The sequence below is a fragment of the Micromonospora sp. DT68 genome (assembly GCF_049847245.1).
Taxonomy (GTDB): Bacteria; Actinomycetota; Actinomycetes; order Mycobacteriales; family Micromonosporaceae; genus Micromonospora; species Micromonospora profundi.
Map to the genome: position 1 here is coordinate 1 of NZ_JBNCNZ010000020.1, position 110,645 is coordinate 110,645.

General features: G+C 71.1%; 87 protein-coding genes and 1 tRNA gene. 50 read left to right on the plus strand and 38 right to left on the minus strand.

The genetic code is table 11. From position 1 onward, the window contains the following. Window positions 1-175 precede the first annotated feature (175 nt). Window positions 176-1,204: a ferrochelatase gene (locus ACPXB1_RS26735; protein WP_355594478.1), complete on the plus strand. Its 1,029-nt coding sequence runs from the start codon at window positions 176-178 to the stop codon at window positions 1,202-1,204. Further along, window positions 1,156-2,022 carry an HAD-IIA family hydrolase gene (locus ACPXB1_RS26740; protein WP_355594480.1) on the plus strand — a complete coding sequence of 289 codons (867 nt, stop codon included), beginning with the start codon at window positions 1,156-1,158 and terminating at the stop codon, window positions 2,020-2,022. Before ACPXB1_RS26735 ends, ACPXB1_RS26740 begins: the two co-directional genes overlap by 49 nt. A 132-nt stretch (window positions 2,023-2,154) precedes the next feature. On the opposite strand, the gene ACPXB1_RS26745 is transcribed toward ACPXB1_RS26740, so the two are convergent. Continuing rightward, window positions 2,155-2,949 (minus strand): hypothetical protein, encoded by a 795-nt coding sequence (locus ACPXB1_RS26745; protein WP_053652565.1) that lies wholly within the window; start codon window positions 2,947-2,949, stop codon window positions 2,155-2,157. Between the two features lie 232 nt (window positions 2,950-3,181). Here ACPXB1_RS26745 and ACPXB1_RS26750 point away from each other — a divergent pair, with 232 nt between their 5' ends. Next, window positions 3,182-3,994, plus strand: coding sequence for a DUF3097 domain-containing protein (locus ACPXB1_RS26750; protein WP_355594482.1), 813 nt, complete (start codon window positions 3,182-3,184; stop codon window positions 3,992-3,994). Window positions 3,995-4,051: 57 nt separating this feature from the next. On the opposite strand, the gene ACPXB1_RS26755 is transcribed toward ACPXB1_RS26750, so the two are convergent. Beyond that, window positions 4,052-5,365, minus strand: a complete 1,314-nt coding sequence (locus tag ACPXB1_RS26755; protein ID WP_355594484.1) for a serine hydrolase domain-containing protein — start codon at window positions 5,363-5,365, stop codon at window positions 4,052-4,054. A gap of 109 nt (window positions 5,366-5,474) precedes the next feature. On the opposite strand from ACPXB1_RS26755, the gene ACPXB1_RS26760 reads away from it, so the two are divergent. The 4 genes from ACPXB1_RS26760 (at window position 5,475) to ACPXB1_RS26775 (ending at window position 10,373) form a co-directional block, all read left to right on the plus strand. Next, entirely contained in the window at window positions 5,475-5,948 is a 474-nt protein-coding gene (locus ACPXB1_RS26760; protein WP_355594486.1) for an NfeD family protein, read from the plus strand. Between the two features lie 4 nt (window positions 5,949-5,952). Beyond that, window positions 5,953-7,059, plus strand: a complete 1,107-nt coding sequence (locus ACPXB1_RS26765) for an SPFH domain-containing protein (protein WP_355594488.1) — start codon at window positions 5,953-5,955, stop codon at window positions 7,057-7,059. A gap of 150 nt (window positions 7,060-7,209) precedes the next feature. After that, window positions 7,210-7,977, plus strand: a complete 768-nt coding sequence (locus tag ACPXB1_RS26770; RefSeq protein ID WP_425735952.1) for a hypothetical protein — start codon at window positions 7,210-7,212, stop codon at window positions 7,975-7,977. A gap of 194 nt (window positions 7,978-8,171) precedes the next feature. Next, the gene (locus ACPXB1_RS26775) at window positions 8,172-10,373 is read left to right on the plus strand and encodes a transglycosylase domain-containing protein (protein ID WP_425735953.1); all 2,202 of its coding nucleotides are present in this window, start codon (window positions 8,172-8,174) and stop codon (window positions 10,371-10,373) included. Window positions 10,374-10,501: 128 nt separating this feature from the next. Here ACPXB1_RS26775 and ACPXB1_RS26780 read toward each other — a convergent pair whose 3' ends face one another. Next, window positions 10,502-10,855, minus strand: a complete 354-nt coding sequence (locus ACPXB1_RS26780; RefSeq protein WP_355594494.1) for a DUF1330 domain-containing protein — start codon at window positions 10,853-10,855, stop codon at window positions 10,502-10,504. 123 nt (window positions 10,856-10,978) lie between these two features. Here ACPXB1_RS26780 and ACPXB1_RS26785 point away from each other — a divergent pair, with 123 nt between their 5' ends. After that, window positions 10,979-11,602 carry a TetR/AcrR family transcriptional regulator gene (locus ACPXB1_RS26785; protein ID WP_355594496.1) on the plus strand — a complete coding sequence of 208 codons (624 nt, stop codon included), beginning with the start codon at window positions 10,979-10,981 and terminating at the stop codon, window positions 11,600-11,602. Here the strand turns inward: ACPXB1_RS26785 and ACPXB1_RS26790 are convergent. Further along, the gene (locus tag ACPXB1_RS26790) at window positions 11,568-13,415 is read right to left on the minus strand and encodes a thiamine pyrophosphate-requiring protein (protein WP_355594498.1); all 1,848 of its coding nucleotides are present in this window, start codon (window positions 13,413-13,415) and stop codon (window positions 11,568-11,570) included. The genes ACPXB1_RS26785 and ACPXB1_RS26790 overlap by 35 nt on opposite strands. A 26-nt stretch (window positions 13,416-13,441) precedes the next feature. Between ACPXB1_RS26790 and ACPXB1_RS26795 the strand changes: the two genes are divergently transcribed. Together ACPXB1_RS26795 and ACPXB1_RS26800 are read left to right on the plus strand one after the other, a co-directional pair. Next, window positions 13,442-14,344 carry a TrmH family RNA methyltransferase gene (locus ACPXB1_RS26795; RefSeq protein ID WP_425735954.1) on the plus strand — a complete coding sequence of 301 codons (903 nt, stop codon included), beginning with the start codon at window positions 13,442-13,444 and terminating at the stop codon, window positions 14,342-14,344. 43 nt (window positions 14,345-14,387) lie between these two features. After that, complete coding sequence (locus tag ACPXB1_RS26800) at window positions 14,388-16,166, plus strand: PucR family transcriptional regulator (protein ID WP_355594502.1); 1,779 nt, start codon at window positions 14,388-14,390, stop codon at window positions 16,164-16,166. A gap of 34 nt (window positions 16,167-16,200) precedes the next feature. Here ACPXB1_RS26800 and ACPXB1_RS26805 read toward each other — a convergent pair whose 3' ends face one another. Beyond that, window positions 16,201-17,541 (minus strand): hypothetical protein, encoded by a 1,341-nt coding sequence (locus ACPXB1_RS26805; RefSeq protein WP_425735955.1) that lies wholly within the window; start codon window positions 17,539-17,541, stop codon window positions 16,201-16,203. An 82-nt stretch (window positions 17,542-17,623) separates the two neighbouring features. Here ACPXB1_RS26805 and murD point away from each other — a divergent pair, with 82 nt between their 5' ends. Continuing rightward, window positions 17,624-18,982, plus strand: a complete 1,359-nt coding sequence (murD, locus tag ACPXB1_RS26810) for a UDP-N-acetylmuramoyl-L-alanine--D-glutamate ligase (RefSeq protein ID WP_355594506.1) — start codon at window positions 17,624-17,626, stop codon at window positions 18,980-18,982. On the opposite strand, the gene ACPXB1_RS26815 is transcribed toward murD, so the two are convergent. After that, window positions 18,970-19,935 (minus strand): hypothetical protein, encoded by a 966-nt coding sequence (locus tag ACPXB1_RS26815; protein ID WP_355594508.1) that lies wholly within the window; start codon window positions 19,933-19,935, stop codon window positions 18,970-18,972. The two genes, murD and ACPXB1_RS26815, sit on opposite strands and share 13 nt — an antisense overlap. 161 nt (window positions 19,936-20,096) lie before the next feature. Between ACPXB1_RS26815 and ACPXB1_RS26820 the strand changes: the two genes are divergently transcribed. Then, window positions 20,097-21,395 (plus strand): aspartate aminotransferase family protein, encoded by a 1,299-nt coding sequence (locus tag ACPXB1_RS26820; protein ID WP_425735956.1) that lies wholly within the window; start codon window positions 20,097-20,099, stop codon window positions 21,393-21,395. Between the two features lie 64 nt (window positions 21,396-21,459). Here ACPXB1_RS26820 and ACPXB1_RS26825 read toward each other — a convergent pair whose 3' ends face one another. Beyond that, window positions 21,460-22,881 (minus strand): acyltransferase family protein, encoded by a 1,422-nt coding sequence (locus ACPXB1_RS26825; protein ID WP_425735957.1) that lies wholly within the window; start codon window positions 22,879-22,881, stop codon window positions 21,460-21,462. 193 nt (window positions 22,882-23,074) lie between these two features. Between ACPXB1_RS26825 and ngcE (ACPXB1_RS26830) the strand changes: the two genes are divergently transcribed. Genes ngcE (ACPXB1_RS26830) through ACPXB1_RS26840 form a run of 3 tightly spaced genes read left to right on the plus strand, consistent with a single transcriptional unit; the run spans window position 23,075 to window position 26,352 of the window. After that, window positions 23,075-24,487, plus strand: a complete 1,413-nt coding sequence (gene ngcE / locus ACPXB1_RS26830; RefSeq protein WP_425735958.1) for an N-acetylglucosamine/diacetylchitobiose ABC transporter substrate-binding protein — start codon at window positions 23,075-23,077, stop codon at window positions 24,485-24,487. Between the two features lie 60 nt (window positions 24,488-24,547). Then, the gene (locus tag ACPXB1_RS26835) at window positions 24,548-25,456 is read left to right on the plus strand and encodes a carbohydrate ABC transporter permease (protein ID WP_355594516.1); all 909 of its coding nucleotides are present in this window, start codon (window positions 24,548-24,550) and stop codon (window positions 25,454-25,456) included. Next, complete coding sequence (locus ACPXB1_RS26840) at window positions 25,453-26,352, plus strand: carbohydrate ABC transporter permease (protein WP_355594518.1); 900 nt, start codon at window positions 25,453-25,455, stop codon at window positions 26,350-26,352. Before ACPXB1_RS26835 ends, ACPXB1_RS26840 begins: the two co-directional genes overlap by 4 nt. A gap of 167 nt (window positions 26,353-26,519) precedes the next feature. Here the strand turns inward: ACPXB1_RS26840 and ACPXB1_RS26845 are convergent, their stop codons facing one another. Beyond that, window positions 26,520-27,506 carry an N-acetylglucosamine kinase gene (locus tag ACPXB1_RS26845; protein ID WP_425735959.1) on the minus strand — a complete coding sequence of 329 codons (987 nt, stop codon included), beginning with the start codon at window positions 27,504-27,506 and terminating at the stop codon, window positions 26,520-26,522. 192 nt (window positions 27,507-27,698) lie between these two features. On the opposite strand from ACPXB1_RS26845, the gene ACPXB1_RS26850 reads away from it, so the two are divergent. From ACPXB1_RS26850 to ACPXB1_RS26870, 5 genes are read left to right on the plus strand one after another with little or no spacing between them, the layout of a single operon-like run. Next, complete coding sequence (locus tag ACPXB1_RS26850; RefSeq protein ID WP_355594522.1) at window positions 27,699-28,661, plus strand: MurR/RpiR family transcriptional regulator; 963 nt, start codon at window positions 27,699-27,701, stop codon at window positions 28,659-28,661. Continuing rightward, window positions 28,658-29,407 carry a sugar isomerase domain-containing protein gene (locus tag ACPXB1_RS26855; protein ID WP_425735960.1) on the plus strand — a complete coding sequence of 250 codons (750 nt, stop codon included), beginning with the start codon at window positions 28,658-28,660 and terminating at the stop codon, window positions 29,405-29,407. Before ACPXB1_RS26850 ends, ACPXB1_RS26855 begins: the two co-directional genes overlap by 4 nt. 27 nt (window positions 29,408-29,434) lie before the next feature. Further along, window positions 29,435-30,871 (plus strand): N-acetylglucosamine/diacetylchitobiose ABC transporter substrate-binding protein, encoded by a 1,437-nt coding sequence (ngcE, locus tag ACPXB1_RS26860; RefSeq protein ID WP_355594524.1) that lies wholly within the window; start codon window positions 29,435-29,437, stop codon window positions 30,869-30,871. 18 nt (window positions 30,872-30,889) lie between these two features. Beyond that, the gene (locus tag ACPXB1_RS26865) at window positions 30,890-31,798 is read left to right on the plus strand and encodes a carbohydrate ABC transporter permease (RefSeq protein ID WP_355594526.1); all 909 of its coding nucleotides are present in this window, start codon (window positions 30,890-30,892) and stop codon (window positions 31,796-31,798) included. Then, entirely contained in the window at window positions 31,798-32,724 is a 927-nt protein-coding gene (locus ACPXB1_RS26870; RefSeq protein ID WP_355594528.1) for a carbohydrate ABC transporter permease, read from the plus strand. Before ACPXB1_RS26865 ends, ACPXB1_RS26870 begins: the two co-directional genes overlap by 1 nt. A 117-nt stretch (window positions 32,725-32,841) precedes the next feature. Here ACPXB1_RS26870 and ACPXB1_RS26875 read toward each other — a convergent pair whose 3' ends face one another. Together ACPXB1_RS26875 and ACPXB1_RS26880 are read right to left on the minus strand one after the other, a co-directional pair. Further along, entirely contained in the window at window positions 32,842-34,539 is a 1,698-nt protein-coding gene (locus ACPXB1_RS26875; RefSeq protein ID WP_425735976.1) for an ABC transporter ATP-binding protein, read from the minus strand. A 50-nt stretch (window positions 34,540-34,589) separates the two neighbouring features. Next, on the minus strand, window positions 34,590-36,380 hold the full coding sequence (locus tag ACPXB1_RS26880) for an ABC transporter ATP-binding protein (RefSeq protein WP_355631096.1): 1,791 nt from the start codon (window positions 36,378-36,380) through the stop codon (window positions 34,590-34,592). 137 nt (window positions 36,381-36,517) lie between these two features. On the opposite strand from ACPXB1_RS26880, the gene ACPXB1_RS26885 reads away from it, so the two are divergent. Beyond that, the gene (locus ACPXB1_RS26885) at window positions 36,518-38,227 is read left to right on the plus strand and encodes a bifunctional 3'-5' exonuclease/DNA polymerase (protein ID WP_355594035.1); all 1,710 of its coding nucleotides are present in this window, start codon (window positions 36,518-36,520) and stop codon (window positions 38,225-38,227) included. Window positions 38,228-38,397: 170 nt separating this feature from the next. After that, window positions 38,398-38,991, plus strand: coding sequence for a nucleotidyltransferase family protein (locus ACPXB1_RS26890; protein WP_355594274.1), 594 nt, complete (start codon window positions 38,398-38,400; stop codon window positions 38,989-38,991). Between the two features lie 343 nt (window positions 38,992-39,334). Here the strand turns inward: ACPXB1_RS26890 and ACPXB1_RS26895 are convergent, their stop codons facing one another. From ACPXB1_RS26895 to ACPXB1_RS26945, 11 genes are all read right to left on the minus strand, one after another. Further along, window positions 39,335-40,744: a GH1 family beta-glucosidase gene (locus ACPXB1_RS26895; RefSeq protein ID WP_425735961.1), complete on the minus strand. Its 1,410-nt coding sequence runs from the start codon at window positions 40,742-40,744 to the stop codon at window positions 39,335-39,337. Further along, on the minus strand, window positions 40,741-42,981 hold the full coding sequence (gene yicI, locus ACPXB1_RS26900; protein WP_425735962.1) for an alpha-xylosidase: 2,241 nt from the start codon (window positions 42,979-42,981) through the stop codon (window positions 40,741-40,743). Before yicI ends, ACPXB1_RS26895 begins: the two co-directional genes overlap by 4 nt. Further along, window positions 42,978-43,865 (minus strand): carbohydrate ABC transporter permease, encoded by an 888-nt coding sequence (locus ACPXB1_RS26905; RefSeq protein WP_355594041.1) that lies wholly within the window; start codon window positions 43,863-43,865, stop codon window positions 42,978-42,980. The genes yicI and ACPXB1_RS26905 overlap by 4 nt, the downstream gene beginning before the upstream one ends. A 1-nt stretch (window position 43,866) precedes the next feature. Further along, entirely contained in the window at window positions 43,867-44,829 is a 963-nt protein-coding gene (locus tag ACPXB1_RS26910) for a carbohydrate ABC transporter permease (protein ID WP_053652591.1), read from the minus strand. 66 nt (window positions 44,830-44,895) lie between these two features. Then, the gene (locus ACPXB1_RS26915) at window positions 44,896-46,200 is read right to left on the minus strand and encodes an ABC transporter substrate-binding protein (protein WP_355631088.1); all 1,305 of its coding nucleotides are present in this window, start codon (window positions 46,198-46,200) and stop codon (window positions 44,896-44,898) included. An 86-nt stretch (window positions 46,201-46,286) separates the two neighbouring features. Further along, entirely contained in the window at window positions 46,287-47,369 is a 1,083-nt protein-coding gene (locus tag ACPXB1_RS26920) for a LacI family DNA-binding transcriptional regulator (RefSeq protein ID WP_425735977.1), read from the minus strand. Window positions 47,370-47,743: 374 nt separating this feature from the next. Then, window positions 47,744-48,553, minus strand: coding sequence for a metal-dependent hydrolase (locus ACPXB1_RS26925; protein WP_355594045.1), 810 nt, complete (start codon window positions 48,551-48,553; stop codon window positions 47,744-47,746). Window positions 48,554-48,655: 102 nt separating this feature from the next. Continuing rightward, window positions 48,656-50,317, minus strand: a complete 1,662-nt coding sequence (locus ACPXB1_RS26930; RefSeq protein ID WP_355594047.1) for a serine/threonine-protein kinase — start codon at window positions 50,315-50,317, stop codon at window positions 48,656-48,658. A gap of 119 nt (window positions 50,318-50,436) precedes the next feature. Next, window positions 50,437-52,206 carry a protein kinase domain-containing protein gene (locus ACPXB1_RS26935; RefSeq protein WP_425735963.1) on the minus strand — a complete coding sequence of 590 codons (1,770 nt, stop codon included), beginning with the start codon at window positions 52,204-52,206 and terminating at the stop codon, window positions 50,437-50,439. Between the two features lie 83 nt (window positions 52,207-52,289). Next, window positions 52,290-53,624 carry a glycosyltransferase family 4 protein gene (locus ACPXB1_RS26940; RefSeq protein WP_355594051.1) on the minus strand — a complete coding sequence of 445 codons (1,335 nt, stop codon included), beginning with the start codon at window positions 53,622-53,624 and terminating at the stop codon, window positions 52,290-52,292. A gap of 138 nt (window positions 53,625-53,762) precedes the next feature. After that, window positions 53,763-55,706 (minus strand): amylo-alpha-1,6-glucosidase, encoded by a 1,944-nt coding sequence (locus ACPXB1_RS26945; protein WP_425735964.1) that lies wholly within the window; start codon window positions 55,704-55,706, stop codon window positions 53,763-53,765. Between the two features lie 42 nt (window positions 55,707-55,748). Here ACPXB1_RS26945 and ACPXB1_RS26950 point away from each other — a divergent pair, with 42 nt between their 5' ends. After that, on the plus strand, window positions 55,749-58,454 hold the full coding sequence (locus tag ACPXB1_RS26950; protein WP_355594055.1) for an MGH1-like glycoside hydrolase domain-containing protein: 2,706 nt from the start codon (window positions 55,749-55,751) through the stop codon (window positions 58,452-58,454). Between the two features lie 122 nt (window positions 58,455-58,576). Here the strand turns inward: ACPXB1_RS26950 and ACPXB1_RS26955 are convergent, their stop codons facing one another. Continuing rightward, complete coding sequence (locus ACPXB1_RS26955; protein ID WP_425735965.1) at window positions 58,577-59,734, minus strand: FAD-dependent oxidoreductase; 1,158 nt, start codon at window positions 59,732-59,734, stop codon at window positions 58,577-58,579. A 100-nt stretch (window positions 59,735-59,834) separates the two neighbouring features. Here ACPXB1_RS26955 and ACPXB1_RS26960 point away from each other — a divergent pair, with 100 nt between their 5' ends. Beyond that, window positions 59,835-60,452, plus strand: a complete 618-nt coding sequence (locus ACPXB1_RS26960) for a TetR/AcrR family transcriptional regulator (protein ID WP_355594059.1) — start codon at window positions 59,835-59,837, stop codon at window positions 60,450-60,452. Window positions 60,453-60,572: 120 nt separating this feature from the next. On the opposite strand, the gene ACPXB1_RS26965 is transcribed toward ACPXB1_RS26960, so the two are convergent. After that, window positions 60,573-61,181, minus strand: a complete 609-nt coding sequence (locus ACPXB1_RS26965) for a TetR/AcrR family transcriptional regulator (protein ID WP_425735966.1) — start codon at window positions 61,179-61,181, stop codon at window positions 60,573-60,575. A gap of 125 nt (window positions 61,182-61,306) precedes the next feature. On the opposite strand from ACPXB1_RS26965, the gene ACPXB1_RS26970 reads away from it, so the two are divergent. From ACPXB1_RS26970 to ACPXB1_RS26980, 3 genes are all read left to right on the plus strand, one after another. Then, entirely contained in the window at window positions 61,307-62,167 is an 861-nt protein-coding gene (locus ACPXB1_RS26970) for an SDR family oxidoreductase (protein WP_425735967.1), read from the plus strand. A gap of 61 nt (window positions 62,168-62,228) precedes the next feature. Further along, window positions 62,229-62,807, plus strand: coding sequence for a TetR/AcrR family transcriptional regulator (locus ACPXB1_RS26975; RefSeq protein WP_355594065.1), 579 nt, complete (start codon window positions 62,229-62,231; stop codon window positions 62,805-62,807). A 120-nt stretch (window positions 62,808-62,927) separates the two neighbouring features. Next, on the plus strand, window positions 62,928-63,602 hold the full coding sequence (locus tag ACPXB1_RS26980) for an HAD family hydrolase (RefSeq protein ID WP_355594278.1): 675 nt from the start codon (window positions 62,928-62,930) through the stop codon (window positions 63,600-63,602). Between the two features lie 424 nt (window positions 63,603-64,026). On the opposite strand, the gene ACPXB1_RS26985 is transcribed toward ACPXB1_RS26980, so the two are convergent. The 5 genes from ACPXB1_RS26985 to ACPXB1_RS27005 all read right to left on the minus strand — a co-directional run bounded on the left by ACPXB1_RS26985 (window position 64,027) and on the right by ACPXB1_RS27005 (window position 66,837). After that, complete coding sequence (locus ACPXB1_RS26985) at window positions 64,027-64,305, minus strand: hypothetical protein (RefSeq protein ID WP_355594067.1); 279 nt, start codon at window positions 64,303-64,305, stop codon at window positions 64,027-64,029. A 47-nt stretch (window positions 64,306-64,352) separates the two neighbouring features. Continuing rightward, window positions 64,353-64,784 (minus strand): hypothetical protein, encoded by a 432-nt coding sequence (locus ACPXB1_RS26990; protein WP_355594069.1) that lies wholly within the window; start codon window positions 64,782-64,784, stop codon window positions 64,353-64,355. 185 nt (window positions 64,785-64,969) lie between these two features. Continuing rightward, window positions 64,970-65,143, minus strand: a complete 174-nt coding sequence (locus ACPXB1_RS26995) for a VOC family protein (protein ID WP_355594071.1) — start codon at window positions 65,141-65,143, stop codon at window positions 64,970-64,972. A gap of 94 nt (window positions 65,144-65,237) precedes the next feature. Then, window positions 65,238-65,723: a hypothetical protein gene (locus ACPXB1_RS27000; protein ID WP_425735968.1), complete on the minus strand. Its 486-nt coding sequence runs from the start codon at window positions 65,721-65,723 to the stop codon at window positions 65,238-65,240. Between the two features lie 292 nt (window positions 65,724-66,015). Beyond that, a complete protein-coding gene (locus ACPXB1_RS27005) occupies window positions 66,016-66,837 on the minus strand; it encodes an Ig domain-containing protein (protein WP_355631058.1) in 822 nt (273 codons plus the stop codon). 523 nt (window positions 66,838-67,360) lie between these two features. Between ACPXB1_RS27005 and ACPXB1_RS27010 the strand changes: the two genes are divergently transcribed. The 5 genes from ACPXB1_RS27010 to malQ all read left to right on the plus strand — a co-directional run bounded on the left by ACPXB1_RS27010 (window position 67,361) and on the right by malQ (window position 73,815). Continuing rightward, window positions 67,361-68,650, plus strand: coding sequence for an ABC transporter substrate-binding protein (locus ACPXB1_RS27010; RefSeq protein ID WP_425735969.1), 1,290 nt, complete (start codon window positions 67,361-67,363; stop codon window positions 68,648-68,650). Between the two features lie 55 nt (window positions 68,651-68,705). Beyond that, window positions 68,706-69,686 carry a sugar ABC transporter permease gene (locus ACPXB1_RS27015; protein ID WP_334549271.1) on the plus strand — a complete coding sequence of 327 codons (981 nt, stop codon included), beginning with the start codon at window positions 68,706-68,708 and terminating at the stop codon, window positions 69,684-69,686. Window position 69,687: 1 nt separating this feature from the next. Continuing rightward, window positions 69,688-70,524, plus strand: coding sequence for a carbohydrate ABC transporter permease (locus ACPXB1_RS27020; protein ID WP_355594079.1), 837 nt, complete (start codon window positions 69,688-69,690; stop codon window positions 70,522-70,524). A gap of 10 nt (window positions 70,525-70,534) precedes the next feature. Next, window positions 70,535-71,743 (plus strand): ABC transporter ATP-binding protein, encoded by a 1,209-nt coding sequence (locus ACPXB1_RS27025; protein ID WP_355594081.1) that lies wholly within the window; start codon window positions 70,535-70,537, stop codon window positions 71,741-71,743. A 113-nt stretch (window positions 71,744-71,856) separates the two neighbouring features. Further along, window positions 71,857-73,815 (plus strand): 4-alpha-glucanotransferase, encoded by a 1,959-nt coding sequence (malQ, locus tag ACPXB1_RS27030; protein ID WP_355594083.1) that lies wholly within the window; start codon window positions 71,857-71,859, stop codon window positions 73,813-73,815. A gap of 61 nt (window positions 73,816-73,876) precedes the next feature. Here malQ and ACPXB1_RS27035 read toward each other — a convergent pair whose 3' ends face one another. Then, entirely contained in the window at window positions 73,877-74,980 is a 1,104-nt protein-coding gene (locus tag ACPXB1_RS27035) for a winged helix DNA-binding domain-containing protein (protein ID WP_425735970.1), read from the minus strand. Between the two features lie 140 nt (window positions 74,981-75,120). On the opposite strand from ACPXB1_RS27035, the gene ACPXB1_RS27040 reads away from it, so the two are divergent. The 4 genes from ACPXB1_RS27040 (at window position 75,121) to wrbA (ending at window position 77,487) form a co-directional block, all read left to right on the plus strand. Further along, window positions 75,121-75,513, plus strand: a complete 393-nt coding sequence (locus ACPXB1_RS27040; RefSeq protein WP_355594087.1) for a DUF4190 domain-containing protein — start codon at window positions 75,121-75,123, stop codon at window positions 75,511-75,513. 103 nt (window positions 75,514-75,616) lie between these two features. Beyond that, a complete protein-coding gene (locus ACPXB1_RS27045; protein WP_355594089.1) occupies window positions 75,617-76,375 on the plus strand; it encodes a HipA family kinase in 759 nt (252 codons plus the stop codon). After that, window positions 76,372-76,740: a DUF3037 domain-containing protein gene (locus ACPXB1_RS27050; protein WP_355594091.1), complete on the plus strand. Its 369-nt coding sequence runs from the start codon at window positions 76,372-76,374 to the stop codon at window positions 76,738-76,740. The genes ACPXB1_RS27045 and ACPXB1_RS27050 overlap by 4 nt, the downstream gene beginning before the upstream one ends. A gap of 129 nt (window positions 76,741-76,869) precedes the next feature. Continuing rightward, entirely contained in the window at window positions 76,870-77,487 is a 618-nt protein-coding gene (gene wrbA / locus ACPXB1_RS27055) for an NAD(P)H:quinone oxidoreductase (protein ID WP_355594092.1), read from the plus strand. Between the two features lie 92 nt (window positions 77,488-77,579). Here wrbA and ACPXB1_RS27060 read toward each other — a convergent pair whose 3' ends face one another. Beyond that, entirely contained in the window at window positions 77,580-79,496 is a 1,917-nt protein-coding gene (locus tag ACPXB1_RS27060; protein ID WP_425735971.1) for an anthranilate synthase family protein, read from the minus strand. A 261-nt stretch (window positions 79,497-79,757) separates the two neighbouring features. On the opposite strand from ACPXB1_RS27060, the gene ACPXB1_RS27065 reads away from it, so the two are divergent. The 3 genes from ACPXB1_RS27065 to ACPXB1_RS27075 all read left to right on the plus strand — a co-directional run bounded on the left by ACPXB1_RS27065 (window position 79,758) and on the right by ACPXB1_RS27075 (window position 84,235). Then, a complete protein-coding gene (locus tag ACPXB1_RS27065) occupies window positions 79,758-81,170 on the plus strand; it encodes an FGGY family carbohydrate kinase (RefSeq protein ID WP_425735972.1) in 1,413 nt (470 codons plus the stop codon). A 99-nt stretch (window positions 81,171-81,269) separates the two neighbouring features. Then, the gene (locus ACPXB1_RS27070) at window positions 81,270-83,816 is read left to right on the plus strand and encodes a sensor histidine kinase (protein ID WP_355631556.1); all 2,547 of its coding nucleotides are present in this window, start codon (window positions 81,270-81,272) and stop codon (window positions 83,814-83,816) included. Beyond that, window positions 83,813-84,235, plus strand: a complete 423-nt coding sequence (locus ACPXB1_RS27075) for a roadblock/LC7 domain-containing protein (protein WP_053652618.1) — start codon at window positions 83,813-83,815, stop codon at window positions 84,233-84,235. Before ACPXB1_RS27070 ends, ACPXB1_RS27075 begins: the two co-directional genes overlap by 4 nt. A 77-nt stretch (window positions 84,236-84,312) precedes the next feature. Here the strand turns inward: ACPXB1_RS27075 and ACPXB1_RS27080 are convergent, their stop codons facing one another. Continuing rightward, window positions 84,313-85,656: a GH1 family beta-glucosidase gene (locus tag ACPXB1_RS27080; RefSeq protein ID WP_355594100.1), complete on the minus strand. Its 1,344-nt coding sequence runs from the start codon at window positions 85,654-85,656 to the stop codon at window positions 84,313-84,315. 841 nt (window positions 85,657-86,497) lie between these two features. Between ACPXB1_RS27080 and ACPXB1_RS27085 the strand changes: the two genes are divergently transcribed. Then, window positions 86,498-89,404 (plus strand): glycoside hydrolase family 48 protein, encoded by a 2,907-nt coding sequence (locus ACPXB1_RS27085; protein WP_355594102.1) that lies wholly within the window; start codon window positions 86,498-86,500, stop codon window positions 89,402-89,404. A gap of 340 nt (window positions 89,405-89,744) precedes the next feature. On the opposite strand, the gene ACPXB1_RS27090 is transcribed toward ACPXB1_RS27085, so the two are convergent. Then, entirely contained in the window at window positions 89,745-90,485 is a 741-nt protein-coding gene (locus ACPXB1_RS27090) for a DUF3159 domain-containing protein (protein WP_355594280.1), read from the minus strand. Between the two features lie 161 nt (window positions 90,486-90,646). Between ACPXB1_RS27090 and ACPXB1_RS27095 the strand changes: the two genes are divergently transcribed. Next, entirely contained in the window at window positions 90,647-91,534 is an 888-nt protein-coding gene (locus ACPXB1_RS27095) for a phosphatase PAP2 family protein (protein WP_355594104.1), read from the plus strand. A gap of 12 nt (window positions 91,535-91,546) precedes the next feature. On the opposite strand, the gene ACPXB1_RS27100 is transcribed toward ACPXB1_RS27095, so the two are convergent. Then, window positions 91,547-92,410 carry a DUF1028 domain-containing protein gene (locus ACPXB1_RS27100; protein ID WP_355631554.1) on the minus strand — a complete coding sequence of 288 codons (864 nt, stop codon included), beginning with the start codon at window positions 92,408-92,410 and terminating at the stop codon, window positions 91,547-91,549. 171 nt (window positions 92,411-92,581) lie between these two features. On the opposite strand from ACPXB1_RS27100, the gene ACPXB1_RS27105 reads away from it, so the two are divergent. Together ACPXB1_RS27105 and ACPXB1_RS27110 are read left to right on the plus strand one after the other, a co-directional pair. Continuing rightward, window positions 92,582-93,565, plus strand: coding sequence for an LLM class F420-dependent oxidoreductase (locus ACPXB1_RS27105; RefSeq protein WP_355631562.1), 984 nt, complete (start codon window positions 92,582-92,584; stop codon window positions 93,563-93,565). Then, the gene (locus ACPXB1_RS27110) at window positions 93,562-94,353 is read left to right on the plus strand and encodes an SDR family oxidoreductase (protein ID WP_355631551.1); all 792 of its coding nucleotides are present in this window, start codon (window positions 93,562-93,564) and stop codon (window positions 94,351-94,353) included. The genes ACPXB1_RS27105 and ACPXB1_RS27110 overlap by 4 nt, the downstream gene beginning before the upstream one ends. A gap of 215 nt (window positions 94,354-94,568) precedes the next feature. On the opposite strand, the gene ACPXB1_RS27115 is transcribed toward ACPXB1_RS27110, so the two are convergent. The 5 genes from ACPXB1_RS27115 to ACPXB1_RS27135 form a co-directional block, all read right to left on the minus strand. Further along, window positions 94,569-96,989, minus strand: a complete 2,421-nt coding sequence (locus ACPXB1_RS27115; RefSeq protein ID WP_425735973.1) for a DUF3488 and transglutaminase-like domain-containing protein — start codon at window positions 96,987-96,989, stop codon at window positions 94,569-94,571. Then, window positions 96,965-98,161, minus strand: a complete 1,197-nt coding sequence (locus ACPXB1_RS27120; RefSeq protein ID WP_425735974.1) for a DUF58 domain-containing protein — start codon at window positions 98,159-98,161, stop codon at window positions 96,965-96,967. Before ACPXB1_RS27120 ends, ACPXB1_RS27115 begins: the two co-directional genes overlap by 25 nt. Window positions 98,162-98,175: 14 nt before the next feature. After that, entirely contained in the window at window positions 98,176-99,171 is a 996-nt protein-coding gene (locus ACPXB1_RS27125; RefSeq protein WP_355594116.1) for an AAA family ATPase, read from the minus strand. A gap of 27 nt (window positions 99,172-99,198) precedes the next feature. Further along, on the minus strand, window positions 99,199-101,823 hold the full coding sequence (locus tag ACPXB1_RS27130; RefSeq protein ID WP_355594118.1) for a fibronectin type III domain-containing protein: 2,625 nt from the start codon (window positions 101,821-101,823) through the stop codon (window positions 99,199-99,201). 225 nt (window positions 101,824-102,048) lie between these two features. Continuing rightward, on the minus strand, window positions 102,049-104,526 hold the full coding sequence (locus ACPXB1_RS27135) for a tetratricopeptide repeat protein (RefSeq protein WP_425735975.1): 2,478 nt from the start codon (window positions 104,524-104,526) through the stop codon (window positions 102,049-102,051). Between the two features lie 231 nt (window positions 104,527-104,757). On the opposite strand from ACPXB1_RS27135, the gene ACPXB1_RS27140 reads away from it, so the two are divergent. The 7 genes from ACPXB1_RS27140 (at window position 104,758) to ACPXB1_RS27170 (ending at window position 110,542) form a co-directional block, all read left to right on the plus strand. After that, a tRNA-Leu gene (locus tag ACPXB1_RS27140) sits at window positions 104,758-104,844 on the plus strand. Between the two features lie 257 nt (window positions 104,845-105,101). After that, window positions 105,102-105,437: an AbrB/MazE/SpoVT family DNA-binding domain-containing protein gene (locus ACPXB1_RS27145; RefSeq protein ID WP_355598437.1), complete on the plus strand. Its 336-nt coding sequence runs from the start codon at window positions 105,102-105,104 to the stop codon at window positions 105,435-105,437. Further along, window positions 105,434-106,453: a tyrosine-type recombinase/integrase gene (locus ACPXB1_RS27150; protein ID WP_355598401.1), complete on the plus strand. Its 1,020-nt coding sequence runs from the start codon at window positions 105,434-105,436 to the stop codon at window positions 106,451-106,453. The genes ACPXB1_RS27145 and ACPXB1_RS27150 overlap by 4 nt, the downstream gene beginning before the upstream one ends. Before the next feature lie 262 nt (window positions 106,454-106,715). Beyond that, on the plus strand, window positions 106,716-107,765 hold the full coding sequence (locus tag ACPXB1_RS27155) for an SMODS domain-containing nucleotidyltransferase (RefSeq protein WP_355598399.1): 1,050 nt from the start codon (window positions 106,716-106,718) through the stop codon (window positions 107,763-107,765). Next, window positions 107,762-109,156, plus strand: a complete 1,395-nt coding sequence (locus ACPXB1_RS27160) for a ThiF family adenylyltransferase (RefSeq protein ID WP_355598397.1) — start codon at window positions 107,762-107,764, stop codon at window positions 109,154-109,156. Before ACPXB1_RS27155 ends, ACPXB1_RS27160 begins: the two co-directional genes overlap by 4 nt. Window positions 109,157-109,211: 55 nt before the next feature. Continuing rightward, window positions 109,212-109,757: a Mov34/MPN/PAD-1 family protein gene (locus ACPXB1_RS27165; protein WP_355598395.1), complete on the plus strand. Its 546-nt coding sequence runs from the start codon at window positions 109,212-109,214 to the stop codon at window positions 109,755-109,757. Next, entirely contained in the window at window positions 109,754-110,542 is a 789-nt protein-coding gene (locus ACPXB1_RS27170; RefSeq protein WP_355598393.1) for a DUF6602 domain-containing protein, read from the plus strand. Before ACPXB1_RS27165 ends, ACPXB1_RS27170 begins: the two co-directional genes overlap by 4 nt. Window positions 110,543-110,645 lie beyond the last annotated feature (103 nt).

The following is a 110,645-nucleotide window of genomic DNA, read 5'->3' on the forward strand; positions in this document are numbered from 1 at the left end:
GGCCGGCGATCCCCACGGATCTCGAACACTGCAACCCCTGATCAGGTCAGGCGTTGCAACGATCCCTAGAACCCAAGCGCCTCAGGCATAGGAAGGGGCCCTTCTTAACGCGGCGCGATCCGGTGGTCACCGCCCCGACCGGATGGTGTGCTGGCGGGCGAGGAACAATGGGGCCATGTCGTACGACGCGGTGGTGCTGGTGTCCTTCGGCGGGCCGGAACGGCCCGAGGACGTGATGCCTTTCCTGCAGAACGTGACACGCGGCCGGGGCGTGCCGCCCGAGCGGCTGGCCGAGGTCGCCGAGCACTACCAGCACTTCGGTGGGGTGTCCCCGATCAACCAGCAGTGCCGTGACCTGCTGGCAGCCGTCCGCGCCGACTTCGCCGCGAACGGTGTCGACCTGCCCGTCTACTGGGGCAACCGCAACTGGGACCCGATGCTCGCCGACACCGTGACGCAGATGCGCGACGACGGCGTCACCCGCGCCCTTGCCTTCGTCACCAGCGCGTACGGCGGCTACTCGTCCTGCCGGCAGTACCAGGAGGACATCGCCGCCGCCCGGGCCGCCGTCGGCCCCGACGCGCCGGTGATCGAGAAGCTGCGCCAGTTCTGGGACCACCCCGGTTTCATCGAGCCGCACGTGGACGCTGTCCGGGCCGCTCTGACCCAGCTCGATCCGGCCCGGCGCGACACCACCCGGCTGGTGTTCACCGCACACTCCGTACCCACCTCGATGGCGGCCAGCGCCGGCCCGCACGGCGGCCGGTACGAGGCGCAACTGCACGAGGCCGCCCGCCTGGTCGCGGCGGCCGCCGCCCCCGACCTGGAGTACGACCTGGTGTGGCAGAGCCGATCCGGCCCGCCACAGGTGCCGTGGCTGGAGCCGGACGTCAACGACCACCTCGCCACCCTCGCCGAGAACGGCACGACAAGCGTGGTGGTAAGCCCGATCGGTTTCGTCTCGGACCACCTGGAGGTGGTGTGGGACCTGGACACCGAGGCGTTGGAGACGGCCAAGCGGCTCGGTCTGGACTTCGTCCGGGCCGGCACACCGGGCACCGACCCGCGCTTCGTGGCAATGGTCCGTGAGCTGGTCACCGAGCGCACCGACCCGGACGGTGCGCAGCTGCGCCGCCGCCTGGGTGAGCTGCCGATGTGGGACACCTGCCCCACTGTCTGCTGCGTGCCGACCCGCCGCCCCTGACGACCCAACCGCCCACCGACACCCCCGGGGAATCATCGATGCAGGACCGCAAGCCGGTGCAGAGCTGGCTGACCGACATGGACGGCGTGCTGGTGCACGAGGGCCAGCCGGTGCCCGGCGCGCCGGAGTTCGTCAAGAGGCTGCGCTCCTCGGGCAAGCCGTTCCTGGTGCTCACCAACAACTCGATCTACACGCCGCGTGACCTGACGGCCCGGTTGAGCCGGATGGGGCTGGACGTCCCGGAGGAGGCGATCTGGTCCTCCGCCCTTGCCACCGGTCAGTTCCTCGCCGACCAGCGGCCGGGCGGCACCGCGTACGTCATCGGTGAGGCCGGCCTGACCACGGCGCTGCACGCTGTCGGCTACGTGCTCACCGACTTCGCTCCGGACTACGTGGTGCTCGGCGAGACCCGCACCTACAGCTTCGAGGCGATCACCAAGGCGGTTCGGCTGATCAACGACGGGGCGCGGTTCATCTGCACCAACCCCGACGTGACCGGCCCGTCCGTCGAGGGCGCCCTGCCCGCCGCCGGCTCTGTCGCCGCGATGATCTCCAAGGCGACGGGGGTGGAGCCGTACTTCGTCGGCAAACCCAACCCGATGATGATGCGGTCGGCGTTGAACACCATCAACGCGCACTCGGAGAGCACCGCGATGATCGGCGACCGGATGGACACCGACATCCTGTGTGGTCTGGAGGCGGGGCTGGAGACCATCCTGGTGCTGACCGGGATCAGCAGCCGTACCGAGGCGGAGCGCTACCCGTACCGCCCGTCCCGGATCGTCAACTCGGTCGCCGACCTGCTCGACGAGGTCTGACCGTCGGCCGGCCGCCCCGTCGCGGCCCGCCGCCGCTGATCGCGCAGCAACCAGGATTTAGTGGTAACGCTCCTACTTGGACACCACTACATCCTGGATCGAGCACGATCATGCCTGCGCGCGGCGGCGTGGTCAGGGGCGCAGGGGGGCGTTGCAGGCGGCGACGAGGGCCTGCCGGCAGGCCGCGGTGAGTGGTCGTAGCGCCGCGTCGCGTTGCTGCGCCTCGTAGTTGTTGATCGCACCGCCGGGTGCGGCGTGGCCGGCCAGGGCGAGCACCCGGTCGAGCACCGCGGCGCGGGCGAACAGCCGGCGTGCCCGCGGGTCGAAGCCCGGCGGCAGGTCGGTGGCACCGTCGGGGCGGCGCAGCGCGGCAAGCGCCCCGGCCAACTCGGGCCGCCACTGGGCGACGTCGAGGCGGGTCAGCGCGGCGGTGGTCTCGGCCAGCGCGGCAGCCAGCTCCGCCTCGGCCTCGGCTGCGCCGGGCAGTGCGAGGGACGCGGCGGGTGCGTTGGCCGGCAGCGGGTAGACGCGCCACAGCACCGTCTCGAAACAGTCACCCGAGCCCGAAGTGTGGTTGCGGACCTGGGGGATCAACCCGAGCCCACCGGCCACCACCGCCTCGCCCGTCACCAGCGCCGCACCGGCGAAGTCCCCAGGACCGGGCAGGCCTCGGGGATCACCCGGCGCAGGCAGCACCAGCCGGATCTCGTCCGGGGAGAGCTTGGCCAGGGTGGGCAGCGCGGCGCCGAGCGGGACGTCGGTCCAGGTGCCGGGGGCGTCCGCAACGAGGTGCTCCTCGTCGCCGGCGATGGCGTCGGCGACCTCGTCGAACGGCACCAACCCGGCGCGCCACGCGCGCACCCAGGCAACGAACCGGCTCGACCGGCGCGGCGCGAGTGTGGCCGCGCCCGTTGCGGGGGTGGACATGCCGAAAGGGTACGTGGTCACGACCGGCCCTGTCTCGGCTGCCGCTCCGACCGCCCGCCCTCCCCGCGAGCCCGCACCCACCTCCAGCGTCGATCATGGGGTTGTGGTGGCCGAAAGAGGACGTTTAGCTACGGTTCGTGGGGCACCACAACTCCATGATCGACGGGGATGGAGCGGCGTGGGGGGTGTGTCGGGGTGGGGGTTGGGGTTTGGCGGCGTTAGCGTGATCGACATGGCGGGGCGATACGGCGAGGACGTGCTGGCGGGGGACTGGCGGCGACGGAAGGTCACCCCCGAGGTGGACGCCGAACCCGATCTCGTGGTGGAGGACGCCGACTCCGGGTTCTGCGGAGCGGTGGTGGGCTTCGACTCCGGAGCCGTCGTCCTGGAGGACCGGCACGGTAAGCGGCGCAACTTTCCCCTGCTACCGGCGGCGTTCCTGCTCGACGGTCGCCCGGTGACGCTGCGCCGACCGACCCGCGCGCCGGTGCCTGCGGCCCGTCGACGGACCGCATCCGGCTCGGTGGCGGTGGAGAACGTCCGCGCCCAGGTCGCCAAGGCCAGCCGCATCTGGGTGGAGGGCATTCACGACGCCGCGCTCGTCGAGCGCATCTGGGGTGACGACCTGCGGATCGAGGGCGTGGTCGTGGAGCCCCTGGACGGCATCGACGACCTCGACGCCGAGGTGCGTGACTTCGGGCCGGGGCCGACCCGACGGCTCGGTGTGCTTGTCGACCACCTCGTGCCCGGCAGCAAGGAGAGCCGGATCGTGGCACGGGTCAACTCGCCGTACGTGCTGGTGACCGGGCACCCCTACGTCGACGTCTGGCAGGCGGTCAAGCCGGCGGCGCTGGGCATCGCGGCCTGGCCGGTGGTGCCGCCGGGCCGCCCGTGGAAGGAGGGCGTCTGCGCTGCCCTCGGGGTGGCCGAGCCGGCCGACATGTGGCGGCACATCCTGTCCCGGGTGAACAGCTTCGCGGACGTGGAGACGCCCCTGATCAACGCGATGGAACGCCTCATCGACTTCGTCACCGAGCCGGCCTGACAACCACCGCCGCCGCTGGACGTCGGCGATCAGCCGCCGCCGGAACGTGGGCGTGACTCAGGGCTCGTCGTCGGGATCGCGGGTGTAGACGAACGTCGCGATGTCCAGCGCGACCGCCCGGCCCCGCTCGTCGCGGCGGACGGTGAGGATCTCGCCGTCCTGCTCGCCGGCGCGGCCCCGCCACCGGTCCGGGCCGGCGGCCACGAAGCGCAGGTCGGGTGCGCCGACCGGGCCGGCGTGCAGGTCGCCCGCGCTGTCGGCGTACACCTCGATGGAGGTGCCCATCCACCACCAGCGGCCGGTCAACTCGGCGAGGTCGGCGGGCGGCGCGGCCTCGGCCGGCTGCCACGGGGTGACCGGCGCCGGCTCGGCGTCCAGCACGAGGGTGAGCAGTTGCCGGCCGAGCGCGCCGATGTGCCCGGTACGGAAGCCGTACGAGTTGGCGAAGCCGACAACTGCGGTACGGCTGGGTCGGTGCACTGCCAGCGAGGCGACGTAGCCGGGCATCGAGCCGCCGTGCCCGACGTACACCCGGTTGTCTTCCCGGTGGAGTTCGAGGCCGAGACCGTGCCCGTGCGTCCATGCCGTGTGGTCGCTGATCACCACGGGGGAGCACATCTCGGTCAGGGTGTCGGCGGCCAGCACCGACGGGTCGGGGTCGGCGAGGAACGCGGCCCAGCGGCCCAGGTCCTCGATTGTCGACCAGAGTTGCCCGGCGGGGGCCATCGCCCCGGTGTCGGTGCGGGGTTCTTCGCGCAGCGTGTCGTGCCAGGGGTGGACGACGTAGCCGCGGGCGAACGGTTCGGTGGCCGAGTAGGTGGTGCGGCGCATACCGAGCGGGGTGAGGATCCGCTCGTCGAGGAGGTCGATCCAGGGCGTCCCGGTGAGTCGTTCGAGCATTCCGCCGAGCAGCGCGTACGCCAGGTTGGAGTAGTGGTACGTGGCGTGCGGCGGGTGAGCGATCTTGTCGGCGGTGAGGCCGGCGAGCAGGGTGGCCAGGTCGACGCCGGCGGCGCGCTCCCACCAGTCGCCGTCGGGTTCGCGTTGCAGGCCGCTGGCGTGTGCGAGCATCTGGCGCACTGTGATCTCGCCGACGCCGGTTCCCGGCAGGTGGCGCTCCAGCGGGTCGTCCAGCGCGAGCCGGCCAGCGTCGCGCAACTGCATGACAAGGGTGGCGGTCATGGTCTTGCTGATCGAGCCGAGGCGGTACTGAATGTCGACGCCGGGGCGGGGGTGTTCGCCTGCGGTGGCGAGGTGCGCCACCGTGCCGTCACGGACGACGCCAAGCACCAGTGACGGGACGTGGCCGTCGGCCTGAGCGCGGGCGACCTGCATGTCGATCTGCCGGGCGGTCTCGGGCACCAGCGTCAATGGAAACTCCTCGTTCAGCCGGTCTGATACGGGCCGTGCGGTTGTTTCCGCAGAGCCTACTGATCATCACGGGTGGGCTGCTCGTGCATTTCCGTGTCACGATCGGGTGGTGGACGCCGTGGTGTGGATCGTATTGGGTGTGATTCTGGCGGTCGGTGAGATCTTCACGACGACCCTTTTCCTGATCATGTTCGGGGTCGGCGCGTTCGCCGCTGCGGGCGCTGCGGCCCTCGGTGCACCGGTGGCCGTGCAGGCGCTCGTCTTCGCTGTGGTGTCGGCGTTGAGCCTGGCGATGGCCCGGCCGGTCGTCCGGCGGCACCGCCGCTCGGCGCTGGAGAGCGGTGAGCAGCCGTTCGGTGTGGAGGCCCTTGAGGGATCCACGGCGCTGGTGCTGGAGCGGGTGAACGCCGAGGAGGGCCTCGTCAAGATCGACGGGGAGCTGTGGACCGCGCGGGCGTACGACACGACGCAGACTTTCGAAGCCGGTCAACGGGTTCGAGTGATAAAGGTCCGGGGCGCGACAGCCCTGGTGTGGCAGGACGATGTTTCTTCCGCCGGCGAGCTGCCGGAAGCGAGAGGGTGAACGGATGGACTTCATAGGTGTGCTGCTCATCGCGGTGGCGTTGATCGCCGTCGTGACCCTGGCGAAGGCGGTGCGGATCGTTCCGCAGCAGCGCCAGGATGTGGTGGAACGGCTCGGCAAGTACAAGCGCACCCTGAGTCCTGGCCTCAACCTGTTGGTGCCGTTCGTCGACGCGGTGCGCACGAAGGTCGACATGCGGGAGCAGGTCGTCAGCTTCCCGCCGCAGCCGGTGATCACCTCGGACAACCTCGTGGTCTCGATCGACACGGTTCTCTACTTCAAGGTTGTCGACTCGGTCCGGGCGACCTACGAGATCTCCAGCTTCCTCCAGGCGATCGAGCAGCTGACCGTCACGACGCTGCGTAACGTGATCGGCTCGCTGGACCTGGAGCGGGCGCTCACCAGCCGCGACGAGATCAACAGGCACCTCTCCGGGGTGCTTGACGAGACCACCGGCCGCTGGGGCATCAAGGTGACCCGGGTCGAGATCAAGGCGATCGAGCCGCCGGCAAGCATCCGCGACTCGATGGAGAAGCAGATGCGCGCCGAGCGTGACCGTCGGGCGGCGATCCTCACCGCCGAGGGGCACAAGCAGTCGCAGATCCTCACGGCCGAGGGTGAGAAGCAGTCCGCGGTGCTGCGCGCCGACGGTGACCGGCAGGCGCGGATCCTGCAGGCCGAGGGTCAGGCGAAGGCGATCCGCACGGTCTTCGACGCCATCCACCAGGCGAACCCGAGCCAGAAGGTGCTCGCCTACCAGTACCTCCAGGCACTCCCGCAGATCGCCCAGGGCAGCGCCAACAAGGTCTGGATCGTGCCGGCCGAGCTGACCAAGGCCCTGGAGGGCATGGGTGGCGCGCTCGGTGGGCTGAGCCAGATGGTGGGGGACCTGCCCGCACCGGAGGCGGCCGACCACGCGAGCCAGGTGGAGCGTGAGGCCGCGGAGGCGGCGCAGGCCGCGGCGGACGCCGCCCAGCAGATCCACGACGAGGTACGCGTCGCCGAGGCGCAGGCCACCGGTGGCAACAAGCCGCAGGGGCTGCCGGCCCCGGAGCCGGTGTCCCCGACCAGCCTCATGGAGGACCCGGCGGACCAGCGCGAGCGCGGCTGATCCGTACACCGGCCAACCGGCCGGGTAAATACGAAAAAGACTCATGGGGCGCTCCGTAGCCTGCCACGATCGGTCCTAGGACGGGTGGTGACCAGGTGATCGGGGCGCCCCGGCGCGTCTCGCACCGCTCGTGGACGAGCGAGGTGACGCATGAAGGATCCCGTGAACCGGACGTGGTCCTCGGCCCCGGTACCCGGCGCGCACGACCCGATCGCCCCACTGGGCTCCCGGCGCAGCGGCGGTGGCTTCGGCGTACTGCCCTTCATCGATGAACCGACCCCGCCCGGGCCGGCGACAAACGCCAGTTGGGCCTGGTCGCTGCGCAGGTTCGCACGCGCCGCGGTGTGGCTGCTGCCCGCGTACGCCATCCTCTACGGCGTGGTCGCGATGGCCAGCGACGGCGGGGTGGGCAACGACCCGTATCCCGCCGACGGACAGGCGGCGTACCTCATCGGTTGGGTCGCGGCGGTCTGGCTCGGCCTGCTCGCGCTGCTTGCCCTCACCGGATTGCTGGCGGCCACGCGCAGCCGTCGGGTGGCAGTGGCCGGGCTGATGGTAAGCATCGCGGGCACGGTACTCATGCTGCCCTTCGCCGGGCTGACCGAGCAGACACCGGTCTTCGGCACCACCGCGCGTTCGCTTGTCCTGGTTGGTGCCACCTTCTACAGCGTGGGCTGGTTCTTCACCGGGTGGGCGGTGGCCCGTTCCGGCACGTTCAGCCTCGGCGACGGCGTCATGCTGATCATCGCGGCACCGTTGCTGGGCCTGGGCGGCGCCCTGATCGGCTCGCTGCAGACGTTCGGCGCGATCTTCGTGCTGGTCGCCGGTATCGGCATCGGCTACCGCTCCGGCCGCCTGATGCCCCGCGAAACCGTCCGCGACGCCGCAAGCGCCAGCCTAACGACCCCGACCCCCTGACCCGCCGCCCACTCCCGCCCGCCGCCCGCGCCCGCCCACTCACGGTGATCATGAGGTTGGCGTGGTCGGTTCCGGCGTGGCGCACCGCCAACCTCATGATCAACTGGCCAGGTGCTGGTCAGGGGCGGTGAAGTTGCTGACAGTTGGGCCGCGAGGGTGGTCGGTTGGCGGCTTTCGTGGCAATCCTGGGGACCATGGCCGCCCCTCGCTCGCCGCTGTCGCGGCTGTTCACAGTGCTGCTCGCCGGCTTGCTGGCCGGGCTCGTCCTGGCCGTGGCCGCGTTGCCGGGCAACCTGCTGCTCGGGTTCGCCGCCCAGTCCGCGATCGGCACGTACGCCGCGCTGCCCGAGGCTCTGCGTACCCCGGCCACCCCTCAGCGCTCGTATCTCTACGCGAACGACAGCAAGACGCTGATCACGACGTTCTACGACGTGAACCGTACGGACGTCGCGCTTGCGGACATCGCGCCGGTGATGCGGCAGGCGATCGTGGCGTCGGAAGACCGGCGGTTCTACGACCACGGCGGCGCGGACGTGCGGGGTCTGCTCCGGGCGTTGGTGGCAAACGTCAAGGGCGGTGGCACCGAGCAGGGCGGCTCGACGCTGACCATGCAGTACGTCCGTAACGTGCTCAAGACCGACCCCACGCGCAGCGCCGAGGAGCGGGCCGCCGCCACCGACCCCACGGTCGGCCGCAAGATTCAGGAGATCCGGTACGCGAGCGCGCTGGAGCAGAGCCTCAGCAAGGACGAGATCCTCAACCGCTACCTGAACATCGCCTACTTCGGCTCCGGCGCGTACGGGATCGGGGCGGCCAGCCAGCGCTACTTCGGCAAGCCTCCGGCCCGGTTGACGCTCGCCGAGGCGGCGCTGCTGGCCGGTCTGGTGCAGTCCCCGGACGCGTACAGCCCGATCGACGGGAACAAGGACGCGGCGCTGGCCCGCCGGGGGTACGTGCTGGATTCGATGGCAGCCACCGGGGCGATCACCGCCGCGCAGGCCGCGCAGGCGAAGGCGGAGCCGCTGGCTCTGAAGCCCACAGCGCAGCCCAACGGCTGCACCGCCGTGGCGCAGGGGCACGACGACTGGGGCTTCTTCTGTGACTACCTGCGCCGGTGGTGGCTGACCCAGCCCGCGTTCGGCGCCACGGCCGCGGAGCGGGAGCAGGCACTGCGCTCGGGCGGCTACACGGTTGTCACCTCCCTTGACCCTGAGGTCCAGGCCACCGCGCAGCAGCAGGCGACAAAGGTCTACGGGTACGACAACAAGCGCGCCCTGCCGATCGCGGCCGTGCAGCCGGGCACCGGGCAGGTGCTGGCGATGGCCGTGAACCGGCACTACAGCCTGGCCGACAACCCGGACGGGCAGGCCAACTACCCGAACACGGTCAATCCGCTGATCTCCGGCGGGGCCAGCGTGGACGGGTATCAGGCGGGTTCGACGTTCAAGCTGTTCACGATGCTCGCGGCGTTGGAGTCGGGCCGGACCCTGTCCACGGGCTTCGACGCGCCCGCCAAGCTGCGCACCCGGTACGCGGCGGAGGGGCCCGGCAGTTGCGACGGCCGCTGGTGCCCGGTCAACGCCAACCCGGACTGGATGGACGGGTACCGGATGATGTGGGACGGCTTCGGCCGTTCGGTGAACACCTACTTCGTCTGGCTCGCCGAGCAGGTCGGCCAGGACAAGGTGGTGGAGATGGCACAGCGCCTCGGCATCACGTTCCGCGCCGAGTCTGACGCCGCGTTCGCCAAGGACAACGCCGCCAACTGGGGTTCGTTCACGCTGGGCGTGGCCGCCACGACCCCGCTGGACCTGGCGAACGCGTACGCCACGGTGGCCGCCGAGGGCACCTACTGCACGCCGGTGCCGGTGGTCTCGGTGACCGACGCGACGGGCGCGAAGGTGCCGGTCGGTGAGCCGTCCTGCAAGCGGGTCCTGGACGCCGACGTGGCCCGCGCTGCCACCGACGCCGCCCGCTGCCCGGTGGGCCAGCAGTCGCCGTACGGGCAGTGCAACGGCGGCACCGCCACTGCTGTGAACCGCATCCTCGACGGTCGGCCGGTGGCCGGCAAGACGGGTAGCTCGGAGAAGAACGCCACCGAGACGTTCGTCGGCTTCACCCCGCAGGTGGCCGTCGCGGGCATCGCCGCCAACCCGGACGACCCGACCGACTCGGTGGGCTCCGCCGTGCAGGCCAGGGTGATCGACGCGGTTGCCCGGGTCATCGGCACCGCCGTCAAGGGTCAGCCGGAGACTGCGTTCACCGCTCCCAGCCGCGAGTTGGCAGGTGAGCCCCGCCGCCCGGTGCCGCGCGCCCCGGCCACTCCCGACCGCGAGCGCGAGCCCAGCCAGGACCCCCGCGCGGCCCTGCAACGCTGGCTCGACCGCCGTGGCTGACAGCCCTGGCTCGACCGCCGAAACCGCCCAGGGCAGACGGCTCCAGCTCGACCGCCCAGGGCTGACGGCGAAACTCGACGGCGGCCCGGCCCACATTGGGCCGGGCCGCCGTGCTCTTCGCGCCATCCTCAGCGGGCGGCGGCGACCGCGGCGCGTACCTGCTTGGCGAACCCGGCGACTGTGAAGTCCGGGGCCAGGCTGTCGATCAGGATGATGTCCGAGATCGCGTTGTTGGTCCGCAGGGGCAGGATCGCCTGGTACTCCGGCGAGTTGTACCAGTTCTCGGCATCGGCGCGGGTGGGGAACTCGATCAGGACGACGGACCCCGGCCAGGCCCCCTCGACCACGTCCCCCTCGCCCTGGGCGAGCCACCTGCCGCCGTACGGGTGCACTGTGGCCTCGACCTGCTCCAGGTATGACAGCCCCGCCTCGTTCGGGACGCCGCCGGGGATGCGCAGGTGGTTGATCAGGTAGGTGCTCATGGTGATCTCCGATCATCAGGGCGTTTTGGATGACGGCAATAATCTAACTGCCGAGGACGCCGGCGACAAGTTTTGGATTAGGGTCATCCTCTATAGTTGGGAAACGGGGAGAGGGGAATCGCGATGGGCAGGACGTCACGTGCCGAGGCGGCGAGGCACCGCGAGGAAGTGGTGGCCGCCACCTCGAAGCTGCTCCGTGAGCGCGGGGCGGCGGGGATGAGCGTCCAGGACCTCATGGGCGCGGCAGGGCTCACCCACGGCGGTTTCTACAAGCACTTCAGCTCCAAGGACGAGCTGCTGGGCATCGCCGCCACGACGGCGTTCGGTGAACTCCTTGCCCTGCTGGACCGGCTCTCCGACGACCTACCCGACCGGGCAGAGGCGCGCTCCGCGCTGCTGCGGCACTACCTGTCGGCCGAGCACCGCGACACACCCGGCACGGGATGCGCCAACACCGCGCTGGCCGCCGACGCCGCCCGGGCGTCCGCTGGCAGTCCGCTACGCGTGTCGTACGCGACAGGTGTCCAGGAGACCCTCAAGCGGCTGACCGGCATCGAGGACGCGTCCGGCCGGGGCGCTACCGAGGCCCGCCAGCGCGCCATCTTCGATCTCGCGACGATGGTCGGTGCGCTCATGCTGGCCCGTGCGACGGGCCAGACGCCCCTGTCCGAGGAGATCCTCCAGACCACGCGGGAAGCCCTGTCGGCCCCGGTCAGCGCTCCCGACGGCGAGGACGGTAGGTGCTGATCGTCGATGGCAGGCCGCGCCTGATGATCCCGGCCCAGTCGGTGTCGCCCCGCAGCACCGCAGCCGCCGTGTTGCGCGCCTGTTCGAGGGTGAAGTGCGGCGGGAGCATCAGTTCGGCCGGGTCGACAAGCGCGTTGATCACCACAGGACGGTCGGCGGCGAGCGCCCGGTCCCAGACGCCCGGCACCTGAGCGGGGTCGTCGACGAACTCGCCGTGCAGCCCGAGCACCTGCGCCCACTGGTGGTAGCCGATGTCCGGCAACTGCTGACTGTCCGGGAACATCGGGGTTCCCTCGCTTGAGCGCTGCTCCCAGCTGACGAACGCCAGATCCCGGTTGTTGAGCACCAGCACCACGAACCGCGGGTCGGCCCAGCCGCGCCAGTACTTGGCAACCGTGATGAGTTCGTTCACCCCGTTCATCTGCATCGCGCCGTCGCCGATCAGCGCCACGAGCGGCCGGTCCGGGTGGGCGAACTTCGCGCTCAGCGCGTACGGCATGGCGCCACCCATCGACAGCAGGGTGCCGGAGAGGCTTGCCAACATGCCGGGCCGGACCTGCACGTGCCGTGCGTACCAGGCGGTAGCGGTGCCGCAGTCCACGGCGAGCATCACGTCGTCGGGCAGCCGGTCGTTGAGGGCGCTGAACAGCAACTGGGGGTTTACCGGGTCGGCGCTCTGCTCGGCCAGGTCCCGCTGCGCCCGCCGCCACGCCGAGGTGGCAGTGGCGATCTCCGCCCGCCAGGCGGTCGGCCCGGGGCCGGGGCCCAGCTCGCGCAGCAGCGCCCGCAGGGTGGGCCGGGCATCGCCGGTCAGGTTCACCTCGGTCGGGTAACGCAGCCCGAGCTGGGAGCCGTCCAGGTCGATCTGCACGGCACGGGCCTGCCCCGGCGGTGGATAGAACTCCGAGTACGGCATGTTGCTGCCCACGATCAGCAGCCGGTCGCAGTCGTTCATCAACTTCCAGCTCGGCCGGGTGCCGAGCAGCCCGATCGCGCCGGTCACCCACGGTTCCCGGTGGTCCACTGCGGTGAAGCCGAGCAGCGCGGTGGCCACCCCGGCGCCGAGCCGGTGGGCGATCTCCCGGACCTCGTCCTGCGCCCCGAGCGCGCCCTGGCCGACGAGCATCGCGACCTTGTGCCCGCCGCGCAGCACCTCGGCGGCCCGGCGCAGGTCCGCCTCCGGTGGCACCGTCGGCGTGCTGCTCGGCACGTTGCTGGTGTGGTAGTAGCCGTGCGCATGCGGTGGGTCCGGGATGGCGGGCTCGTCCTGGAGGTCCGAGGGCAGCACCAGCGCCGTGACGGTACGCCGGGCCAGCGCCGTACGGCACGCCCTGTCGACAAGGTGGCGAACCTGCGCCGGGTGGTCGAGCTGCGCCAGGAAGCCCGAGGCCACGTCCTTGTAGAGAGCCAGCAGGTCGACCTCCTGGTAGTAGCCGCCGCCCTCGGCCGTGACAGCCGTGTGCCCGACCAGGGCGACCACCGGCTGGTGGTCGAGTTTGGCGTCGTACAGGCCGTTGAGCAGGTGGATGGCGCCCGGCCCGCTTGTCACGAGCGCGCAACCCAGCGGCCCGCCGCCGTACTTGACGTGCGCGGACGCCGCGAACCCGGCGGTCTCCTCGTGCCGCACCTGGATGAACTGGGCGCGTCCGCTGGTGCGTTGCAACGCGGAGGTGAGGCCGTTGATGCCGTCGCCGGGGTAGCCGAAGTAGCGGCGTACGCCCCAGCTGAACAGGCGGGAGACGATGTGGTCCGCGACGGTCGGGCGACGTGGCAGAGTGCCCGCTTCGCCCGGCGGTGGGTGATCAGCGCTCACCTGACTGGTCCTTCCCGTCGCGTCCGATGCTCCGCCGGCCATTCCCGTTCTTCGCCGGACAAAACGCCCCGAAAGGCGGGCGGCGGAGCGCCCGGGTGGCCGTCCGGCAGAATCGTCGGGTGCCCGTCCACCAGATCACCGACCCCGACGACGACCGGATCGCCGACTACCGTGCGCTCACCGACGTCGAGCTGCGTACCCGCTGGGAACCGCCGCACGGCCTGTTCATCGCCGAGGGCGAGTTGGTGTTGCGCCGCGCGCTGCGCGCCGGCTACCCGGCCCGGTCGTACCTGGTGGACGCCAAGCGCATCGACCAACTCGCCGACCTGGACACCGGCGACGCGCCCGTCTACGCGGCAACGCAGGACGTGCTGGAGAAGGCCACCGGATTCCACGTACACCGGGGGGTGCTGGCGTCGTTCCACCGCCGGCCGCTGCCGACGGCGGCCGAGGTGCTCGCCGCCGCGCGCCGGGTGGTGATCCTTGAGGACGTCAACAACCACACGAATCTCGGCGCGATCTTCAGGGCAGTCGCGGCGCTCGGCGTGGATGCCGTGCTGCTCTCGCCGAGCTGCGCCGACCCGCTCTACCGGCGCAGCGTGCGGGTCAGCATGGGTGAGGTGTTCGCCGTGCCGTACGCGAAGCTTGACCCCTGGCCGGACGCGCTCGCCGAGGTCCAGGCGGCCGGGTTCGCCGTGCTGGCGATGACCCCGGCGCCGGACGCCGTGCCGATCCAACGCCTCGACGCCGCCCAGCGTGCCCGCTCGGCGCTGCTGCTCGGCGCCGAGGGCGCCGGGTTGACCCGGGCCGCGATGGACGCCGCCGACGCCCGCGTGGTCATCCCCATGCGTCGTGGCGTCGACTCGCTCAACGTCGCCGCCGCCACCGCCGTCGCCTGCTGGGAGTTGAGCCGCGACGACCCCTGGTGACGGCCGCCGTCAGATGTCGTGATCCGGCGTCACGGACGGTAGCGTGTCGGCCGTGTTCCCTACCGTCCGTGAGGTCCTCTCCCTGGACCCGGTCCGCCACGGTACGCCGCGCGTGGTCGCCGGGGAGGCTGGGCTGGACGGTCGGGTCCGCTGGGTACACGTCGCCGAGGTGCCCGACATCGCCAGCCTGCTCGGCGGTGGGGAGCTGGTGCTCACCACCGGGATCGGGCTGCCCGGCGACGACGCGGGGCTGCGCGCGTTCATCGGCGACCTCGCCGACGTCGGCGTGTCCGGGCTCGTCGTCGAGCTGGGCCGCCGCTACGGCAGCGGGGTGCCCCGGGTGATGATCGCCGCCGCCGAGCGGCGCGGGCTGCCTCTTGTCGAGCTACGCCGGGCCACCCCGTTCGTACGGATCACCGAGGCGGTGCACGCGCTCATCGTCGACGCGCAGCTCACCGAACTGCGGGCCACCGAGGAGATTCACCAGCGGTTCACCGACCTCTCCGTCGAGGGCGCCGACGCCGCCGAGGTGATCCGGCAGGCCGCCGACCTGTCCGGGTGCCCGGTGGTGCTGGAGAACCTGTCCCGGCAGGTCCTCGGGTACGACCCGGCGGGGGAGAGCGCCGAACTGCTGCTGGACGGCTGGGAGCAGCACTCCCGGCGGATCCGGCCTGCCGGGCGGACGGCGTACGACCCGGACAGCGGCTGGCTGGTGACTGTCGTCGGCGCCCGGGGGCAGGACTGGGGGCGGCTGCTGATGCGCTGGCCGCCTGGCGGGGAACTGCCCACCCGACCGGCCGGTGAGTCGACGCCACCGAACGCCGGACCACCCACCCGGCTCACCATCCTGATCGAGCGGGCCGCGTCCACCCTCGCGCTGGGCCGGCTGATCCGCCGCGACGCCGAGGGGCTGGAACGGCAGATCCACCGCACCCTGCTGACCGCCCTGCTCGACCACTCCCGACCGGTGGACGAGGTCGCCTTGCGCGCCAAGGCGCTCGGCGTGGTGCTCGACCGTCGGCACCTCGTCGGCGTGCTGGTCCGGCACCGCGCCGACGACCCCGCCGCGGAGGGCCGCCCCGAGGACGGACAGGCCCGACTGCGGGACCTGTCCGAGGCCGTCGGCCAGGCGCTGCGGGAGGCGAAGCTGACCGGGCTGACAAGCGCCGTCGACGACAACTCGGTGGGCGCCCTGCTTGCCCTGCCGGACCCGGCCGCCGAGGACCGCGCGCTGTCCGCGTTCGCAAGCGCCCTTCGCCGGGTACGCCTCGACACCGGCGCGGTCCGCGCGACCGCCGGCATCGAGCCGACAAGAGCCACCACTGCCGTCGAGAACGCCGCGGATCTGGCGCGGGCTGCCGGCGGCGCCCCGAACGGGTTGATCGTGGCGGCCGGGTCCGGGGTGAGCAGCCTGCGGGAGGCGCGGCGGTCGCTCGTCGAGGCGCGGCAGATCGCCGAGGCGGCCCGCCGGGACCGGCGTGACCTGCCGGTCTTCCGGCTGCCGCACGTCGGCCTGGCCGGGTTGCTACACCTGCTGCGCGACGAGCCCCGGTTGCAGACGTTCGTGGAGCGGGAACTCGGCGCGTTGCTGGAGTACGACGCCCGGCACCCCCGCGAGCGGCTGCTCGACACCCTGCGCGCGTACCTGGAGCAGGGGCGCAACAAGACCGCCGGTGCCGCCGCCGCCCACCTGTCCCGGCCGGCCTTCTACGAGCGCCTGGCCCGCATCGCCCGCATCCTCGACGTCGACCTCGACTCCGTGGAAGCCTGCCTCTCCCTCCACGTGGCCCTCCTGGCCCTGGAGGCAGTGCGTACCCCCTGAACCCCCAGCCGCCGGACGCGGCTGAGGGCAGGGGTCAGGGCAGGGTCTTCGCGTAGGCCGGAGGGATGTGGTTGGGGCCGCCGGGGGTGAAGACGTCGGAGGTGGCCACCGCGGACCAGGCTGTCGCGGGGACGGCCTCCACCAGGGCCCGGATCACCGGGGCGTCGCGCCACTGGTCCTGCTCGGCGAGCAGGCCGAGGGCCACCACCGACTCCTCGACCTCGCCCACGCACTCGAACGGCTTGTGCCCGTCCACGCCCAGCAGCTCCCGGTAGCCGGGGATCTGCGACTCGTCGGCAAGCAGGTCACCACCGAAGATGTGGGTGACCCGCTCGCGTGGCATGAACGGCGCCATGGCCAGGAACACGAACCGGCACTTCGGGCAGTTCCGGCACCATCGCTCGCTCGCGTCACGCAGCTTGAACGCGGCGTTGCAGCTGGTCACCACGTCGTCGTAACGGGTGAACTCGGCGAACAACCTGGCGATGTGCAGCTCCGACAGCGAGCGCAACAGGGAGAAGTACGGCTCAGTCAGGCCGGCGTGCTCGGCAAGCGCCGAGCGCAGCAGCCCTTCGGCCTCGACGCCCTTCGACCACTGGTGGTTGATCTCGTGGCCGTCCCAGACGAGGTTCGGGTCGGACGCCGAGCGCTCGTTGGACATCACCACCGGACCCAGCCCGTGCAGGACGGCCGTGGCGACCGCGATCAGCGAGTTGATGGCGGTGACCGGAATGTGGCCGTTCAGCGCGCCAGCCGCGTTCAGGTCGAACAGCGCCGGGTCGAGGCGCCGCCGGGCGGCGAGGGGGGTCAGCCCGGACGCCTCGTTCACCGAGACGATCACGTGGTTCGGGTTGACCGAGAACGGCACCGGGTCCATCTCGGCCCGGCGCAGCGCCTCCAGGCTGACGATGGAGTCCTTGCCACCACCGACAGCGGAGAGCGGGCGACGGTCGGAGTTGTCGTACACCCGTGGCGGCTCCGGCGAACCCGCGGGCACCTCCGGGCGCAGGTGGAGCACGTGCGGCAGCTGGTTGCGGTACGCGTACTCGGCGAGGCCCTTGGTGTAGACGGCGGTGACGTAGTCGACGGTGGCCGCGCCCAGCGGCGCCGGCAGCACCAGGCGGGGCGGCGCGGCGGCCTTGTAGTAGCTGACCCCGGCGACCAGGTGCAGCAGCTCCAACACGCGGCCGAGGGTGGCAGCCGTCTCGTCCGACGGCGGCTCCGTCGGCAACGGGAGGTTGATCACCTCGGTGAATCGTTGCTCGCCGGCCGGGCCGGTCAACGCGTAGTCGAACAACACCTCGCCGGTGACGAAGTCGATCGAGTAGGACGGGAAGCTGAAGGCGTCCATCCGCCGGAGTTGCTCGTTGGGCACACGCCATACTAGGCCCTGGTTCGTCCGGCCGTGTCCGGACCGGGCCCGTCCAGTCGCCGCCGCGATCTCTGAGGAGAGTCCCTTGCGCCTGTCTGACCTGCGCGGACGTACCGTCGCCGTCTGGGGGGCCGGTCGGGAGGGCCGGGCCGCTGTGACAGCGATCGCCGCGCACGGCCCCGCCGATCTGGTCGCCGTCGACGACAGCGCCAATTTCCTGTCGCTGCCCTGGGACGGCCCGCTGGCCGAGGCGGCGCCGCTTGTCACCGGCGAGGCGGGGTTCGAACGGCTGGCCGCCGCAGACGTGGTGGTTCGCTCGCCTGGTGTGCCGCAGACCCATCCCTGGCTCGTCGAGCTGCGCCGACGGGGCGTTCCGGTCACCCAGGGCACCGCGCTGTGGATGGCCGACCACGCCGCGCGCACCGTCGGGGTCACCGGCAGCAAGGGCAAGAGCACCACCTCCAGTCTGATCAGCCACCTGCTCACCGCGATGGGTCGGCCGAACGTCTTCGGCGGCAACATCGGCGTGCCGACCCTCGACCTGCCCGAGTCGGAGCTGTACGTGCTGGAGCTGTCCAGCTACCAGTGCAGCGACCTCACCGACTCGCCCCGGGTGGCGGTGGTCACCGCGTTGTTCCCCGAGCACCTTGACGCGCACGGCGGGGAGCGGGAGTACTACCGGGACAAGCTCAACCTGCTCGCCCACGACCCGCAGACGATAGTGGTGAACGGCGCGGATCCTCGGCTCGCCGCCGAGCTGGGAGAGCTGCCGGCGGTACGGGCGGGTCGCCCGGACACCACCCACGTCGCCGCCGGCCTGGACGGCACCCAGTGGTTCCACTTCGGCGACCAGCCGCTCTTCCCGCGCGCCGTGCTGCCGCTCGTCGGCCGGCACAACGAGGGCAACCTGTGCGTGGCCCTGGCCGTGCTCGACGCGCTCGGCATCGACGTGGTGGCCGAGAAGGACAGCCTCGCCATCGCTGTCGCCGAGTTCCAGGGGCTCGCCCACCGGCTCACCGAGATCACCGACCCGTCCGGGCTGACGTTCGTAGACGACACACTTGCCACGAGCCCGTACGCGGCGATGCACGCCATCGACGCGTACGACGGGCGGCCGTTGACGGTGATCGTCGGCGGCACCGACAGGGGTCTGGACTACACGCCGCTGGCCGAGCACCTCGCCGAGCGGGAGTTGACGGTGATCGGCATCCCGGACAGCGGGGCCCGCATCGTCGAGGCGCTCGCCGGCCTGCCCACTGTGCGAACCGAGATGGTCGACGACCTGGTCGACGCGGTCCGGTTGTCCCGGGAGCTGACTCCGGCCGGTGGGGTGGTGCTGCTGTCGCCGGCCGCGCCGAGCTACGGCCGGTTCCGTAACTTCGAGCACCGCTCGGAGGTCTTCGCCCAGGCTGTCGCCGACACCGCCGGCCGTCAGCGCGCGTGAAGCGGGGAGTGCAGGGTGCGCATCGAGCGGATCGCCGAGCGGATCTCCTGGAGGTAGCGGCCGGGCGTGAGGGTCTGCTCGGGTAGCGCCGCCGGGTCGGTGAGCGCCGGGTCCACGCCGACGGTGTCGATGTGGCAGCCGTACGGGATCGCCAGGGTGCGTAGCGCGTCGCAGTGCTGGAACGGCACGTAGATGGGTGCCGTGACCATCAGTACCTCGTCGCCCGGGGCGAGCTGCGCGTGCCCGGCCCAGAACCGCTGCGTGTCGGCGGTGTGCGCCCGTCGCCGGTGCGGTTCGCTCGACGGCGCGGCGAGCACCCGCACCGGTGGCAGACCCGCCGGCCGGTAGGTCCGCGACGACCAGGAGTGGTGCGGGTGTCCGGCGTCGATCCCGTCGTGCTCCGCCGGCTCGGCCACCCCGAACACCCGCCGGACCGTCGTGTCCAGCACGTCCACCTCGGTGTCGTCGACTGGCAGGCCGGCGTCGGTAAGCGTCGCGCGTTCCCACTCGGACAGCGGCCGGAAGCTGCCCAGCACCGCCACCTCGCCGTCGACCGTCAGCCCGGCACGCAGCAGGTGCGCGGCGTAGGCGACGCGGCGTACGCAGGCGTGCGCCAGGCCGCCGAGCACCACAAGGTGGGCGTACGCGCCGCGGGTCGGCCGCGCCGGGCGGATCAGCCCGAGCGCGGCGGCCGAGGCGAGCACCAGCGCGGCGGTGGCCGGGTCGAGGTCGGGTTCCCGTGCGTCGGGCCGCTCCCGGCCCGCGCGGAAGTCCCAGTGCCGGGCGGAGAACTCGTCGAGGAAGCGGAGCACATCGGTGAGGTCGCCGTCGGGCCAGGTGCCGCCGAAGTGTGCGACCAGGCGGCGGACCGGGTCCGCGCACACCCAGGCGGCGATGCCTGCGGTGGGCTCACCCGGCGCACAGCGGGGCAGCGGTACGGGCAGCTCAGGCACCGCCGGATCGTACCGGTGCGGCGGCCCTGTACGGCGCGGACCGGGTGCCCTGACGCACTGTCAGGAGGGCGCGCCAGCTGCGCTACACAGTGGCAGTTGTCCATACTGGCCGGCGGTGGGACCGTGCGGTATCCGCGTACGCCGTCGAAAGGTTTGCCCCGATGACCGATGACCTGCTGGCACGGCACAGGGCTGTGCTGCCGTCCTGGATGCCGCTCTACTACGCCGAGCCGATCGAGCTGGTCTCCGGTTCGGGCCGCCGGGTCACCGACGCCCAGGGTCGCACCTACCTGGACTTCTTCGGCGGGGTGCTTACCAACATGGTCGGCTACGACATCCCGGAGATCCGGGAGGCCGTCGAGCGTCAGCTCGCCACCGGCATCGTGCACACCTCGACGCTCTACCTGATCCGCCAGCAGGTCGAGCTGGCCGAGAAGATCGCGCAGCGCTCCGGCATCCCGGACGCCCGGGTCTTCTTCACCAACTCGGGCACCGAGGCGAACGAGGCGGCGCTGCTGGTGGCCACCAACTACCGCCGCTCGCACCAGATCCTGGCGGTGCGCAACAGCTACCACGGCCGGTCGTACGCGGCGATGGGCGTCACCGGCAACCGCACCTGGTCGGCAAGCGGCCTCAACCCGTTGCAGGTCGCCTGGCTGCACTCGGGTGACCGGGTGCGTGGTCTGCTGGCCCGGCTCAGCGCCGCCGAGCAGGTCGACGCGGCGGTGGAGGACCTGCGCGAGGTGCTTGCCACCCAGACCACAGGCGACGTTGCCGCGTTGATCGCCGAGCCGATCCAGGGCGTCGGTGGTTTCGTGCACCCGCCGGACGGGCTCTTCGCGGGCTGGAAGAAGATCCTCGACGAGCACGGCATCCTGTTCATCGCCGACGAGGTGCAGACCGGCTGGGGGCGTACCGGCGAGCACTTCTGGGGCTACCAGGCCCACGGCATCACGCCGGACCTGCTCACCTTCGCCAAGGGCGTCGGCAACGGCTTCGCCCTCGCGGGCGTGGTCGGTCGGGCCGAGGTGCTGGAGTCGGTGCCGGGGATCAGCTTCTCCACGTTCGGCGGCAACCCGATCTCGACGGCGGCCGGCAACGCGGTGCTCGACTACCTGATCGCGCACGACCTCCAGGCGAACGCGGCCCGCGTCGGCGCGATCCTCGCCGACGGCCTGCGGTCCGCCGTGGGCGGCCTCGACTGCGTCGCCGAGGTACGCGGAAAGGGGCTGATGCTCGGCGTCGAATTCGTCGTGCCGGGCACCAGTGAGCCGGACCCGGCGCTTACCAACCGGGTCTTCGAGGCGTGCCGTGCCGGTGGCCTGCTCGCCGGCAAGGGCGGCCTGTACGGCAACGTGCTGCGGATGGGGCCGCCGTTGACGCTCACCGAGGAGGAGGCCCGCGAGGGCCTGGCGATCCTCGTCGACGCGATCCGCTCGTCGGCGGAGGCGGCGGCCTGACCATCGGGCACTTCGTGGATGGCAAGCGGGCCGGTGGCACGTCCACCGAGGTCGACACGGCGGGTCAACCTCGGGTTCCCCACCCAGACCTGAGCAGCCGCAGCACGCCCGCCCCGGCCAGGTAGGTCAGCAGTGCCGGGGCGGGCGTGCCGAGCGGCTCGGGTACCTGCTCCGCCGTGGCGCTGTTGATCAGCAGCGCGACCACCACTGCGGCGTACCCGGCCACGGTCAGTACTCTGCGAGCCCAGGTGCCCCGGCCCGCCCGGCGGGCGGTGCGGTGCCGGGCGCTGCGCGCCTCGACCGGCCCGAAGATGGCGACCAGCACCGCCAGGACGACCGCGAGCAGCAGCAGCCACGGGACGCGCCACGCCCACCAGGCGCCGGAGCCGACGGCAGGGGTGGGCAGGGTGCCGGTGGCGTCGAGCAGCCCGATCAGCAGGATCGCGGCGGCCAGGTGCCAGAGGAAGACGGTCAGCACCACCAGGTTGACCCCGATCACCAGCTGCCACGGGCCGGTGCGGCGCATCAGGCGTCCGGCCGGGCCGCGTAGCAGCAGGACCAGGCCGAGTTGGGCGGCGGCGACGGCCAGCAGTGCGAGGCTGGGCGGGCTGGAGTTGTCCAGGCGTTCGCCGGGCACGTGCAGCATGGCCACCGGCCACGGGCCGGGCCCGGTGAGCAGCAGTACGGCGGCCAGCCCGCCGGCCAGGAAGACGAGCCCGGCCCGTCTGGAGGTGGGCAGTCGTCGTCGACGTACCCCCGAATGGTCGTGGGTCGGCGGGCCGGCGGTCTCGGCGGCGGCCGACGGCGGTGCGGCCCCGGCCGTGGGCGGTGTGTCGCGAGCGTCGTACCAGGCGAAACCGAGCTGGTGTACGGCCATCCAGCCGAACAGGTAGCTGCCGTAGCTCAGCTCCTCCGGCCCGGTCATCCGGGCCAGGTCGCCGAGGCCCACCAGGACGACCAGCACCAGCGGGACGGCCAGGCCGAAGCGGCGGTGCAGCGCGTACATCGGTGGGGTCAGCGCGACCACGGCCAGGTAGGCGACCAGGAACCACAGCGGGATGGTGGCGAACCAGAACACCTCGCGGACCCGGGTCGGGTCGGCGTCGAGGAGCCGGGCCACCACCGCCGCGCCGGTGAGCACGAGCAGCAGCGTGCTGGTGGGGCGGACGAGTCGGGCACTGCGGTCGAGCAGCCAGCCGGTGGCGTCGCCGCCCCGGGCGCGCAGCCGGGTCAGCGAGGCCGCGTTGGCGTAGCCGCCGACCAGGAAGAAGACGGGCATCACCTGGGCCAGCCAGGTCAGTGGGTACGCCCAGCGCAGGTCCCCGAGCGCGGAGTGCCCGACGGGCCGCCCGGCGGTGTCCCGCCCGATCACCGTGACGCCCCAGTGTCCGATAACGACCATGGTGATCGCGAGCGCGCGGAGCAGGTCGACGTACCGCTCGCGTCCGGCCGGGGTGCGCTCGGCGAGTTGGCGCAGACGGCGCATCGTCCCAGGCTAGGCGAGCCGGTGGCGGCCGGTGGCGATAACAGTTCGACAGTCAGGACTTGAAGTCCGGGGCCGGCTGTCGTAGAAATTCTTCAGCAACAACCAGTGAGCTGAAGAGAATCGACGTGCCTCGCGTGGCGGACGCCCTTCCCCCAGCACCGGTGGCCCGCCCGACCCGACCCGAGGAGACCTCATGAACAGGCGTGACATTCTGCGGCGCAGCGCCGCGGCCGGCCTGCTGGCCACCCCCGCAGCCGGCCTGCTTGCCGGCTGCGCCACCGGCGGCGGCGACAAGGACGATACCGAGACCTACAAGGGCACCAAGAGCGCCGACAACCCGCTCGGCGTCAAGGAGGACGCGCCACTCGAGGTCGTGATCTTCGGCGGCGGGTTCGGCGAGGAGTACGCCAAGGCCCACGAGGCCATGTACACCGAGAAGTACCCGAAGGCGAAGATCAAGCACTCCGCCACCCAGGAGATCAGCAAGACCCTCCAGCCGCGCTTCGTCGACGGCACCCCACCGGACGTGGTCAACAACTCCGGCGCCGGCCAGATCGACTTCAACGGCCTGGTCAGCCAGAACGCCATCGCCGACCTGGGCGAGCTGCTCGCCGCGCCGAGCCTCGACGTGCCCGGCAAGACCGTCAAGGACACCCTGCTGCCCGGCGCTGTCGAGGTCGGGTCGTACGACGGCAAGTTCCTCGTGCTCAACTACACCTACACCGCGTACGGCATCTGGTACTCCGAGAAGCTGTTCACCGAACGCAAGTGGGAGTACGCCAAGACCTGGGACGACCACATCGCCCTGTGCAAGCAGATAAAGGCCGCCGGCATCGCCCCCTGGACGTACGCGGGCCTGCACCCGCGCTACATGAGCTGGCCGCTCATCGCCACAGCCATCAAGCTCGGCGGGCCCTCGGTGGCCACCGCGATCGACAACCTGGAGCCCAACGCCTGGAAGTCCGAGTCGATGAGGACCGCCGCCGACGCGTGGCACCAGATCGTCAAGGACAAGTTCATCCTGGAGGGCTCCCCAGGGCTCGACCACAAGCAGTCCCAGACCGCCTGGTGCCAGGGCAAGGCCGCGTTCATCTCCTGCGGCTCCTGGCTGGAGAGCGAGCAGAAGGACGTCACCCCCGCCGGGTTCAACATGACAATCGCGCCGACCCCGAGTCTGGGCAGCGGCGACAAGCTGCCGTACGAGGCGATCCGCGGCACCGCCGGCGAGCCGTTCATGGTGCCCGCCAAGGCCCGCAACGTCGCCGGTGGCCTTGAATACTTCCGGACCATGCTGTCCCGCAAGGGCGCACAGGACTTCACAAAGAAGGTCGCCAGCCTCACAGTTGTCGCCGGTGCCACCGAGGGCGTGGAGCTGCCGTACGGGCTGACGACCGTCGTCAAGGCGCTCAACGCGTCCGGCACGAACGGCTTCAACTGGGTCTACAACAACTACTACCGCAAGCTGGAGCGCAACCTCGTCGACGCCGCCTGCGGCGAGTTCTTCAGCGGCCGGATCGGCCCGGCGGAGTTCCTCGAACAGTGCCAGAAGGGTGCCGACTCGATCGCCCAGGACAGCTCGATCAAGAAGTACAAGCGAGCGGCCTGAACAGCCCGGCCGGCGGGGGCGCACCAGCTCCCGCCGGCCGCACCCCGGGAGAGGTCCACAGTGAAACATGGCAAGTGGCCGCTGATCGTCACCTTCCTGGTGCCGCCGGTGCTGCTCTACGTCGTCTTCGTCGTCTCGCCGTACCTTCAGGCATTCCAGATCTCCACCACCGACTGGCTCGGCTACTCGGCCGACGCCAACCCGGTCGGCCTGGCGAACTTCAAAGCCCTGTGGCACGACGACTACGTCTGGAACGCGTTGAAGAACAACGCGATCCTGCTGGCCCTGGTGCCCGTGCTGACGATCGTGCTCGGGCTCTTCTTCGCCACGATGCTCGCCCTGGGCGGGCGCAAGGGCCGCGCCGGCGTGACAGGTGTACGGGGCGGCGCGCTGTACCGGACTGTGTACTTCTTCCCGCAGGTGCTCTCCGTGGTCATCATCGCGTTGCTGTGGAAGGAGGTCTACCACCCCAACAAGGGTCTGCTCACCGCCGCCCTGCACGGGCTCGGCCTGCCCGCTCCCACCTGGCTCGGTGACCCGGCCACCGCCTTCTGGTGCGTGCTGGCAGTGATGGTGTGGAGCAACGTCGGCTTCTACGTCGTGCTGTTCGGCGCCGCGATGTCGGCAGTGCCCAAGGAGATCTACGAGGCGGTGCTGCTCGACGGCGCGTCCCGGTTCACGACGCTGCGCCGGGTCACCCTGCCCCTGCTCTGGGACACCGTGCAGGTCGCCTGGGTCTACCTGGCCATCTTCGCCCTTGACGGGTTCATCCTCGTACAGCTGATGACCAACGGCGGGCCGAACTTCTCCACCGACGTGATCGGCGTGCGGATGTACGACACCGCCTTCGGCAGTGAGACCAAGTTCGGCTACGCCTCGGCGATCGGCGTGGTGATGTTCTTCCTGACCCTCTCGGTGGCGGTGCTGTCACTGCGGGTCGGCCGGCGCGATCGGATCGAGTACTCGTGACCACTGTGGACCAGCCAGCCGTCTCAGCGCCGACGTCGACCACCGGCCGGGACCGCCCGGTGCGGCGCGAACTCGGCGTCGCAAACACCCTCTCGCACGGCTTCCTGCTGCTCTGGGGCCTGCTCACCGTACTGCCGCTGCTGTGGATGTTCCTCAGCTCGTTCAAGAGCAACGGCGAGATCCTCGCCGACCCGTGGGGGCTGCCCGGGGCGCTGCACTGGGACAACTGGGCGCGGGCCTGGACCGGCGCGCACATCGGCAGGTACTTCCTCAACAGCCTCGTCGTCGTCGCCGGCTCGGTCAGCCTCACCATGCTTACCGGCGCCACGGCCGCGTACGTCTTCGCCCGGTACGAGTTCCGCGGCCGGCAGTTCGTCTACTACCTGTTCGTGGGTGGGTTGATGTTTCCGGTGTTCCTCGCGCTGGTGCCGCTGTTCTTCGTGGTCCGCAACGCCGGGCTCTTCGGCACCTGGACAGGCCTGATCCTCGTGTACTCGGCGTACTCACTGCCGTTCACGGTGTTCTTCCTTACCGCGTTCTTCCGGACCCTGCCCACCTCGGTGGCGGAGGCAGCCATGGTCGACGGCTGCGGTCACTTCCGGCTCTTCTTCCGAGTGATGCTGCCGATGGCACGTCCGGGATTGATCAGTGTCGCGATCTTCAACTTCCTCAGCCACTGGAACCAGTTCCTGCTGCCGCAGGTGCTGATGCAGGGCGACGAGTCCAAGTGGGTGCTCGCCCAGGGGCTGTTCGCGCTGTCGGTGAGCCAGGGCTACGCCGGCGACTACGCGCGGTTGTTCGCCGGGTTGAGCATCGCGGTGCTGCCGGTGCTCGCCGTCTACGTGGCCTTCCAGCGCCAGGTCCAGGCCGGCCTGACGGCAGGCCAACTCAAGTAGCGCCTGTCGGGCTGGGCCTCCGTCTCTGCCATCCAAGATCCGCGCAACTTCGGTGAAACTGCTGCCTCGCGGCGCGCTGAGGCAGCAACTTCACCGAAAGTGTGCGGATCTTGGGGGTGGCGGCGGGGCGGCGGGGCGGGGCGGGGGCGCGGGTGGTGCGGCGGTGGTCAGGGGGTGGGGAAGAGGCGGGCGTGTAGGGCGGTTGGGTCGGTCACTTCGGGCAGGTCGCGGGCGGCCATCCACGCCGCCGCGGCGGCACCGTCGCCTGCGGTGCGCAGCGGCGCGTCCGGCCAGTGCCGGGCGATCTCGGCGCGGACGGCGGTGGCCAGCGGCGTGTCCCCGGTGAGCAGTCCGCCGCCGAGCACTACCGGTGTCGTGGCTCCGGCTGGGCGGATCCGGCCGACGCTCGCGGCCAGGTGCGCGGCGGCTTCGGCGACGAGCGCGGTGGCCACCGGTTCGCCATCGGTGGCGGCGGTGACGACAAGTGGGGCGAGTCGAGCCAGCTCGATCGGTGGCCGTCGGGTGACCGCCTGGATGGTGGAGTCCACTGTGTCCCGGGGGCGGGCGGCGATCTCGGCGCTGCCCATCAGTTCCGTGAGCACCGCGGTGGCCAACGCGCCGGGGGTGCGGCCGGTGTCCAGGTCGGCGAGGAGCCGGCGGACGGCTTCGCGACCGAGCCAGAAGCCCGATCCGGCGTCGCCGAGCAACCAGCCGTGACCGTCGGCGACGCGGTCCAGCCGCAGGTCGCGGACCTGTGCGGTGATCGCCCCGGTGCCGGCGATGAGCACTGTGCCGTCGGGCTCGGCGGTGCCCGCGGCGTACGCGACGAGGGCGTCGCCGTGCACGGCGTACGGGCAGCGGAGGCCCGCGTCGTGCCAGGCCCGGTCGAAGGCGGCCCGGCCGGCGGGGTCGGCGTGCAGGCGTGCGGCTCCGGCCAGCCCGATGGTGCCGGCGGCGACCCGGGCCGGGTCGGTGCCGGCGAGCGCCCCGCGCAGCGCGGTCAGCAGTTCGGTGGCGGCCTGTTCGGCACCGTGGCTTGTGGGGTTTCCACCGCCGGCGCGGCCGGTGCCGAGACGTTCACCGGTGAGGGTCAGGGCGGTCGCCCGGGTGGACGTACCGCCGATGTCGAGCCCGATCACGACGGTGTCGGACATCGGCACGGCCTCCTTGCGTTGCGCGGTGTCGGGGCCTGTTCATGCTGGTCGGCGCCGTCGCCCGGGGCAAGACCCGGCGAGTGCGCCAGGTAACAGTTTGAAAACTTCGCCCACGGTCTTGACACAGAGGGCCCTTCAGTAAGAACTTTTACCACTAACAGTTAACAGTCTTTTCGAAAAGGTGAGGCGTCGATGAGTGAACACGAGGTGGACACCGCCGCGGGGACCGCGGTGGTCGATGCCGACGTGTTCGACAGGCGCGGCACGCTCGGATCCGCCTCGGACGGGGTGCTGGCCCGGGTCCGCAACGGCCTCGGCGAGCTGACCGGCGCGCTGCGCCGCGTCGCCGAGCACGTGCTGAGCGACCCGGAAGCCGCCGCCCGATCCACGATCGTGGAGCTCGCCGAGCGCAGCGGCACCTCACCGGCCACCATCACCCGCTTCTGCCGGGCCATGGGCTTCGAGGGCTACGCGGACCTGCGGCTCGGCATCGCCTCCGAGACCGGCCGGGCCCGCTCCGCCGGCTGGACCGTCGACATCGGCCGGGAGATCCAGCCGGGCGACCCCCTCGCGCGGGTCCTCGACCAGATCATGGCCGCCGACACCCGGGCCATGCACGACACGGCCGCGCTGCTCGACCTCGTCGAGGTGGAACGGGCCGCGGTGGCGATCGCCGGTGCCAACCGGGTGAACATCTTCGGCGCCAGCGGCAGCGCACTGGTGGGCGAGGAGATGCAGTTCAGCCTGCACCGCATCGGGGTGGCCGCGTGGGCCTGGAACGACGTGCACGAGGGTCTGGCCAGCGCGGCGCTGCTGCGTACCGGCGACGTGGCGCTGGGCATCTCGCACACCGGGCAGACGCGGGAGACCATCGAGATGCTCGCCGAGGCCGGCAGCCGGGGCGCCACCACCCTCGCCCTCACCGGCTTCCCCCGCTCACCGCTTGCCGAACTGGCAGACATCGTGCTGCTCACCGCCAGCCAGGCCACCACCTTCCGGCCGGATGCGCTCTCCGCCCGCCACCCCCAGTTGGTGGTACTCGACCTGCTCTACATCGCCGTTGCCCAGCGCACCCACGACCGCGCCCACGCGGCCTTCCGGCGTACCGCGCAGGCCGTCGACGGGCACAAGGCCGCGAAGGGAGCCACTTCATGATCAGTGCCCAGGGGTACGCGGACGCGGTCCGCCCGGTGCTCGACCGGCTGCTCGACTCCGAGGCGGACGGGATCACCCGTGCCGCCGACCTGATCGCCGACAGCCTGCGCTCCGGAGGTGTGCTCCAGGCGTTCGGCGCCGGGCACTCCGAGGGGTTCGCCGCCGAACTGGTCGCCCGGGCCGGCGGGCTGGTCCCCACCAACCGGCTCTCGGTACGGGACCTGGTGGTGCACGGCGACGCCCCGCGCGACGTGCTCGCCGACCCCAAGCTGGAACGCGACCCCTGCATCGCCCACCAGATCTACGACCTCGCGGCACCCCAGCCGCGTGACGTGTTCGTGGTGGCGTCCCAGTCCGGCATCAACGGCTCGGTCGTCGAGCTGGCCGCGCTGGTCACCGAGCGCGGTCACCCGTTGATCGCTGTCACCTCCGTCGAGCACACCGCACGGGTCGCCCCACGGCACCCGTCCGGTCACCGACTCGCCGACCTCGCCGACGTCGTACTGGACAACGGCGCGCCGTACGGCGATGCACTGCTGCCGCTCGAGGGCGGCGGCGCGGTCTGTGCGGTCTCCTCGGTCACCACGGCGCTGCTGGCGCAGCTGCTGACCGCGGAGGTCGTACGACGGTTCCACCAGGCCGGGGAGGTACCCCCTATCTACCTCTCCGCCAACGTCCCCGGTGGGGACGAGCACAACCTCGCCCTCGAGTCGCGGTACGCCGGGCGTCTCCGGCGCACCGCCTGACCCGAAATTCCACAAGGAGAGACGACGATGTCGATTACCCCCGAGCACCCGGCAGCACTCGACCGTCGCACTGTGCTGCGTCGCGCCGCCGCCGTGGGCATGCTCGCCACTCCGGCCATCGGCCTGCTCAGCGCCTGCGCCACCAGCGGCGGAGACGAGAAGAACGAGCAGGTCGCCGAGGGCACCAAGAGCGCCACCAACCCGCTGGGCGTCAAGGAGGACGCCCCGATCGAGGTGATCATCTTCAACGGTGGCTACGGCGAGAAGTACGCCACCGACGTGCACGAGCCGCTGTACAAGAAGGCGTTCCCCAAGGCGGAGGTCAAGCACCAGGCCACGCAGGCCGTCTCCACCGTGCTCCAGCCGCGCTTCGCGTCCGGTAACCCGCCGGAGTTCGTGAACAACTCGGGCGAGAAGCTTATGGACTTCGGTGCGCTCGTCGCCGACGGTCAGCTCCAGGACCTCACCGAGCTGTGGGACGCCCCGTCGGTCGACGACCCGGCCAAGAAGGTCCGCGACACGGTGGTGCCCGGCACCGTCGAGGCGGGCTCGTTCAACGGCAAGCCGTACGTCCTGTACTACGTGTCCACGGTCTTCGGCATCTGGTACTCCGGCAAGCTGTTCAAGGACAACGGCTGGGCACCGGCCAAGACCTGGGACGACTTCATCGCCCTCCTCACCGCCATCAAGTCCAAGGGCATCACGCCCTACGGGTACGCCGGGTCGAACGCGGCCTACTACCAGTGGAACGTGATCCTCACCCAGGCCGCCAAGATCGGCGGTACGGACGTACTCAAGAACATCGACAACCTGGAGGACGGCGCCTGGAAGCAGGACGCCGTCAAGCAGGCCGCCGCCGCGTGGGCAGAGGTGGGCGCGAAGTTCAGCGACAAGAGCTTCGAGGGGCTCAAGCACACCGACGTGCAGCTGCGGCAGAACCAGTACAAGGTGGCCCTGTACCCCAGCGGTGACTGGCTGGAGGGCGAGCAGAAGCAGGACACCCCGCCCGGCTTCGACTACCAGCTCATGCCGGTGCCGAGCCTGACCGCGTCGGACAAGATGCCGGCCACCGCCCTGCGGGCCACCGCGGGCGAGGGCTACTTCGTCTCGGCGAAGAGCAAGAACCCCAAGGGCGGCCTGGAGTACATGCGCCAGATGCTCTCCACGGCGGGCGCGAAGGGCTTCACCGAGGTGGTGAAGGCCCCGACCGTTGTCACCGCAGGCTCGGAGGGCTTCGCCTTCCCGCCCGGTGTGGCCAGCTCGCAGGCCGCGCTCAAGGCGGCCGGTCAGGACGTGTTCAACCTGTACTTCGACGGCTGGTACAAGGAGCTCGACACGGAGGCGCGGACCGCCACCAACGAGCTGATGTTCGGTCGGATCAACGCCGACGCCTTCGTGGAGCGCATCCAGAAGAAGGCCGACGCGATCAAGAAGGACAGCTCCGTCGCCAAGTTCAAGCGCTGATCGATCGGAGCTAGGGTCATGCGGCACGGCAAGTATCCATTCGTGGTCGGGTTCCTGTTCGCCCCGGTCACGCTGTACGTGGTCTTCGTCATCGCGCCGTACGCGCAGGCGTTCCAGATCTCGATGACCAACTGGCGGGGCCTGTCGGCCCCGCAGTGGGTGGGCTTCGACAACTATCGGAGGCTGCTCGACGACGGCAGCTTCCTGAAGGCGGTCCAGCACCACGGCGTACTGCTGCTTGCCCTGCCGCTGATCACCATCGCGATCGCGCTGTTCTTCTCCTTCCTGCTCAACGTGGGTGGCAAGAGCAGCGGCGGTCAACGCCAGGGGGTCTGGGGGGCGAAGTTCTACCGGGTGGTGTTCTTCTTCCCCCAGGTCCTGGCGGTGGCGATCATCGCGGTGCTGTTCCAGATGGTGTACCGGCCCAACGAGTCCGGCCTGATCAACGGCGTACTCATGAAGTTCGGCATGGAACCGATCCTGTTCCTGGTCCAGCCGAACCTGGCCCTCTGGTCGATCATCGCGGTGCTTGTGTGGCAGGCCGTCGGCTTCTACGTGGTGCTCTTCTCGGCCGGGATGGCCTCCATCCCGGGCGAGATCTACGAGGCCGCGGAGATGGACGGCGCGACGAAGGTGACGCTGTTCTTCCGGGTCACCCTGCCGCTGCTCTGGGACACCCTCCAGGTGGCCTGGGTCTACCTGGGCATCGCGGCGTTCGACGCGTTCGCCATCGTCGCCGTGCTCTCGGTGGACAGCGGCGGCCCGGACGGCGCCACCACGGTCCTGGCCATGGAGATCTACCGCAACGCGTTCGTCTACTCGAAGTACGGCTACGCCTCCGCCATGGGTGTGGCGCTGTTCTTCCTCACCATCACGTTCGCGGCGCTGACGCTGCGGCTCACCAAGCGGGAAAGCGTGGAGTACTGATGAACCCGCAGTCGACGCTGCCGCCCACACCTGCGGCGCTACCGCCGAAGACCGGCGACCCGGACGCGACCGGCCGGCGGGGCAAGGGCCCCCGCTCGGAGGTGCGGCTCCTGGCCGGTATGGGGCACATCGCGCTCGCCGTCTGGGCGGTCATCGTGATCGTGCCGATCCTCTGGACGTTCCTCGCCGCGTTCAAGAACACCAGCGAGATCTTCAGCAGCCCGTGGACGCTCCCCGGGGAGCTGCGCTGGGAGAACTTCGGTCGGGCCTGGACCAAGGCCAACGTCGGCCGCTACTTCCTCAACAGCGTCATCGTCGTCGGCTTCAGCACGTTCGGCACCATGCTGCTCGGCTCGATGGCGGCGTACGTGCTGGCCCGGTACAAGTTCTGGGGCAACCGGGCGATCTACTACCTGTTCGTGTCCGGGTTGGCGTTCCCGGTCTTCCTGGCCCTGGTGCCGCTCTTCTTCGTGGTGCGCAACCTGGGCCTGCTGGACACCCACACCGGCGTGGTGCTCGTCTACATCGCCTACTCGTTGCCGTTCACCGTGTTCTTCCTTGCCGCGTTCTTCAAGACGCTGCCGTCGTCGGTCGCCGAGGCCGGCATGATCGACGGCTGCGGGCACACCAGGCTGTTCTTCCAGGTCATGATGCCGATGGCGAAGCCCGGCCTGATCAGCGTGGCGATCTTCAACATCATCGGTCAGTGGGCGCAGTACCAACTTCCCCTGGTGCTGCTGTCCAATGCCAAGGACAAGTGGGTCCTCACCCAGGGCATCGCAGACATCTCGGTAAACGCCGGCTACGAGGCGGACTGGTCCGGGCTGTTCGCCGCGCTGACAATCGCCATCCTCCCGATGATCATCGTGTACGCGGTGTTCCAGCGGCAGATCCAGGCCGGCCTCACCTCCGGTGCGGTGAAGTAGTAAAGGCGCCGAGAAGTAAGGAAGGGCACCTTATTAACGCCTGGTGTATAGGAAGGGCCCCTTGTTAACACCTTCCACAGACGAGGTGTTAACAAGGGGCCCTTCCTTTCACCTCGGTCACCTCGGGTGCTCGTCGGCCCGGGTGTGCCAGGAGTGCCAGAGCGCCGCGTACGCCCCGCCGGCCGCGACCAGCTCGTCGTGACTGCCGATCTCGGTGATCCGACCGTCGGCGAGCACGGCGACCCGGTCGGCGTCGTGCGCGGTGTTGAGCCGGTGCGCGATCGCGATGACGGTACGCCCGACGAGCACTGCTGCCAACGCCCGTTCGGTACGCCGGGCTGTGGTCGGGTCAAGTGCGGCGGTCGCCTCGTCCAGGATCAGCGTGTGCGGATCGGCGAGAACCAACCGGGCCAGCGCCAGCTGCTGCGCCTCGGCCGCGCCGAGTTGCCGGGCACCGTCGCCGAGCGCGGTGTCCAGCCCTTCCGGCAGGTCGGCGTACCAGTCGGCGCCAACCGTGGCCAGCGCGGCGCGCATCTGCTCGTCGGACGCGTCGGGCGCGGCGAAGGCGAGGTTGTCGCGCACCGAGCCGATGAACACGTGGTGCTCCTGGGTGACAAGGGCGATCCGGCGACGTCGCTCGGCCGGGTCCAGGTCGGTGACGGGGCAACCGCCGATGCTGACGACACCTTGCCGGGGTGCGTCGATCCCCGCCAGCAGCCGGGCAAGTGTGGACTTGCCGGCTCCCGACGGACCGACAACTGCCAGCCGCTCACCCGGCTGCACCTGAAGGTCGATGCCGTGCAGCACGTCCTGCCCGTCGGTGTAGGAGAACCGCGCGCCCCGCACGACGAGCCGCTCACCCCGCGACGCAGCAGTCCTGCCGGGCGGCTCCGGCGGGACCATGCCGACACCGAGCACCCGGGCGTACGACGCGAAGCCGCGCTGCGCCTGCTCCGTCCACTGCAACAGCCGGTCCAACGGCTCGATCGCCTGCTGCAGATAGAGGGCGGCTGCGACCACCGCGCCGAGCGTGACAGCGTCCCGGAAGAGCAGGAAGCCCCCGACGAGCAGGACCAGGGCGACCGGCAGCGGATAGCTCGCCTCCACCACCGAGAAGAACACCGTACGCAGCGCGAGTGTCGCCCGTCGGGCCGACCACAGCCGGGCGATGCGGGTGGTGCTGTGGCTGATCCGCTCGTCGGACAGCCGGAGCGCCTCGACAGTGCGCGCGCCCTCGGCGGTGGTGGTCAGGGTCTCGGTCAGCTCGGCCGAGGCTGCGCCCTCGGCGAGGTACGCGGGGCCGGCCCGGCGCAGGTACCAGCGGGTCACCGCCACGATCGACGGCAACCCGGCCAGCGCGGCCAGCCCGAGCAGCGGGTGCAGCAGGAACACCGCCCCGTACAGCAACGTCAGTTGGACCGTCGCGATGACGATCGTGGGCACCACGTCGCGCACTGTGGTGCCGACCGTAGCCACGTCGACTGAGCTGCGGGTGGCCAGATCCCCGGAGCCGGCGTGCTCGACCACCGAGACGGGCAGCCCGAGCGTCCTGTTGACGAACTCCTCGCGCAGTTCGGCGACGGCCCGCTCACCGAACCGGTGGCCGGCGTACTGGGCGTAGCGGGAGAGCAACGCGCTCACCAGGACGCAGCCGGTGATGGCCAGCGCCAGTCGGTCCACGGTGGTCACGCCCGCGCCCGCGGTGACCCGGTCGACGATGGTGCCCAGCAGCCAGGGCGGAGCGAGCCCGGCGACGGCGGCGGCACTGTGCAGCGCCAGCACGATCCCTACCGCGCGGCGGTGACGGCTGATCATGTCCCGCAGAGCCCGGCGTACGGTGCGGCGGTCGGCCACCGGCAGCCGGCTCACCGGTACGCCTCCTCGGTGTCGGCGGGCTTGTCGAGGTCGGGGTCGTCACTGCCCCGGGCCACCAGGTGCCGATAGTCGACGTCCCGGTCGAGCAGGTCGGCGTGGCTGCCGGTGGCGGTGATCCGGCCGGCGCTCAGGTGTGCGACCAGATCGGCGCGACCGAGCAGCAGTGGCGACGTGGAGATCAGCACTGTGGTCCGTCCGGCCCGCGCGGCACGCAGCCGCTCGGCGATCCGCGCCTCGGTGTGCGCGTCCACCGCCGACGTCGGGTCGACGAGGATCAGCACCTCCGGCTCGGCGAGCAGTGCCCGAGCCAGGCGTACGCGTTGGCGCTGGCCCCCGGACAGCGTCCGGCCCCGGGCGTCGATCGGGGTGTCCAACCCGGCGGGCAGGGCGTCGACGACGTCCTCGGCGGAGGCGACCCGCAACGCCGCGTTGAACCGGTCGTCGTCGTCGGCGGCGGTGTGCAGGATGTCCCGCAGGGTGCCGGCGAACAGGTAGGACTCGTGGTCGGCCACCAGGATCCGGGCCCGGACCTCGTCCAGGGCGATCCCGGTCAGCGGTACGCCACCCCAGGTGGTTTCGCTGACGACGTAGCGGCCGAGCCGGTCGGCCAACGCGACTGCCGCGGCCGGATCGTCTGCCGCCACACCGGTCAGCCGGCCCGCGCGCACGGTCAGCCCGGTCACCGGGTCGTACAGGTCGGCAGGCCCGGCCGGCGCAGCCAGCACACCGGGCTGGCGTGCGTCGGGCACAGTGCCGGGCTGGCGTGCGTCGGGCACGGCGCCGGGCCGGCGAGCGTCGGACAGGGTGCCCGACTGGCGGCGGCCGGGGCCGCCGACGTCGTCGGGGGGCAGCCTGAGCAGGGCGACGATCCGCCGGGCGGCAACCCGGCCCCGGATCAGCTGGTAGCTGCCCTCCAGCAGGAACCAGACCGGCACGATCAGGGTCGCCACGTAGCCGTAGACGGCGACAAGTTCACCGACCGTGACGTCACCGGCCACCGCCATCCGGGCCGTCAGCCACACCACCGCCGCCAGGAACAGCCCGGGGATGGCGACGATCGCCGCGTCGATCCAACTGTTGACAGCGCCCACCCGGTAGCCCTCGGCGCGCAGGTTCTGCGACCTTGCCGCGTACCGCCGCGCGAACAGGTCCCGGCCGCCCACCCCGGCGAGCACGCGCAGCCCGGCCACGATGTCACCGGACCGGGCGGTGAGGGCGCCCTGCTGCTTGCGGTAGACCGACTCGGCCCGCTCCAGGCGTCGCAGCAGCGGCCCGACGACCAGCCCGACCACCGGTACTCCCACCAGCACGCAGAGCGCGAGCAGCGGGGAGATCGACCAGAGCAGCACGGCGATTACCGAGTACGCGACGACAGCGCCGACACCCGGCCCGGTCAGCGTCAGCACCTGCGCCGACCAGTCGATGTCGGAGCCGCCGATGGTGGCCACCTCGCCGGCGGCCACCCGGCGTGGTAGCGCCGCGCCGATGCGCGACACCTGGCGCGACACGACAGCCGCCGACCGGGCCTTGGCGTCCTCCCGGATGAACGTCATGGTGCGGTGCCGCATGGTACCCAGGTACGACAGCCCCACCCCCGCGACGACGATCGCCACGACCCAGAGGGCAAGGGCGCGGATGTCACGTGCGCGCAGCCCGTCGTCGACAGCGCGGGCGATCAGGTAGGGCCGCAACGACAGCGCGACCATCCAGGCCGTACCCAGGAGGCTCCCGCGAAGCACACGCCCGGGCTGGCGCCGGACCAGCCACCACAGGTAGCGCATCGGCCCCCTCGTGTCCGGAATGCCGGGCTCGGGGTGGGGGATCTGTGGGGGCACCCGGTCACGCTACCGACCGTTCCCGCCATTCACCGACCCGTTTTCGCCTGCGTCGGCCCGCTTCCGTAGGGTGGGCTCGGTCGATGTCGGACGGGCGAGGCAGAATCACATCCGTGCTGGTGGCGGTGGTGTCCGATGAGCGCGGTGGGGGCGAGCTGCGCCCCCTGGACGTTGCTGGCCGGCCCACCGGCCCGACCGAGACCGTCGCCGACCTGGCCGCCGCGGTGGCCGCGCGGGAGGCCACCGAGCGCCCGCGCTGGGTCTGGCCGACCGCCAGCACTGTCTATCCGGCGCTGCTGCGGGCCGGCGTACGCGTCGACCGCTGTCACGACGTGGAGCTGACCGAGGCGCTGCTGCTCGGCCACGCCGGCCGCTGGGGTGAGCCGCGTTCCCTCGCCGCGGCCTGGGCGCGGCTCACCGGCGCACCGGTCCCGCCGGATCCGCCGCCGCGCCCGATCGCGCCGCCCGGGCACGGCCAGGTGGCGCTCTTCGACGCTCTGCCCGGCCCGGCGGGCCCGGGCATCGACGCCTTGATCCAGGTGTACGCCGACCAGCTCGCCCGTGTAGCCGACACCGAGCATCCGGGCCGGTTCCGGTTGTTGGTGGCCGCCGAGTCGGCCGGAGCGCTCATCGCTGTGGAGATGGGTGTCGCGGGGCTGCCCTGGCGGGCTGAGGTGCATGACGCGGTCCTCGCCGAGCTGCTGGGCGAGCCGTCCCCGGTGGGCGGTCCGCCGCGCCGGCTCGCCGAGTTGGCCACCCGGATCGCGGACGCGCTCGGCGTCCGGCAGTTGCACGCCGATTCGCCGGCCGAGTTGCTGAAGGCGTTCGCCCGGGCGGGTGTGGAGTTGCCGAACACGCGGGCGTGGGTGCTGCGCGGGGTGGACCATCCGGCGGTGCCACTGGTGCTGGAATACAAGGAGCTCTACAGGATCTGGACGGCGCACGGCTGGTCCTGGCGTGAGCAGTGGGTGCGCGACGGGCGGTTCCAGCCGGAGTACGTGCCGGGCGGGGTGGTCTCCGGCCGCTGGGCCACCCGTGGTGGGGGCGCGTTGCAACTTCCCAAGGTGATCCGTCGGTCGGTGGTGGCCGACCCGGGTTGGCGTTTGGTGGTCGCCGACGCCGGCCAACTGGAGCCGCGGGTGCTGGCGGCGGTCTCCGGCGACGCGCGGCTCGCGGCGGCGGGCGGCGCGGGCGACCTCTACGCCGCGCTGGCCCGGGACTCGTTCGCCGGTGACCGGGACCGGGCCAAGCTGGCGATGCTTGGCGCGATGTACGGGCAGACCGGCGGGGCGGCGTTGCCCGCGTTGGCGGTGCTGAAACGCAGCTACCCGACGGCGTTCGCCTACGTGGAGGCGGCGGCGCGCACCGGTGAGGCCGGTGGGTTGGTGCGCTCCTGGCTGGGGCGGACGTGTCCGCCCGGCTCGTTCGGGTTGGGTGACCCGGACGACGGTCCGGTCGACCCGGACGGCGCGGCCGACCGGCAGAGCCCGCGGGCGCGTGCCGCGCGGTCGCGGGGGCGGTTCACCCGCAACTTCGTCATCCAGGCCACCGCTGCGGAGTGGGCGTCCACACTGCTTGCCACGTTGCGGACCGCGCTGGTCGGCACCGACGCCGAGCTGGTCTTCTTCCAGCATGACGAGGTGATCGTGCATGCTCCGGCGGAGCAGGCCGAGGCGGTCGCGGCGGCGGTGGAGCGCAGTGGTGAGCGGGCCACCGCGTTGTTGTTCGGCGAGACTCCGGTGCGGTTTCCGCTGGATCTGTCCATCGTCGACTGCTACGCCGACGCTGCCTGACCGGTCGCCCGTCCGCGCCGGGTGATGCCGGACGTGTAACGGTTGCGCTATTTCTCCTTTTCGCCCCGCCACCCTCGCCCGGCCGTCCTCGTTGCAGTGTCCGTAGGAGGGGCCGGCCGGTCACGGTCGGTCCCGTGCTTGAGGGGGCGCAGCTGAACCGGATCGCAGGAATGATCATCGCCGCCGGTGGGGGCCGCCGCATCGGCGGTCCCGAGGCGCTGCTGCACCAGGGGGAGAAGCCTCTGGTCAACCAGATGATCGACACGATGACCGAGGCGGGCTGCGAGCAGATCGTGGTCGTGCTGGGTGCCGCCGCCGAGCAGGTCCGACAGACCGCCGACCTGGGCAGGGCCACCGTAGTGATCAACAAGGCGTGGGGCACCGGGGTCGGGTCGTCCATCCGGGCCGGCCTGGCAGCGATGGATGACGAGGGGATCGAGGCGGTGGTGGTCGTCCCGGTCGACATGCCGGGCCTGACCGCCGCAGCGGTCCGCCGGGTGGCCGCGCTGCCGTACCCGGACGTGCTGGTCTGCGCCACCTACGACGGGCTGCGCGGCTACCCGATGCTGTTCGGCCGCCGGCACTGGCCCGGCATCGCCACCCTGGCCAGCGCCGACGTGGGCGCCCGGCCGTACCTGCTGGCGCACAAGGACCAGATCGTCGACATCGCCTGCGACTCGGTCGCCGACGGCAGCCGCGTCGACACCCCGGAGTTGATGGCGCTCTACGGTCTCACCGTCCCGCCGCAGCGGGTGGGCGTCTAGTCAGCTGGCCCGGCAGGCCGGCAGCTCGGGAGGCCGCAGCGATGACGCGTGGCGGTGTGCAACGTCGCCGGTTCGGTGATGGGTGACGTCGGAGGAGGGTGGGAACCTACCCTTCGCTTCCTTTGCTCTGCTTCAACCCACGCAACACCGCGCGTCCGATAGTCGGACACCGGCTGTTGCGTCAGTTGAAGCAGAGCAAAGGGCGTGACCCACCCTGCCGCCTGCCGAGGATCCAGGGCCGAGGATCCAGGGCCGAGGACCCAGGGCCGAGGGCTGAAGGCGGCCGGCCGCAGACGCGCCGCAGGCCGCCCTCCCGGGCAGTCGGCGGCGCGTCGTCGTGCGGTTACTCCGGAGCCTCGCCCAGCTCGCCGGTCGCGGCGAGTCGCTGGTACCAGTGGGCGCTGTCCTTCCAGGTGCGCTCCTGGGTGTCGTAGTCGACGCGGATGATCCCGAAGCGGCGGTCGTAGCCGTAACCCCACTCGAAGTTGTCAAGCAGCGACCAGACGAAGTAGCCCCGGACGTCAGCGCCCTGCGCGCGGGCGTCGGCCACCGCGCCGATGTGGCGACGTAGGTAGTCGACGCGCTGCTCGTCGTGGATCCGGCCGTCGGCCGAGACGACGTCGTCGAACGCCGCGCCGTTCTCGGTGATCATCAGGGGCTGGCTCGGGTACTCGCGGTGCAGCCGCAGCAGCAGTCCGGTCAGCGCCGCCGGGTCGATGTTCCACCCCATCGCCGTGTACGGGCCGGGCTGCGGCAGGAAGTCGACGTCGTCGGCGCCGACCCACGGTGAGTGCGCCGACGCGCCGTGACCGTCGGCGTCCGAGCGGGCCGAGTGCCCGTCCCAGGCGCGTACCAGGGTGCTGGAGTAGTAGTTGACACCCAGGACGTCCAGCGGCACGGCGATCACCTTCTCGTCGCCCTCGCGCACGAACGACCAGTCGGTGACACTCGCGGTGTCGGTAAGCAGGTCCGCCGGGTACGCGCCGGTGAGCATCGGGCCGAGGAAAGCCCCGTTGGCCAGCGCGTCGATGCGCCGCGCCGCGTCGGCGTCCGCCGCCGAGTCCGACTCCGGCCGGACCACGTGCAGGTTCAGCGTCACCGACAGTTCGGCGCTCGGGGCCAACGCCCGGACCACGCGACCGGCAAGGCCGTGGGCGAGGTTCAGGTGGTGCACCGCCGCCAGCGCTGCCGCCGGTTCGGTACGCCCCGGCGCGTGCACGCCGGACGCGTAACCCAGGTACGCCGAGCACCACGGCTCGTTGAGTGTCGTCCAGGTGTGCACCCGGTCGCCGAGCGCGGCGACGATCCCCGACGCGTACTCCTCGAAGCGCAGCGCGGTGTCCCGCACCGGCCAGCCGCCGGCGTCCTCCAACTCCTGCGGCAGGTCCCAGTGGTACATGGTGGCGACCGGTCGGATGCCACGCTCCAGCAGGCCGTCGACCAGCCGGGAGTAGAAGTCCAGGCCAGCCTGGTTGAACCGCCCGGAGCCGCCCGGCTGCACCCGCGGCCAGGAGATCGAGAAACGGTACGCGCCCAGGCCCAGCTCGGCGATGTGGTCGAGGTCCTGCGGCCAGCGGTGGTAGTGGTCGGCGGCCACGTCACCGGTGTCGCCGTTGAGCGTCCGCCCCGGGGTGTGGCTGTAGGTGTCCCAGATGGACGGGCCGCGGCCGTCCTCCGTCGCAGCGCCCTCGATCTGGTACGCCGCCGTCGCCGAACCCCAGACGAAACTCTCCGGGAAGGTACGTTCCGTCATCGCCCCACCACCTCCGTGCCAGCCACCACACAGTCGTATCCCGACGAGGCGCCCGCCACCAACTCGGCGGTGGCGACCCCGTCGCGGAAACTCACGTCGAACTCCGCGCCCGGCCCGTCCCCGGGTGCCGGGATCCGCACCCGTTGGCGTTGCCCCGGCGCCGGTGCGTAGAGCCGCAACTGCACGCCGTCCGCCCATTCGTAGTCCGGCCGGTCGGAGCGTGCCCCGAACGGGATGACAGCGCCCGGCCGGGCGAGCACCGGCACGCTGTCGAACTCGTGCTTCTCGGTGACCCACGCCGGGCCGGTGACCTGCGCGCCGGTCACAAGGTGCGTCCAGGTGCCGGCGGGCACATAGTAGGTGACCTGTCCGTCGGCGCTGAGCACGGGCGCGACAAGCACGTCGGAGCCGAGCATGTACTGCCGGTCCAACTGCGCCGCGGCGGGGTCGTCCGGGAACTCCAGGATCATCGGGCGCATCATGGGAATTCCGTCGCGGTGCGCCTCCTGCGCGGCGGCCGCCAGGTACGGCATCAGGCTGAGCTTGAGCCGGGTGAAGTGCCGCAGCACGTCCACGGCCTCCTCGTCGTACGCCCACGGCACCCGGTACGAGCCGGAGCCGTGCAGCCGGGAGTGCGACGAGAGCAGCCCGAAGGCGATCCACCGCTTGAACACGGCCGGGTCGGGGGTGCCCTCGAAACCGCCGATGTCATGGCTCCAGTAGCCGAAACCGGACGCGGCCAGGGACAGCCCGCCGCGCAGCGACTCGGCCATCGCCACGAACGTCGACTCGCAGTCGCCACCCCAGTGCACCGGGAACTGCTGCCCGCCGGTGGTCGCGGAGCGCGCGAACAGCACGGCCTCGCCCTTGCCGCGCTCGGCCTCCAGCAGCTCGAAGACCGCCTTGTTGTAGAGGTAGGAGTAGTAGTTGTGCATCCGCTGCGGGTCCGAACCGTCGTGCCACACCACGTCGGTCGGGATGCGCTCACCGAAGTCGGTCTTGAAACAGTCGACGCCCATGTCCAGCAGGACCTTGAGTTTGCCGGTGAACCAGCGGACCGCGTCCGGGTTGGTGAAGTCGACGAGCGCCATACCGGCCTGCCACTTGTCCCACTGCCACACCGACCCGTCGGGGTTGCGGACCAGGTAGCCGGCCTGCCGTCCCTCCTCGAAGAGGTACGACCGCTGCGCGATGTACGGGTTGATCCAGACGCACACCTTCAGGTCACGCTCGTGCAGCCGACGCAGCATCCCCTCCGGGTCGGGGAACATCGCCGGGTCCCAGACGAAGTCGACCCAGTGGAACTGGCGCATCCAGAAGCAGTCGAAGTGGAACACCGACAGCGGCAGGTTCCGCTCGGCCATCCCGTCGACGAACTCGGTGACGGTCTTCTCCTCGTACGAGGTGGTGAACGACGTCGACAGCCACAGCCCGTACGACCAGGCGGGGACCCGGGCCGGCCGGCCGGTCAGCGCTGTGTAGCGGCGCAGCACGTCCTTCGGGGTGGGCCCGTCGATGACGTAGTAGGTGAGGGACTGGCCCTCGACGCTGAACTGTGTCTGCGCGACGACCTCCGAGCCGACCTCGAACGACACGTGCTCCGGATGGTCCACGAAGACCCCGTAGCCGGCGCTGCTGAGATAGAACGGCACGTTCTTGTACGCCTGCTCGCTTGCCGTGCCACCGTCGGCGTTCCAGATGTCGACGGTCTGACCGTTCTTCACGAACGGGCCGAACCGCTCGCCCAGCCCGTACACCGTCTCGCCGACGCCGAGCGCGAGACGGTCGTGCACGTACCGGCGGCCCTCGCCGTCGGTAACGATGCCGACGCTGCGCGCGGTGGACGCGGTGATCAGCCGGTCGCCGTGCAGGAAGTCGACCCGCCAGCCGTCGACGAGCGCGACCCGGGCGGTCAACTCGCCGGTCGTGAGCGAGGCGGTGATCCCGGTGATGTCGACGGCGACCGGGAACTCGTCGTCGGTGGTCAGCCCGAAGTGCGGCTCGCGGGGCAGCCCGCCACTGTGGTGGCCGATTGTCACCCCGACGATGCCGGGCGCGGGGGAGAAGAACCGGACCGTGACCACCGGGCGGTTGAGGGTGTCGCCCCGACCGGTGATCTGACCGGACGGCGCGAAGACTGTGAAACCGCTGTCGTCCGGCTCCACCGATTCGACTGTGCCGGGGCGCAGGACACTGACCCCTGGGCGCAGTTGCCAGTACCCGTCGGTGAACTTCACTTCTCGGCTCCTGCCGTGATGCCGCGCGCCAGAGTGCGCTGGAAGATGAGGAAGAAGAGGATGGCCGGCACCAGGCTGATCAACGCGCCCGCGTTCGTCGTCGGGGCGTCCATCAGCCGGTCGCCCTGCAACGACGCGATCGCGACCGGGATGGTCTGCGTCTGGTTGTCGATGAGCATTACCAGTGGGATGAGGAACTCGTTCCAGGTCCAGATGAAGAAGAAGATGAGCAGCACCGCGAGGGTGGGCCGCAGGTTGGGGAAGACCACCCGCCACAGCACAGTCCACTTGCCGGCGCCGTCGAGCGCCGCGGCCTCCAGCAGCGAACGCGGGAACGTGCTCATCACCGAGGCGAGCAGGTACGTGCCGAACGCGCTCTGGATGACGGTGAAGATGATGATCACCGCGAGCCGCGTGTTGTAGAGCCCGACCTCTTTCGCCACGTAGTACAGCGGGTAGATCAGCGCCTCCTGCGGAAGCATGTTCGCCAGCAGGAAGAGCCCCACGATCCAGAGCCGGCCCCGGACCCGGCCGATGCCCAGGGCGTACGCGTTGAGCAGCGAGACGGCGACGCCGAGCACCGCCACGGACCCGGCGATGAGCGCCGAGTTCCAGAGCTTCAGCGGAAAGTTGACCTCGGTCCAGTACGTCCGCAGGCCCTTCGTGTAGAACTCGCTCGGCCAGCTCAGCGGCCCGCTCGACGAGTAGTCACTCGGCGACTTGAACGCGTTGAGCAGCATGAACGCGAACGGCACGAGCATGGCGAGCGCGGCGATCGTGACGAGCGCGAGCACGATCCACCGGCCGGCGCCGCGGTGGTGCCTGTCGCGTACCGGGCGGCGCGGCGCTACCGGCGTGGGTGTCGGAGTGAGCGTGACGGACATGTCAGAACCCCCGGTCCCGGCGCTCGCTGCGGGCCTGCATCCAGATGAAGACCACAGCCACCACCACGATGATCAGTGTGAGCACTGTCGAGATCGCGGAGCCGTAGCCGACCTGGAGCTTCTTGAAGAACGTGTAGTAGGCGAAGTAGGACGGCACGTTCGTGGCGTTCTCCGGGCCGCCCCGCGTCAGGGCGAAGATCGGCCCGAACACCTTCAACGCGGCGATGGTGCAGGTAAGCGCCACCACGAACGTCTCCGGCCGGATCTGCGGCAGGGTGATCGCCCGGAACCGGTGCAGCCAGTTCGCGCCGTCGACCTCGGCCGCCTCGTACAACTCGGGGTCGACCCGCTGCAACGCCGCCATGAAGACGACAACCGGGTAGCCGATCTGCACCCAGATCATCACCGCCATCACGCTGGGCAGGGCGGTGCCCGGGTCACCGAGCCAGTCGTGGCGCAGCGCGCCGAGCCCGACCGCGTCGAGCAGGCTGTTGAACGCGCCGTCGGGGCGCAGGATCCAGCCCCAGACGATGCCGGCCACCACGACGGGAAGCACCTGCGGCAGGTAGAACGCGGCCCGGAGGGCGGCGGCGGTGCGGGGTTTGAACCGGCGGCCGATGATGTCGAAGAGCACCGAGGCGAGCAGCAGCCCGAGCACTGTCGGCGCCACCACCATTGCCACGAGCATCGCCACCGTGTTGCGGAACGACGCCCAGAACACCTCGTCGTGCAGCAGTTGCCGGTAGTTGTCCAGCCCGATGAATGTGGGGTCGCCGACGCCTGACCACTTGGTCAGCGACAGGTAACCGGTGCCGACCAGCGGCGCGCCGATGACCAGGACGAACAGGACCGCTCCGGGGAGCAGATAGAGCCAGTACGCCGCATTGCGGCCGCGAGGTGCGCGGCGGGGTGCGGGAGGGGTCGGTGTCGCGGCCGGGGCGGCGACGGTCTCGGAGACTGCCATGGAAGATCCTTCCCGGTGGGGCGGCGGACGCGCCGGTTGCGCCGGTCGCGCCCGCCACCCGCCGCGTCACTTGCCGGTGATCTCCTTGACGCCATCGGCGTACGGCTTGGCGATGGTGTCGAGCACCGCATCGGGAGACTTCGACCCGTTGATCAGGGCCTGGAAGCCACCGACGAGCACGTCGTAGTAGCCGGGCACCGGCCAGTCCGGGTAGAACGCCAGGCCGTCCTGCTTGCTGACGGTGTTGAAGTCCTCGATGAGCTTGCGGTCCTTCTCATCGGTGATCTTCGCGGGGTCACCGGCCACCGGTACGCCGCCGTTGTTCCCGATCAGGTCCTGGATCTCCGGGCGCAGTGTGATGTCGATGAAGTCGTACGCCAGGCTCTTGGCCTTGCTCGACGTCGGGACCACCCAGAGGTTGCCGGACGAGCCGGCGTGCAGCGTGTTGCCCGGGAAGAGGAACGTGTCCCAGTTGGCCTTCATCTCGGCCTTGAACCGGCCGTACCACCAGCTGCCCGAGACGATCATCGGGGTCTTGCCGCCGATGAACGCGGTGCCCATGTCCTCGGCCTTGAGGCTCGCGGAGTTCTTGGCGACGTAGCCCTTCTTCACCCACTCGGCGAAGGTGTCCGCGCCGTACTTCAACGGGTCGGCCTTGAAGTCGACGGGGTTCTTGTAGAGCTGGTAGTTGTCCACGAACTGCCGGTCGGCCCTGGCCAGCGCCAGCTGGTAGAAGAGCTGCCCGGCCGGGTATTCGGCACCGGCCATGCCCAGCGGGGTGACGCCCTTGGCGACGAAGGTGTCCATCGCGGCGGTCATCTCGGCGAGGGTGGTGGGCACCGTGACGCCGTTCTGCTGGAACAGGTCCTTGTTGTAGTAGACGGTGACGTACTCGCCGTAGTTCGGCACACCGAACCAGTTGCCCGAGCCCATCACGCCCTTGTCGCTGTACCGGGCGGTGGTCTGGAGGCTGGGGCTGAGCTTGTCGGCCCAGCCGCGCTTGTCGGCCTCGGCGCTCAGGTCGGAGAGCAGGCCCTGGGAGGAGAGCAACCCGGCCGTGGCGTTGCCCTTGTTGTACTCCATGATGTCCGGGCCCTCGGACGAGTTGATGATCATCCCGGCGTTCTGCTGGATCTGCTCGAACGCCTTGCGCTCGAAGCGCACCTCGACGCCCGGGTGCTCGGCCTTGAAGATCTCGATCGCCCGGTCCCAGGCGATGCCCATGGCGCTGTTTGCGCTCTCGTAGTGCCACAGCTTCAGGGTCTTGGCCCCGCTGTCGTCACCGCTGTCACCGCCGCCGCAGGCGGCCACGGTGGTCGTCGCGGTCGCCGCCAGGGCGATCGCGGCGACGATCCGACGGATTCGCTGCATTGCTATCCTCCTCGTTGAGTATCGAGCCCGGTATCTCACTGGGCCCGTCGTCGCGTTGCAGCGCGGCGGCGGGCCGTTTTAGCTGGTCAGCCCCCGACCGTCGGTAACGGTTCGGAGGTGGTCACTGTCGGCCGTCGTGGTCCAGAGGTGGTCACTGTCGGTCGTCGTGGCGCGGCGGTCGATCCGCGGATCTCCAGCGCGCACGGCAGCAGTTGCTGGGGGCGCTCGTTGCCGGGCCCGTCCAGGTGCCGCACCAACGCCTCGATCGCGATCCGCCCCAGCGCCGATCCGGGCGACGTCATGGCGGTCAGCGCCGGGGTGGCCAGCTCGGCAACCTGCGGAGAGGTGACCATCGAAACGACCGAGACGTCGTCGGGCACCGACAGCCCACGACCCGTCAACTCCCCGAGGATGCCGAAGATCGCGGTCTCGTTCATGGCCAGCACCGCGGTCAGCGCCGGCGCCTGCGCGAACGCGGCGGCCAGGGCTGCCCGGCCGCCGGCGGCGCTGTCCTCGGTGGGGATCATCACCGGATCGAGGCCGTACCCGGTCATCGCCGCCACGAACGCGTCCCGGGTACGCAGCGCGGGGCCGTAGCCGCTGGCCAGGGTGGCGGCCGAGTGGTTGACGTACACGATGTGCCGGTGCCCCAGGCCGACCAGGTGCTCGACGGCCTCCCGTACGGTCTGCTCGAAGTCGATGTCGACGTAGGAGAGCGTGTCGGCGTCGCCGGTGCGGCCGATCAGCACCAGCGGCACGCCGGCCTCCTGGAGCACTGTGACCCGCTCGTCGGCGAGCTGCACCTCCATCAGCACGACGCCGTCGAGCATCCGCTGGGTGGCGAGCCGCCGTAGGTCGTCCAGGTCACCGCCGCCGCCGATCGGGGAGAGCACCAGGTGGTAGCCGGCGACGCTTGCCGCGGCGGCAGCCCCGGTGACGAACGCGGTCTCGGTCGCACCCAGGCCGCGCTCGTCCATGGGCATCAGCAGGCCGAGGATCCGGCTGCGCCGGCTTGCCAGGCCACGGGCCATCGCGTTGGGCTGGTAGTCGAGCTCGGCTATCGCCGCGAGGACCTTGTCCCGGGTCGCCTGCGAGATCGGCCGGGTGCCGGTGAGCACGTACGACACGGTGCTTACCGACACCTGTGCGAGGCGGGCGACGTCGTGCATGGTGGCCACCGCGTACCTCCTTCGGCCCGGTGGGGGAGTGATCCCGAATTGAGCGTCGAAGCGTTTCGACTAAGCGTTTCGACAGACGCTAGGGCACCTGTTACGGCGTCGTCAATAGCCGATGTCGAAATGAAGTCGGGCCCTCCGGCGATCCGGGCCCGCGCCCTTGCCGGCGGCGGTCCGGACCCGGCCCACTCTCACCTGCGCCTGCGCCTGCGGCGAGGGGCGCCCCGCGCCCTGATCACGCTCGATCCTGGAAATAGTCCCCTCGGCCAAGAGGGAGACCACTACATCCAGGATCGAGCACGATCAGGGGCGCAGGGGCGCAGGGGCGCAGGGCAGCGCGGCGGCGATGATGCGCGCAGCCGGGCCGCCTACATGTCGATGTTGAACCGTTGCAGCACCGACGGGGCGATCAGGCCGGCGGTGGCGAGCGCAGACACCACTGTGAGTACGGTGCGCAGTACGACGACCTCGGTCTTGCTGCCGGTGCGCAGCGCGATGCTGTTCGGCAGGCCGATCATCGTCCACATCCGACGTTTGATCGGGATCGGCCACAGGATCGGCACACCGGCTCTGGTGATCATGTCGCCGAGGATGTGCACGAAGCAGCCCACCCCCACGGCCGTGCCGATCAGCGGATAGCCTCGCCCGCCGGGCAGGTTGGCGAAGGTGAACCAGGCCGCGCCGGCCGACGCGAGGGTCACGATCACCCAGCCGGCCCGCTCGGCCCACTTGTCGAAGAGCCCTCGCAGGGCGAGGCCGAACATGAAGAACAGGATCGTGATCACCGCCCACTTGCCGTACGCGGCGCAGAGCGCGGTGGTGCCCCAGCCGACAAGCAGCGTGAACGGGATGGTGTGGGTAAGCGTCCGGTGGCCGTTGTTGCGGCGCGGATCCTTGCTGAGCTTCGTCGCGTAGTAGACCCCGAGGGAGATCTTCTCCATGACCTCGGCGACGAAGAGGGAGAAGACCCCGAAGGTGCGGGCCACTGTGGCGCCACCCTGGTTGCGGGTCACCTTGCCCGACAGGTCGAGGTCGGGAAAGAGCGCCCCACCCGCGCACACAGCGGTGCCCACGGCCAACGCCAACGGTGACTGCTGGTAGTCGGCGAACTGGTCCAGCGCCCAGGACCCGGCCAGCCATACCGCCGCGCCGGACAGCGCGTGCGACGGTCCCATCATCTCGGCTCACCCTCCCCAGGGATCTTGAGCGCCAAAACTACGCCACTGTAGTCAGGGGCCGCGCCGCAGGGGCATCAGCCGAACCGTCTACAACGGACGGTGTCAGAGGGTGGGTGTGAAGCTCTGCCGGATCATCACGAAGTATGCCGCGTTGACCTGCCAATCGAACTCTTTTGTCAACCACGAGACGGTGAACGCCTGCCCCGCCGAAGTGTTGGCGAGCAGCCGGATGCTGTGCACCCGCTCCCCGGCGGCGTTCTCCCAACTGCACTCCCACAGCGCGGCGCCGTCGAAGACGTCGAGCCCCGAGATGTCCACCTTCCGGTAGCCAGGCAGTGCCGCGCCGCCGACGAGCCGGGTCTCCTCGGCCCTCCAGTGCGCCACCGGGTCGGCCCGTCGCGGACCGACCTCGACGCTGAGCACCCGGGCCCCGCTGGGCTCCCGGAAGCAGGTCACCGCCTCCTCGGTCCAGCGCGCCCAGCCCACCGGCGCGGCGATCCGAAAGCCGGCGGGGTCGTCGTGCCAGGTCCAGCCGGTCCGCAGCCGGTAGCGTGAGTCGGCCGGCGGAGACATCGACGGCACCGGCGTGGCCACGGGTGGCGGGGGCGTCGCGCAGGCGAACGCCGCCGGTCGGGTGGCTGTCGCACCACCGCCGGCGCCGGACGGTGTGGCCCGCTCGTCGTGGCGGTTGATCAGCACAGCCGTGACGCCTCCGGCGACCAGCAGCGCCACAGCGGTGACCGCGCCAGCCGCAGCGATCAACCGCCCACGCCGTACGCCCCGGCGGCCCGCTGGCCAGGCGGGCGGCACGGGCAGCTCGGCCGGCTGCTCCGGGGGCAGGTCAGCGGGCAGTTCGGCGGGCGGTTCAGCGGGAGGTGACGCCGACCGGCCGGCGTCACGCAGAGCCGCCACCGCCGCCGAGCGGGCCGGTTCGGCAGGCTGGTCGTGGGCCGCGACAGCGGCGGCGCGCAGCAGCGGCTCGGCCTCGGCGGCCGTCAGCCGCCGCCACGGGTCGCGCTGCAACAGCCCGGTGAGCACGGGACGCAACGGTCCGGCGCGGCGCATCGGGTCCGGCGGTTCGACTGCCAGCGCGCTGAGCGTTGCCATCGCGCTGGACCGGGCGTACGGGGACTGCCCCTCGACCGTCGCGTAGAGCGTCGCGCCCAGCGACCACAGGTCGGTACGTGGGTCGGAGACACCCTCGCGGGCCCGCTCCGGGGCGACGAACTGCGGTGAGCCGAGCACCGTACCCGGGCCGGTCATCGTCCCGTCGCCGCCGTCGAACGTCGCCAACCCGAAGTCGGTGAGCACCACCCGCCCGTCGTCGGCGACGAGCACGTTGTGCGGCTTCACGTCGCGGTGCAGCACACCGGCGGTGTGCGCGGCCCGCAACGCGGCGAGCACCGCCAACCCGATCCGGGCCGTACGCTGCGGGCTCAGCGGACCCTCGGCGCTGATGATCTGTTGCACCGATCGGGACGGCACATACTCCATCACGATCCACGGGCTGTCCCGGTCGTGCACGACATCGTAGATGCGCACGACGTTGGGGTGGTTGAGCCGGGCGGCCGTACGCGCCTCGCGCAGCGTCCGGAACCGGAGTTCGGCGCGGTCGGACTCGGCCAGCCAGGACGGCGGAACGACCTCCTTCACCGCGACGTCGCGGTGCAACATCTCGTCGCGAGCCAACCAGACCCGGCCCATCCCGCCGGTGCCGACCAGGTCGAGCAGCCGGTACCGACCCGCGATCAGCAACTGCTGCACGGTCGCTCCCCCTCGGTCACCCCGAGTTACACGATAACCACCGATGCGGGTTTTCTCATCCGCTGAGCGGCCTCGATCCACGACGGACAGAGGGGGCAACCACGGCCGTACGGCGCAGGTCAGGGGGGTGGTCGGAAACTGCTTCGGATCACCGGCCAGTCAGCGTTGGCCGCCGTCCAGTCCCCGTCGTGGGTGATCCAGCCAAGCGTCCAGCGCCCGCCCCCGACGACGTCCTGCCGCGCGTGCAGCATTCCGCCGTGCGGTGTCCGCCACCGGGACTCCCACTCCGCGCCCGCGCCGGTGTCGGCGAGGCGCACCTCGTCGTACCCCACGAGGGCGCCGGCCGCGGCGGCCGCGTCGCGGAGCGCGCGCAGCCGGGTCAGCGGGTCGGGCGCACCGCCCTCGGCGACGCTGAGGGCCCGGCCGGTCGCCGGGTCCTGGAAGCAGGCCACGGCCCCGTCGCGGGAGTAACGCCAGGTCGCCGGCACCGAGATCCGAAAGCCGGTGGTGTCGGCGTGCCACACCCAGCCGGGTGGAAGTCGCAGCCGCTCGCCCGGTGGCGGCGACCAGGCCGGCACCGGCGTGCCGACGATGTCCGGGCGTACGCAGGGAAACGGGGGAGGGGCGATGCTCTGTCCGCCAGGTGGCGGGACGGGTCGGCCACGGCCGTCGCCGGGCGGCCTGTCCGGGCCTCCACCGTCGTTCGGGCCGCCGTCGCCGTACTGCCCGTCCGGGCCGCCGCCGGGTAGCTGATCCGTCGACGACACAGTGGGGCGGGCGGCGGTGTCGCTCGGGCCGTCGCCAGCGAACGCCAGCGCGGTGCCGACGCCCGCGGCGACCACCACCAGCAGCGCCGTGCCGACAACCGCCGCCTGGCGTCGCGTCGGTAGCCGTCCCGATCGGGCGGCCGCCGCCGCTGCTGTGGACGCCACCTTCGCCGACGGCCGACGACCGGGCCCGCCGTCACCAGCGCTGGCGGAGACCGGGCCGGTGTCGGTCGAACCGCCGTCGGACGGGCCCGCGTCATCTGGGCCGGCGCCGTCGGAGCTGCCGGCATCCGAACTGGCGACCGGCGCCGCGGCGTCGCTTGTCGCGGCGGCGTCGAGCAACCGGTGGGCCTCGTCGTGGCCGAGGCGGTGCAGTGGATCGCGGGACAGCAGCCCGGCGAGCACCGGCGCGAGCGGCCCGGCGTGCGGGGCCGGGTCCGGTGGGCCGGCGGCCAACGCGCTGAGGGTGGCCATCGCGGTGCTGCGGGCGTACGGGGAGCGGCCCTCCACCGCGGCGTGCAGGGTGGCGCCGAGCGACCACAGGTCGGCAGCCACTGTGGACACTCCCTCGGCGGCACGCTCCGGAGCGACGTACTGCGGGGAGCCGAGGACCATCCCGGGGCGGGTCATCGCGCCGTCGCCACCGTCGAAGGTGGCCAGCCCGAAGTCGGTGAGCATCACCCGCCCGTCGTGGGCCATGAGCACGTTCTGCGGTTTGACGTCGCGGTGCAGCACCCCTACCGCGTGCGCGGCGCGCAGCGCGTCGAGCAGGGCAAGGCCGATCCGGGCGGCGCGGACCGGCGCCAACGGCCCCTCGTCGTCGAGGACGTCCTGAAGGGTGCGCGAGGGGACGTACTCCATCACGATCCACGGGCTGCCCTCGACCGGGACGACGTCGTAGAGCCGGACCACGGCGGGGTGGTTGAGCCGGGCCGCGGCGCGGGCCTCCCGCAGGGTGCGCGAGCGCAACTCGGCACGGTCGTGGTCGGTCAGCCAACTCGGCGGTACGACCTCCTTGACGGCGACCTCGCGGTGCAGCATCTCGTCGTGGGCTCGCCACACCCGACCCATGCCCCCGCGACCCACCAGGTCGAGCAGCCGGTACCGACCGGCAATCAGCACCTGCGCACGCTCCTCCTCAGCCGCTGTCCGGGGTACACCCTATCCAGCGGATCGGAAGTCACCTATCGGTCGTCCGACTTACCTCAGCAGGCGGCGTGGTCGGCGGCAGCGAGCAGATTGCCCTCCGGTACGGCGATCCGGGTACGGCCGCCGGCCAGTTGGGCAGCGGCGCGTCGGGCCTGGAGGGGGCCGTGCTCGCGGCGGGCGCTCGCGTAACTTGCGGCGGTGCGGGCCGCGATGGTGGCCCAGCCGTACCGCTCACCGACCATGGCACGGGCGCGTCGCGCGACCCGCCTGGCGAAGATCTCGTCGCCGAGGAGCTGACCGACGGCGCCGGCGAGGGCGGCGGGGTCACTGTGCGGGAACGTCACACCTGTCACGCCGGGTTCGACGATCTCGGCGAGGCCGCCGGTGCGGGCCACTGCCAGGGGCGCACCGGCAGCAGCCGCCTCCAGCGCCACCATGCCGAACGGCTCGTAGAGGCTGGGGACCACTGTCGCGTCGGTGGCGCCGAGTACCGCCGGAAGCTGGGTGGCGTCGAGGAAGCCTGTGAAGCTGACTGTCGAACCGAGCGCCAGACGGCGTGCCTCGGCCTCCAACTCGGCGCGGTACGGGCCATCGCCGGCGATCACCACGCGCAGCCCGGGGTGCTGCTCGCGCAGCCGGGGTACGGCGTGCACGAGGTGCTGCACGCCCTTCTCGTAGACGAGCCGTCCGGCGTACCCGACGAGGGGGCCGTCGGCGGCGAACCGGGCACGGGCCGACGCGACCGCGCGGGGCCGGGCCCGCCAGGCCCGGTCGTCGACGCCGTTGGGCACCACGTCGACCTGCTCGGCGGGTACGTCGAAGAGCGCGCCCACCTGGTCGCGCATGTAACCCGAACAGGTGATCACGCGGGTGGAGGCCCCGGTGAGCCAGTGCTCGACGCCGTGGATCGTGCGGTTCATCTCCTCGGGCAGCCAGCCCTGGTGCCGGCCCGCCTCGGTGGCGTGCATCGTCGTGACAAGCGGCAGGTCCAGGTGGTCGGAGAGGGTCATGGCGGTGTGGGCGACGAGCCAGTCGTGGGCGTGGATGACGTCGTAGGTGCCGGCTTCGGTGGCGCGCAGGGCGGTGCGGGTGAGGGTGTGGTTGAAGGCCATGGTCCAGGCCAGCAGGCTGCCGGTGGCCAGGGGGAAGGTGACGGGGTCTTCGGGGGCGCGCAGGATGCGGACGCCGTCGGCGTACTCCTCAAGGGGTGCGCCGTCGGCGTGGCGGGTGACGACTGTGACTTCGTGGCCGGCTTTGGCGAGGGCTACGGAGAGGGCGTGGACGTGTCGGCCGAGGCCACCGACGAGCACCGGCGGGTACTCCCAGGACAGCATCAGCACCCGCAGGTGACGGGTGGGGTGGATGTCGATCACGTGGGCGTCGGGTGACATTGCGGCCCCCTTTGAGTTGTCCCCGGGCGCGCGCCGACCGGCACCGAACCCGGTGCCGCCGTCGCGTCTGGATCGGGCCCCATCCTGCCGGGGCCGAGATAACCAGCGGAGACACCGCCGTTGCGGTCATGTAAAGCGCTACTGGCCCTTTCGGCGCACCCGCAGCAGCTCGGCGACCGACCATGCCTGGAAGGGGCATCCGGTCGCGGCGTGCGGCGCGAGGCCGTCGGCTGTCTCGCTCACCGAGCCTAACCCATATTCGGTCAGATGAGCCTCAATACCGACCAATACGTCATCGACCGACATCTTGCCCCTGCGGCACGCGTCGACGTACGGGCCGACGAGCCACGGCCACACAGTGCCCTGGTGGTAGCCGCCGTCCCGCTCCGCCGGACCACCACGGTGCCGACCCACGAACTCCGGCGAATCCGGTGCGAGACTGCGCGGCCCCAACGGAGTGAGCAGCCCTGCCGCGACCCGCCGCAACGTCGGCTCGTCCGGCTCCAACGGCGCGAACGGCAACGACCACGCCAGCAGCTGGTTGGGTCGCAAGGCGTCGTCGTCGTGCAGGGCCGCGCCACCCAGCGGGTACGCGGGAGCGGGCGCGTCGAGCACGTCGTACAACCAGCCGGCCGGGGACGGATAGCGGCCCCGGAACGAGGCGGTCGCCTGCCCGTGCCGCCGCCACAGCTCGTCCGCGTCCTGACCGGCCAACTCGGTCAGCTCGGCGAGCCCGGCCAGCCCGTTGATCCACAGCGCGTTGACCTCGACAGGCTTGCCGGTACGCGGAGTGACCGGCACCCCGTACACGCGGGCGTCCATCCAGGTCAGGGCGGTGCCCGGGGCGCCCTGGGCGAGCAGCCCGTCGGCCGGGTCGACGCCGATGCCGTAGCGGGTGCCCGCCACGTGGGCGTCGATCACCGTACGCAGCGCGGGCAGCAACTCGTCGCCGAGATCGGTGTCACCCGTGACGGTGACGTGTCGGCTCACCGCGTGCAGGAACCACAGCGTGCCGTCGACGGTGTTGTACTCCACCCGCCCGGTGTCGGCCGTGTTGGCGAGCATCCCCTCGGACAGCGTCGCCGCGTACGCCCGCAGCAGCTCCCGGCCCTCGGCGGCGCGATTGGTGCAGAGGAAGAGCCCTTCGTAGGAGATCATCGTGTCCCGCGACCAGGCGCCGAACCACGGATACCCGGCGACCACGTCGACCGCTCCGCCGCCAGGACGCACCACGAACGCGTCGGCGGCGAGCGTGAGCGTCGCCTCCACGTCATCCGTCGGGTTCGCCGTCGCCACCACCTGACGGTTGCGTCGCCGGGCGGTCGCCACGATCTGCGCGGCGGGCGGCGGCTCCTCGTCCAGCCGGCCCGCCCACGCCCGGACCGACACCGTGTCGCCGGGGCGTTCCAGCTCACCGACGAAGCGTCCGGCGTACCAGACGTCCTCGTCCGGGTGCAGCCCTCGGATGGCCTCCTCCCGGTGGTGCACGCCAAGCCACCACTGCCCTTCCGGCGTCCAGCCCGGGCCGGCGAGCCGGTACGCGCCCTCGACCACGGCGCCGTCGCCGACCGTCTCGACCTGCGGCGTGGGACCGTCGGCCCGCCGCTCGCCGTGCGCGTCGCGCCAGGTGCAGGCGGCCGACAGCTCCAACCGGACCGGGCCGCCGGCGATCAGCCGGTGCACCACCGCCACGCAGGACCGGCCGGGCAGTATGGCCAGCTCCCGCTCGATCACGACGCCGCCGATCCGCCACCGCCACCGGGGCAGCCCGTCGACCAGGTCGAAGCGTTCGAGCAGTTCGAAGCCGCGCGGGTCGACGTCGCCGGAGGCCCACTCGTGCGCGCCGAGCCGGACCCGCGCGCCCGACGGCAGGGTGACCGCCGGATCGAGACTCGCCAGTCCCACCTGACGGGACGCGGGTGTTTCGCCCGGCACCACTAGCAGACCGTGGTACCGGCGGGTCCGCAGTCCGGAGACCGTGCCCATCGCGTACCCGCCGACACCGTCGGGCACCAGCCACTCCCGGCTGGACGCGCTCGCCAGATCGCCACAGACCTGCGGGCCGAAGTGAATGTCGATCAACTTTCCTCCACCGACGGCAAGGTGTAACACGCCACGACGACAATGGCTGCTGTGGTCAAGTACGGAGACGGCGTCAAGGATGTGTACGTGATCACTGACCGATCGTCCTCCGACGCCTCGCCACCCGACGCTGAGCGGCTCCGGCTCGCCCAGGCCGACTCGGGGGAGCAGGACTGGCGCGCATGGGGTCCCTATCTGTCCGAACGGGCGTGGGGGACGGTACGGGAGGACTACAGCGAGCACGGTACGGCGTGGGACTACTTCCCGCATGACCACGCGCGGTCCAGAGCCTACCGGTGGAACGAAGACGGGATGGCAGGCGTCTGCGACGACCGGCAGACCTTCGCGTTCGCTCTCGCGCTCTGGAACGGCAAGGACCCGATCCTCAAGGAGCGGATGTTCGGCCTGGGCGGCGACAGCGGCAACCACGGCGAGGACGTCAAGGAGTACTGGTGGTACGAGGACTCCACGCCCACCCACTCCTGGATGCGCTGGCGCTACCACTACCCGCAGGCGGCCTTCCCGTACGACGAACTCGTCGCCGTGAACGCGCTGCGCGGCCGGGATGACACCGAGTACGAGCTGGTGGACACCGGCATCTTCGACGAGGACCGGTACTGGGCGGTGACAGTCGACTACGCCAAGGCGTCCCCGACCGACCTGTGCATGGTGGTGACGGTCGCCAACCGGGGTGACCGGGCGGCGACCCTGCACGTGCTGCCTACCCTGTGGTTCCGCAACACGTGGGCGTGGGGTCTGCCCGGGGGCGACCGGATTCCCCGACTGACCGGCGAAGGCACCCGGCTGGTCGGTGAGCACCGGGTCCTCGGCCAACTGCTGCTGGAGGGCGACGGTGGCCCGGTGCCGCTGCTCTGCGACAACGACACGAACGCCGAGCGGCTCTGGGGCCTGCCGGGCCGCTCGAAGTACCCGAAGGACGGCATCAACGACCACGTGGTCAATGGCGCGGCCACCGTCAACCCGGCCCGGGAGGGCACCAAGGGCGCGCTGCACTACGTCCTCGACGTGCCGCCCGGCGGGCAGCGCCAGATCCGGCTGCGACTTACCCGTACCGCGTCGCCTCCGGCGTCGGCCCCGCCGCCCCCGGCCGACCTGCGCGACGGCTTCGAGGCGGTGGTGTGGGCGCGGCGGGCCGAGGCGAACCGGTTCTTCGCAAGCGTGATCCCGGAGGCCGCCACAGCCGATGAGGCGCTGGTCGCCCGGCAGGCCATCGCCGGGCTCATGTGGGGCAAGCAGTTCTACCACTTCGACGTCAAGCGCTGGCTCGAAGGCGACCCGGGGTCGACGCCGCCGGCCGGGCGCCGGCACGGACGCAACAGCGCCTGGTGGCACATGACCAGCTTCGACGTGATCTCCATGCCCGACCCGTGGGAATATCCCTGGTACGCAGCCTGGGATCTGGCCTTCCACTGCGTGAGCATCGCCCGCGTCGACCCCGGCTTCGCCAAGGAGCAGCTGCTGCTCCTGCTGCGCGAGTGGTACCTGCACCCCAACGGGCAGATCCCCGCGTACGAGTGGGCGTTCGGCGACGTGAACCCACCGGTGCACGCCTGGGCGGCGCTGAAGGTCTTCGAGATCGACGGCGGGCGGGACTTCGAGTTCCTGGCCCGGGTGATGCACAAGCTGCTGCTCAACTTCACCTGGTGGGTCAACCGCAAGGACACCGGCGGCAACAACGTCTTCGAGGGAGGCTTCCTCGGGCTGGACAACGTCGGTCCGTTCGACCGCTCGGCGGCGCTGCCGGTGGCGGGTGTGCTGGAGCAGTCCGACGGCACCGGCTGGATGGCCATGTACGCCCTCAACCTGCTGGACATCGCGATCGTGCTCGCCGAACACGACCGCACCTGGGTGGACACGGCCACCAAGTTCTTCGAGCACTTCGCGTACATCGCCGCCGCCGCGTACGAGCAGGGGCTCTGGGACGACGAGGACGCCTTCTTCTACGACGTGCTGCGCCTCGCCGACGGCACGAAGGTGCCGTTGAAGGTCCGCTCGGTGGTCGGGCTGCTGCCGCTGGCCGCCACCACCAGGCTGACCGCCAAGACCCTGCACCGGCTGCCGGAGCTGGGCGCCCGGCTGCGCTGGTTCCTCACCAACCGCCCGGAGTACGCGCAGGTGATCGGCACCCGTCGCCTCGGCCCGGACGGACGCCAGCAGCGGCTGCTGTCAATGGTCGGCCCGGAGCAGGTGGTCCGGCTGCTCGCCCGGATGCTCGACTCCGACGAGTTCCTCTCCGACTTCGGCCTTCGTACGCTGTCCCGCGCGCACCTGGACAAGCCGTTCTCGGTCACCCTCGGCGGGCAGGAGTTCTCCGTCGGCTACGAACCTGCCGAGTCGACGAGTGGGCTGTTCGGCGGCAACTCGAACTGGCGTGGTCCCATCTGGATGCCGACGAACTTCCTGCTGATCAGCGCGCTGCGCGACTACGCGGCGTTCTTCGGCGACGACCTCCAGGTGGAGTATCCGACCCGCTCCGGTGTGAAACGGTCGCTGGACGAGATCGCCGACGACCTCTCGGCCCGGCTGATCTCGCTGTTCACCCAGGACGACTGGGGGCGCCGCCCGATCTACGGCGCGGCGCAGCTGTTCCAGACCCACCCGGACTGGCGGGACCTGATCGCGTTCCCGGAGTACTTCCACGGTGACAACGGCGCCGGCCTGGGCGCCTGGCACCAGACCGGCTGGACGGCCCTGGTAGCCGACCTGATCCTCACCCTGCGCCGCTGACCCGCCCTGCCCTGCCCGCAAGATCCGAGCAACATCAGGGATGCTGCTGCCTCCGGCCTCCGGGAGACAGCACCATCACCGAAAGTGCGCGGATCTTGCCGGCGCGGGCCGGGACGTGCTTCTCAGCGGTTTGCGCGTTCGATGCCTCTGCGGACCAGGTTGCTGACGCCGGGAAGGGTGATCGCCCGCATTGTCAGATCGTTCATCCAGACGTGGAATCGGCTTGGTGGCGCGTACTGGAGCATTCCCCGGCGGGCGAGTGCCTGTCGCTTGCTGACCTCCGGGCGTAGGCCGGTCTCCCACTCGGCAAGTGCCGCCGGGAGGTCGTCGCCGTGCCGCCGCAGTGCCGCGCCGAGGTGGTCGGCGCCGGCCAGTGCGAGGGCCGCGCCGTGTCCGGCGAAGAGCGTGACGCACCACGCCGCGTCTCCGAGCAGCACGACCCGGCCTGTGCTCCAGTGCGGCATGACCACCTGGCTGACGGCGTCGAAGTAGGCGTTGGCCGGGTCCTTCGTGAGGTGGCGGATCGCCTCGGGAACGCCGCCGCCCAGATCCCCGAACGCAGTGCCCAGCGCCTCGACAGGCCCGCGCCGGAGATCGGCGCCCGGGTCCGCGCATCGGTACGTGAAGAACACCGACGACCGCTGCGGGCCGAGGTTCACGATGGCGGCCGTCCGGCCCGGACCGATGAACGTCGTCGCGGAAGACTCGGGCACGCCGGGCACCGGGTGGTCCAGAGGGAAGGCGGCCACGAGGTACGGACTGTCAACCACGAAATCAGACCCGAAGACCGCGGTACGCGTTGCCGAGTGCACTCCGTCGCAGCCGACTAGCAGGTCAGCGTGTTCGGTGGTGCCGTCGCTCAACTCCACGCGTACGCCATCGGTGTCCTGCTCGACGGACTCCACAGTGGCGCCGAAGCGGATGTCCGCACGGTCCCGCGCCGCTTCGAAGAGGCTGGTTTCCAGGTCGCCGCGGAACACCGACATGGTGCGTTCGCCGAGGGCGGCTTCGGCGATGGCGGCAGGCACTGTGAACTTGGGTCGTCCGTCGGCGTGCACCAGCACTGTGGTGAAGAGTCCCAGTTCGGAGGCGGACAGGGCGGGGAGCAGTCCGAGGCGTTCGGCGGCGTCGTACCCCGGGCCGATCAGGTTCACCATGTAGCCGCTGCTGCGGCGGCCTGGCGCGCGTTCCACGACGACGACGTGCCACCCGTCGCGCCCGAGTCGGAGGGCTGTGGCCAGCCCGGCTATGCCGGCACCCACGATCACCGCGCGTTTCATCAAGTACCTCGCAACCAGGAATGAGCATCTGCTCAAACTAGTATGAGCGAATGTTCATACCGATGTAAATGGCGGCGGCGGTACCGCCTAGACTTCAGGCATGCCGCGCGGTGTCGCCATCCCAGCGCTCAGGCAGCAGCTCTTCGCTGCCGTCGAGCGGCTGATCGCGCAAGACGGACCGAGTCGACTCACCGGCCGTGCCGTGACGCGCGAAGCCGGTGTCGCGACCGGTCTGCTCTACGCGCACTTCGCCAACTTCGACGACTTCCTTACCGCCTACGCGATCGACCGGGCGTTCCAGGTCTCCGGCGAGGTGGCCGGCCTACCGGAGCGCGCCGGGTCCGACACCGTGGCGGAAAACCTGCGGCAGGCGGTCCTTGCGACACCGCTGGGCACGCTTACGGCGTTGGCCCGGCTCACTGCCTCCCGGCCGGAGCTGACGGCACAGGTCGAGGCGGTGCTGGGCAGTGGGATCTCGGGGTTGCACGGCATCGAGCGCGCGATTGCCGGCTATCTGGCCGCCGAGCAGGGGATCGGGCGGGTGCCCGCCGGGGTCGACACCGAGGCGCTGGCTCTGGTGGTCGTCGGCGCGCTGCACCACGTCGCGCTGACCAGCCAGGCCGACTCATCGGCGTCCCACCGCGTCGAGCGTGCGATAGGCGTCCTCACCAGCGGCTTCCCCGCCGTCGCGTCCGAGGTCGCGCCGCCGCGCCAATGATCGTGCTCGATCATTGTTGCGGTGGTGTCGCTTGCGGCAGGAGGCCACCGCTTCCTGGTTCGAGCACGATCGTCGCGATCGGCGGCCGCCGCGTGGTGGTCGTTGGGCGAGGGCCCGGGTTCAGTGGCGCGGGCGCAATCCGTTGAGCGCTGTGGCTACGACGCGATCGGCGTACTCGGCGGTGAGGGGGCCGCTGCGGTGCAGCCACCTGTTGAGCAGGGGACCCCAGATCATCTCCACGGCCACGTCGAGGTCGAGGTCCTCGGCGAGTTGCCCCGCCTGCTGGGCGCTGCGCAGCCGCTGACGCTTGGCTTCCTTCAACGGCCCGTCCAGCCGTTCGGCGTAGACGGCAGCCAAGTCCGGGTCGTGCGCGATCTCGGTGGCCAACGCCCGCATCGGCTGGTCGTGCCGGGGGTCGTTCAACTCCTCGACGGTGGCGCGGAGCACCGCGCGCAGGTCGGCTTCCAGGTCTCCGGTGTGGGGCAGCACCGGGGGCTCACCTTCGCTGGCGCTGAGCAGGAGGAAGGCGTCGAAGATGACAGCGCCCTTTGACGGCCACCAGCGGTAGATGGTCTGTTTGCCCACGCCGGCGCGCGCGGCGATGCCCTCGATGCTGAGTTTGGCGTAACCGACCTCCCTGAGCAGGTCGAACGCGGCCGTGAGGATGGCCTGGCGCGAGGTCTCCTTCCGGCGGGCGGCGTTGGGAGCGGCCCGGTGTTGCGTCGCCATGGGCCGAAGATACCAGGTGCGAGACGGTCCGTCTCGTCTTGACGGGAGGGGTGGGCGCGACCTACCGTCAGGTGCAGGCGAGACGGTCCGTCTCGTCTCGTATCGACGGAGGATGGAGATCGACTGTGCGCACCCCGACCGGCACCGCACCGCGTACCTGGTTCATCACCGGCGCCAGCCGCGGCCTGGGCCGCGCGTTCGCCATCGCCGCCCTCGAACGCGGCGATCAGGTGGTCGGCGCGGCGCGGACCATCGCCCGGCACGACTTCGACGAGCGCCACGGCGACCGCCTGCTCGCCCTTCCACTCGACGTGACCGACCGGGCGGCGGTCTTCGCCGCCGTCACCACCGCTGCCGAGCACTTCGGAGGGCTCGACATCGTCGTCAACAACGCCGGCACCATGTCGCTGGGCATGCTCGAAGAGTTCACCGAGGTGCAGGCGCGGGCACAGTTCGAGGTCAACGTGTTCGGCGCGCTCTGGGTGAGCCAGGCCGCGCTGCCGTACCTGCGGGCCCGGCGGGCCGGCCACATCGTGCAGATCTCCAGCATCGCCGCGCTGGGCGGCTTTCCGAGCACCGGAATGTACAGCGCGAGCAAATTCGCGCTGGAGGGCATGAGTGAGGCGCTGGCGATGGAGGCCGCGACCTTCGGGACAACGGTCAGCATCGTGCAGCCCGGCGGCTACTGGACCGACCTGTACACAAGCGCGACCTCCACAAGCCCGATGGAGGAGTACGGGCCACTGCGCGCCGAACTGGAGCGGCAGTGGGCCGAAGACTCGATCGACAGCGAGCCCCGACTGGCCGCCGAGGCGCTGCTGAAACTCGTCGACAGTGACGATCCGCCGCTGCGGCTCCTGCTCGGCAGCACGGTCTACGACCTGGCGTTCGACATCTCCCGCCGCCGGATGGACACCTGGGCCGGCTGGGAGCAGGTGAGCAGGCTCGCCGAGCACGCCGTCCCGGCCCCTGGTGGCACACCCTGACGCCAGTCACCAATCCGTCACCAAGCGACTACCTGCGGTGTTCGACCGTACGCTCGTGTGCGTGCCCGGACCCACCGAGAAGGCCACCGAAGAGGAGCGGCGCGACCGCATCGTCGCGTTCGCACGGGAGTTGGCCGAGGCGGAGGGCTGGCCGGAGGTGAGCACCAGGCGTCTCGCCGAGCGGGCCGCCGTCGACCTCGGTGACCTCTACCGACACTTCGCGGATCTGGAGGCGCTGCTCGCCGCTGTCGCCGCGTGTGCACTCGTCGACCTGGCCGCCGACCTGGCGGAGGCGCACGCGGAGGCCGCCGGCAGCGCCGAGGGTGCCTGGCCGGCCGTCGCGAGCGCGTACCTCGACTTCGCGTACGCCAATCCGGAGGTCTACGACGCGATGCTCGCGATGACCCCCGACCTCGCCCTCGGCGTGGATGGGGTGCCGGCCGCGCCGCGGGCGGTCTTCGCCGAGCTGCGGGCTGCCCTCGCCCCGCTGGCCGAGGGTAGGGACCCGGACGCCCTCGCCGAGGTGGGCTGGAGCCTGCTGCACGGCGTCGTGATGCTCACCCGGGGTGGCCGGCTGCGACCCGAGGGGCAGGAGGAGAGGGAAGCGATGATCGCGGAGAGGCTGCTGCGGTGGCCGTGACGGCAGCGGAAAGTCGCTGGGTCCGGTGCCGGGGACGGCCTAGAGTCTCGGATCGTCGACGGAGTCAGCGCGAGAGGTGGCGGTGTGACGGTGGACGTGGCGGCTCGGCGGGGCGCTCAGGTGTTGATCTTCGACGCGGACGACACACTCTGGGAGAACAACGTCGTCTTCGAGCGGGTGATCGACGACTTCCTCGGGTGGCTCGACCACCCCACCCTGGACCGGGCGGAGATCCGGACCATCCTCGATGACATCGAGCGGGCCAACGCCGTCGCGCACGGGTACGGCAGCAAGGTCTTCCTGCGCAGCCTGGCGGACTGCCTGGAACGGCTGCGCGAGCGACCGGCCACCGACGCCGAACGGCAGGAGATCGACCGGCTGGCCCTGGCGCTCGTGGAGCACCGGGTGGAGCTGATGCCCGGCGTCGCCGAGGCGCTCGACGAACTGGCCGGTCGGCACGAGCTGCTGCTACTCACCAAGGGCGAGCGGGAGGAACAGCAGCGCAAGCTGGACGCCTGCGGGCTGCTGCACCACTTCCGGGCCGCGCACATCGTCGCCGAGAAGAAGGTCGACACGTACCGGTGGCTGATCGGGGAGCACGGCTTCGACCCGGCTGGCGCGTGGATGATCGGCAACTCCCCGAAGTCGGACATCGTGCCGGCCCGGGCGGCCGGACTGAACGCCGTGTTCATCCCGAACGAGAACACCTGGGTACTGGAGCACGACGAACTGGATCCGACCGACACGGGCATCCTGCGGCTTGCCGAGTTCCGCGATCTGCTGCGGCACTTCTGAGCGCCCCCAGGAATCTGAACAGCGCCAGCGGCGATTGGTGCGTTACGCCGACGTGCCGCTTTTCCCCTTTGAGATCAGTCACGCCCGCCGACGGTCCGTGGCGGCTTGTCCGGCCCGTCGCGGCCCGCCTAACCTGGGCCGGCGCTCACGGTCCTTCGGGGTGTGCCGGGGGCGTACCGGCGTCCGGCGGGTGGGCACCGTGGAGCTGAGTGCTGAAGCGGCCGGCTCTCTCCGTCGAGCTGCGCGGCGTCGTGCCACGCCCGGGCGTGACGGGGTGCCGGAGCTGTCCGCTCCCTGCCGGTCCGCCGGGGGTCAGGGCCGGGTAGTTGCGGACCCGGTCCTGACCACGCTCCGCCGCATGAGAACACGACCAGTCGGACGATGCCGGCCGCGCTGGCGGCCGGCCTCGGCATCGTTTTCGGGCTCAGGACGGCGCGCCGCCGCGGACGATTGCCACCGCCACGCGGCAGAACTCGTCCATGTCCGGGTTGAAGCCGGCCGCGATGTCGGGGTGCAACCCGGATCGGGTCTCGTCCAGCAGCCGCTGGCAGACCTGCTCCACCGGCTCGCCGCCGTAGTCGGCACGGACCCGGTCGGTGGCCGCCTGGAGCGCCGAGGTCAGCTGGTCCTCCAGGGGACCACGCAACTTCTGCTGCACAGCGTCGAGCCCGCGCGGGTCGAGCGTGACATGTGGTTCCGACATCGGTGCTCCCTTCGTCGGCGTCCGCGATACCCCACCGCGGCCGTCGGTCAAACGCCTGTCGGTACGGCGGCAACCCGCACCTGGTACGAGAATTCCTCCGCGGGCTCCTCCTGGTACGACAAACGGCGGATCTGCCTGTCGTCGTCGTAGAGGGCGACGTCCACCAGGACGCCCAGGTGCGCCAGGCCGATGTTGGACACCCGCTTCTTGTCCTGCAACACGGCACAGACGCCGCCGAGCAGGGTGCTGGCGTCGGACGTACGGTGCCCGGGCGGGCAGCGCAGGACCAGGTCGACAGTGATCGGCCCGGGCAGCGGCGTCCAGCCGGTGCGCTGGGCCGCTTGCAGGGCGGCCTGGAGTAGGGCGCGGACCCTCGTCGCCTGCCGGTGCCCGGCGGCGAAGATGGACAGCGCTTCGGTCTTGACCGGTGGCAGGCCGCTCACCTCGAATGTCAGGGCGAGAGCGCGGGTGTCCTGCACGACGGCACCTCCTCGTTGGAAGGATCCTGCCGAACCGGGGAAGCGGCGGTGCGACGTTCCCGCGATTACCAGCCGATCGGGCAGGCGGGGTCGGCCGGAGGCGTGTCGACGGCGGCGGCGAACGCGCTGGCTGCGGCGCTGGGAAAAACGCTAGTCGATGCGGCCCGCGCCCGGTAGTCGGTCGTTCACCCGGTAGGGCGGGGTGCGAAGGCGCAGAACTCGTTGCCTTCCGGGTCAGCCAGCACCCACCACCAGTGCGCCTCGTCGAGTGGTTCCCGCAGCAGCGTCGCGCCGGCCGCGATCAGTGCCATCGGCTCCGGGGCGACCAGTTCGACGTCCCAGTGCAGCCGGTTCTTCACCGTCTTGGGCTCGAGCCCACACAGGAAGAATCGGATAACTTGCGGAATGTTGTCTAGGGAAGGTCAGCGAAGCCGAGAATGGTGAACGGTCTGGTCATTTCGCCTGCGGCACAGCGGGGGCGGTCAGCTGCTGCATGAGGGTGTGCAAGCCGTTCCTGATCAGCCGTCCGTACTCGTCGTCGCCGAGCGCGTCGATTCCGGATTGGGCGTGGCGCAGATGCTCGCGGGCGCGGGCGCGGGCGAGGTCGCCGAGCTTGCGGTAGCAGTCGGCGAGGTTGAGGTGCAGTGATGGATACAAGCCGGCGACTGGTAGGGCTACCCCCGCTTGCGTTGTCTGTTCGTCGGTGAGTCGGTCGGCTGCTGTGAGCGCCCGCTGGTCCCAGAGCAGTTCCTGATGCACGTCGTCCTGCACGTCGGCCATCGTGTGCGCGAGCACGCACACGTGCAGTGGGTTGCCGTGGTCGCCGCCGATCTCGTCCCAGATCTGGCTGAGCAGGTGGCGAGCGGCGTCTCGCTGACCTTGGTGATGGTGCAGCTGCGCTGCCTCACCGATACGAACAAGGATTTGGTCGGTGGTCATCGATGCCTCTCGGCGTGTCCGTCGCGAAGATGGCACACAGAGTATCTGTATGGGTTCGATTCGAGCGGCGCCGATCGTGGGACTAGGCATGGCGACGAGAGCCTGACAGTCATGGCCTCGATCGGGTGTCGACCCGCCACCGGACACGCCCCTGGAAGGCCGGTCTTGCCTCCTGCTGCGCGCCCAAGGGCCGCAACGCCGCCAGGACCGGAGTCCTGGCGGACGTGCACGCGTGCCGGTCGGCCACGCTCGGCTGCGCGGCATTCTGTTTCATCCCCGCAGACCGGGCAGCCTACGTACCGCTGAAACCGTTTCGCTCGGGCCCCGAGCTAGGGGAACAGCGGGGGCAGGAGGATTCTTTTCGGACGCCCCAAGTGAAGGTGGTACTTCCCTCGCCGCCTCCGACGGCGGTGACAGTGACGGTGTAGCTCCCAATGGTGCTGAGTGTGCCGCTGATCAGGCCGGTCGAGGGGGCGATGGCAAGCCCAGGAGGCAAGCCGGTCGCCGACCAGGTGTACGAACCGCTCCCGCCGGTGGCCTGCATCTGCAGCGCCACGGTGTCCAGCTTGAGCATGCTCTGGGTCCCCGGGTTGGTAACCGTCACCGCCCCGCTGGGCGGGGGTACGGGAATATCCGGTGGCTGGCAGGTCAGCAGTACCGGCTGAGACTCTGTCGATCTGGTGATGAACTCCGGATACCCCGAAAGGTATTGGACTGTGCCGGTCGCGCGACCCGAGTAGTAGCCCGACTCGCAGCGTTCGCCCGGATTGTTGACGCCAGTGCCGAAAACGGGGGTTAGGGTTGGGTCCTGCCAAACCAGAGTACGGCCGTTCACTGTCTGGCCGGGGCCGGCGACCAGTCCGTGGTAAAGCAACTCCACGGTGAGGTCGATACGTCGCACTGGACCGTCGCACTGGATCGACGCGCCGTAGAGGATGGTCTTGGGGTCAACCAATCCCGGTGGGTTGCCCGGCGAGACCCACCAACAATTGTGGCCGTCGGGATCCGCGGCGGATGCCGGTGCGGCGAAGCCCAGGGACGCGATGACGATGGCAACCGAGGCCATGGTCATCAGTAGGCGGGATGTGTTGCGCCACAAGAGTTTGATATGCATCGCTGCATAATCGCATGGCAACATCGGAGTCGGCAATGTCCGAGCCTCCGGTGTTCCGTTGACCCGGGCCCCGGTGCCGCAATCCGGTTGATTCGCCGGCCCAATAGCGGTGACTCCCAATCTTTTGTCGCCAGCCCAGGGCCGTTTCAACATTATTTTTATAAGGCCGAGGATGGTGAATTAAACTCATGAAGGACCACTGTCCTGGCGGTTGCTGCGCTTCCTCCAGCACGTAGTCGGTAACGGTCCCTATCAATTCCCCAAACCCGCTCACTGGGGATGGGCGTGTCCGCCAGGGTTGCTCACCTGGGCCGTTGAGCCGCACGGATGCCCTGAGCACGTATCGGCGGTAGTCGTGTCGCCCCACGCGCAGGCAGGTTTCGTGGCTTCGCGGGTGGGGCAGTGTAGCCGCACAGAGCATCCGGGTCGGCGTGTTTCCGCAGCTTGTCGGCTTGGAAGCGGCTCGCCGCGCACCGGGGCGCGGATGCCTCCCCGGTCTTTAGCCGAAGAGAGGGGGAGGGCGATGACGGACCCCGAAACGGCTCGACACCGGCGTCGGCCGGCTGTCCGGCTGGGGGCGGCTGCTGCTGCGCTCGCACTGGTCGCGCCGCTCGCCGCGTGCGGCACCGGCGACGGTGACGGCGGTACGCCGACGATCAACCTGTACTACCCGCCGGAGCAGAACCTCCAGAAGGTCGTCGACGACTGCAACGTGCAGGCCCAGGGGCGCTACAAGATCGCCTACCGGGTGCTGCCACGGCAGGCCGACGACCAGCGGGTGCAGATGGTGCGCAGGCTCGCCGCCGAGGACAGCGGCATGGACGTGCTCGGGCTGGACGTCACCTGGACGCAGGAGTTCGCAAGCGCCAAGTGGATCCGTGAGTGGACCGGCCAGGACAAGGCCGAGGCCGAGCAGGGCACCCTGGCAGGGCCGCTGGACACCGCCCGTTACGAGGGCAAGCTGTACGCCGCGCCGAAGAACACGAACGTGCAGCTGCTCTGGTACCGCAAGGACCTCGTGCCGCAGCCGCCGACCACCTGGGACCAGATGATCACGATGGCCCGGGAACTCAAGGACCAGGGCAAGCCCCACCAGGTGCTCACGATGGGCGCGCAGTACGAGGGTCTCGTCGTGCTCTACAACACCCTCGCCGCGAGCGCCGGCGGCAAGATCCTTTCCGATGACGGCAAGCAGGCGGTGATGGACGAGGGCGCGGTCCGGGCGCTGGAGCAGTTGCAGCGCTTCGCCACGTCCGGCGTGACCTCGCCGTCGCTGAGCAACGCCACCGAGGACCCGGTGCGGCTGGAGTTCCAGGGCGGTTCGGGCGCGTTCCAGGTGAACTGGCCGTTCGTCTACCCGGCGCTTCAGGAGGCGAACCCGGAGCTTGCCAAGCAGGTCGGCTGGGCGCGCGTGCCCGGCGTCGACGAGGGCACGCCCAGCAAGGTCACGATCGGCGGGGTGAACCTGGCCGTCAGCTCGTACTCCAAGCACCCGGAGCTGTCCTTCGAGGCGGCGCGGTGTCTGCGCAGCGCCGAGCACCAGAAGTTCTCCGCCATCAACGACGGCGTGCCGCCGACCATCGAGGCGGTCTTCAACGACCCGGAGATGGCCGAGGCGTACCCGATGAAGGACACCATCCTGGAGCAGCTGAAGGACCCGGCGACCCGCCCGCTGACCCCGGCCTACCAGAGCATCTCCACAGTGACGTCGGCGATCCTGTCGCCGCCGTCGGCGATCCGCCCGCAGCAGACCGCCGACGAGCTGCGCGGCGCCATCGCCGACGCCCTCGAATCGAAGGGGGTGCTGCCGTGAGCGCGAGGAGTGAGCCGGTTCTGCGAGCCCCGCAGTCGCGAAGGAAGGTGACGCCGTGAGTGTCAACGCCACACCTGCCGGCACCGACACCGTCGCCGAAGAGACCAAGCCAGCCACAGTGCCCGCCCAGCGGGGTGGTCGCCGCAAGCCGCCGTTGAGCGAGAACAAGAAGGCCGAACGCAAGCTCGGCTGGCTGCTCTGCGCGCCCGCCGCGCTGGTAATGGTGGCGGTGACCGCGTACCCGATCATCTATTCGGTCTGGTTGTCGTTGCAGCGTTACGACCTGCGCTTCCCCGACCAGCGCGAGTTCATCGGGCTGGAGAACTACATCACCGTGCTCACGAACGAGTTCTGGTGGACGGCGTTCGGGGTGACCATGCTGATCACGGTGGTCACCGTGGCCGTCGAGTTGGTGCTCGGCATGGGGCTTGCCATCATCATGCACCGCACGCTGATCGGTCGCGGGCTTGTGCGGACCTCGGCGCTGATCCCGTACGGGATCGTCACTGTCGTCGCCGCGTTCTCCTGGCGGTACGCGTGGACGCCCGGCACGGGCTACCTGGCCAACCTGTTCAGCGACGGCGCGCCGCTCACCGAGCGGGCCAGCTCGCTGGCGATCATCATGCTCGCGGAGATCTGGAAGACGACCCCGTTCATGGCGTTGCTGCTGATGGCCGGGCTGGCGCTGGTGCCGGAGGACCTGCTCAAGGCCGCCTCCACCGACGGCGCCACCGCGTGGCAGCGGTTCACCAAGGTGATGCTGCCGGTGATGAAGCCGGCGATCCTTGTCGCGCTGCTGTTCCGCACCCTGGACGCGTTCCGGGTCTTCGACAACATCTTCGTTTTGACGGCCGGCGGCAACGAGACGTCGTCGGTGTCGATGCTCGCCTACAACAACCTGATCCGGGGTCTGAACCTCGGCATCGGCTCGACGATGTCGGTGCTGATCTTCATCACCGTGGCGATCATCGCGTTCGTCTTCGTGAAGCTGTTCGGCACCGCTGCCCCGGGCAGCGACGACGGGGAGAGGCGCTGACATGGCCGTCGAAACCACCACCCGGGCGAAGGTGCGTTGGGGCCTGCTCGACATCCTCGTGATCGTCTTCGCGCTGGTCCCGGTGCTGTGGATCGCTTCGCTGTCGTTCAAGACGCCTGCGACTCTCACCGACGGGAAGTTCTTCCCCCGCGAGTGGACGCTCGACAACTACAAGTCGATCTTCAACACCGACCAGTTCGTCCGGGCGCTGATCAACTCCATCGGTATCGCCCTGATCGCCACCCTCATCGCCGTGGTGCTCGGCGCGATGGCCGCGTACGCGATCAGTCGGCTGGACTTCCCGGGCAAGCGCCTGTTGGTCGGGGTGTCCCTGCTGATCGCGATGTTCCCGCAGGTGTCACTGGTGTCACCGCTGTTCGAGATCGAGCGTCAGCTCGGCCTCTTCGACACCTGGCCCGGGCTGATCCTGCCGTACATCACCTTCGCGCTGCCGCTGGCGATCTACACGCTGTCGGCGTTCTTCAAGCAGATCCCGTGGGACCTGGAGAAGGCGGCGAAGATGGACGGCGCCACCCAGGCGCAGGCGTTCCGGCGCGTGATCGCCCCGCTGGCCGCGCCCGGCCTGTTCACCACGGCGATCCTGGTCTTCATCTTCTGCTGGAACGACTTCCTGTTCGCCATCACGCTGACCTCCACCGAACGAGCCCGTACGGTGCCGGTCGCCCTGTCGTTCTTCACCGGCGAGTCGCAGTTCGAGGACCCCACCGGGGCGATCTGCGCCGCCGCCGTGGTGATCACCGTTCCGATCATCCTGTTCGTTCTCTTCTTCCAGCGCCGCATCGTGTCCGGTCTGACCTCCGGCGCAGTCAAGGGATAGGTGGAAAGTCATGGCTGACATCGTGCTCGACAAGGTGAGCAAGAGTTTCCCGGACGGGACCGTCGCCGTGCAGGACGTCGACCTGGAGATCGCCGACGGCGAGTTCGTGATCCTGGTCGGCCCGTCGGGCTGCGGCAAGTCCACCACCCTCAACATGATCGCCGGGTTGGAGGACATCAGCTCCGGTGAGCTGCGCATCGGCGGCCAACGGGTGAACGACAAGGCTCCCCGCGACCGGGACATCGCAATGGTGTTCCAGTCGTACGCGCTGTACCCGAACATGACGGTGCGGGAGAACATGGCCTTCCCGCTGCGGCTGGCCAAGCTCGACAAGGAGACCATCAACTCCAAGGTCGACGAGGCGGCGAAGGTGCTGGAGCTGACCTCGCTGCTGGACCGCAAGCCGGCCAACCTCTCCGGTGGCCAGCGGCAGCGGGTGGCGATGGGCCGGGCGATCGTGCGCAAGCCCAAGGCGTTCCTGATGGACGAGCCGCTGTCCAACCTCGACGCCAAACTGCGGGTGCAGATGCGGACCGTGGTGTCCCGCCTGCAGAAGCAACTCGGCACCACCACCGTCTACGTCACCCACGACCAGACCGAGGCGATGACCCTCGGCGACCGCGTGGTGATCATGAGAGGTGGGGCGATCCAGCAGGTCGGTCCGCCGCAGGAGCTGTACGACCACCCGCGCAACCTGTTCGTGGCCGGCTTCATCGGCTCGCCGTCGATGAACTTCCTGCACGCCGCCGTGCAGGACGGAGGGCTGCGGACCGCGCTTGGCGACGTGCCACTCGGCGACCGGGTACGCCGCGAGTTGGAGGCTGCCGACGCGCCCCGCGAGTTGATCCTCGGCATCCGTCCCGAGCACTTCGAGGACGCCGAACTGGTAGACGACGACACCCGTCGCCGGGGCATCGAGTTCGAGGCGCCGGTGGACATCGTCGAGTCGATGGGCTCGGACAAGTACGTCTACTTCACTGTCGAGGGCGAGAAGGCAAGCGCCGCCGAGCTGGAGGAGTTGGCCGCCGACGCTGGCGCGTCCGACTTCGCCGGCGCCGGCGGCAACCTGGTGACCCGGCTGTCCGCGGAGTCACCGGTCACCGAGGGGGAGTCGCGTCGGGTCTGGTTCAACCTGGAGAAGATCCACCTGTTCGATCCGTCGAACGGTCGCAACCTCACGCTGCACGAGGGCCGGGCGGCCGGGGCGCTCGCCGACTGACAGCGTCCATCGTGCTGGGGCCGGCGGCGAACCCGCCGGCCCCCGTTCTGTCCTGCGTGGAGCGTCCGGTCGTGGCAAGGTGGTCGCAGGTCGAGTCGTGAGGCGGGGGACGAATGAATCGACGACTGGCCGCGCTGGCGAACGCGCACGGCGTGTCCACCTGGTACGAGGACTGGCGGCACCGCCGCGTCGAGGTCGCCCCGGAGACCGTGGTGGGCGTCCTCGGCCTGCTCGGGGTGGACGCCACCAGCCCGGCAGCGGTGGCTGACGCGCTCGCCGCCGCCCGCGCTGTCGACAGTGCCGCGCTGCCGCCGACCGTGGTGCTTGCCCACGGCACCTCCAGGGAGCTTCCCGCCCCGGGTGTGGTGAGCCTGGAGGACGGTGGTCGCCGCACTGTCGACGGTGAGCTGCCGGGCGACCTGCCGCTGGGCTGGCACCGGCTGGCCTGCGCCGGCCGGGACGTGACGCTCGTCGTGGTGCCCCGCCGGCTGCCCGTGCCGCCGCGCACCTGGGGCTGGATGCTCCAGCTCTACGCGCTCAGCTCGCAGCGGTCGTGGGGCATGGGCGACTTCGGCGACCTCGCCGAGTTCACCGGCTTTGCAGGTGACAACGGCGCGGGGCTGGTGCTGCTCAACCCGCTGCACGCGGTCGGCCCGGCGCATCCGGTGGCCACCTCACCGTACTCACCGGCCAGCCGGCGCTTCGTCAACCCGCTCTACCTGCGGGTCAGCGACACCGCCGCGTACCGGGCTGCTGACCCGGCGACCCGTGCCGTTGTCGACGCGCTGCGCCCCGACCGTGGCGATCTGATCGACTACGACGAGGTGTGGGCCGCCAAGCGGCACGCGCTTGAGCTGCTGTACCCGTACGCCCAGCCGGTGGACCTTGCCGCGGACCCGGCGCTTACCACCTTCGCCACCTGGTGCGCGCTCGCCGAGCGGCACGGCAACGACTGGCGGGCCTGGCCCGCGGAGCTGCACCACCCGGACGCGCCGGCGGTCGCCGAGCAGCGCAGACAGCTCGCCGACCGGGTGGCCCTGCATGCCTGGCTGCAACACCTGTGCGACGAGCAACTCGACGCCGTCACGGCGGCGGCCCGCGCGGCGGGGATGCCTGTCGGCGTCGTGCACGACCTGGCCGTCGGCATCGACCCGGGCGGCGCGGACGGCTGGCAGCTCGCCGACGTACTGGCGCAGGGCGTGCGGGTCGGCGCCCCACCGGACGACTTCAACCAGCTCGGCCAGGACTGGGGGCTCGCCGCGTGGCGGCCGGACCGGCTCGCCGAAACCGGTTACGCGGCGTACCGCGACATGCTGCGGCGGACCCTGCGGCACGCCGACGGCCTGCGTGTCGACCACGTCGCCGGGCTGTGGCGGCTGTGGTGGGTCCCGCCGGGCGCCGGTGCCGCCGAGGGCACCTATGTGCGCTACGACGCCGACGCGATGCTCGGCATCCTCGCGCTTGAGGCGCACCGGGCCGGCGCGGTGGTGGTCGGCGAGGATCTCGGCACCGTCCAGCCCGCCGTGACCCGGGGTCTGCGGGGGCGCAACATGCTCGGCTCGACCGTGCTGTGGTTCGCCCGCGACGACGACGGCGATTTCGTTCCGCCGTCGCGCTGGCCACGCAACGCGCTGGCCACGATCTCCACCCACGACCTTCCGACCGCGCCGGGCTTCCTGACCGGTGAGCACGTCCGGGTACGCGACGAGTTGAAATTGCTCGGCACCGACGTGGCTGTGGAGCGGGCCCGCGCCGAGGACGAACGGCAGCGGTTGCTGGCGCTGCTGCGCGCCGAGGGCCTGCTGCCGGAAACCGAGTCGCCGTCGGACGACGAGGAGGCGGTGGTGGTGGCGATGCACGCGGCGCTCGCGGCAAGCGCGGCTCGGCTGCTCGGCGTCTCGCTGTACGACGTGCTGGGCGAGGTGCGGCAGCCCAACATGCCGGGCACGGTGGACGAGTATCCGAACTGGCGGCTGCCGTTGCCGGCCAGCCTCGCGGAGATCCGCGCGGACCCCCGGGTGGCCCGGATCGCGGCGCTGATGTCGGCGGCCCGCCCACGCCCGGCGCGGTGACCCGGCCGGCTGCCGACGTGGCGGGCTTGCCCGGCTGCCTACCTGCCGGGCCGCGGGCCGGTCAGGCCGTCCAGTCGAACCGGGGTGGCAACTCGACGAAGGCCGCGTACCGGCTGAGGGCCTGCTCCACCCGCGCCCGCACCTTGGCGGTAAGGCGCGTCAGCGGGTGGACGGTGATGGTCACCGTGGACTTGCCGAGCCGGCGTTTCCACACGCCCACCACCCGGCCGCCGAGCACGACCGTGGCCTGGAAGACCCCGTTGTTGCCGGGCACAACGGCCGACCGGTGCGCCTCGTCGAGCATGAGCGACCGGTCGCGGTAGCCGAGCAGGTACTCGTCGAAGCCGGGCAGCGCCAGCACCTCGTCGAGCGGGGTACGCGGCGCGTCGGCCACCGCCGCGTCGACGTACGTCTGCTCGCCGTCGACGCGTACCCGGGTCAGCGCGTCGCCGGCCCCGGTCAGGCCGCGGCGCGCGTCGGTGAGGGTGAGGCCCGTCCAGCCGGCGAACTCGCGGTCGGTGACCGGGCCGTGCGAGCGGACGTAGCGGTGGGCGAGCAGGGCCAGCGCCTCGTCGCGGTCGAGCCGGCGGGGCTCCGGTGCCCACTCGTCGAGCAGGGCGAAGGTCTGCTCGGTGCCGACGTTCGGTGCCACGCAGGTCACCCCACGGACGCTCGCATACCAGAGCAGGTGGTAGCCGCGCTGCTCGTCGGTGCCGATCCCGGCCTCGCGCAGGGCGGCGAGGCACTGCGCCCGGGTGAGCCGGCCGCCGCCGGCCAGCGCGGCACCGAGGACGTCCAGCGCCCGGTCGGCGTCGACGTCGGTGAGCCCGAGCCGCGCCCGGCGGGCCTCCACGCCGGCCAGTGAGCGGACGCCTGTCAGCTCCAGCATCCAGCGGGCGTCGGCCGGTGGGACGAGGTGAACGGTGCCTCGCATCGGCCAGGTGCGTAACGCCTCCCGCCGCTCCAGCGCCGCCTGCACGTCGGACGTCGTCCGCCCCGGGAGCCGGGCGCCCAGCGACCACAGCCCGCTGGCCATGTCCTGCGCCTGCATCGCGCCGAACCACTCGACCACCTGGGCGACGGTGTCGGGCTGGACCGCCGGACGCAGCAGCAGACTCGTCATGCGCAGGGCAAGCGCGTCGGCCGCGGTGAGGTCGACAGCCATGGCGGTGCCCCTTCCGGCAGTAAGGCCGCCAGCCTAGGACCGGTCACCGACAGATTCCGCCCCCACGAGGTCTAACGCCTGTCGTCGTGGGAAAGCCGCTCGGCGGATGTACGCGCGCCGCGCGTGCGGAAGGGAGTCTCATGACTGCCGCAAGCGAGCCGGCCCGGGGGGCCGGAGTGACGGCCGGGTCCCGGAGCCACCGGGGCGGCGACCGCGCGAAGACGAGCGCCGCCGCCACCTTCGCCCTGGTCTTCGGCGTCGCCGGCCTGCTCAGCGTGCTGACCGCGATCCTGGCCTGGATCGGGTTGGTGCTGGGCATCATCGGGGTCATCCTCGGCATCGTGGGCCTCAAGATGAGTCGACGACCCGGGGTGACAGGTCGGGGCGTCGCCATCGGCGGCCTGGTGCTGAGCATCCTGGCGGTGCTCATCGGCCTGGGTCTCGCGGCGGGCATCACCACCTTCGTCAACAACGAGGGCGCGGTGGACCGCCTCCAGCAACAGGTAAACGATCTGCGGGACAAGCTGGACTGAGGTCGGTGCGGGCGGGGCCACGGCACGCCGTGGCCCCGCCGGGACCGTCCCGGACTCGACCCGGCCGACCGGTCGGCGCTGGAGGTCACAGTAGGGTGGGCGGGTGCTCCGCCAGGTCACCGCGATCCGTTACGTCACCCCGCTGCGCGAGGGTGGCTCGCTTCCGGGCGTGGTGGAGGCCGACGACCTTGGCACGTACGTGGCGAAGTTCCGGGGCGCCGGGCAGGGGCCGAAGGCGCTCGTCGCCGAGGTGATCTGCGGCGAGCTGGCCCGCCGGTTGGAGCTGCGGGTGCCGTCACTTGTGGTCCTGGACATCGACCCGGTGATCGGGCGGGCCGAGCCCGACCAGGAGGTGCAGGAGCTGCTTCGCAACAGCGGCGGCGCCAACCTGGGGATGGACTTCCTCCCGGGAGCGCTGGGCTTCGACCCGGTCGCGCACCCCGTGGACCCGATGCTGGCGTCCCGGGTGCTCTGGTTCGACGCGTACGTGCAGAACGTCGACCGGAGCTGGCGCAACCCGAACCTGCTGGTGTGGCACCGGGACCTGTGGCTGATCGACCACGGCGCGGCCCTGTACTTCCACCACAACTGGCCGCGCGCCGAAGCCGCGGTGCACCGGCCCTACCGGGCCGAGGACCACGTGCTGGCACCGTACGCCGACCGGATGGCCGAGGCCGACGCCGAGTTGGCGCCCCGGATCACCCCGGAGCTGCTCGCCGAGGTGCTGGCGCTGGTACCCCCGGACTGGCTGACCGCCGCCGACTTCGACTCGGCCGACGCGGCGCGGGAGGCGTACGTGGCGCACCTGTCGCAGCGGGTCGCCCGCTCGGCGGACTGGCTACCGGCGGGGGATGCCGCGTGAGACACCCCTTCGAGTACGCCATCATCCGGCTGGTGCCCCGCATCGAGCGCGGCGAGCAGATCAACGTCGGGGTGTTGCTGTACTGCCAGCAGCGCGACTTCCTGGCCGCGCGCACACACCTTGATGCCGACCGGGTCCGTGCGCTGGCCCCCGACATCGACCTGCCTGCCGTGGCCGCGGTCCTCGACTCCTGGGACCGGACCTGCGCCGGTGACGGGCCGGCGACCCGGATGCGGCTCGGCGAACGGTTCCACTGGCTGGCCGCACCTCGCAGCACGATGATCCAGGCCGGCCCGGTGCACACCGGGCTCACGGCCGACCCGGCGGCCGAGGTGGATCGGCTGATGGCGGCGCTGGTCCGCTGACGGCGTGACCACAGGCCTTCTGACGAGAGCCAGAACAGCCCGACAGGCAGGGCGGGAGCCCGGCTGTCGTTTGCCGTGCAAACGAGGGGGTAGTCGCGAGAGCTTGAGCTGAATCGAGAGGGGACACCTATGGCTGCCCAGATCAAGGTGGCGGTGATCTACTACAGCGCCACAGGCATCACGTACCAGATGGCGCAGGCCGTCTGCGAGACCGCTGGCGAAGCCGGCGCCGACGTACGCCTCCGTAAGGTGCGGGAGTTGGCGCCGGACGAGGCGATCCGCTCCAACTCCGGTTGGCAGGCGCATCACCTGGAGACCCAGGACGTTCCCGAGGCGATGATCGACGACCTGTCGTGGGCCGACGTGGTGATCATGGGTGCGCCGACCCGGTACGGCATGGTCGCCGCCCAGCTGAAGCAGTTCATCGACACCACAGGCCCGCTCTGGGCCCAGGGTGCGCTGGCCAACAAGGTCTACTCCGGGTTCACCTCGACGGCGACCTTGCACGGCGGGCAGGAGACCACGCTCACCGCGCTCTTCAACGTCTTCTACCACTGGGGCGGGATCGTGGTCACCCCCGGCTACACCGACTCCAGTCAGTTCATCGCCGGCAACCCGTACGGTGCCTCCCACGTCAGCAACAACGGTGAGATCGCCCCGGACGCTGTGGCGCTGGGCGCCTGCGCTCTCACCGCCCGGCGGGCCGTGCTGATCGGTGCCGCGCTGAAGCAGGGCATGGCCGGCTGACCCCGCAGCCGCAGCGTGACCGCCGATACGACTGGGGACCGGTGGCGCGAGCGGGGGCTCTCGGCCCGCCCGTGCCACCGGCCACACCAGCCCTACCCCCGCACGGTGGCCGCTATGCCCGCCGGCGCGGCGGGCAACAGGTCGGCCAGAAGCTCGGACAGCACGGCGAGCCCGTCCGGGCTGAGCACCGACTCGGGGTGGAACTGCACGCCGGCGAAGCCGCGCCCGCGCAGCGCGTGCACGGCACCGTCGCTGACGTCCCGGGCCAGCTCCACAGTCCCGTACGCGGTTTCCAGACGGTCGGTGTCGGCGAGCGCTGTGAACGTCGAGTAGAACCCCACCCGGCGGGTCCGGCCGAACAGCGGCACCTCCCGCTGCAGCCCCTGATAGGGCGCCTGACGGCGGTGCATCGGCAGCCCCAGCAGCCCGGCCAGCACCTGGTGCCCGAGGCAGACCGCGAGAGTCGGCCGCCCGGACGCCAACAGCCCGGTCAGCAGCTTCCGCAACGCCACCATCTTCGGCTCGTCCGGGCTTCCCGGGTCGCCCGGTCCCGGCCCGGCAACCACCAGGTCGTACCCGTCGACCGGCTCGCAGGCGTGCCACGGCCGCAGCGTCACCGCGAGCCCCAATGCGCCCAGTTGGTGGGCCAGCATGCCGGTGAAGGTGTCCTCGGCGTCCACGATCAACGCCCGCCGGCCCACCAGACCGGGCAGCCCCGGCGCGTCCGGTGCCCGCTGGTCCAGCCAGAACCGGGCCAGCGGGGCGTTACGCGCGGCGAGCGCGGCGCGTACCGCCGGATCGTCGGCCAGCCGCGCGACCGGCCCGCCTCCGCCGACGGGCGCCGCAGGGCCGAGACCCAGCGCGGCCAGCACGCCAGCCGCCTTGGCGTGCGTCTCGGCCACCTCGCCGGCCGCCGTCGAGTGCCGGACCAGGGTCGCGCCGACCGGCACCCGCAACTGGCCGGTGGGTGAGATCTCGGCGGTCCGGATCAGGATCGGGGCGTCCAGCGTCTGCCGGCCCGCGTCGTCGTGACCGAGCAGGGCCAACACCCCCGCGTAGTAGCCCCGGCCGCGCCCCTCGTGCCGGGCGATCACCCGGCAGGCGTTCTCCATGGGGCTGCCCGTGACGGTCGGTGCGAACATCGTCTCGCGCAGCACCTCCCGCACGTCGCGGGTGCCCCGCCCGGCGAGCAGGTACTCGGTGTGCGCCAGGTGCGACATCTCCTTGAGGTACGGGCCGATCACCTGGCCGCCGTGCTCGGCGACGGTGGCCATCATCTTCAGCTCCTCGTCGAGCACCATGTACAGCTCCTCGACCTCCTTGGGGTCGGCGAGGAACCGCAGCAGCGCCGTGGTGTCCGGTGCGTCGCCGGAGGACCGGAAGGTGCCGCTGATCGGGTTCATCATGACGAGGCCGTCGTCGACGCTCACGTGCCGCTCCGGGCTGGCGCCGACCAGGATCCGGGTGCCGGTGTGCACCACGAACGTCCAGTACGCGCCCCGCTCGGCGACCAGCAGCCGGCGCAGCGCGGCGAGCGCGGCAAGCAGCGGCGCACCCTGCACGGTGGCGTTCAGGACGCGGTGGATGACGAAGTTGGCACCCTCGCCCCGGCCGATCTCCTCGGCGAGCACCCGCTGCACGATCCCGGCGTACTCCTCGTCGGTGACGTCGAACGCGGCGCCCTCGGTGCGGACCGGTTGGTCGGGCAGCGCGGCCAGAGCATCGGCCAGGGGGATCCGCCGGTGCTCGCGGACCTGGAGACACTCCAGCGGCGCGTCGTCGTCGACGCAGGCGAAGCCGCGCTCGGCGATCTGCCGGTACGGCACCACGGCGAGCGTCCGCGCTCCGGGCGTACCGGGCGGCAGCGGAATGTCCGCAAGCCGTTCGACGGTGTCGACGGGGCCGGTGAACAGCTCAAGCTCGTCGGCGCCCTCGCGGCGCACCAGCGCGAAGGGGCCGGGGTCGTCACCGTCGGCGACGGCGGCGAGCAGATCGGTCAGGTGGGTCATCGGAGTCTCCGTAGGCCGGGCGCCGCCAGCGGGGCGGCCATCCGGGCCGGGAGATCCGGCGGCCGCCTCGATGGCGGCCGCGTGAGATGAAGCTACGCGCGGGGGGTGGCCGCCAGGTTGGCGGGCCACCAGCAGGTCAGGTGCGCGAGCATGCGACCACCCTACGCGTCCGTGCTCGGGTCCGGAACCTGTTCGGGTGTACGGGTGTGCCCGGCGTGACCGCCGTTGCTGTCCGGCCGGTACCGGGTAACTTGACCGGCGATGAACATTCTCGCGCTCGACCTGGGCACATCCTCGGTGCGCGGGCTGGTGCTGAGCGGTGACGCTCGGCCGCTGCCCGGCGTGCTGGCCCGACGGAAGGTCAATCTCGCCATCGGCGACGACGGCACCGGCACGCTGTCCGGGCCCGACTACCGCACGCTGCTCGTCGAGTGCCTGGACGAGTTGGCCGAGTCGGGACACCTGCGGGACATCGGCCTGGTGGCGATCTCCGCGCAGTGGCACTCGGTGCTCCCGCTGGGCCACGACGGCGCTCCGCTCGGCCCGGTGGTGACCTGGCTGGACACCCGGCCCACGGCGGCCGAGGGCGCGGCGGGTCCGGTCGACCCGGACGACTTCCACCAGCGCACCGGCTGCTGGTGGCACCGCTCCTACTGGTCGATGCGCCTGCCCTGGCTGCGAGCGCAGTCCGGCACCTCGATCGCCCGTTTCGTCGGCCTGCCCGAGTACGTCCTGGGTGAGCTGCTGGAGGCGGCCCCCATGTCGATCTCCCAGGCGTCCGGCACCGGCCTGCTGGACCTGGGCAGCCTGCGCTGGGACGAGGAGGCGCTGGCGCTGGCCGGGACGCGTCCCGGTGAGCTGCCACCGCTGTGGGAGCTGAACTGGCACGGTCGGCTCCGGTCCGACTGGGCGCGACGCTGGCCCCAGTTGGCGCAGGCGCGCTGGGCGCCGCCGGTCGGCGACGGCGGGGCGTCCAACGTGGGGTCGGGCTGCGTCGACCCGAGTCGGGCCGCGATCACGGTCGGCACCTCCGCCGCCGTACGCCTGATGCAGCGGATCCCGGCCGGCGAGCCGATGCCCCGGCTGCCCGAACGGCTCTGGCGTTACCGGGTCGACCACGAGCATGTGGTGACGGGGGCTGCGTACTCCAGCGGCGGCAACCTGTTCGCCTGGGCTCAGCGGGAGCTGCGGTTGCCGGCGGCCGACGAACTTGACGCGGCGTTGGCGCTGGTGCCGCCCGGTGGTGGCCGGCCGGCGGATCCCCGCTTCGGCGGTGACCGGGCGCCCGGGACCGCGCCGGCGGGCACGGGCGAGCTGCGCGGGTTGAGCTTCGGCACCACGGCCGTGGACATCCTGGCCGGTCTCATGCAGGGGCTCTGTGGGCTGGTCGCCGACGACCTCGCGGTGCTGGAATCCACCATCGACAGTCCTGTCGACGTGGTGCTCGGCGGTGGCGCGGTGGCCGCCTCGGTGTGGTGGCGTCAGGCGTTCGCCTCCACGCTCGCGCCGCGACCGGTGTCGCACCAACGCAACCCGGAGGTCGGTGCCACAGGTGCGGCCCTGGTGGCGATGGGCCGCTGCTGCGACGCGGCCGACCTCGCCGACATCGGCCGGACGGATGAGCCGGTTCCACCGACGACGACAGGTCGGCCGCACCAGCAGTATTCTTCCTGAACTTTCGGTCTGACCGGACCGTTGACAGGGCTTCCGGGCCTGGTTGGATGGACTGCGCTCCCCGGGTCGCGGTGGACGCGGCAGGACGGAGGATGCAGGGTGGCGGCAGGTCCCGATCCGACGAACGGTTCGGTGTCGAACCATCGTCGGCGTCGCTTCGACGTCCGGGTCGTTCCGCATCGGCGCCGCTCGCCGTTCCGGCTGCGCGACTGGCGGATGAGCACCAAGCTGGCCACCGTCCTGGTGGTGCCGTCGGTGGCGTTCCTGGTGCTGGCAAGCGTGCAGACCAGCGCGCTCGTCGGGCGGACGACCGAGCTGAACGACTTCGCCCGGCAGGTCGGCATCGGCCGGCAGATCACCGCAGTGGTGCATCACCTCCAGCAGGAGCGCGACCGCTCGGCGGGTGAGCTGGGCGAGCTGCGCCGGGGTGGTGACCGGCAGGCCGCGGCCAGTGCCCTGAGGCCGTTGCAGTCGGCCACCGACCGGGCCGTCGACGACCTGCGCCGGGCCGCCAGGCCGCTCGCCAACGCCGACGCGTCCTGGCGGGTCGCCTACTCCGAGGCGTTGGAGGCGTACGACAAGGTGGTCGACATCCGGGTGGCTGTGCCGCCTGCGGTGTTGAGCAACGACACCATCCTGAGCAACTACCACCGGGCCGTCGACGCGCTGCTCGATCTGCTTGACGAGCCGACGCCAGGTCAGGAACGACCGGCGTTGAGCGACGCCGTGCTGCGCTACGTCCAGCTGGCCCGGGTCAAGGAGCTGTCCTCCCGGATCCGCGCCCAGCTCTATGCCGCCTCCCGCGCCGGCCGGTACGGCACCGAGGACCGGGTTCTGCTCTCCGACCTGCGCGCCCAGCAGCTCACCGCGCTGGGGGCGTTCCGGGTGGCCGCCACCATCGACCAGATCCGCCGGTACGACACGGCTTCGGTGAACCCGATGTTCCAGGTCGCCACCCAGTTGGAGGAGCGCAGCCTGCCCTCCGGTGAGGCGACCCCGGCGGTGCTGCCCTCGGAGCAGTGGTGGTCGGCGAGCCAGCAGCGTCAGGAGTTGCTGCGTCAGCTCGAAGCGGGGGTGCTCGACGACGCCGTGCGGCAGGCCGACGATGTCAGTTCCAGCCAGCTGCGGGACACCCTGTTCGTCGTCGGTGGGATCGTCACGGTGCTGCTGGCCGCCCTGCTCATCTCGCTGCTCGTCGGCCGGTCGGTTGCCCGGTCGATGCGCTTGTTGCGCGGTCAGGCGCTGCGGATCGCGCAGATCGAGCTGCCGGACGCGCTGGACCGGCTGCGGACGGTGAACGGCGGGGTGACCGACATCGACGTCGCGCCGCCGGTGGTGCGTTCGCTCGACGAGATCGGCGAGCTGGCCGAGGCGTTCGTAGCTGTGCACCGCAGCGCGGTCACCGTCGCCGTCGAGCAGGCGCGGATGCGCCGCACCGTCAACAGCATGTTCGTCAACCTGGCCCGACGCAGCCAGGTGCTTGTGGAGCGCCAACTGGAGCTGCTTGACGATCTGGAGCGCGAGGAGAGCGACCCGGACCAGTTGGAGAACCTGTTCAAGCTCGACCACCTGGCCGCCCGGATGCGCCGCAACGACGAGAGCCTGCTGGTGCTGGCCGGCTCGGAATCCACCCGCCGGCGGAACCGCCCGGTCGGTCTCGGCAGCGTGCTGCTTGCCGCCGCCGCCGAGATCGAGCAGTACCAGCGAATCCGCCTGGAACCGGCGGGCGACGTCAACGTGGTCGGGCACGCGGTGGGCGACCTGGTGCACATGCTCGCCGAGTTGCTGGAGAACGCGACAGCGTTCTCCCGCCCGGACACGGCAGTCGTGGTGACCGCCCGCGTCGAGGCGTCGGCAGTGCAGATCGACATCACCGACAACGGTCTCGGCATGACGCCGGCCGCGCTCGCCGAGGCGAACGCGGTGCTGGCGAGTCCACCGGCTGCCAACGTCGCGACGGTCGAGCGGATGGGCCTGTTCGTGGTCAGTCACCTGGCCGCCCGGCTGGGCGTACTCGTGCGGCTCGACGATGGGCACGGCGGCGGCCTTGTCGCCCGGCTGATGCTGCCCGCCTCCCTGCTGGCTCCGGCGGGCACTGTGGAGCTGGATCCGCCGATGCCGGCCCGGATGCTGGCGGCTGGCGCGGCGCGCGGCATCGGAGCGCAGCGGATGGCCAGGGCTTCCCGAGCGGCAGCGCCAGCCGCCGCGCCGATGGAGTTGCCGTTCGCCGGTCGTCCGCCGGTGGCTGCCGTGCCGCGGCAGGCCCGCCCGGTGCCGGTGCGCGCCGAGGATGTGCTGGCCCCGCCGGTCGCGCCGGCCGGTGCGTCCGACGGCAGCGGGTGGTGGTCCCGTGAGGGGCCGGCCGGCCCGGCGGTCACCGGCCCGGCCATGCCGCCCGCGACGCCGGTGACTGCGGGCACGAACGAACGGGGCCTGCCGGTACGGGTGCCGATGGCGCAGCTTTCCGCTGTCACCCGCCCGGCGCAGCCGGACTCGACGCCGACACGTGTCGATCCGGATCCGGCGGCGGTGGGGGGCATGCTTTCCCGGCTCTACAGCGGGGTACGGCGTGCGGAGGCCGAGGACACCACCGAGATACCCGTGTCATCCTCGTGGGGGCACGACGAAGGGGGACGACGACAGTGACGACGTTGAGCCAGGAGGCGCGGGATCTGAGCTGGCTGGTGAGCGCGTTCGCGGAGCGGGTGCCCGGTGTGGCGCACGCGGTGGTGGTGTCCTCGGACGGGCTGCTGGTCGCGATCTCCGATCACCTGCCGCGGGACCACGCCGACAAGCTCGCCGCGGTGACCTCGGGGTTGATGAGCATCACTGCCGGTGCCGCGCAGATGTTCGACGGCGACATCGTCAAGCAGACGGTGGTCGAGATGGGCCGTGGCTACTTCCTGGTGATGCAGGTGCGTGACGGCTCGATCCTGGCCACGCTGGCCGCGGGCGACGCGGACATCGGCGTGGTGGGCTACGAGATGGCGCGGCTCGCGAAGCAGGCGGGGGAGATGCTCACCCCGGCGCTACGGGCGGAGTTGCAGCAGGCGTTGCCTCGCTGAGGGGTCCGGGCGTGACCCGGACGGTCACCGGCTCACGGGAGCCGAGCCGTCCGGGCCCGGCTGTCCGGGCGCCCCGTTCAGAAACCGCCCTCGGCGATCACGGAGCGGTACCAGTGGGCGCTGCGCTTGAGTACGCGGCGCTGGGTCGGGTAGTCCACATAGACCAGACCCCAGCGCTGGTCGTAGCCCTCGGCCCACTCGAAGTTGTCGAGCAGTGACCAGACGTGGAAGCTCTCCAGCGGCACGCCGGCGGCGATGGCGCGGTGCGCGGCGGCCAGGTGGTCGCGCAGGAACGTGATCCGGCCGGCGTCGTCGACGGTGCCGTCGGTACCCAGGGTGTCGGGAGTGGGCAGGCCGTTCTCGGTGACCGTGAGCGGGATCGGACCGTAGTCGCGGGTGACCCGGGTCAGCATGTCGTACATCCCGTCGGGGTAGATCTGCTGCCATTCGGCCTCGGAGGTTGGCCAGCGCTGCTCGCTGCGGCCGTCGGCGGTGACGTAGATCGGCGTGTAGTACTGCACGGCGAGCAGGTCGACCGGCGAGGAGATCACCGCCAGGTCGCCGTCGCGGATGCCGCGGACCATCCGGCTGCGCGAGCCCAGGTCGGCAAGCACGTCCTGCGGGTAGCTGCCCTTGAGCAGGGAGTCGAGGTAGAGGCGGTTCTCGTAGCCGTCGTAGAGATGGGAGGCGGCGGCCGCCTCAGGCGAGTCGTCGGCGGGGTAGCAGGGGTGCAGGTTGAGCGCGGGGCCGATCCGGCTGGTGCTGTTGGCGGCGCGCAGCGCGCGTACCGCGAGACCGTGGGCGAGTTGCAGGTGGTGGGCGACGAGGTAGGCGGCGTCCGGGTCCTGCCGGCCGGGCGCGTGGTGGCCGATGAGGTAGCCGTTCTGCACAACGGTCTTGGGTTCGTTGATGGTGAGCCAGACGGACACCCGGTCGCCGAGGGCGGAGAAGACGGCGTCGGCGTAGTCGGCGAAGCGGTGGGCGGTGTCGCGGGACTCCCAGCCGTCGGCGTCCTGCAACGCCTGCGGCAGGTCCCAGTGGAAGAGGGTCGCCATCGGCTCGATGCCACGCTCGTGCAGGCCGTCGATCAGCCTCCGGTAGAAGTCCAGTCCGCGCTGGTTGGGCGCACCGGTGCCGTCGGGCTGGATGCGCGGCCAGGAGATGGAGAAGCGGTAGCTGCGCAGCCCCAGGTCACGCATCAGGTCGAGGTCTTCGACGTACCGGTGGTAGTGGTCGGCGGACACGTCGCCGGTGTCGCCGTTTCGGGTGCGCCCGGGGACGCGGCTGAACGTGTCCCAGACCGATTCGCCGCGGCCGTCCTCCTTGGTGGCGCCCTCGATCTGGTACGCGGAGGTGGCGGCACCCCAGCCGAAGTCGCTGGGGAAGCGCAGCGGGCCGGTGGGCCCGGTGGGTATCGACATGGATTCTCCTCGTGGGTACGGGGCCACCGCCGAGATTCGGGAGCGCTCCCAGGATAGGTCAGGAACGCCCCGCCCAGTCAGCCGACCGCTTGGCGGCTCGGGCTACCGGGTCGAGGCGGGTGGGGGCCCCGGACAGCGAACGAGGCCGACCGGGCGGCGCGTCGCGCCTGTCCGTCGGCCTCTTTTCCCATCGTGTACGGGGGTTTAGTGTGTGGGGACGGGGGAGGGCAACCCCCGTCCCCACCGTAACTGCACACGCACGGGCGGAATTTGGGTCCTGCCGTGCGTGTCGCGCGGGAGCCGGGCCACGCGAGTGGCTCTGGTTCCACCTCCCTCCCAGTGATGGGACGATGGCTGACGGCGGCGTCCGGGCTGGCCCGCCGTCAGCCTTCGGGCTGGTTCCCCGAAGTCGTCGCGAGGACAACCTCGGTGATCTTCTAGTTGGAACCTTTGTCGATGGAAGCGCTCCCATCGACCGATGTTGCGACTGTAACGCCCGTCACGCCTTTGTGAAAGACCCAAAACGAGATCGAAACAAGTGTCTGATCCGGGCCCCTCTGCGCTTGCTGTGGGAGCGCTTCCATGGCACACTGTCGATTCAACGCGACAGAGCCAGATCGCGTGGCGTGGGGTCCGCCGAGGGCAGCCGGCAGTATCACCGCCGGTCGCGGCACCCGATCGCAGCCGGCGGGACCCCCTCCCGCCTGGCCGCACCGCCGCACCCCGGCCGGGCCCGGGGCGACCACCATTCCGGCGCCTCGAATCCCCCGCACACCACCACACTCGCGGGCAGGCGCCCCGCCGGGTCCGTCCCGGCCTGGTCCGAGGAGACACCGCGCACATGAGACAACTGGCACGACGCCGCCGAGTGGCGATCCTCGCCGCCGCCGCGCTCGCCGTCGGCGGGGTGACCCTGCCGGCCGGTGCCGCGCAGGCCGCACCGGCCTGCGACGTGGTCTATGCGACGAACGACTGGAACACCGGCTTCACCGCCAACGTCACCATCAAGAACCTGGGCGATCCGATCAGCAACTGGACGCTCAAGTGGACCTTCCCGAACAGCGGCCAGCGGGTCACCCAGGGGTGGTCGGCGAGGTTCAGCCAGTCCGGCAGCGAGGTCACCGCGACAAACGAGTCGTACAACGGCAACCTCGGCACCGGGGCCTCCACCACCATCGGTTTCAACGGCTCCCACACGGGCAGCAACCCGAAGCCGACCTCGTTCACCCTCAACGGCACCCCGTGCAACGGCACCCCGGCCAACCAGCCGCCGACGGTCTCCCTCGACCTGCCCGCCGGGCCGTTCACCGCGCCGGCCGACGTGCCGCTGACCGCCACCGCCAGCGACCCGGACGGCACCATCAGCAAGGTCGAGTTCTACCGCAACGGCCTGCTGATCAACACCGACACCACCGCGCCGTACGCGTACACGCAGGAGGACCTGCCGGCCGGCAGCTACACCGTCCAGGCCAAGGCGTACGACAACGCCAATGGCATCGGAGTCGCCGAGAAGGCGTTCACCGTCGGGGCCGCGACCGGGCCGACGCTCGTCGCCACTCCGTCCGCGGTGAGCGTCAACGAGGGTGGCACCAGCACCTTCAACCTCAAGCTCAGCGCCGCGCCGACGGCGAACGTGCCGGTCACCCTCACCCGCACCGGCGACACCGACATCACTGTCACGCCGGCCACCGTCACGCTGACTCCGTCCAACTGGAACACCGGTGTCACCGTCACGGTCGCCGCGGCGGAGGACGCCGACACCGTCGGCGGTAGCGCCACCATCACCGCCTCCGCCACCGGAATCGCCTCGCTGGCGGTCGCCGCCACCGAGATCGACAACGACACCCCGGGCGGCGACAACGCCTACATCAAGAAGTTCCTCGAGCAGTACGGCAAGATCAAGAACTCGGGCTACTTCAGCCCCGAGGGCGTGCCGTACCACTCGGTGGAGACGCTCATCGTCGAGGCGCCCGACCACGGGCACGAGACCACCTCGGAGGCGTTCAGCTTCTGGCTCTGGCTGGAGGCCTACTACGGTCAGGTCACCCAGAACTGGGCACCGTTCAACAACGCCTGGACGGTGATGGAGAAGTACATCATCCCCACGCACGCCGACCAGCCGACCGCGGGCTCCGCGGGCACTCCGCAGTACGCCGCGGAATACAACCTGCCCAGCCAGTACCCCTCGGCGCTGAACCCGAACGTCCCGGTCGGACAGGACCCGCTCCGCGCGGAGCTGCAGTCCACCTACGGCACCGGCGACATCTACGGCATGCACTGGCTGATGGACGTCGACAACACCTACGGCTTCGGCCACTGCGGTGACGGCACCACCAAGCCGGCGTACATCAACACCTTCCAGCGCGGCACGCAGGAGTCGGTGTGGGAGACCATCCCGCAGCCGTCCTGCGACACCTTCAAGCACGGCGGCCAGTACGGCTACCTCGACCTGTTCGTCAAGGACTCCGGCGCCCCCGCCAAGCAGTGGAAGTACACGAACGCCCCGGACGCCGACGCCCGCGCCGTGCAGGCCGCGTACTGGGCGCTGACCTGGGCCAAGGAGCAGAACAAGCAGGCCGACGTCGCCGCCACCGTTGCCAAGGCCGCCAAGATGGGCGACTACCTGCGGTACGCGATGTTCGACAAGTACTTCAAGAAGATCGGCAACTGCGTCGGTGCCAGCACCTGTCCCGCGGGCACCGGCCGGGAGTCGGCGCACTACCTGCTCTCCTGGTACTACGCCTGGGGCGGCGCGTACGACGCCAGCCAGAACTGGTCCTGGCGGATCGGCTCCAGCCACAACCACTTCGGCTACCAGAACCCGTTCGCGGCCTGGGCGCTGACAAACACCCCGGAGCTCAAGCCGCAGTCGTCGACAGCTGTCGACGACTGGACCAAGAGCTTCGAGCGGCAGCTGGAGTTCTACACCTGGCTCCAGTCCGCCGAGGGCGGCATCGCCGGTGGCGCCACCAACAGCTGGGACGGTAGCTACGCCCAGCCGCCGGCCGGCACCAGCACCTTCTACGGCATGTTCTACGACGTCGACCCGGTCTACAACGACCCGCCGTCCAACCAGTGGTTCGGCATGCAGGCCTGGTCGATGCAGCGGATCGCGGAGCTGTACCTCCAGACCGGCAACGCGAAGGCCAAGGCCCTGCTGGACAAGTGGGTGCCGTGGGCGATCGCCAACACCACTGTCGGCACCAACTGGTCGATCCCGTCGGACATGAAGTGGACCGGCCAGCCGACCACCTGGAACCCGAGCAACCCGCAGCCCAACACCAACCTGCACGTCGAGGTCACCGTCAAGGGCCAGGACGTCGGCGTCGCCGCCGCCTACGCCCGGACCCTCATCGCGTACGCGGCCAAGTCCGGCAACGTGGCGGCCAAGGACACCGCCAAGGGGCTGCTCGACGCCCTCTCCGCGGCCAGTGACGCCAAGGGTGTCTCCACCACCGAGAAGCGTGGCGACTACCGGCGCTTCGACGACACCTACGACGCGTCCACCGGGCAGGGCCTCTACGTCCCGCCGGGCTGGACCGGGAAGATGCCGAACGGCGACGCCATCGCCGCCGGCAAGAGCTTCCTCGACATCCGGTCCTTCTACAAGAACGACCCGGACTGGCCCAAGGTCCAGGCGTACCTGGACGGTGGTCCGGAGCCCAGCTTCAACTACCACCGTTTCTGGGCGCAGGCCGACGTGGCCATGGCGTACGCCGATTACGGGAAGCTGTTCCCGAACGGCTGACAACGACCCGGGGTGGGCGAGCGTGCCCCCGCCCACCCCGGGGTTCGGCCGGGTTCGGGGGAACTGAGGAACCCGGCCGGCGGAACGGCCTGACACCCACGGTCAGGCCGGGGTGGGCCGGTCATCCGGCCAACGCAGCGGGTCGACCGGCCCACCCCACCGCCCGGAGTGGAGACAGTCGCGAAAAAGCCCAGAAATTCTGGCTGACGTGGGATCACGCCGACGACCACGACGGAGTAACGTACCTGACCGGAGAGGCCGCTCCCCCCGTGGCGGCCTCTCCACTTTTCTGCCCGGCGAGCGCCGCCGCCCGCCGCCGGTCAGCCGCCTCCGGCGGGTGTCACCGCCCCGGCGGTTGCCCCGGCTCCGGCGCTTGTCCCGGCTCGGGTCCTTGTCCCGGCTCCGGTAGGTGGGCCGGGATGCCGCTCGGCGCCTCAGGTGCCCCGGTGACAGTGTCGGCCAGGACCGGATGCCGCAGACCCGGGTGCCCGGCCGGCAGCGACCGGCGCAGCACCACCCAACTCACCGCCAGCGCCGCCGCCACGAGCGGCCAGGTCAACGCGACGCGGGCCACAACGAGCGCGAGCACCTGCCCGCCCAGGTACAGCGGAACGAACACCGCCACCCGCAGCACATAGGTGGCCGTCCACACCCAACTGGCCCTGCCGTACCCGCGCAGCAGCACCGGATCGCGCCGCCACCGGCCGCGCTGACCCAACGCCGTGCCGACCACCACCCCGAGCAGCGGCCACCGCACCACGATGCTCACCGCCCAGGCCAACGCGCTCGCCGCGTTCGACAGCAACTGGATCAGGAAGAAGTTCTCGGCCCGGCCGGTACGGACCGCGACGAGCGCCGCGACGCACACCGCGAGCAGGCCGATCAGCACCGAACGTGGGCGGTCACCCCGCCGCAGCCGTACGCCCGCCACCGCCGCGCCGACGGCCAGCGCCGCTCCGACCCCTGCCCACAGCGACTCGCCGCCGATCAGCCAGCCCGCCGCGAACGCCACCGGAGGAAGCGTGGCGTCGATGGCTCCGCGCCGGCCGCCCAGCAGATCCGCCAACGACTCGGCGCGCACCTGCCCGCCGGGCTCCGCCTCCCGCCGCTCCGAGGCGGGGCTGACCTGGCCGGACTTCCGCTCCGGTGTGCCGTCCACAGCAACCTCCTCCACCCCGCTTCAACCTAACCGTCGACAGGCGGTGGGCCACCAGCCGACCGGCCCGCTCCTGCCGCTACGGTGTGCGGATGCGCGCGACGGCAAGGGGTTGGACCGCGGTCTGGTTGGTCGTACTGGCCCTCGTTCAGGCGGCCGCCTTCCTCGCCGTCTGGCGGGTGGCCGTACACACCGGGATCGGCCAGTGGGTCGACACTGTCGCCCTCACCGGTAACCAGATCGGTCAGGATCGCATCGACGGTCCAGTGGACCGACTCCTCAACGCGATGTCGGTGGTGTCCCTGCTTGCCGCCACCGCGATGATCGGCTTCATCGCGCTCATCCGGGGCCGCATCGCCCTTGCCGTCACCGCAACCCTGCTCATCGCCGGCGCGAACGTCTCCACCCAACTGCTCAAGTACGGGCTGGCCCGCCCGGACTACGGCGTCGACCCGGAGCGCGCCGGGGTGGGCAACAGCCTCCCCAGTGGGCACACCGCAGTGGCAGCCTCGGTGGCGGTCGCGCTGATGCTCGTCCTGCCCCGGAAGGTACGGGCCGCCGGCGCGTTCATCGGCGCGGCCTACGCCGCTGCCGCCGGGGTCGCCACCCTTTCGGCCGGATGGCACCGACCCAGTGACGCCGTCGCCGCGTACCTGGTGGTGGGTGTCTGGGCTGCGCTGGCCGGGCTGGTGCTGCTGATCACCCAGCGGGAGCAGGCCGAGGTCGCCCCCGGCGACGCGCACCGGGTCGCCAGCGCGGTGCTCGGCGTGGCCGGCGTGCTGGCGCTTATCGTCTGCGGGCTCGCCCTGGCGTGGCTGGTTGGCCTTCGCGACACCTGGCCGACCGAGCTGAGCCGCCGACCCCTCTTCGTCGCGTACGCGGGCAGCGCCGCAGGCATCGCCGGCACGATGGCGGTGGTCATGGCGCTGGTGCTCACCGTCGTGCACCGGCTGGTGCCCCGCGTCAAGGGCTGAGCCGGCCGGGGGTCAGCTCGCCTGTCGGGGCGCGGGCACGTGCGGTGCGACGCTGCGCAGGTGCGTCAGCACCACCGGGTCGATGCGCCCCGGCACCAGCCGCTCCTCCAGGTTTTCCAGAGCGGCCCAGGAGAACAACGCCTCCTCCGGGTCTTCGGCGGCCACCTGATGACCCAGCGCGGCGAGCAGCGTCGCCACCTCTTCGGCGACCGCGCCGCTCAGGTCGAGCAGGGTCGCCGGGTCGGGCCTGCTGAACAGCAGTGTGTGCACGGCGAGCAGCCTCTCCAGCTCGGTCACCGGGTCCGGATGGTCGTCCACCCGCAGGTCGACAAGCACGTCGCTGGTGCCGGCGTACCCACCGCCGCGCTCGACCACGAGCAGACCGGCGCTCTGCCGGCCGCGCCGATCACCGCCGGCCTCGTCACCGGCGCGCAGCGCGGCCACGAGCCGATCGGCGAACGGCAGCGCCGACCCGGCGAGCCACGCGTCGGCCAACGCGTCGACGACCTCCGGACCGGCGAGGATGTTGCCCTGCGCGGCCCAGCCGTCGCCGGTGCGGCCGCCGGCCCACGGATGACAGGCCGGGCCCGTCCAGGTCGCGCCCGGACCGGTGGCCCCCACCACACCGAGCTGGCGGTGCGCGCGGTCGCCGTCGGCGGCGACCAGACCGGCCACCACGTCTGCGGCGGCAACCCCGGTGCGCAGCAGGGCCAACCCCTGCGGCCGGTAGGCGAGATTGACGTGCGCCTGGGTGGCAAGCGCGCCGATCTCGGCCTCCGCGGCCGGCACGAGCGCCCCGGCCGCCAGGAACTTGCTGGCCACGACCACGCCGTGCAGGCGGCCGTCGGCGGAGCGGGCGACGAGGGAGAAGGTCACCAGCCGAGATTAGCCTGCCCTGCCGACAGCACATCGGCCCGCGCGGATGCCGCGACCAGGGCGCCCGACGCGACCGCCGCGCAGGCGGGACCGGCGATTCTGCCCAGGACGGGGATCTTGCTCGCGGGCCCGGTCAGCGGGCACGATCGATCGGTGACGAATCGATGGGGCATGACAGTGCCGTTGAGCGGAGTTCCGCTTGCCGACCACGCGGCCGTCTACGCGACGCTCGACCGCGCCGGATTCACAGACGTCTGGTCCTCCGAGGTCGCCGGCGCCGACGCGTTCACCCCGCTGGCGCTCGCGGCGGCCTGGCAGCCCCGCCTGCGGCTGGGCACCGCGATCACCCCGGTCTTCACCCGGGGCCCCGGGCTGCTCGCGATGAGCGCCTCGGCGCTCGCCGAGGCCGCACCGGGCCGGTTCTCGCTCGGCATCGGCGCGTCCTCGCCGGTGCTCGTGCGGGACTGGAACGCGGTGCGGTTCGACGAGCCGTTCCGGCGTACCCGCGACGTCCTGCGTTTCCTGCGCGCCGCACTGCGCGGGGAAACCGTCGACGAGGTCTACGACACCTTCACAGTGCGCCGGTTCACCCTCGAACGGCCGCCGGCCGTACCGCCGCCCATCGTGCTCGCCGCGCTGCGCCCCGGGATGCTCCGGCTGGCCGGCGCCGAGGCCGACGGAGTCATCCTCAACTGGCTCAGCGCCGACGACGTGCCCCGCGCCCTCGCCGAGCTGGGCGAACGCCGCCCCGGCTTCGAGGTCGCCGCCCGCATCTTCGTCTGCCCCACCGACGACGCCACCTACGCCCGTACGCTCGGCCGGCGGCTGATCACCAGCTATCTCACGGTCCCCGCGTACGCCGAGTTCCACCGCTGGCTCGGCCGCGACAAGACGCTGGCGCCGATGTGGGACGCGTGGGCCGCCGGTGACCGGCGCGGGGCCAGCGCGGCGGTGCCCGACGAGGTGGTCGACGCGCTGGTGCTGCACGGCTCACCCGAGCACTGCCGCGCCCAGGTGCGCCGCTACGCCGACGCCGGAGTGGAAGTACCAATCATCGCCCTGCTGCCCACGCCCGAGGTGACCGCCGGGGGTGCCGCCGCGTTGACCACCCTCATCGCCCAACTGGGCACCGAGCCCTCGGGAGCGTCCGCGTGAACCTCACCGACCGGATCGTTGTCGTCACCGGCGGCGCCGGGGGCATCGGAGCCGCGCTGTCCCGCCGGTTCGCCGCCGAGGGCGCCGCGGCCGTCGTCATCGCCGACCTGGACGCCGACGCCGCCCGAGCGGTGGCCGAGAGCATCGGCCCGGTCGCCCACGCCGCAGGCCTCGACGTCACCGACGAGGAGCAGGTCCGCGCCGTGGTCGACGACACCGAACGACGCTTCGGCCGCATCGACCTGTTCTGCGCCAACGCGGGCGTGACCACCGGCGGGGGAGTGGAGGTCGACGACGCCGGCTGGGACCGGGCGTGGCGGGTGAACGTCCTCGCCCACGTCTACTCGGCACGCGCCGTGCTGCCCGGGATGCTCGCCCGGGGCGGCGGGCACCTGCTGCACACCTGCTCGGCGGCGGGAGTGCTGACCGCAGTCGGCGACGCCGCGTACACCGCCACGAAGCACGCCTCGGTGGGCTTCGCCGAGTGGCTGTCCATCACCTACCGGGATCGGGGCATCCGGGTCAGCGCCCTCTGCCCGCAGGGCGTGGACACCCCGATGCTCGCCGACGGCATCCGCGAGGGCCACCTGGGCGCCCGCGTGATCGAGGCGTCCGGCGCGGTCCTCACCCCCGACCAGGTCGCCGACGCGGCAATCGCCGGGCTCGCCGAGGAGCGGTTCCTGATCCTGCCGCACCCGGAGGTCGCCGACTACGCGCGCCGCCGCGCCGAGGACCCGGACGGCTGGCAGGCCGGCCTCCGCAAGCTCGTCCGCCGCCTGACCGCCTGACCTGGCACGGCCGGGCCTGCTCACACCTGCCGGGCGCGGCCCGGCCCCGCTCGGCCCGGCCCCGCCCGGCCCCGCTCGGCCCCGCCCGGCCCCGCCCGGCTCGGCCCCGTTCGGCTCGGCCCCGTTCGGCTCGGCCCCGCTTGGTCTGGCTCGGCCGGGCCTGGGGCGGCTTGGCGGGCAACATCGTGCCGGATTTCTGGCCGCTGACAGGCCGGTCAGCGGCGGCGCAGCGGGCCGGGATGGATGGACCAGAGCAGCCGTCGCCACCAGGGGCGGGCGGCCCGCAACCCGTCCACGTAGGCGGTGGCCACCGCACCGGCACGATCGGCCTGGGCGGCGGTGGCGGCACCGGGCGCGAAAGCCACCTGGTTGAGCAGGGCGGCCAGGTCGTCGACCCCGGGAACACTCCCGTCGGACCGGTCGACGCGGGCGTCGAGCAGCGCCTGCCGGGCCCGCCCGGCCACCTCGGTCGCCGCCAGGTCGTCGCCGACCGGCCGCCCGGCCAGCTGAAGCGCGTCGGTGACCTCCCGCCAGGCGCCGGCGATGCGCTCACCGGGGTCACCCCTGCCGAGCCGGGCGCGGGTCAGCGAGCGGCGCATCGCCAACAGGGCGAGCAGCACGGCACCGACCAGTAGCAGCAGGCCACCGCTGCCACCGGCGACAAGCACCGGGGTGGACACGCCGGACCCGTCCGGCCCTTCGGCGGCGTTCACCGGCTCCGGCGACGCGGTCGGCTCGACAGTGGGCGCCGGCGCCTCCGAGGGGGGCGGGTCATCCGGCGTCGGACGGAAATCCTCCTCCACTGGTCTCGGCTCGTTGTCCGGGCGGGGCAGCGGGTCGAACGACACCCATCCCAGACCGTCGAACAGCACCTCCGGCCAGGCGTACGCGTCGCCGGCCCGTACCGGCCCCTGCCCGCTGGACTCGAAGCCCACCACCACCCGGGTCGGCAGCCCGCAGAGCCGCCCGAGCACCGCGAACGCCGCAGCGAACTGCTCCGAGGTGCCCTCCTGCCCGCCGCCGTTGCGCGGTCCGAAAAGAAAGAAACCCAGATTCGGGTACGCGTGACCGCTCGGCGCGTCCGCCGCCACCCGGTAGTGCTCGGCGAGGAACTGCTCGATCGCCGTGGCCCGCGCGTACGGGGCGCCGTTGTCCTCGGCGAGCTGCGTGGCCAGCCGCCGCAGCGGGTCGGGTGCCCCGTCGGCGACCCGCAGCACCCGGGCCACCTCCTCGCCGGCCGGCACGTTCGCCGTTGCCAGCAGGTTGTTGTCCGGGCGTTCCCGGGCCGACGTCACCGTGTACCGCAACCCCGGCGTCAGCCCTTCCGGCCGGATCAGCGTCCCGGTCTCCGGGTCGTACGCCACCCGCGCGCCGCTTACCTCCCGGGGCGTCGCCACGGCCGGCAGCAACCCGCCGCTCAGCTCGGCGACTGTGATGTCCTGTCGGATGGTCTCCACAGTGCTGTCCCGCGCCGGTGCCGTGGCCGGCAGGATCCGGCCCGCGTTGCGGTACGTCGCGCCGACCCGCCACGTCACCCCGTCGTAGTCGCTGAGCACCGCCAACCGGATCCGCACGCTGCCGCCGGAGGCGTCCGGGCCGCCAGCTGCCTCGTCGGCGTCGCCATCCGGTGCGGTGCCGTCCGGGTTCGGCAAGCTGCCGCCGGGCGGCGTGCCGTCACGGACCGTGCTCACGTCGAGGAGCTTCTGCTCCGGGTGCAGCGCCCAACCGGAGATCCGGATCAGGGGGTTCTCGTCGAGGGTCTCCACCTGCGGAGGCTCCACGTACCGGCGCGGATCCACTGGCCGCCCGTCGACCTGCCCTGCGATCATCGGGCTGAGCAGCGCGACAAGCCCGACCACAAGCGCCACACCGAGCGCAGCCGTGGCCGTCAACCGGAGCCGCACCGCTGCGCGTACCCCTCGGGGAAGGCCGGCTACCGGATCGCCGGCGGCCGGCGGCGGGCCCGACGGTGCTGCCAGGCCGACCGCCGCGACAGCGACGAACGCGAGCGTCGCGCCGATCGCCGGCTCGGCGTTCGGACCGACCACGTAGAGGGCGGCGGCGTAGAGGCCCGCCGCAGGCAGATAACCCAGCAGCACACGGCCGGTGCGCAAGGCCACCTCCGCGCCGGCAAGGCCGGCCAGCCAGGCCGCCACCACCGGGACCAGCACCGTGTCCGGGGTGGGCTCCACCGGAATCATCGCGGTGAGCAGCCGGGGGATGCCGTTGCGCGCCGCGTCCGCGCTCACCGTCAACAGGTCGCCGGGCAGGTTGGCGTGGGCGGCGGCCAGCCGCAGCGACCAGAGCGTCCAACCGGCCATCGCGGCCACCGACACCGGCGCGACGAGCCAGGACGGCAGCCGCCGAGCGGCAACGCTCACCAGCACCGATCCCGCCGCCGCGCCGACGACAAGCCAGGTCAGCAGATCACCCGCGTAGACCCGGCCGAGCACCAGCCCGGCGAGCGCCGTGAGCCCGATCAGCGCCAACGGCACGACGGCCGCCCGCAGCGCCCGCACGACAGTGCCGACGCCCCGGGATGCCGAGCCGTCCGGCGGCGAGGCCGGGCCGCCGATGCTCGGGCCGCTCTGCCGCTGCCGGCCGACGTCCGTCACCACCGGCGCACCCCGTCCCACTCGGCGGCGAACCCCGCGCCGTCCGCCGCGTCGATCACCACAAGGCCCGTAGCGCCCGCCGGCGTCGGCTCGGCCGCGCCGAAAACCCCCACCACCACCGACGGGTACGCGCCGCGCAGCGCCCCGACATGCCCCAGCTCGCCCCGACCGGCCGGACCGGTCAGGAAGATCAACGTGTCGCCGAGCCGGTCCTGGCGCAGTCGGGTGGTTGTCGCCCGCAGCGCGTCGCCGTCGCCGGACAACTCGGCGGCGGCGAGCCGGTCCAGCGGCCCAGCTGACCTGCGCGGCTCGACCGTCTCCGGGCCGGTCGCCTCCCGGCTGATCGACTCCGTGCCGTCCGTCTCCGGGCCGACCAGGAGCAGCAGCACCGGCAGGTCCGCGTGAAGCGCCGCCGTGACGAGCGACGCCGCCGCCTCGCACGCCGCCTCGAACGACTCGGCCACCCCGTCCACCCGATCCGGGTGCGCCACTGCGCGGTTGTCCAGGAGTACGACAAGGCGGGGCAGGCTGGTGTCGACGTTCTCGCGGACCATCAGCTCGCCGACCCGGGCGCTGGTGCGCCAGTGCACCCGCCGCAACTCGTCACCGACCACGTACTCCCGCAACGAGTTGAACGTGATCGACCCGTGTGGCACCCCGTCCACCCGGCCGTCGAGGCTGCGCCCCGCGCCGGTGGGCACCGCCGTCAGCGGGTGGATCCGAGGGTGCACCCAGACCGGCGTCGTCCCGCCGTACGGGCGGGCCAGCGCCACCAGCCCCAGCGGGTCGCGCCTGGTGACCCGCAGCGGCCCCACCGGCACCACCCCACGGCGGTGCGTCGGCACGTCGTAGCGGACCTCGGTGTCCCGCCCGGGTCGCAACCGCAGCAGCGGCACCGGCACCGACCGGTCGCCGCACCGGTCCTCGGCCAGCAGGTTCGCCGAACGCAGTCGCCCACCGTTGCGGACGGTCAACGTCATGCTGGCCGGCTCGCCGCGCGCCACCCGGTCCGGATCGGCCCGGCGGGTCACCAGCAGCCGGGGCCGCCAGGCCGCTGTCAGCGCCGCGTAGCCGACGGCCGCGCCGGCTGCCGCGCCCAACACCGTCAACTCGGGGTACGCGAACCGGAAGCCCACGCCGAGCAGGACGACGGCGGCGACGAGCAGCCCGACCCCGCGGGCGGTGATCCCCATGACGCTGCTGCCGGTCAGCCCTGCACCGGGGCGGGCTGCCCCGACGGCAGCGGCACCGGCACCGAGGCGATGGCCTGGCGCAGCACCTCCGGGGCGGTCATCCCGCGTACCTGGGCGTCCGGGGTGAGCAGCAGCCGGTGCGCGAATACCGGCTCGGCGAGCGTCTTCAGGTCCTCCGGCATGATCCACCCTCGACCGTCGATGAGCGCGTACGCGCACGCCGCGCGCGTCAACGCGATCACGCCCCGGGGGCTCACCCCGACGCGTACCTGCGGATGGGTGCGGGTGGCGGCGGCAAGCCGGACCGCGTACGCGTAGAGCGGCTCCGCGATGTGCACCCGTCGGGCCATCCGGACCATCTCCCCGACGGTGGCGGTGTCGGTGACCGGGGCGAGCGCCTCGGGGGAGCGTACTGTCGCACCGCGCAGCACCTCCACCTCGACCGCCTCGTCGGGGTATCCGACGGATAGCTTCACCAGGAACCGGTCCAGTTGCGCCTCCGGCAGCCGGTAGGTGCCGTCCATCTCCACCGGGTTCTGGGTCGCCACCACCAGGAAGGGCGCCGGCACCGGATGCCGCACACCGTCCACGGTGACGGTGCGTTCCTCCATCACCTCAAGCAGCGCCGACTGGGTCTTCGGCGACGCCCGGTTGATCTCGTCGGCGATGACGATGTTGGCGAAGACCGGCCCCGGATGGAACTCGAAGTCCCTGCTCGCCTGGTTGAAGATCGTCACACCGGACACGTCCGAGGGGAGCAGGTCGGGGGTGAACTGGATCCGCCGCCACTCGCCCTTCACCGTCGCGGCGATGGCCCGCGCCAGCGTCGTCTTGCCGACTCCAGGTACGTCCTCCAGGAGCACATGGCCCTGGGCGAACAGCGCTGTCAACGCCAGCCGGACGACCTGCGGCTTGCCGAGCACCACCGCGTTGACGTTCTCGGCCAGCCGGGCGGCCAGGGCGGCGAAACCCTGCACCTCCGGCTGGGTGAGCGGCTCGTGGGTGTTCACGGTCGCTGTGCTCCTTGCATGGCAGGTCTAGCAGGTGGGCAGGACGTTGATGTTGTCGCCGCCCTCAAGGTTGAGCCAGGCCCAGGGAATGTAGTTCTTCCCCTCGTAGTCAACCTGCACCCACCAGGTGCTGCGCTTGTCGTTGTTGTAGATGTAGGCGTACACCTCTTCGCCGGACTTCTTGCAGTACGCCTGGAGTCGCTTGCCCGGCTTCGCCCAGCCCACCTGCTTGTCGTTGTCCTGCCGGGGAACCGAGAAGATCTCATTTCCGTTGCGGCCGTCGACGTCCTTATCGCAGTAGGTCGACTCCGGCCCGGAGGCGCCGTTGCGGCAGGTCGCGATGCCGTACAGCGCGTCGGTCCGCTGTGCCCTCGTCGCGGTGTTCTTGCCTGCCGCGTTGCTCGCGGTCACCGTGAACGTGTACGCCGTACCCGGCGTCAACCCCGACATCGTGATGCTGGAACACGCGCCCGCCTTGGCCGGCTCACCCGGCGTACTCACCGAGCAGGTGGCCTTCCCGCCACCAGCGTCCACTGTGAACGTCACAGTCGCCGACGTGGCGGTCGCCGACGAGCCGGTCACCGTGACCCGGGGCACTGCGACAGTCCGGGCCGTGGCCGTCGCCTCCGGGCCAGGACCCGCTTCGTTGACGGCCTTCACCTTCACCGCGACGTTCTGACCGTCGCCCAGACCGGTGACCGTCGCGCGGGTTTCGGTCACCTCGCGGGTCTTGCCGCCGACGTCCACCAGGTACTTCGTCACCGCGCGGCCGTTCGCGTCCGCCGGCGACCACTGCACAGTTACCGCACCCGGCTGGTCGGCGACAGTTGCAGCGCGCAGGTCCAGCGGCCGGCCGGGCGCCGCGTACGGCACCACTGTGTTGCTCACCGGCGACGCCGCCGAGCCGGCACCCTTGTCGTTCACCGCCACCACGGTGAACGCGTACTGCGTGCCGAACTCCAGATCCCCGGCGGGCACCACCAGTTCCGTCTTCGTCGACTCACCGGCCGGCGCGTTCGTCCCCGCCGAACTGGCCGTCACCGCGTACTTGGCGATCTTGTTGCCCTGCCCGTTCGCGGCCGGCCACTTGACCAGCACCGTGCCGTCCGGCCGCTCCTGCGCGGTGACGCTCGCCGGCGGGTCGGGCACCGCGGCCGTCGGCGTCACCGGGTTGCTGTTTCGCGCCGGACCGTTGCCCTTGGCGTTCACGGCATGCACCGCGAACCGGTACGTCTCGCCGTTGGTCAGGCCCTTGACCTCCACCGAACGCTGGTTGGCACCCACCTGGAGGCGCTGACCGGCGCCCTCCACCACGTACCTGATGATCTCGGCGCCGTTCGCGGCGGCCGGCCGCCAGCTCACCCGGACCTGGGCGTTGCCGGCGGCGGCGGTGACGCTGCGCGGCGCGCTCGGCTTGCCCACCTGCGGCTTCTTCGGCGGAGGCGGCGGCGGGGGAGCCGGCGGAGGGTCACCACCCAGCACGTCGTTGGCGTACTTGTCGACCTCGCGCATCTGGTGCTTGTCGTCCACCACCCGGGCGGTCGCCGAGTCGGGCGAGTTGATGAAGAGGTGGTTCTCCCGCACCTCAAGCTCCAGCGGCCCGGGCGTCTTGCCCTGCACGGTGCCGACCAGTTGACCGCCCGCGTCGAACGAGTAGATCGTGCCGGTGGCCTCGTCCGCGCAGTAGAACCGGTCCGCCCAGGCCACCGCCGGGCTCAGCCGGTCGCCGCCGCCCGGCACCGTGAACGACTGCTCCGCACCGGCGTCACCCACCACGAGCACCCGCCGCTCCGCGGGCACCGTCACCGGCACGCGCGGCCCCGAGGTGCGCGCCGGCAGCGCCGCCGGACCGGGCAGCGTCAACGGCGTCCGCCGGACCTCACCGCGCTGCACCCGCACCAGCCGCCCTGCCGTACGGTCCAGCACCGCAACCCCGTCGTCCAGGGTGGAGACCACGAGCTCGTGACTGGCCTCGGCCACGTCGTACGTCTCGACCCGCTCCGGGCTGAGCCCGCCGTTGGCGGGCGCGGCCGAAGCCGGCGCCGACGGCAGCTTCGCGGCGGTGACAGCCGAGACGGTGCCCTCGCTGGGCACCGCGATCCAGAGCCGACCCTTACCGTCGAACGCGCCGCCGGTGATGCCCGGGGGATACCGCACCGGCTCACCGACAGGGCTCAACGACCGTGGGTCGAGCTGACGCACGACACCCTGCACCGCGTCGACGATGAACGCCGCGTCCTCGTGCAGGGCGACGCTCACACCCAGGCCAGGGGTGGTCGGTGTGGTCGCGGTGAGTTGCAGGGTGGCCAGATCCAGTGAGCTGACCTGCCCGGTCTGAAGATCACGCAGGATCAACAGCCGATCGGTCTGGGTGACCTGCATCGGATGCCGACGGGCACCAGGAAGCTCGGTACGCGTATCCACCCGGGCCGTCACCCCGTTGACGCGGGCCAGCTCGCTGCGCGCCGCGCTCCACAGCCAGGAACTCGCGTCATAGTTGGCCACCGCGTTGTCCGCCGCACCCAACCCGAGGACGGTCAGCCCCATGGCGGCCAGCAGCGCGGTCACCGTGCCGACAGTCACCAGCCCACCCCGCAGACGGGAGCGGGAACGGGGGGCGTCGGTCTGCTCGGCGTCGTCGATGCTGGCCACAGCCGGCTGCCTCTCCTGAGTCATGGCAGGTGGCGTCCGCCTCGCGGCGACCCCTCCCCAGAGCCGGGTGCCATCATATGGCCCGGCCGCTGGCGGGGGAACCCGCACCGTCACCCCTGTGGATACCGAGCGTGTGCGTTGTGGACGCCCAGCTCAGCCTGACGACGGCTGCGATCGCGGCTGTTCCGACCCCGCCACGCCCCACGGCGCGGATGCGGGTGCCGCTCAGGTAGGCGGGGTGGACCGGTCCCGCTCGGTGCATACCTGCCCGGAAGTCGCAAAGCTGTCAGTGGAGTAGACAGCCAGCACCGTGAAGCAGTAGTCCACTCGCGAACTGAGACCGCTAACCGTGTAGCTAGTCCGACCCGGATCCACAGTGGCCAGCACCCCCAGCGCCTGCCCTGTCCGACCGCCGGCCACCATGAACGGCACCGCGCCTCCCGACGGATCCGTCCAGGTCAGCGTTATCGTGGCCGAGTCGTCCCGCAGCTTCAGATCACCCGGTGCAGGCCCGGCCGCCGTCGGGGCCGCCGTCGTCGTAGCGGCCCCGGAAGGCGGCGGCGCATCGTCGCGGTTCAGCAGCACGACGCCAAGCCCGACCGCGGCCACCACGGCTACCCCGACCGCTACCGCCGCGGCGATCAGCGCCCCGCGGTGACGTCCCCACGTGTCGCCATCCTGGGCGTACGGCTGGGAATACCGCTGGCCCTGGTGGTACTGCTCGCCCGGGTACGGCTGGCGGGTCGGGTACTGGCCCGGCACCGCGTGGGGAGCCGGTGCCGGCGGGTACGGCTGGTGCGCGTACCCCCGCTGGTGTGCCTGTTGGTCGGAGGTCGGGCCTGCATCGGAGCGCGGCGCCCAGGCCGGCGTCGCCGCCTCGCGGCGAGGCGACGGGACGGGGTGCGGCGACAACGCCCCGGCCCCGGTCGCCGGCTGGACTGTCGGGAAGACCTCCGTCGGCGCGGAGGCGCTGCCCGGCTCAGGCCCGTACCTGTCCTGGTGCCTGGCGCCCGACGTGATCTCGCCGCGAACCACTGTCGCGTCCGGGTCCGCAGCGGGCGGCGCGCTGACGGGCGTTGGTTGCGGCGGCGCGCTGCTGTTCCAGGCCGAGGCACCAAGCCCCCACGGCTGCGCGCTGACCGGCGGCCCGGACACGGGGTGGGTATGTCCAGGCGGTCCGGACGTCGGGTGGGTGTATCCGGGTGGCGTAGACACGGGCTGGTGTCCGGGCGGTCCGGACACCGGGTGGGCGTGCGCTGGTGGTGCGGACGTGGGGTTCGTGTGGTCGGGCGGGCCGGAGATCGAGCGGGAATCTGCGGCAGGTGCCGAGACGGGTCGAGGAGGCATGGCGGGAACCGCCTGGCTCACGGCGGACCCGTCCATCGCGCTGCTGACCGCCGAGCCGCTGCCCGCCGGGTCCGGCCCCGAACTGCCGACGGCGCTACCGGACCCACCAGAGCGGGAGGCTGCCACCCGGGCTGCCTCCTCGGCCAGGAGCGGTTCGATCTGGCGTACCTGAATCGTCGGGTTGTCCCATCGCGGGGTGACCGTCGGCGGCGGCGGAGGAGGTGGTGCGGCCGGCAGCCGTGCCGTCGGCGTTTCGGCGTCAGGGTGGGTCGGCTGGTTCCCGGACCGCTGGCGCGGCGGTACGGCCGTCGGCTGCTGTTGCGGCTGATCCTCGGCAGGGGCCGTCGCCGGTGGCAGTTGCTGCTGTGCGGACCGCTGGCGTGGCGGCGCCGGGTGCGTGGGGCTGGGCGGGACAGCCACGGCTGACGCCGCAGGATTCGAGGTAGCGGGGGACAGGGTTGGCGTCGGCGGCGGGGAAGGCACTGCGGGTGTGGAAGGCGTACGCGGCGGTGGGACCGGTGCGGCAGCCGTCGGCGCGGGCCGGGTGTCGGATTCGGGCGGGGCGGGTCGGGCAGAGGAAGCCGGCGCTGGCTGATCCTCACTGACGGTTGGCGGTGCAGGGGCGACGGGCGTGCGTACCGCCGGAGGATCCTGCGGAGGCGTCAGCGGCACGGGCGCCCAGGCCGACGTGGGTGGTGGAGAGCCGTCGGCCGCCGGGCGCATAGCGGCCAGGGTCGCCAGCGAGAGCGTCGGGCCGGACAACGCCGTGCGGGTGCCGGAGTCGACGACGCTTGCCGGGGCCGGGGTGTACGTCGGCGTCGTGGTCGGGGTCGGTGCCGAGGTGGGCGTCGGCGGTGTGACGTGCGGCCGGACCGGGTCGGGGCTGGGCGGGGCCGAGACGGGATGGGCCGGACCGCCGGTGCTGGGGCTGGCCGCGCCGAGGTAGTGGCGGGCGGCGCGTACCGCCGGGTGGTGCTCCCCGAGCACGGCGGGCCCCGCGGTGGCGACACGGGTGTAGTTACGGCGGGCCTCGTGCCGGTTGCCCAACTCCTCGGCGACCTCGGCCAGCTCCAGGGCCAGCGCGAGCATCGTCGGCTCGCCATGATCCCAGCGTCGCTCACCCGCCGCGAACGCCTCCTCCAGGACCCGGCGGGCGGCGAGCGGGTCGTCCGACTCGCGGTGCAAACGGGCAAGCAGGTGCGCCGTGTGCAGCATCTCGGGGTGATCCGTGCCGTACGGCGGACGGGCGGACTCGACGACCTCCGCGAGCAACTGCCGGGCCGAGATGAGGTCGCCCGCGGTGCGCAGGGCGAGAGCCCGACGTTGGACGGCAGCCAGGGGAGAGGGATGGGACACGTGGCAATGCTGCCGGCACAGAGCCGCCGACGCTACCCGGACGCGCCTCCGACACGGCTTTGTTGACCGTTGGCGAACCGATCTGACCAGCGTCGAGAAGGCCGGGAGGAAGCCGCTGGTACGCGATGTGCATGATCCACGAGCGCCGTGTACAGTAACTCCCCGTGCGGCCCGCCGTGCTGGCCTCCGATGAAAGATCATCCGGGGTGGCAAGGTAGGCTGAACGAGCAGGTCCGGGTGGCGGAATGGCAGACGCGCTAGCTTGAGGTGCTAGTGCCCGTATAGGGCGTGGGGGTTCAAGTCCCCCCTCGGACACCAAATTGCAGCATCCATGCTGTGTTTCGCGTACTGGTGGTCAAGCACGCTTGACCACGCAAATCTCATCTCAGCGACGCCCTCGACCGAGCCTGTCTCGATCGGGGGCGGTTGTCGTGGCTGATCGTTCCGTGGCTCCCGTCATCCCTCCCGTGAGGCTGTCGGACCGGGAGCAGAGCCCGCATCGGCCACGTGGTGGAGGCGTCCGTCGCCCGCCATTGCCCCTGCCGGTACTACCGACGCCGCGCGCCAACACGTTGGTGTACGGGCTGGCTGCCATCGATAACAGCGGTCGAATCGCCGACCGTACGGTCATCCGGACCCTTGATTGGGGGCCGGGCACGCGGCTGCACATCCGCGAGGCCTCCGGCGTCATCGTCGTCCGGCTGGACCGGCAGGGCGTCTTCACCGTCACCGGACAAGGCCATCTCCACCTGCCGGCGGCTGTCCGGCACTGGTGCGGGCTGACCGCCGGTGACCGCGTGCTCCTGGCCGCCAACCCGGCTGACGGCCTGCTGGTGGTGCATCCTCCCGCCGCCCTGGATGCGATGGTCGTGGCGGTTCACGCAGACCTGCTGGGCGGTGGTCAGGCATGAGTGACACCACCGTTGGCCGGGCGGAACTCGACGCCGCGCGGTTGTTGCTGGCGCGGATGGGGATCTCGCCGGCTGACCTCGTTGAGGCGGCGTCGGACCGTCCACCCGCGCCGACGTTCGCCGAGTACGTGCCGGTGGTAGCGGCAGCGGTCAGCGACGGTACGCGGCGAGCGTACGGCTCGTACTGGAAGCGAGTCCTGGAGCAGTGGGGGCAGCGGCGGCTTGATGAGCCGACGCCGTCGGAGATTGAGCAGCTCGCCGAGTACACCAAGACGCATGTGGTGGCCCGGCGTAACGCGCGTGGCGGACGCAGTGCGGCGGAGCATCTGATTGCGGCACTGCGGTGCCTGTACAAGCGGGCCGTTGCCGACGGGTACGTCGCCGCTGCGGACAACCCGGCCCTCAAGGTGGCCAAGCCGCGGCGCCTGCCCAGCACCAGACGGGCGGTGGCCGACAACAGGTTGGCGGAGATCAACGCCGTCGCCGCCAGCACGGGCGACGATCCGGCGCTGGACAGCCTGCTGCTGCGGCTGCACACCGAGACGGCGTGCCGTCGGGGCGGTGCGTTGGCCCTGCGCCCGGTCGACCTGGACCCGGACCAGTGCCTCATCCTGCTGCGGGAGAAGGGCGACACGGTGCGGTGGCAGCCGGTGTCACCGACGCTGATGAGACATCTGCAGCAGCATGCCGAGGAACGCCAGGCGGTGGGAACGGGCCAGCTGCTGCGTTACCGCAATGGGCAGCCGATCACCTACCGACGCTACGACCACCTGTGGGTGCGCATCGGTGAGCACCTACCGTGGGTCTACGTCCAGCAGATCAGCACGCACTGGCTGCGGCACACGACGCTGACGTGGGTCGAGCGGAACTTCGGCTACGCCGTGGCTCGCGCGTACGCCGGGCACTCCGACAGCGGTAGCGATGTTGGCACCACCAGTACGTACGTTCGGGCGAGCCTCCAGGAGGTCGCCGCCGCTCTAGCTGCCCTGACCAACGAAGCCCATCCTTTGGCCTGAGCGTGTTGACAGCGGGTGGGCCTGACCGCTGGGTCTGGCCCACCTGCGCAAGCTACTTCACAACAAGATCGATGAACGCGGGACGGGCGGATGCGGTTCTTCCCCGCAGTTCTTGTCAGACCCTCCCGCTACTGTCGCTTGCCGGTGAGCAGGAGGACGGAGGATGCCACGCCAGGCATCCCTGCGGCTCCGCCTACGGGAAGGCGCACAGCCAGCCACTCACTCTTGAGAAGTGAGGTAGGTACGTGGAGGAGATCAGGCGATGCCGGCGTTGGTGACGCAGTTCGACGACGCACTGAGGAACATTGAGCCGACGGAGGCCGACAAGACGAACGCGCCGCTGGCTCACGCAGAGGTGAGTGACGCGCTCGCCGCCGATTCCGTGATCGCAGGTTGGGGTTTCCAGCGGCTGCTGATCGGTAGCTACAAGCGGCACGTCAGCATCAGGCGAATCAAGGACGTCGACGTCTTCGGCCGGCTGACGGATGTCGGTAGTGACGTCTTACCGAGCACGCTGCTGGGCGAGTTCGAGCGTGTACTGAGAAGGGTGTTCCCGTCAGTGGACGGCAAGACACGGGTACACCGGCAGGCGCGTAGCCTGCAGGTGAGTTTCCCGGAATACGGTGGTTTGTACGTAGACGCCGTCCCGGCGCGGCCGTGGACTTCGCCTACCGGCGTCGAGGCCTGGCAGCTGCCGAAGCGCGAAGACGGTGACGATCCGCAGGGCTGGCAGGCGACGAACCCTCACGAGCTGACAGGTCTCACCAGTGAGTTGAACAACGAGGACAACTTCGACGGTTTCTACGTGCCGACTGTCAAGCTGCTGCGGCAGACGCGCCGAAGCCTGATGGGTAAGCGCAAGCCCGGTGGGCTCACCGTCGAGATTGCCGCCCTGCACGCCTTCCGCACCGGCCTGGTTGAGGGGCCGACGCAGGCTGACTACTACGCCAGCGCACTACGGGAGACCGGCAACGTCCTGCACGACGCGTTCGTACTCGGCCTCGGGCTCGATGATCCGACGATCCCAGGCGAAAAGGTGGTCGTCCGGGCTGAGGACGAGGACAGACGCGACCTCGCCAATGCGTTTCTGGACGCTGCTGGTCGAGCCGAGGAGGCTTTGGCCAGCGAGAATCGCTGCGCTGCTGCGAAGACCTTCCGTGATCTACTCGGCAAGGCCGTCGATGACCAAGGGGACACGGACTACGTGTTCCCGATGCCTGCGGACTGCAACGCTGACGGCACCGCCCAGCGGTTCACGTCCGTGACCGCTGGAGACCGTACCGTCCCAGCAGGTAACCGCCGGTTCGGATGACCACCGTCGAAGGAAGCGACGCGGCGGAAGCGCTGCGTATCGGCAGGGCCGTCGCTCGCGATGCGCTCCTCGACGTGCTGGCCCACGCCGGCTTCCGGCGTGTTGGCGGCCCAAAGGACCGCTGGCGCGGTGGTTTGACGTTCCGGCCAGCCAATCGAGACAACGGGTCGACGCGAACGACGCTGGTCGAGATCGTTCTTGAGGACGCCTTTCCCTTCACCGCACCGAAGGTCATGCCGCTGAGCCGTGGCTGGGCTGAGCAGGTAACAGGGCGAACGTTCACCGACAACTATTACGAGGCCAGCAACGGCTGGCACCGCGACCTCGACGGCGCGATGTGCCTCTTCATACAAGCAGATCACACCCGAATCCCCTGGGCCGGCGGCGAGCAGTTGCTGGACCAAGCCCGTGCCTGGCTGGCCCAGGATGCGGCAGGGTGGAGCGAAGACGTACCAGCGTTGGACCTCGACCGGTACCTGCCCCCCTCGGAGGAACGAGCCCTCATCCTGTACGGCAATTTGGCCGGACACGAGGGCACAGTGCTTCAGCTGCACCGGAAACGGCACGGCGTACTTCGCGTCGGCCCAGTAGCGGCGCCTCGCCGGCAGGGCCGCGCCAGCGGCCACCGAATCTGGCCACCCGACACTGTGCTGATACTGGCAGCCAAGGAGCTGGACGGCCCGATCCGGGACTGGGACGATCTCTGCGACGCAGTTGGCGCTGACGGTGCCCGTGCTCTGACCCGCGCCTATGACGAAGGCCTGCGAAGGGTGATGCTGATCTACCGTCACCGCGACGTTCGAGGAGTACTGGGACTCGCCCTCGCCGCCAACAGGGAGGACAAGGTGACCTTGAAGTCTTTGAAGACGGCTCCCGACGACCTCGCCACGCGAACCATCCGCGCACATCCCCGAACGGAGGAACTCGGCAGCAAACGAGTCGCCGTCGTCGGCGTCGGCGCTATCGGGTCCGTAGTCGCTGACCTGCTACATCGCAGCGGCGTCGGGGAACTGGTGCTGATCGACAGTGACCTCCTTCTGCCGGGCAACACCACACGCCACCTTCTTGATGGCGATGCGATCGGGTTGCCGAAGGCCCGTGCAGTCGCGGAAGCGCTGCGCAAGACACGTCCCAAGTTCGGTGCCCTGCAGTGGCGAGATGAGCGGCTGCGATCCGTTGCCGACGCTCTCACCCTGCTCGTCGCTACGCCATCCGAGTCGACCACACTCCCGTCCGTGACGGCGAGCAGCCGCTGCCACTCCCGCAACTGCCGCCACCCCGCAGCGACGTCTACGAAACCGGGTGTGGCAGCCCCATCAGCCAGACACCACCGGCGGCGGTGTGGGAGGCCGCCGCCCTTGCCGTCCGCCACGCCATCGGCCTGCTGCTGAATCCCGGTGTCGCCACGCCTGGCGAACAACGTGCCCTCGCCGAAGGGCGGGATCAGTGACTGCGGACAAGGTTGAAATCCTCATCACCCGGCAAGCACTCGACGCGACGATCGCCGACGGGATGGCGGCGCTTCCGAACGAAACCGGCGGCATTCTGCTCGGCTTCCGCACACCGCGCCTCATTGTGGTGACCCGTACGGTCACGGTCGCAGATCCGCAGAGCAGCCGGCGCGGCTACCTGCGGCGCTACCGCCAAGCACAAGCGCGAATGGCCATCGGACGCGGCGATGCCCCGCCCGTGGTGGGATACGTCGGCGAATGGCACACCCATCCCGCTGATATCGGCCCGAGCCGGACCGACCTGCGCGCCCTCGCAGCCATCGCCCGCCTCACCCAAGGGCCTGTAGCACTCGTCGTTCTAGCCGACCCAGCCCAAGGGCTCTCGCATGTCCACGGCCGCGCTGCGATCCGCCAAGACATTTGGCCCGTGGCCGCCATCAACCCCGTCCAGATCGACGAGGCTGAGGTGGCGATCACCGAGGACCCGGCAGCCAGCCTGGAAGCCGAAGCCACGGCCCTTACGACAAGGGAGTCTTCTTGAGCGCCGAATCCGACGACAACCGGCCATTTAATCTGCGCTCCGCCTTCGCCGCGAAGTCGAAACGCCTTCGGGCCGTCATGGAGGCCGCACCGGAGCTCGTCGGTCACATGCCAACCATCGGTGACGGCAGCGAAGCCGAATGGATCACGATGCTTCGCGACTTTCTGCCGAGGCGATACGCCGTTGACAAAGCCTTCGTCGTCGACAGCTGCGGCCATCAAAGCCTCCAACTCGACGTCGTCGTATTCGACCGGCACTTCACCCCATTGTTCCGGGAGATGGGCGGTGCCCTCTTCCTGCCCGCAGAGAGCGTCTACGCCGTCTTCGAAGCCAAGCAGGAACTCAACCGCGAATATCTACGTGAGGCCGGGGAAAAGTTGGCCAGCGTCCGCCGGCTGCATCGCACCACCGCACCCATCGTGCACGCAGGCGGCACCGTCAACAATCCGAAGCCGCCGCCGCGAATCCTCGGCGGCCTGCTGGCCTGCCGGAGCGACTGGAATCCACCCTTCGGCCGCGCCCTGCGTAGAGGCTTGGATGATCTCACCGAGGACGAGCGCATCGATCTGGGCTGCGGCCTCGAACACGGCGCGTTCGAGCTGCCCGAAAACACCACGGCAGATCCCGGCCTCGTCACTGCGGACGCCGAGGTCGGCCTAGCCTTCTTTGCGATGCGGCTCCTTGCTCGGCTCCAACAGATCGGCACGGTCTCAGCCATGAACATCGACGCTTACACTTCCGTGCTCGCGTCTCGTGAACTGCCAACAGAGGTTCCGGCACGATGAGAGGCCGCGACTCTGCCTACGACCTTTAGCCTCGATCGTTCACGGCTGATGTCGGGCGTTCCGGCCCCGCGCGTGTGATCGTTCATTGTCGATGCGGTTGGGT

Excerpts from the sequence above, each read along its gene's own strand:
- ACPXB1_RS26885 (WP_355594035.1), top strand. The coding sequence starts at position 36,518 with ATGTCGGACGGGCGAGGCAGAATCACATCCGTGCTGGTGGCGGTGGTG.
- ACPXB1_RS26820 (WP_425735956.1), top strand. The coding sequence starts at position 20,097 with ATGACCGATGACCTGCTGGCACGGCACAGGGCTGTGCTGCCGTCCTGG.
- ACPXB1_RS26905 (WP_355594041.1), bottom strand. The coding sequence starts at position 43,865 with ATGTCCGTCACGCTCACTCCGACACCCACGCCGGTAGCGCCGCGCCGC.
- ngcE (WP_355594524.1), top strand. The coding sequence starts at position 29,435 with ATGTCGATTACCCCCGAGCACCCGGCAGCACTCGACCGTCGCACTGTG.
- ACPXB1_RS26965 (WP_425735966.1), bottom strand. The coding sequence starts at position 61,181 with ATGGCGACGCAACACCGGGCCGCTCCCAACGCCGCCCGCCGGAAGGAG.
- ACPXB1_RS27150 (WP_355598401.1), top strand. The coding sequence starts at position 105,434 with ATGAGTGACACCACCGTTGGCCGGGCGGAACTCGACGCCGCGCGGTTG.
- ACPXB1_RS26845 (WP_425735959.1), bottom strand. The coding sequence starts at position 27,506 with ATGTCCGACACCGTCGTGATCGGGCTCGACATCGGCGGTACGTCCACC.
- ACPXB1_RS26915 (WP_355631088.1), bottom strand. The coding sequence starts at position 46,200 with ATGCAGCGAATCCGTCGGATCGTCGCCGCGATCGCCCTGGCGGCGACC.
- ACPXB1_RS27005 (WP_355631058.1), bottom strand. The coding sequence starts at position 66,837 with ATGCATATCAAACTCTTGTGGCGCAACACATCCCGCCTACTGATGACC.
- ACPXB1_RS26875 (WP_425735976.1), bottom strand. The coding sequence starts at position 34,539 with ATGATCAGCCGTCACCGCCGCGCGGTAGGGATCGTGCTGGCGCTGCAC.
- ACPXB1_RS27120 (WP_425735974.1), bottom strand. The coding sequence starts at position 98,161 with ATGGGGATCACCGCCCGCGGGGTCGGGCTGCTCGTCGCCGCCGTCGTC.
- ACPXB1_RS26925 (WP_355594045.1), bottom strand. The coding sequence starts at position 48,553 with ATGATGGGACCGTCGCACGCGCTGTCCGGCGCGGCGGTATGGCTGGCC.
- ACPXB1_RS26750 (WP_355594482.1), top strand. The coding sequence starts at position 3,182 with ATGGCGGGGCGATACGGCGAGGACGTGCTGGCGGGGGACTGGCGGCGA.
- ACPXB1_RS26895 (WP_425735961.1), bottom strand. The coding sequence starts at position 40,744 with ATGACGGAACGTACCTTCCCGGAGAGTTTCGTCTGGGGTTCGGCGACG.
- ACPXB1_RS26910 (WP_053652591.1), bottom strand. The coding sequence starts at position 44,829 with ATGGCAGTCTCCGAGACCGTCGCCGCCCCGGCCGCGACACCGACCCCT.
- ACPXB1_RS26825 (WP_425735957.1), bottom strand. The coding sequence starts at position 22,881 with ATGCGCCGTCTGCGCCAACTCGCCGAGCGCACCCCGGCCGGACGCGAG.
- ACPXB1_RS26955 (WP_425735965.1), bottom strand. The coding sequence starts at position 59,734 with ATGAAACGCGCGGTGATCGTGGGTGCCGGCATAGCCGGGCTGGCCACA.
- ACPXB1_RS27105 (WP_355631562.1), top strand. The coding sequence starts at position 92,582 with ATGACAGTGCCGTTGAGCGGAGTTCCGCTTGCCGACCACGCGGCCGTC.
- ACPXB1_RS26735 (WP_355594478.1), top strand. The coding sequence starts at position 176 with ATGTCGTACGACGCGGTGGTGCTGGTGTCCTTCGGCGGGCCGGAACGG.
- ACPXB1_RS26870 (WP_355594528.1), top strand. The coding sequence starts at position 31,798 with ATGAACCCGCAGTCGACGCTGCCGCCCACACCTGCGGCGCTACCGCCG.
- ACPXB1_RS26880 (WP_355631096.1), bottom strand. The coding sequence starts at position 36,380 with ATGCGCTACCTGTGGTGGCTGGTCCGGCGCCAGCCCGGGCGTGTGCTT.
- ACPXB1_RS26795 (WP_425735954.1), top strand. The coding sequence starts at position 13,442 with ATGCTCCGCCGGCCATTCCCGTTCTTCGCCGGACAAAACGCCCCGAAA.
- ACPXB1_RS26940 (WP_355594051.1), bottom strand. The coding sequence starts at position 53,624 with ATGTCACCCGACGCCCACGTGATCGACATCCACCCCACCCGTCACCTG.
- ACPXB1_RS27040 (WP_355594087.1), top strand. The coding sequence starts at position 75,121 with ATGACTGCCGCAAGCGAGCCGGCCCGGGGGGCCGGAGTGACGGCCGGG.
- ACPXB1_RS26850 (WP_355594522.1), top strand. The coding sequence starts at position 27,699 with ATGAGTGAACACGAGGTGGACACCGCCGCGGGGACCGCGGTGGTCGAT.
- malQ (WP_355594083.1), top strand. The coding sequence starts at position 71,857 with ATGAATCGACGACTGGCCGCGCTGGCGAACGCGCACGGCGTGTCCACC.
- ACPXB1_RS26775 (WP_425735953.1), top strand. The coding sequence starts at position 8,172 with ATGGCCGCCCCTCGCTCGCCGCTGTCGCGGCTGTTCACAGTGCTGCTC.
- ACPXB1_RS27085 (WP_355594102.1), top strand. The coding sequence starts at position 86,498 with ATGAGACAACTGGCACGACGCCGCCGAGTGGCGATCCTCGCCGCCGCC.
- wrbA (WP_355594092.1), top strand. The coding sequence starts at position 76,870 with ATGGCTGCCCAGATCAAGGTGGCGGTGATCTACTACAGCGCCACAGGC.
- ACPXB1_RS27160 (WP_355598397.1), top strand. The coding sequence starts at position 107,762 with ATGACCACCGTCGAAGGAAGCGACGCGGCGGAAGCGCTGCGTATCGGC.
- ACPXB1_RS27060 (WP_425735971.1), bottom strand. The coding sequence starts at position 79,496 with ATGACCCACCTGACCGATCTGCTCGCCGCCGTCGCCGACGGTGACGAC.
- ACPXB1_RS26765 (WP_355594488.1), top strand. The coding sequence starts at position 5,953 with ATGGACTTCATAGGTGTGCTGCTCATCGCGGTGGCGTTGATCGCCGTC.
- ACPXB1_RS26920 (WP_425735977.1), bottom strand. The coding sequence starts at position 47,369 with ATGCACGACGTCGCCCGCCTCGCACAGGTGTCGGTAAGCACCGTGTCG.
- ngcE (WP_425735958.1), top strand. The coding sequence starts at position 23,075 with ATGAACAGGCGTGACATTCTGCGGCGCAGCGCCGCGGCCGGCCTGCTG.
- ACPXB1_RS27080 (WP_355594100.1), bottom strand. The coding sequence starts at position 85,656 with ATGTCGATACCCACCGGGCCCACCGGCCCGCTGCGCTTCCCCAGCGAC.
- ACPXB1_RS26745 (WP_053652565.1), bottom strand. The coding sequence starts at position 2,949 with ATGTCCACCCCCGCAACGGGCGCGGCCACACTCGCGCCGCGCCGGTCG.
- ACPXB1_RS26855 (WP_425735960.1), top strand. The coding sequence starts at position 28,658 with ATGATCAGTGCCCAGGGGTACGCGGACGCGGTCCGCCCGGTGCTCGAC.
- ACPXB1_RS27020 (WP_355594079.1), top strand. The coding sequence starts at position 69,688 with ATGGCCGTCGAAACCACCACCCGGGCGAAGGTGCGTTGGGGCCTGCTC.
- ACPXB1_RS27035 (WP_425735970.1), bottom strand. The coding sequence starts at position 74,980 with ATGGCTGTCGACCTCACCGCGGCCGACGCGCTTGCCCTGCGCATGACG.
- ACPXB1_RS26960 (WP_355594059.1), top strand. The coding sequence starts at position 59,835 with ATGCCGCGCGGTGTCGCCATCCCAGCGCTCAGGCAGCAGCTCTTCGCT.
- ACPXB1_RS26865 (WP_355594526.1), top strand. The coding sequence starts at position 30,890 with ATGCGGCACGGCAAGTATCCATTCGTGGTCGGGTTCCTGTTCGCCCCG.
- ACPXB1_RS27065 (WP_425735972.1), top strand. The coding sequence starts at position 79,758 with ATGAACATTCTCGCGCTCGACCTGGGCACATCCTCGGTGCGCGGGCTG.
- ACPXB1_RS27155 (WP_355598399.1), top strand. The coding sequence starts at position 106,716 with ATGCCGGCGTTGGTGACGCAGTTCGACGACGCACTGAGGAACATTGAG.
- ACPXB1_RS26780 (WP_355594494.1), bottom strand. The coding sequence starts at position 10,855 with ATGAGCACCTACCTGATCAACCACCTGCGCATCCCCGGCGGCGTCCCG.
- ACPXB1_RS26985 (WP_355594067.1), bottom strand. The coding sequence starts at position 64,305 with ATGTCGGAACCACATGTCACGCTCGACCCGCGCGGGCTCGACGCTGTG.
- ACPXB1_RS26770 (WP_425735952.1), top strand. The coding sequence starts at position 7,210 with ATGAAGGATCCCGTGAACCGGACGTGGTCCTCGGCCCCGGTACCCGGC.
- ACPXB1_RS27010 (WP_425735969.1), top strand. The coding sequence starts at position 67,361 with ATGACGGACCCCGAAACGGCTCGACACCGGCGTCGGCCGGCTGTCCGG.
- ACPXB1_RS27025 (WP_355594081.1), top strand. The coding sequence starts at position 70,535 with ATGGCTGACATCGTGCTCGACAAGGTGAGCAAGAGTTTCCCGGACGGG.
- ACPXB1_RS26890 (WP_355594274.1), top strand. The coding sequence starts at position 38,398 with ATGATCATCGCCGCCGGTGGGGGCCGCCGCATCGGCGGTCCCGAGGCG.
- ACPXB1_RS26785 (WP_355594496.1), top strand. The coding sequence starts at position 10,979 with ATGGGCAGGACGTCACGTGCCGAGGCGGCGAGGCACCGCGAGGAAGTG.
- ACPXB1_RS26950 (WP_355594055.1), top strand. The coding sequence starts at position 55,749 with ATGGCTGCTGTGGTCAAGTACGGAGACGGCGTCAAGGATGTGTACGTG.
- ACPXB1_RS27000 (WP_425735968.1), bottom strand. The coding sequence starts at position 65,723 with ATGACCACCGACCAAATCCTTGTTCGTATCGGTGAGGCAGCGCAGCTG.